We start from the raw sequence: 97,436 nt of genomic DNA, 5'->3' as shown, positions 1-97,436 counted from the left end.
GCGAGGGCGCGGGCGGCGGCGTCGGCGAGCGCGGCGGTGCCGACCGGCAGCGACTCGCTCACCAGCGCCGGCTCGTCGAGCTGCACCCACGCGGCGCCGGCTGCCTTCAGCTTGGCCAGCAGCTCGGCGTAGACCGGCAGCACGTCCTCGAGGCGGCTGAGCGGATCGAAGCCCTCGGGCGCGTCATCCGACGCCTTCGCCAGGGCGAGCAGGGTGACCGGTCCGACGACCACCGGGCGGGTGACGTATCCGGCGGCCGCGGCCTCCGCGACCTGCTGCACGAGGTGCTCGCTGGCGAGGGAGAAGACCGTCTCGGGGCCGATCTCGGGGACGAGGTAGTGGTAGTTCGAGTCGAACCACTTGGTCATCTCGAGCGGTGCGCGATCGCCCTCGCCTCGGGCGACGGTGAAGTAGGCGCCGAGTCCGATGCTGCCGTCGGCGTCACGGAGGTCGTCGAAGCGCGTCGGGATCGCACCCACGGTGACGGCGGCGTCGAGCACCTGGTCGTAGAACGAGAACGACTCGGGGATCGACGAGTCATCACGGCCGAGACCGAGTTCGGCGAGACGCGCACGCGTCGTGGCGCGCAGCTCGGCGGCCGTGCGCTCGAGAGCCGTCTGGTCGGAGCGGCCCGCCCAGAAGGACTCGACGGCCTTCTTCAGCTCGCGGCGCCGGCCGATGCGCGGGTAGCCGAGGATCGTCCCTGCGGGGAAAGCGGTCATGGTGTTCCTTTCGATGCTGCGGAGAGCTGGCGCTGCGGGATGATCCCGGCGAGGCGGAGGACGTCGAGCACGGTCTCGTGCTGGTTGAACGCGTACAGGTGCACACCGGGCGCGCCGCCGTCGACGACGGCGCGGATCAGGTCGGCGGCCCAGCGGATGCCGATCCGGCGGCGCCCTTCGGTGGTCGGCTCGACCTCGAGCTCGATGGCGAGCTCGCTCGGAAGCTCCTCGCCGGTCAGCTCGAGCACCCGCGCCAGACGCGCGGGCGACGTGATCGGCATGATGCCGGGGAGGATCGGGATCGTCACCCCCGCGCGGCGGGCGCGTTCGACGAACGCGAGATAGTGATCGGGGTGGAAGAACAGCTGCGTGATCGCGACCGTCGCCCCGGCCGCCTGCTTCGCGAGCAGCGCGTCGACGTGCTGGCTGCTGTACGCCGAGCGCGGGTGGCCGTTGGGGAAGGCGGCGACGGCGATGTTCACCCGACGGCGCGGCGCGACGCGCACGGCGCCGGGGTTGCCGCGCACCGGGGACTCCTCGTACGGGGCCCGCTCCGCCTGCACGCGGTCGATCAGCTGCACGAGCTGAGCCGAGCTCTCGAGGTCGCCGAGGAACACGTCGTCCTCGCTCTGACCCGCCGGCGGGTCGCCGCGCAGCGCGAGGAAGCTGAGCACGCCGGCATCCAGGAACTCGCGGATCAGACGGGCGGCACCCGCATAGGTGTTGCCCACACAGGTGAGGTGCGCGAGCGGCTCGGTGTCGGTGTGCGCGCGGATGTATCGCAGCACCTCGAGCGAGCGACCGCCGGTCGAGCCGCCCGCGCCGTAGGTGACCGAGATGAAGTCAGGTCCCGCCTCGGCGAGCCGGTCGATCGTGTCATGCAGCGCCCTGGTGCTCTCGGCGGTGCGCGGCGGATACAGCTCGAAGGAGAACGGGATGCTGCTCACGGCGGTTCTCCTTCGAGGCTCGGTCTGCGGGGTGTTCTCAGACGGTAGGACAGCCCCTCGCCGCGGCGCACACTCTGTGACGCCGTGTGTCACCTGCGGGTCTGGCTAGGCTCGATGCATGACCGCACCGCACGGCTCGTGGCCCTCCCCGTTCACCGCTCAGATGATCGCGCAGGCATCCCCCCGCATCGACGGAGCACGCTTCGTCGGCGACGAGGTGTGGTGGGGCGAATCCGTTCCCGCCGAGGGCGGCCGGGTGACGGTGCGCAGCTCGAGCGGCGACCAGATCCTCCCCGCGCCGTGGAACGCGCGTTCCCGCGTGCACGAGTACGGCGGCGGGTCGTGGACCGCCGATGCCGAGGGCACCCTGTACTTCGTGCACGGCGCAGACCAGCGGATCCACCGGATGTCGCCCGGCGGCGCTCCCGAGCCGCTGACCGCGGCCGGACCTTCATACGGCGGACTGCGGCTGCAGCGAGGACGGCTGCTCGCGGTGCAGGAGGATCTTCGCCCCGAGCGGCACGTGCGCGCGATCGTGGAGGTCCCCCTCGACGGCGCCGCGGCCGATGACGAGTCGGCTGTGCGCACCCTCGTCTCGACGAGTGGCTTCGTCGCGCATCCCGCCCTCTCACCCGATGGACAGCGTCTCGCCTGGGTGCAGTGGAGCACCGTCCGGATGCCCTGGGAGCAGGCGCTGCTGCACGTGGCGTCGGTCGACGGCGACGCGCTCGCGTCGACGCCGACCCGTGCCGCCCTGCAGCCGGAGTGGGTGAGCGACGACGAGCTGCTCTACCTCGATGATCCATCAGGCCGGTGGAACCTGCAGCGGCTGCGCGTCGGCGACACCGCGAAGCCGGTGGCACCCGCCGACGCCGACACGGGCGGCGGCCTCTGGGTGCTCGGCAACCGCTGGTACCAGCCTCTCGACGACGGCCGTGTCGTGGCGGTGCGCACGAACGGGGCCGACGAGATCGTGCTGATCTCCCCTGACGGCGACGCCATCGAGCTGCTCACACTGCCGATCACGGCCGGCGCGAGCATCGACGACGCGCGCGGCGCTCGCGTGCTCATCTCGGGCGCGGGGCGGGCGGTCGGCGCGGGGCTGTGGTGCGTCGACCTGGACGACGGCACCATCACCACCGTCACGGGCGGTGACGCGGCGGATGCCCGGTGGATCCCCCGCGCGCGCCCGGTGACCTTCCGCGGTCCGCACGGCCCGGTGCACGCCTTCGACTATCCGCCGACGAACCCCGACCTCTCAGCGCCCGGGGGCGATCTGCCGCCGTACATCGTCATGGTGCACGGCGGCCCCACCGCGCACGTCTCGGGCGCGGCATCCACGGCGTACGCGTACTGGACCAGCCGCGGCATCGGCGTGCTCGACGTGAACTACGGCGGCTCGACGGGCTACGGTCGCGCCTACCGCGAGCGCCTCGACGGGCAGTGGGGCATCGTCGACGTCGACGACGTCATCGCCGCAGCACGCGGCATGGCCGAATCGGGTCTGGCCGACCCCGCCCGCATCGCCATCCGCGGCGGCTCCGCCGGAGGGTGGACGGTGCTCTGCGCGCTGGTGCGCGGCGGCACCTTCACCGCGGGCATCTCGAGATACGGCGTGGCGGATCTGCGGATGCTGGCAGCCGAGACCCACGATTTCGAGGCGCACTACATCGACGGTCTGGTCGGGCCGCTGCCCGAGGCGGAGAGCGTCTACATCGAGCGGTCGCCGCTCTCGCACGCCGACCGGATCGACGTGCCGGTGCTGCTGCAGCAGGGTTCGGACGACCGGGTGGTGCCGCCCTCGCAGTCGGAGGCGATCCGCGATGCCCTCGCCGCCAGGGGCGTGCCGCACGAGTACCTGCTGTTCGAGGGCGAGGGCCACGGCTTCCGCGCGGCGGAGACGATCATCGCGTCGCTCGAGGCCGAACTGGGCTTCCTGGGTCGGACGTTCGGGTTCGACGCCGCGCGGTAGCCGCTACTCCCCCACGCGGTTGCGCAGGCGCATGGCGCGCTCGGCCTCGCGCGTGTCCTGGCGCTCGCGCAGGGTCTGCCGCTTGTCGTACTCCTTCTTGCCCTTCGCGAGTGCGATCTCGACCTTCGCGCGGCCGTCCGAGAAGTACAGCTTCAGCGGGATGAGGGTGTAGCCGCCAGCGGAGACGGCGTGCTCGAGCTTGCGGATCTCGTCCTTGTGCAGCAGCAGCTTGCGGATGCGCTTGGCGGAGTGGTTCGTCCAGTGCCCCTGGGAGTACTCCGGGATGTGCACCGCGTCGAGGAAAGCTTCGCCGCCCTTCACGTACGCGTAGCCGTCGCTGAGGTTCGCGCGCCCCTGGCGCAGGGACTTGACCTCGGTGCCGGTGAGCACCAGACCCGCCTCGTATGACTTCTCGAGGTTGTAATCGTGACGCGCGCGTCGGTTGGTCGCGACGACCTTCTCCCCGCGTTCCCTGGGCATGTTCTTCTCCTGACGACAGACAGCCCTCAACCCTATCGGTTACCGCACCCCTCGACGGGTCAGGTGCGCAGCCACCGCCGGATCGCGAAGCCGGCCGACAGGGCCGCCAGCACGACGCCGATGCCGATGAGCACGGGCACGACGAAGACGGCGTCCTGCATGTCGACCAGCGGGCGCATGAACGGCACCCGCTCGGCGAGGTATCCCTCGACGCCGAACTTCACTCCCGCCAGCACAGCCGCGCTGGCGAACACCGATCCGAGGAACGCGGCGAAGACGCCCTCGAGCACGAACGGCGTCTGGATCGATCGATTCGACGCGCCGACCAGGCGCATGATGCCGATCTCCTTCCGGCGTGCGTACGCCGAGAGCCGGATGGTCGTGGCGATGAGCAGCACGGCGGCGATCAGCATGAGGGCCGCGACACCGACCGCGATGTACGTCGCGACGGTGAGCGCGGAGAACAGCGGATCGAGCAGTCGACGCTGATCCTGCACCTCGTCGACGCCGGCGACTCCCGAGAACGCCTCGGTGAGCACGCGCGACTGCTGCGGATCCTTCATGGTCACGCGGAACGCCACGCCCATGTTCTCGACGCCGAACGCGTTCGCCTGCTCCTCGCCGAAGCGCTCGACCCAGTTCTGGTACGTCGTCTCCTTGTCGTCGAAAGCGACCTCGCTGATCAGCGGTTTCAGCGCGGGCCCCGCGAGATCGTCCTTGACCGTGGCGATCTGCTCCTCGGTCGCCTGATCCGACGTGCAGTTCTGCGACGTCGACAGCGGCGAGCACATGTAGATGGTTACCTCCGCCTTCTCACCCCAGTAGCCGCGCATCGTCTGGATCTGCGTCTGCATGAGGATGGCCGCGCCGACGAACGTCAGCGAGACGAAGGTCACCAGGACCACCGAGATGACCATGGAGATGTTGCGGCGGAGGCCGATCAGGGCCTCGCCGACGATGAGTCCGAAGTTCATGAGGTCGGGCCCACTTCCTCGTCGTCGTCACGCGAGAGGCCGAGCCGGTCGGCCATGCCGAGTTCGGCGACCTCCACCTCCGGGATCACGATCGGGGTGGTTCGCGGACCCGCAGCCGTCGCCCGCTCCTCGGGCGGGGTGGCCACGGCGGGCGGCCACGGGGCACCCTGCGCGCTCGGCTCCACGGCATCCTGAGCGGCTGCCGGACGGGCGGTCGCCGGCTGCTCGGCCGGGGGCGTCGGCACGACGCCGGTGATCGTCTCGCGCTGGATCTCCTGCACCGCGGTGAGCGCCGCGGCGGCCGCAGCCCCTGGCACGGCCTCCGGCGTGAGGCGCGGGATGCTGGAGGTGTCGCCGTAGCCGCCGCCCACCTCGTCGCGGACCATCTCGCCGCCCTTGAGCTCGATGACACGTCGCTGCATCTGGTCGACGAACGCCGCCTCGTGCGTCGCCATGACCACCGTCGTGCCGCCGGCGTTGATGCGGGTCAGCAGCTGCATGATGCCCACCGACGTCGCCGGATCGAGGTTTCCGGTGGGCTCGTCGGCGAGCAGAACCTTCGGCCGGTTGACGATGGCCCGCGCGATCGCGACGCGCTGCTGCTCGCCGCCGGAGAGCTCGTGCGGCATCCGCTTCGCCTTGCCGTCGAGACCCACCAGCGCGAGCGCCTCGGGCACCGCCTGCTGGATGAAACCGCGCGACGAGCCGATCACCTGAAGCGAGAACGCCACGTTCTGCGCGACCGTCTTCGACGGCAGCAGACGGAAGTCCTGGAACACCGATCCGATGTGGCGCCGGAAATACGGCACCTTGCGGTTGGCGAGTGAGCGGAGGTCGCGGCCGAGCACGGCCACGCGGCCGGCGGAGGGGACGTCCTCTCGGAGGATCAGCCGCAGGCACGTCGACTTGCCGGAGCCGGAGGCTCCGACGAGGAAGACGAACTCCCCCGCGTCGACGTTGAAGTCGACTTCTGACAGTGCGGGGCGCTTCGTGCCGCGATAGCGCTTTGTGACGTTCTCGAACCGGATCATGGCCATACGAGCCTAGGCGCGGGCCGGGCCAGCGCTGCCAGCGACACTCCCCCGGCCCGTTCCCGTCGATCGCGACTGATATACACGTAAGGGCGCGCATGCGTCACGAGAGCAGGTCGCGCGGCTCCGGCCGACGGCGCAGACGAAGACGAGGAGAAGGCCATGAGCGTTCCCGCAGGATGGTATGACGACGGATCGGGGCGCCAGCGCTGGTGGGACGGCGAGCAGTGGACCGAGCACTACGCCCCGGAGAGCCCGGCAGCCGCGCCGTCGGAGTCGACTGCGGGTGACGACGTGACGCCGGATGCCGGTGCATCCGGCGAGCCGCACAGCGAATACATCCCGCCGGTCGCGCCGGGCGCGACCGAGGCCACCCAGCCGACCGAGGCCTACCCCGCGGTCACGCCGGACGGCTATCCGCAGAGCGGGTTCGGCGACGCGCCGGCGTACGGCCAGGACGCGTACGGCCAGAATGCGTACGGCCAGGGCGGCTACGGTCAGCAGGGCTATCCCGGCGCCGGCGGCGGCGATGCGCAGAACGCCTACGCCGCACCCGCACCCTACGGCGGCGCGGCAGGGTACGGCGGCGCCTACCCGGCACCCGATGCCGGACCGCGCAAGACCCCCGTGCTCGGATACGTCGGCCTCGGGCTCGCGGTCATCGGCGGCATCATCGCCTGCGTCCCTGGTCTCATCACCTTCGGCATCGGATCGTTCCTGCTCTTCGGCGCGTTCGTCGTGTCGATCATCGCGCTGTTCATCAAGAACACCGCGAAGTGGCCGGGCATCGCCGGTCTGGTCCTGTCGATCGTGATGGGCGTCGTCGCCACGATCGTGCTCAGCGTCACCCTCTTCACGACCCTCGCCGATAACTCATGGGAGTCGTCCGACGACCCGTACGCCACCGACGAGCCGTACGCATCGGACGAGCCGTACGACGAGGAGACGACCGCGCCCGATGCCGGCGGCGAGCGCCCGTCGGCGCAGGAGCTGGCGACGGGACTGGAGACGATCGTCGACGAGTCCGGTGCGGGCGGCTTCCCCGATGATCTCCTGCTCTGCCTGGGTGACGCGTTCTACGCGTCGGAGATGAGCGATGAGGCCCTGCAGATGGTCGCCGCCGGCAGCACGGACTTCACCGATCCGGCGGACGGACTGGACTTCGCGTCGACGTTCGCCGAGGCTGCGGGCACGTGCAGCCAGTGACGCCGCAGTGACGAAGACGGGCCCGGGAGCAGCGCTCCCGGGCCCGTCCTCATGTCAGGCGAGGATCAGTCCTCTTCCTTGCGCTTGCGCCAGCGGATGCCCGCCGAGATGAAGTCGTCGAGGTCTCCGTCGAAGACGCTGGCCGGGTTGCCGGACTCGTGGCCGGTGCGCAGGTCCTTGACCAGCTGCTGGCCGTAGAGGAAGTACGAGCGCATCTGATCGCCCCAGCTGGCGGTGATGTTGCCCGCGAGCTCCTTCTTCTTCGCCGCCTCCTGCTCCCGCTGCAGCAGCAGCAGGCGGGTCTGCAGCAGACGCATGGCGGCGGCGCGGTTCTGGATCTGCGACTTCTCGTTCTGCATCGAGATGACGATGCCGGTGGGAAGGTGGGTCAGGCGCACGGCCGAGTCGGTCGTGTTCACCGACTGCCCGCCCGGACCGGAGGACCGGAACACGTCGACGCGCAGGTCGTTCTCGGGGATCTCGACCTCGGTGGCCTCCTCCATGAGGGGGATGACCTCGACCGCGGCGAACGAGGTCTGCCGCTTGTCGGCCGAACCGAACGGGCTGATCCGCGCCAGTCGGTGCGTGCCGGCCTCGACCGACAGCGTGCCGAACGCGTAGGGGGCGGTGATCTCGAACGTCGCCGACTTGATGCCGGCGCCCTCGGCGTACGAGGTGTCCATCACCTTCACCGGGTAGCCGTGCTGCTCGGCCCAGCGCAGGTACATGCGCATGAGCATCTCGGCGAAGTCGGTGGCGTCGTCGCCGCCGGCACCCGAGCGGATGGTGATGATCGCGTTGCGATCGTCGTACTCGCCGTCCAGAAGCGTCTGCACCTCGAGCTGGTTGATGGTCTGCGTGAGCGAGTCGAGCTCGGCGCGCGCCTCGGCGGCGGAGTCGTCATCCTGCATCTCGTTGGCGAGTTCGATGAGGACGTCGAGGTCGTCCAGTCGGCGCTCGACCTCGGTGATGCGCTTGAGGTCGGCCTGCTTGTGGCTGAGCGCGCTGGTCACCTTCTGCGCCTTCTCGGGATCGTCCCAGAGGTCGGGGGCGCCCGCTTCCTCGCTGAGTCGCGCGATGTCCTCGCGCAGGGAGGTGACGTCGACGACCTCGCGGATGTCGCCGAAGGTGTGTCGCAGGGCCTGTATGTCGGCGGAGAGATCGAGTTCGAACATGGCAGTCCACCTTATCGCGCCGCGGACGCGCTTCCCTGACCGCGGTATGTCCTGCCGTTCGGCGGCAGCGGGCCGGGCTAGCGTGAGCGGTGTGAGCGAGAGTGCGGCGGGTGTCCTGAGACGGTTCGGGCCTATGGTCTACGCGCCGACGGTGCTCTTCTCGCTGGGCGAGGGCGCGGTCATCCCCCTGATCCCCGTGATCGCGACGCGACTCGGCGCCGACGTGTCGCTGGCGGCGCTCGTGGCCGCTGCGCTCGTGATCGGCCAGCTGTGCGGCAACCTGCCCGCCGGCGCGCTGGTCGCGAAGGTCGGCGAGCGGGTCACGATGGTCGTCGCAGGTGTGCTGTCGATCGCCGCGGGCGTCGGGATGTTGCTCGCCGAGCACCTCGCGCTGTTCGCCGCATCGGTGTTCGTGCTGGGCTTCTGCGCCGCCGCCTTCGGTCTGGCCAGGCACGCCTTCATGACGACCCGGGTGCCACCGCGGTTCCGCGCCAGGGCGCTGTCGCTGCTGGGCGGCAGCTTCCGCTTCGGCGTCTTCATCGGGCCGTTCGTCGCCGCCGCGCTGATCCAGCTGACCGGGTCGGAGCAGTCGACGATCTGGGCGCTGATCGTCTGCTGCGCGGCGATCGTGCCGCTCGTGCTGTTCGGCCCCGACCCTGAGAAGAGCAGCCCGGTGCTGCTCAAGCCGACCGGCGCTGCGGTCGCAGAGGACTCCGGCGAGGTCGTCACCGGGTCGATCCCCACCCGCGATCGCTACGGCGTGCTCGAGACCATCTCGTACTACCGCGGTGTGCTGATGCGCCTCGGCCTCTCCGCCGCGGCGCTGTCGGCGGTGCGATCGGCACGCCAGGTGATCGTGCCGCTGTGGGGGGTGTCGCTCGGGCTCGATGCCAGCACGATCGCCATCGTCGTGGGCGTCTCCGGCGCCATCGACTTCGCGCTGTTCTACGCGAGCGGCCAGGTGATGGACCGGTTCGGCCGCATCTGGGCGGCGCTTCCCGCGATGCTGCTGATGGGTGCCGGGCTCATCGCCCTGTCGTTCACGCATGATCTGGATCAGGCGACGATGTGGTTCGCGCTGATGGCCGCGGTGCTCGGACTCGGCAACGGCCTCTCCAGTGGCATCCTGCTCACCTACGGAGCCGATCTCGCCCCCGAGACCGATCCCGCGACGTTCCTCGGGGCGTGGCGGACGTTGACGGATGCCGGGGGCGCGGCCGCTCCGGTCGTGATCGCGTCCGTCGTCGCATTGGCGTCGCTGCCCGTCGCGGCGGGGCTGATGGGCGGGGTGGCGCTGCTGGGAGCCGCGGGCTTCGCGGTCTGGACGCCGAAGTTCCTGCCGCGACGCGAGCACTGACATCCCGCTCACCGCAGCGCCGTGCGGCTCGTCGCCGTCGCCTCGAGCGGCACCCCGTCGGGCACGAACGGCGAGAGGAGCGGCGGATGCCAGACCGCGGCGACCGTGACCCGCGCCGAGACCCCGTCGGGCGTTCCCGCCCGTGCCCCCTTCAGCAACGAGTCCTTGACCACGGCTAGAGTCATGGACATGCGAGCGCGACTTGCTGCCGGGCTCTTGATGACGGCCGTGTTGGTATCCGTGGTCGGGTGCGCCCCCGAACCTGAGATCGAGGTGCACGTCATAGACGAAGGTGAAACAGCGCCGCCACCGGAGCGTCTGGGAACGGTTGCGCAAACGATGAGTGACACCTGCGTTACTGCCAGCGCGGAGAACCCCAGCGAGTTCGAGTCCGCGACGCTTTCTACCGATGGGCATCGTCTGATCGTTACGTTCAAGTTTGAGCGTCCATTTACCCTCAGCGCACCGGAGCCGTACTCGATATCGATCGGTCCGAAATCCAGACTCATCGTCGAGGCCGGTCCTGTCCGGGCATACGTGTTCTTGAGCGCTGACTACGAGAAGCAAGCCATCTCGTACGTGGTGCGCGACGATGTGATCGGCGGCGACATCATCACCAATGCCACCCTCGCTGACGACGGCGACAAGCTGATCATGACAGTCCCTCTCCCAGCAGACATGTCGCCCTACGCCGACGGGCCCGTGCAATGGAAAGTCGAAGCTCAAGGCGTTGATTGCCCGGGAGATCCCGACTATGACGAAAACTGGCTCTGGACCGATGCGCTGATGTCCATGGAGTAACAGCTTCATCTTGCGTCGCGTTCGCCAGGCGCAAACGAGATCCCTCGACCGACGTCTTCGCGAACCCAGGCGTCGATGGCGGCGCGGTGGTCCTCGTTCAGCCACAGGAGCCCATCGACGTATCGGACGGGCCCGCCGACACCCGCGACGGCGTGCAGGTCCCACATGACCGAGGACGACGCGTAGGACTCCGCCTCTTCCAGGCTGCGTCCGCGCTCCATGAGGCGATCCCGTCGAAGCGCGATGACCTCGGGGAGGTACAGCGGGCCGAGCCGCAGCCACGCCGCGATTTCAGGGGCGCGCTTCGCACGGCGGGTGTCGCGGGCGAGCTGCTCCGCGTGGCGGTCGTTCTGGTTACTGGTGTTCATGGTTCCCTCCTCAGGGTTGTGTTGGGGTGAAGCCCGGCGGCTGTCGAGGGCGTCCGGGCGGGACGCAGACAGCCGCCGGGAGTAGTGATCACGGTGCGCCGAGCCAGGTGCCGACTGCCGCGCCGACGACCGGAGCGGCGAGCAGCAGGGCAACAAGCCCGACCCACATCAGCCACTCGGGCGTCTGCTTGTTCATCGCTTGGCCTCCTCGGTTTCGAGCCGGGACGGTGGTTCCGGCTGGTCTTGCGCTCCCGAGAGAACTTCCAAGCCTCCGCCGCGCGGAAGTAGTGACGGCGGCACAGGCCATGCAGATGCGGCGAACGCTCACACCCCTCGACCCAGCACGTGGTCGCCTCACCGGCCACTGGACCCCACGCCCTCACCTCCGAGACATGCGCGAGGAGCCACGGCGGGATCGTGAACTGCGGGACGGCGGGCTTGATCTTCTTGTCAGTCATGAGAGCGCCTCCATCGCGCGCGAAAGATTGGGAAAGCTGGGAAGGGTCGGCATGGTCAGCGGTCGGTCGTCTCTCGGCCACTGTTGGTGTCTCTCCGGGGTGCCCCGTCCCCCCGGGGTCCATAAGGACCCTGGGGGACATCGGTGGGGGAACTGGCGGGGACCCCGGGGGATATTGGGGGAACCGCGTCATGACGCGGCGGATTAGCGCGGGGGAACCTGGGGGAACCTGGCGCGGGGGACTATTCGGGGGACATCTGCTCAGAAGTCATCGCCGGATGCTCCCTTCGGCATCGTCAGAGAGTCCGCCGCCGGGTAGTTCCGGATCGCTCCGTACTGACCCTTCTCGCGTCGGATCGTCCCTGCCTCGTCCATCGCCTTGAGCGCCCGGTTCACGTCTCCGTTCTGGAACCGCACTTGCTGCTCGCGTAGTCGCTTCTCGATATGCGTGGTGTTCACGCCCGGGTCGTGCCGGACGGCGGCGAGGATCGGAGCTTCCAGGTCGTTGCTCTTCTGCTCGCGCTTCGCCTGCTGCCGCGACCCGAGGCCCGTGAGGCTCAGCCGCTGTGTTGAGTGGTCGAACCCGAGCTGGTCCTCGTCCACGTCGACATCGCGGCCGAGTGCGGAGAGGAAGCGGGGGCCGTTGTCGCCGTCGTCCTCGTTCTTGCGGAGCCAGATAATCGAGTCGGGATGATCTTCCAACGCGGACGCACCGCGTGACCGGTTCCCGTTCCACCCGGCGTGAACGTTGAGGATCACGTCACGGACGCCCACCTCTTCGCGAGCGAACACATCCAGGTCGTTCAGGAATGCCTGCACCTGGGTGTTGTCCTGCTGCGACTCGCCATAGAAGGCCCTGCTGAACGGGTCGATGAACAGCGACTCGACGCCGTACCCGCGAAGCTGCTTTACGAGCTCGGCGCGATCCTGCTCGTGACTGAGCGGGTTGCGGCGACCGCGAATGTTCACCAGGATGAGGCGCTTCCGGTCGACGCCCACCTTGTCGGCCCAGAGGCCTAGCTGATGACCACTCACCTCGTAGTTGAGGATCGCTACCGTCCCGTCGACGGGTGTCACAGGAAACCTGCCCAGGAAGTCGCGACCAGACAGCAGCGCATCCGCCATGTTCAGGTTGAGCGTGGTCTTGCCTGTCTTGCGCTGAGCGACGATGGACGTGAAGCCATCCGCCAGCATCAGCCCGTCGATCCGGAATTGCTCCTGCTCGGGGCGGGCCAGCACTTCCTCCAGCGTGCCGAGGTCGAAGGGTGCCGACGGGTCGAGTTCAGCGAGTGCACGGCCGAACGCGATCTTCGCCTCATGCTCGATGAGCTTTGCTTCAACACGCTCCGCGATCCGCTGCTCGCGTTCGTCCGCCGGGGTCGGCTTCGCCTGCTCACTCCCCCAGATCGAGTCCATGACCGTCTCGGTGTCCTCGTAGTTGGGATCGACCATCGAGGCGGCGATCCGGACGTGGAGTTCGTAGAGGTCGCGGCGGTCGCGGTACTGGTGGGCGTAGTGTCCGGAGATCTTAGTCAGCCAGTCGTTGGTCTGCCCCTCCCGGCGTGCGGGTGGGTTCGAGAGAAGCTCGACGATGTTCGAGCCGCCGAGGCGCACGCCGCCTACCGGGAGGTCATGGGAACGGGTCGGGGAGCCTGCGCCCGGCAGCGTCGCGCCGTAGGCGGACCAGATCGCGCGCACGTCGTCGTCGGTCAGGTCGTGCTCAGGCCGCTCATCGGCCACCGTGTACGGCTTACCCGTTGCTGGGTGAATCGACCCCGGCACGACCACGGCGCTCCGGGACCAGCCCGGAGGTCCACGCCCGGAGCGAGCGGTGCAGATTTTGCGAGGCGCGCGAGGTTGGACGATCCCAGCCGGTAGACGCGGTGCGTGTTGCCGTTGCCCCGTCCGCTCTCGTGAACGCGGGTGGCCGGAAGCTCGCGCACCGGAGCGCCGCCGTGGTTCAGGTCGAGATCGACCACGAGGCGATCAGTCGTCGCACCTCCGACGTTCGCGTCCGGTCTGCCTTCGAACATCCGGCGGATCTTCTCGGGGTCTCGGCTGGCGTCGTGTACGCCGTGGCCGAGCTTGCCGCACTGGCCGGTACACTCCGCACGCTCCTTCGAGCCCTTCGGATGCCGACTCGCGATCGCGGGTGTCTTGTCACCAGCTCGGAGCGGAAAGACCGGCCAGCCCTCTCCCGCCCACCGGAGGGCGGAAGCTAGCGCATCTGGATCTGAGCCGCCGCCGACACGCTCTGCGATCTCAGGTGGGAGCCGAACCATCAGCGGATCACCACCTGGATGAGTACCGCTTCGAGGATGGGCCCGGACAGGCACGCGGCCCCGCATACGGTGAGCCAGAACGCCGTCTCGGCATCGGGCTTGCCCGGGAGGAACCGGCGCAGGTGGCGCGGGTGATGGATGGTGCTCATGCCGACTGCACCTGCTCGGGTGCATCAGCGATCGGCGCAAACATCAGCTGCAGGAGGCGAGCTACGTCGTCTGCCGGGAGCGGGCGAACGTCCCAGTGAGCCGGGACGTCAGAATGAAGTGTTGAACGAGACAAGAGTCAGAACCCCAAGGCCCTGGCGTCTAGCTACGGCACCCGACGGTGCTTCGCTGCCGGTCTGCGGTGCCGGGCCCCTTCGCCTTCACCTACGCCTGGAGGTGAAGTCTCTTTCTCGTTTTTTGGCGCTTAGCGCCGTCTTCCTATTCCATTCTATCAGCCGAGTACCCGGCGAAGAATGAGCGGAGTACTCGTCGGCGTGTCGCATTCGACTCGTAGATGCAGCGAGACCCCCGAGCCTCAGGCACCGGGGGGCTCGCATCAGGGTTCGCGGCGGGTGTCTCACGTCCACCTCAGTGACTCCGAGTCCATTTTATGGTCCTGGCCTGGCGTTTTGGAGGAACCACGTCGCTACTGGCTTGCAGCGGGAACGCCCGTCCCTGCAGGAAGCCTGGCTAATTAGAGTCCATCGTCAGCCGCGTAGCGCCAGCTCGCGTACGGAAGTGAAACCCCACCCGCTCCCCGAGTGAAGGAATCTTCGTCGAGAACCCAGTGGTTCAAGTTGTTGAGCCCATCCGGGTAGAGCTTCAACCCGGTGCCGCCTATGTAACCGCGCCAGTTCACGCACATCATCGGCTTGATGAGAGGTATGAGGTCCAGCCCGAACCGGTTGCCTGAGATCGCTGCTGTGACGCTTCCAGCGACAAGATCTGCAAGTTGCAAGTGCGGGTGGAGGTGCGAGGGTGCGGTCAAGATCTGGGTAACGATCGCATTGGGCTTCACGTACTCCGTACCGAGGCGCACCATTTCTGCGCGTCCAGTGAGCCAGTTGGCTTCGTCCCGATGGTGTCCCCCAGGCTTGTCGAAGACGATCATTCCGCGCTGATCAGCGTTCTCCAGCTGCGCCGAGATGCGTTCAAACATGAACGTGATCACAGCGTCCTCGGGCTCCTCGCCGCCAGCCCGTGCGACACCGCCGTCGAGGTCCCAGATGACGACGACCACGCGCACGCCGTGCTCGTGCGCAAGCTTCAGCACTCGCTCCCGCATGGGAGTCTGCTTCGCCTTGTTCTCGTCGGACTCAGCCCACCAGTTCCTGCCCTGAGGGTTAGACCACTTCAATTCGACGTCGTGCGGGACCTCGAACTCCTCGTAGAGGGTCCGAAACGCTTGTGCGAACGGCTGGATCTGGTCCTCGTCAAAGATCGCCGCACCCAAGGCGACCAACTTGCCCATACCGCGCCGACGTCCGCGCTGCTTTGTGTCATCGACGTAAGCGACCCGCATCGTTCCTAGTGCCCACCCTTGCTGAGGTTGTCGGTGATGCAGAGCATCTGACAGTTCGACGCCTCGGTCTTCCCACCCTTGTGCCACGGCTTGATGTGGTCGGCGTGCATCTCGTTGAACTCGAATTGCTCATTGCAGAACGGACAGATTCCCTTCTGCCGCTCGTACGCTTCGCGTTTCTGGTTCGGCGTGAACGCGCGGATGCTGAGGTGCTTCTCCTGGCCGTCGAGCACGTACGAGTAGATGCCCTTCTTGCGAGTCACGTCCTCGTCCTGCATCAGCCGCGCCACCTCGACTTCGAGCGCCGCCGCATCCGAGGTGGTCCCCTTATGCGCGTTGTAGAGCTCGCCCCACGGCACGCCCTTCATCGGCGCGCGGTAGACCGGGAACGTCGCCTCGGCCCAGGTGATGACGCCCTGGAAGTAGAGCCATAGGTCGAGTGCGTTCGCGTCGTGCTGGTGGGTGGCCATGTAGCCCTTGACGTCGCCGTCGTTGATCCACTTGAGCGTCGTCTCCAGGTACGCCTGGCGGTTCAGCTCGCCCGTCACGTACTTGCTCCCGAGCCCGTAGGCGGGGCACCCGCTCTTGCTGAAATATCCTTTCGCGGATGACACCCACGGACCGGCGAACACTGCGTTCCGGAGCTCCTGCTGGGTGAGCTCCTCCCCCGCGATGTTGATGGTCTCGAACCAGGCGAGCTTCTCGCTGGCAGGACCCGAGCAGAGATAGACGGTCAGCTCATAGTCGAGGATCTGGTCTTTCTCATCCGGCTGGAGGTTGTGGAAGTAACGTCCCTCGAACGCGAAGTCGCCATCGACGTACTGGCAGATGCTGATGGTGCGCTGCTGGCCGTCCATCACCTCGTAGATACGCTCGTCGTCGTCAGGCACGTCGTCACGGACGGCCCAGTACATGACGTTGAGCGGGTAGCCCTTGATGAGCGTGTCGATAACCGCGTCGCGCTGCTTGTCCTTATAGACGAACTCGCGCTGGTACGGCGGGCGAATGTCGAGCTTGCCCTTGTACCCGACCACCCCGGCCTCGGCGTTGTCTTCGTAGTCCTCGGTGAGTTCGCGGACGGTGATCTTGGTGGGTTCGATGGTCATCTTCATGCGGTGGCTTCCTTGCGGCGAATGAACAGGCGTCGGTAAATCCCCTTCACTGGATACCCGACGTCGAAGTGGGTGCCAGGTCCGAATGAGTCGGTGCGGATCACGCAACCGAGGGTCCCCGTGTTGGACTTCTTGCGCACGCCGTCCACGACGCGCTCCTTCTTGCCGTACCGCTTGGTCATGGGATAGTCGGTGCCGCTCAGTCCGACGATCTCGAACTGGTCGGGGTTGTACTGGTTGAGGAATGTCAGCGGCACCCCCATCACGCCGTCGAAGTCCATGGGGATCTCCACGACCTTCGAAACTTCGATTGCGTCGTAGTTGTCGTAGGCCGGGTAGTCCTCTGCGTTGTAGCGCTTGTAGAGCACGAGGTCTTCGTGACGCTTGCTGAAATCCATGTTGGTGAACCAGCACGCGTTCCCGAGGCTGCGCCACTTCTGCCCGTCATCGTCGATCCAGAACCGGGTCTCGCGAGGTTCGTAGTAGTCGGGAACCCGGAACTTCATGTCGCCGCTGTTGTTCCCGACCCACAGCTTGTTCGCCTTGATCAGGGCGAAGATCTCCTTGTAGCTAATCGCGTTCTGGTTGCCGACGATGAGGAACTGCTTGTCGTACTTCATCATCTGCGCCACGAACTGGCGGAACAGCGAGAACGGCGGGTTAGTCACCACGATGTCGGCCTGCATGAGCAGTTCGATGCTCTCCGGGCTCCGGAAGTCACCATCACCGCGAAGCGGCTTGATCCCGATCTCATCTGGACCGGGCACGAGGTCGCCGTCCTTGTCACCTTCGTATTCGAGGTAGACCGCTTCCTCGGCGTCATTCTGGCTAAACAGGTCCACGTCCTGACTCTTGTAGCACGTGGCGATGAGCTTCTTCAGCCCGAGCTTCTCGAAGTTGTAGCTGAAGAAGTGGAAGAAGTTGCTGACCCGGGGGTCGTCGCAGTTGAGGTAGACGACCTTGCCCTTGAAGTGCTTCTTGTAGTGCTTGAGTTCCCGCTCAATATCCGACAGTTCTGTGTAGAACTCATCTTCCTTCGCGACCTTGGCTGCGCTGAGGTTGCTGTTGAGAGACACGTTGCTGGATCACTCCCGGGGGTTGGCCGGGATGCCCCGGTGGCACTCTGATCTTATTCGGAGCCCCCGACGTCAGCGCCGCGCCGCGAACCCGTGTCGGCACGTGCATCCGACTGAGCAACCGATCCCTGTCTATCGGGCCGCTCCCCGCCCTAGGCTGTCATCGAGCGACTCGTGAGGAGACGGAAATGAGCGATCTGACGTTGAAGGTGGGTTGCGACTATTGCGGCGCACAGCCCGGGGAACGCTGCCGGACTTCATCTGGCGCGGAGGCGTCGTCCAACCACGGAGCACGCAACGCGGTCAGTGGAGAGTTCTTTCGACAGGGCATGGACTTCGGCTACGAGCAGGGGTTCGCAGACGGCCGGGCGCAGCGCTAAGCGATTCGTCCGCATTCTGGACAACGCCAGACTGGCTCACCGTCGACCTCGGCGGGCTCCATCCGATGCAGACAGGTCGGGCAGTTCGGCGTGTCGAACGCGAGCGCGTCACGCTCGACCCTCAGCTGCCGCTGGCGCTCGAAATCATCCACGCGGTCACCTCTGGGCGGACTCGCTGCTGGTCGAGGTCGGTTCAGTCTGCGGCAGTGACGGATTGAGCCAGATCAGAGCGATCGGTAGCACGATCGAAGCAACAACCCAGGCGACCACCGAGCCGACAACTTTCAGCCTGCGAGCCGTCTTCACCTTCTCTCCGTCTTCCACCAGTTCGAACGGCCGGACCAGCCGTTGAATGAGGCGTATCGGAACTGCGGAGAAGAGCATCACGAAAACCAGATTGACTCCGAGTGCGGCCAGAAGCTCTACGCCGTTGTTTGTTAGCCAAAGGGTGAGGATCAGCCCGACCAGCCACACGGGGACCCCGACTACCCATAGCGCCACATTCGAACGGAACCACCAGTACCACGGCCGCTGGCGTTTCAATTGGCCGGAAAGCCGAGTACCAACAAGGTCAATCCAGTGTGCTTCTGGGCCTTCAAATACCGCTTGCACGCGGCGCTCATCGAGTTCGATTGTGAGGCGGTAGCCGCCTAACAATGCGGAGTAGCGCTCAGCGAGCTCGATCTTGATGCGTCGGACATCGGAGGGGTCGTCGATGTCGGCCATCACCGATTCCGGGTCGCCGGATGAAACCAGAGCCCAGCGACGCTGCTCGACCTCCAAGACCACCGCCGAGGCACGATCGAATTTCTCTAGGAGGTCTCGCTCACCTTCGATCCAGCGCGCGTCTGCTGCTTCTTCGCCCATGAACGCCCAGCTCTCGTGGGCCTCGCGGCGACGTTCGTTCTTGCCTGTCTCAATCACCGCTTGCCGCTTGTCGCGAACGTAATCTGCAAGTTCGTCAGCAGTCTTCACAAGCCCACGCAGCGCGCGCAGGTCACCCGCCCAGATGTCCTGTCCAACAGATCCTTTTGCAACCTTCGAAACCAACCCGCACCTATTCCCCTCGCACCGTTCGCACCGCTTGCTGAGGAGCGTACCTGTTCCCACGGACACTCCCCCGGCTCCAGTGGGGTCTTCCTGAACACGGAGAAGGCCCGACGCCCTCTGAGGGGGTGCCGGGCCTTCTCGATTCAAGGGAGAGGCGCGGAGCCTATTCCTGGATGAGTCCTGGGCGTGGCGTCGGAGCCATGGAGCCGATCACCGCCTCCGCATTCGCATTGAACCTGTCGAAGATCGACACCACCACCTGCATGTCCGGTGCCGCCTTCGCATCCTGCGACGTGAGGTCGGCGTATGCCGCCGCGTGGTTGCGGAGCGCCTGCGACAGGAACTGCCGTTCCCGAGGAGCCGTGCACGTGTCGAGGAGATCGAGCGTCTTCTCGGTCGCATCGAGGATGCGCTCGGACAACGCCGCCCGCCGGTTCCGCGCATACTCGCTCTGCACCCTCCGCGCCTTCGCCATCGCCATCGCCGTACCCGACGACCCAGAGCCGATCATCGCGAACTCGACGCCGGGGGCATCGCGCACGATGCGCGTGATCACACGTGTCGACACCCCCGTCGCCTCCGAGACCTCGCGGCGGGTCTTGCCAGCCTCTACCAGGTCGATAACCTGCGCTTCGACCTCAGGGGCCGTGCGCTTACCCGCCGCCACGGTCAGGCTCCCTTGACTGCCACGGCGTCACGCCGCAGGCGCAGGCCGTCCAGCTTCTCGACCTTATAGTCGATCTCCACGTCACGAGTGACCGACTCATCCATGCCGAGTGCCGCGTAACCCTGCGGGTCCAGGCGAGCCACGCGGGACATCGCCGCGAGGGACGAGCCGCCCTCCAGCGCCTCGATCAGCAGGTCGCGCCATGCCGACACCAGGTTGGCGTCTGCCGTGAGGTCACGCGCCCGGGTCGCCGCCGGGACGCCCCGCTCGACCAGCTGCTGGAAGACCAGCTCGCGAACCTCCGCGATCACACCGGACGGATCTGCCGACCTGAGAGCCTCCGGCGACACCTCGATCCACTGGGCGATCGCCGCCAGACGGAGCGGGTTCGCCGCGAAGATCAGCGCCTCAAGCGACCGGCCAGCGGCCAGGAGCGTCTGCACCTTGCGCCACTCGGCCTCCTGGAGCGCCACATCGTCGGCGTTCTTCGGGGCGAGCCCGTCGAGCACCTCCGCGATCTGCGCGTCCGAGTCGGCATCCTTTGCGGCCGGGATCCGGTCGCTGAGCGCCGCCCGAGCCTGCATGAGTCGCTCGAACCGCTCGCGGTGGATCGCGGAGTTGGTGTAGTTCGGGTTCTGATAGTCGACGGCCTGAGCCACCGAGCGCCGGAAGGTCAGGAACGCCTGCACGAAAGGTGCGGTGTCGACGGTCATTTGAGTTACCTCGATTCTGGGCGGGCCGCGCCCTGGGTGGATTTTGCGATCCGTGGGTGGGTTAGGCCCTGGGTGATCCGTCAGCAGTCGCTGACGGAGGTTTCTGGGCGCGACAAAACCATGCGCGACTTCACGGCACAAGTCACCACGTCGAGAGCGGGCATCACGCGGCCTCATCGACGTCCCGGAGAGAGACCTCGAACGGGAACTTGGGGAGGGTGACCGGAGCGTTAGACGCAAACCCACCGAGTAGGGAGGAGCATGAGGATCTCCTTCTGCCCTGCCTGCTCGATGAGCACGCGCTTCGCCTCGTCTCTGGCGTCGGCAGCCTGCGAGTGCAGCACCGCGGCGAGCGGCGCACCGTGCTCGAGGGCGGCGACGATCTGGTCGGTGGCACGGGAGAGCCCCGGCAGCTGCAGCCGCGTGGCTGTCTCGCCGAGCGCGTCCGCGAGCGGTGACCCGGTGTGCACCGCCAGCACCGTCTGACGCAGCTCTCCGGTCAGCTCCCCCGTGCCGATCGCCGACACGCGGCGCAGCGCGTCGAGCAGCGACTCGCCCGCTGAGAGGCACAGGGCGAGGAACTCCAGCGTCGTGGGCAGCTCGTCGGCCAGGCGCGCGCGACGAGAGCGTGCCCGCGCGGTGAGCTGCATGTCGTATGCGATCGCCGCGCCGGCTGCGGCGATGACCGGCAGCAGCACGGCCGGCGGAGTCATGCGCCCCGAGACCGCCATGACCACCACGGCGACCGCGCCGACCAGGAGTCCGGTCACTCCCCAGGCGAGCTGACGCCCGCGGAAGGTCGCGGGTGTCTGGTCGGCGCCGGCCTGCCCGAGACGCAGCCGCAGCGTGTCGCCACCGCCGAGCATCCGGTCGAACATCTCCCGCAGCCTGTCCCAGAGTCGGCGGCCGTGCACCGGCATGACGCTGACGGCCGGCAGGATGCCCGCCGGCAGCGCATCATCGTCGACCACATCGCGCACGTACGGCGCGATCCGTCGCTCGAGAGAGGGAGCGCCCCAGCGCGGCAGCGCCGAGAGCACGCCGAGCAGGCCGAGCGCGAGCGACCCGCCCAGCAGCACCGCGATGGCGGCATCCGTCGCGGCGGTCATCCGAACCACCGCTCCGGCTCTGGCAGCCGCCCGATGCGCAGCATGATGCGGAACGCCACCACCGACACGACCGCGCCGACGAGGATGACGAGCACTCCCTCGGTGCTGCCGTACGCGTCGCGACCCTCGGGGCGCATCACGAGCAGCCCCAGGATCACCCAGGGGGCGACCGCGCCGAGCACGGCGGCGCCGCGGATCCACGACTGCCGCGCCTCGACCTCGCCGCGCAGCGCGGCATCCGCGCGCACCGACGACGACAGCGCGCGCAGCACGCCGGTCAGCTCGGTGCCGCCGACCTGGCGGGCCATCCGCAGCGTCTCGGCGATGCGGTCGGCGATCGGATCGGCCAGTGTCGCCTTCAGCCGGTCGAGGCTCGACTCGAAGCGTCCGGTCGACTGCAGGTCGCGGGCGAAGACCTGGAACGCCGGACGCACGGCCGGCGGCGCCGATTCGGCGAGGCTCGCCACCGCATCCGGCAGCGAGAGCCCCACACGGATGGCCGCGACCAGCAGATCGCAGACGTCCGGCCACATCTGCCGCCGCGCCTTGCGCAGCCGCAGCCTGCGTCCGCGCAGGAACATCACGGGAGCGGCAGCGCCGGCGAGCGCAGCGAGGGAGACCAGCACCGGGATGCCCGTGAGCAGCCATGCGAGGGCGGCCGACACCGCGGCGATCGCGACCATGACCGCGACGATCGTGCGCGTCGGCGTGCGCGAGTGCCCGGCCTCATCGAGCAGCCGTCGCAGACGCGTGCTGCGCGGATCGCGAGCGGGTCCCTCCTGGCGCGGCCAGAGCCACGGCGACACGCACAGGAGCAGCCCCGCACCGAGCAGCGCGCCGACGAGCAGAGTCATGTCACCTCCTCCGCCCGGTAGACCGAGGTGCTGACGATGCGGCCGTCGGCGACCTCGCCCGTCGGCGCGATCACCTCGACGACCCGACGCGACCCGTCTGCCTCCCGACGACAGTGCACGACGAACGAGATCGACGATGCCAGCGCCGGCACGATGAAGGAGCGGTCGATGTTGCGCCCGGCGAGCAGGGGCAGCAGCGCCAGCTTCTCGAGTGCCTCCGCGGCCGAGTTGGCGTGCACTGTGCCCGCGCCGGGCACGCCGGTGTTCAGGGCGAGAACGAGATCGAGCGCCTCGGCATCGCGGACCTCGCCGACGACGAGGCGATCAGGTCGCATGCGCAGGGCCTCCTTCACGAGCCGGCGCAGCGTGATCTCTCCGGTGCCCTCGAGACTCGCCTGGCGGCCCTGCAGCGCCACCACGTCCGGGCCGTCGACGGCGAGCTCGAACGTCTCTTCGACCGTGATGATGCGCTGGTCGGCCGCGCAGGCTGACAGCAGAGCACCGAGCAGCGTGGTCTTGCCCGCGTGCGTGGCGCCGGAGACGATGATGCTGCGTCCCGCGCGCAGCCCGGCCAGCAGCAGGTCGGCGACCTGCGAGGGCACGGAGCCCTGCGCGACCAGCGCCTCGATGGTGCGGTGCCGCGTCAGGAACTTGCGGATGTTCACCGCCCAGGATCCACGCACCACGTCGGCGATCGCGACGTGCAGACGCGATCCATCGGGCAGCGACGCATCGACGAACGGCTGGCTCACGTCGACGCGACGGCCCGTGGTCTGCAGCATCCGCTCGACGAGGTCGCGGATCAGGGCATCCGTCAGCTGCAGGTCGACGCGGTGCGTCGCCCCGCCCTTCGCGACGAACACCCGGTCGGGACCGTTGAGCCAGATCTCCTCGATCTCGGGGTCGTCGAGAAGAGGCTGCAGCGCGCCGAACCCCGAGACGGATGCCAGGACATCGCGCACGAGAGCCGCTTCGTCGTCGATCATCGCCTCGCCCCGCTGCAGGGCGAGGTCGTTGTGCCTGCGCACCTCCAGCTGCGCGATCCGACGCGCCTCGTCGGGCTCGGCCGAGGGATCGGTGTTCTCCAGGCGCAGACGCCGACGCACTCTCTCGGCGACGGCGGCGGACGGATAGCTCACGCCGGGCATCCTGACAGAGATCGACACGCCCGCGTCGAAGTTATCCACAGGAAGCCGTAGGGCGAATCTATGGAAAACCCGACCGACTCGATCGCTAGACTCAAAACCGCGCGGAAGTGGTGGAATCGGTAGACACGCAGGATTTAGGTTCCTGTGCCCCCGGGCGTGTGGGTTCAAGTCCCATCTTCCGCACCGCATCTCCGCACTCCGCCGATATCGAACGACGGGAACTCTTTTGCTCCACACCATGCTCCAGGCCCCGACGGCGCTGATCCCATGGCTCGACCCGGCGAACATCATCGAGGGAGCAGGTGCCTGGGCGCTCGCGGTGGTCTGCTTCATCGTGTTCGCCGAGACCGGGCTGCTGGTGGGCTTCCTGCTGCCGGGTGACACGCTGCTCGTCATCTCCGGGCTGCTCACCCACACCAGCGACATCTTCGGCGTGAACATCTGGGGCGTCTCGCTGCTGATCGCGCTCGCGGCGTTCGTGGGCGGCGAGGTCGGCTATCTCATCGGACACAAGGGCGGGCCCGCGGTGTTCGAGCGCAAGGAATCCGGCCTGTTCAGCGTGAAGAACGTCGAGCGCACCAACGCGTTCTTCGACCGCTTCGGCGGAATCACGATCATCCTCGCCCGCTTCGTGCCGATCGTGCGCACCTTCGCCCCGGTCGCCGCGGGAGTCGGCCACATGCCGTGGAAGCGGTACTCGCTGTTCAACCTGATCGGCGCGCTGCTGTGGGGCTTCGGCCTGACGATGGTCGGCTACCTGATCGCCTACATCCCGTGGATCCGCGACCTCGTCGTCGACTACATCGACCTCATCCTGCTGCTCGCCGTCGGCGGCACCGCCGTCGTCACCCTGTGGCACTACCTCGTCGAGCGGTACAAGGCCAAGAAGGCCGCCGCCCGCGGAGACGACGTCGACACGGATGCCGCCGAGGCAGAGGCCCTGCGGCTGGATCCCGAGGTCTTCGACCGTGCGCCCGACCTCGACGGCGACGGGAAGCACTGACCCTGCCGAAGGCTCAGCCGGCCTTCTTCCTGGTCGACGCCTTCTTCGCCGCCGGCTTCTTCGGGGCCGCCTTCTTCGGGGCCGCATTCTTCGGGGCCGCCTTCTTGCGCGTCGGCTTCTCCTCGTCGGCGTCCCCGTCGTCGGCTGTGTCCTCGGCATCCGCCGCCGCGCTGCCCTTCCTGGCCGCCTTGGTGCGCTCGACGCTGGCGCGCAGCGCCTCCATCAGGTCGATGACCTCGCCGCCCTTCTCGGCCTCGCGCTCGTCGCCGAAGGTCGAGGCCGCGTCGAAGCCCTCGCCCGCCTCGATCTTCGCGTCGATGAGGGTGCGCAGCTCCTTCTGGTACTCGTCGACGAACTCCTCCGGGTCGAAGTCGCTGGAGTAGCTCTCGACGAGAGCTGCCGACATCTCGAGCTCCTTCGTGCTGATCTTCACGTCTTCGTCGAGCGCGGGGAAAGCGGCCTCGCGCACCTCGTCCGCCCAGAGCAGCGTCTGCAGCACGAGCACGTCGCCACGCACGCGCAGCGCGGCGAGGCGCGTCTTCTGCCGCAGGGTGAAGCGCACGATGGCGGTGCGGTCGGTCTGCTCGAGGGTCTTGCGCAGCAGCACGTACGCCTTCGGCGACTTCGAGTCGGGTTCCAGGTAGTAGGCCTTGTCGAGGGTCAGCAGATCGACCTGGTCGCTGGGCACGAACTCGACGACGTCGATCTCGCGGCTCTTCTCGGTCGGGAGCGACGCCAGGTCGTCCTTGGTGAGCACGATCGTCTGCCCGTCGTCGACGTAGGCGCGGTCGATGTCGGCGTACTCGACGGGCTCGCCGTCGATCTCGCAGATGCGCTGGTACCGGATGCGCCCGCCGTCCTCGTGGTGCACCTGGTGCAGCGGCACGTCGTGGTCCTCGGTCGCGGAGTACACCTTCACCGGGACGTTCACGAGTCCGAACGTCAGAGCGCCCTTCCAGATGCTTCTCATGCCCTCAGTGAACACCAGGCCGCCGCCAGCCGCGAGGGGCTTGCGGATGCCCACTAACCTGGCCCCATGGCATCCGGCGAGCAGGTCGTTCAGATCGACGACCGTCGCCTGCGCATCACCAACCTCGACAAGGTCGTCTACCCCGAGACCGGCACCACCAAGGGCGAGGTGATCGCCTACTACTCGCAGATCGCGCCGCTCATGCTGCCGCACCTGCGCGGACGCCCGGTCACCCGCAAGCGGTGGGTCGACGGGGTCGGCACGGCAGACGCGCCCGGCGGGAGCTTCTTCACCAAGCAGCTCGAGCGCGGGGCCCCCGACTGGATCAGGCGGATGCCGATCGAGCACTCCGACGGCCCGAAGGACTACCCGCTCGCCGACGATGTCGCCTCGCTCGTCTGGTTCGCGCAGATCGCCGCTCTGGAGCTGCACGTGCCGCAGTGGCGCTTCACCCCTTCCGGCGGACGCGGGATGCCGGACCGGCTCGTGCTCGACCTCGACCCGGGTCCCGATGTGGGCCTCACGCAGTGCGCCGAGGTCGCGCGGATCGCCCGCGTCATCCTCGGCGGGATGGGGCTGGAGCCGATGCCGGTCACGAGCGGCAGCAAGGGCATCCACCTGTACGCCCGCCTGCCCACGGCCGACGACGGCACCGGCCTGCAGTCGAGCGATGACGTCTCGGCGGTGGCGAAGGAGCTCGCGCGGCTGATCGAGGCCGACCATCCCGACCTCGCGACCCACGTCATGGCGAAGTCGCAGCGCGGCGGCAGGGTCTTCATCGACTGGAGTCAGAACAGCGCGTCCAAGACCACCATCGCGCCGTACTCCCTGCGCGGACGCGCTCACCCCTGGGTCGCGGCGCCACGCACGTGGGATGAGCTCGACGACCCGGCTCTGCGGCACCTCGACCTGCACGAGGTTCTCGAGCGGATGCGCTCCGGCGTCGACCCCCTGGCGGCCCTCGCACCGCCCAGCACCGCGCTCACCTCGTACCTCGCGAAACGGGACGCCGAGAAGACTCCCGAGCCCATGCCGCGCACGGCATATGCGGGCTCGGGCGATGCGCCGCGGTTCGTGATCCAAGAGCACCACGCCAGTCGGCTGCACTACGACCTGCGGATCGAGCGCGACGGCGTGCTCGTCAGCTGGGCGGTGCCGAAGGGCGTGCCGGAGACCGCCGACCGCAACCACCTGGCGGTGATGACGGAACCCCACCCGCTCGAGTACCTCGACTTCGAGGGCGAGATCCCGGCCGGCGAGTACGGTGCAGGTTCCATGACCGTGTGGGACACCGGCACGGTCTCACTGGAGAAGTGGCGCGACGAGGAGGTGATCGGCACGTTCACCGGGCAGCCGGGCGGCAGGCTCGGCACAGCCCGTCTCGCTCTGATCCGCACCGGCGGCGAGGGCGAGAAGTCGCAGTGGCTGCTGCACCGCATGAAGGATGCGGACGCGCAGCCATCCCCCGGCCGGCGATCCCCTCGCCGCACCGGGAGACCGTCTCCACCCGAGCAGGAGAACAGCGCCGACGCCACCGCGGTGCCCCCGTTCATCCCGCCGATGCTGTCGGAGTCCGGCACGCCGGGCCTCGCGCGTTCGCTCAGCGAGCCGGCGTGGGCGGAGATCAAGTGGGACGGCATCCGAGCGATCGGCACGTGGCAGCGCGATGGCGACGGCATCGGCCGGTTCACTCTGCGCGCCCGCAGCGGCACCGACATCACCGCGCGCTATCCCGAGCTCACCGCCGACGGAGCCCCGCACCTGCCAGCCGCCGAGGCGGTGGTCGACGGCGAGATCGTCGCCTTCGACCACGACGGGCGCCCCAGCTTCGCCCTCCTGCAGAATCGGATGCACCTCACCAAGGGCCGCGAGATCGAACGCGAGGTCGTGCGCACCCCGATCAGCTACATGCTCTTCGATCTGCTGCGACTCGACGGGCACGACCTCACCGGCATGCCGCTGCGCCAGCGGCGCGAGCTGCTCGAGCAGCTCGCCGCCGATCTCGACGCTCCGGTGCAGGTGCCGCCCGTCTTCGACGATCTCGAGGCCGCTCTCGACGCGAGTCGGGAGTTCGGCCTCGAGGGTGTCGTCGCCAAAGACCCCGACTCCCGGTACCGACCAGGGCGACGCTCGAGCTCGTGGCTGAAACTCAAGCGGACGCATGCCCAGGAGGTCGTCGTCGTCGGCATTCGGCCCGGTCAGGGCGCCCGTCGAGACGGGATCGGCTCGCTGCTGCTCGCCGTGCCGTCACCGGAGGCCGACGGCGGTCTGCGCTACGTCGGTCGGGTGGGCACCGGATTCACCGACCGGATGCTGCGCGATCTCCGCGCGCAGCTCGAGCCGCTGCGCGTGCAGACCGCCCCGTTGCAGGTGCCCTCACCCGACGCATCCGACGCGCTGTGGGTGCGTCCGGAACTGGTCGGCGAGGTGGAGTTCGCGAACTGGTCACCGGGCGGCATCCTGCGTCACTCCCGCTGGCGCGGGCTGCGGCCGGACAAGTCGCCCGACGAGGTGCGCGTCGAGGACTGACGCTCAGGCGTGCGCGGCCTCGCACTCGTCATGATCGGCGGGCTCGAGCTGGAAGGTCGAGTGGGCGACGTCGAAGTGGTGCGCAAGACAGCCCTGCAGCTCCTGCAGCAGCCGCGACGAACCACCGGATGCCAGCACGGCCGGTTCCACCGTCACATGCGCGGTGAACACGGGGGCGCCGCGGGTCAGCTGCCACACGTGCACGTCATGCACGTCGACGACGCCCGGATACACCCGCAGATGCTCGCGGATCTCGCTGACCGCCATGCCCTGCGGTGCAGACTCCGCCAGCACCGAGAACACCTCCCGCAGCAGCGAGATCGCGCGCGGCAGGATGAGCGCCGCGATCAGCAGCGAGGCGATCGCGTCGGCCGGCATCCATCCCGTGGTCACGATCACAACGGCGGCGGCGATGACCATCGCCGACCCGATCAGGTCGCCCATCACCTCGAGGTAGGCGCCGCGCACGTTGATGCTCGTCTTCTGCGCGCGGCTGAGCACCCACATCGCGATGGCGTTGGCGATCAGGCCGATGACTGCGACGGCCAGCATGAGCGGGCCCGCCACCTCGACCTCGCCCGGGTCGATCAGCCGCTGGATGCCCTGCACGGCGACCACGACCATCAGCGCGATGAGGATGATGGCGTTGATCAGCGCACCGAACACCTCCGCGCGCTGGTAGCCGAACGTGCGCCGGTCATCGGCGGGTCGCGCGGCCACCGCGGTCGCGATCAGGGCGATCACGAGGGCCGACGAGTCGGTGAACATGTGCGCGGCGTCGGCGAGCAGCGCCAGCGAGCCCGACAGGATCGCGCCGACGACCTGCACCACCATCACGGTGGCGGTCAGCGTCAGCGAGATCGCCAGCAGGCGCCGGTGGCCGGCGTCGCGAATCCCCCCGGCGGCGGGTGCGTGGTCGTGCATGCCTCCAGGCTAGGCCGGGCGGCACGCTCTCGAGGCCCTTTCCGAGCACACGGGAACGGTAACGGTTCTCAACAGCTCGGGCGGGGCGGTGCTACAGCGCGGCGAGCAGCGGGATCAGAGCCTGGAAGGCGCGGGCCCGATGCGACTGCGACTGCTTCTCGGCGTCGGTGAACTTGCCTACTGAGCGCTCCGAGGCCGGGTCCTGACCGTCGGGGATGAAGATCGGGTCGTACCCGAATCCCCCCGAGCCGGATGCCCGGTGCGCGAGGCGCCCGGGCCAGACGCCCTCGACGGTGCGCTCTGCGCCGTCGGCGGTCACCAGCGCGATGGTCGAGTGGAACTGCGCGGTGCGGTGGGGGTCGGCGACGTCGCGGAGCTGGTCGAGCAGCAGCGCGAGGTTGGCCGTGGCATCCTTCTTCTGCCCCGCCCAGTACGCCGAGAAGACGCCGGGGGATCCGCCGAGCACGTCCACGCAGATTCCGGAGTCGTCGGCGAGCGCCGGCAGCCCTGTATGTGCGAACGCCGCGCGTGCCTTGATCAGCGCGTTCTGCGCGAAGGTGACGCCGTCCTCGACCGGCTCGGGCCCGTCGTACCCGATCACCTCGAGGTCGGGACGGGTGGCGGCGACGATCTGCTGGAACTCCGCGACCTTGTGCGGGTTGTGCGTGGCGAGGACGACCTTCATTCGGCACTTCCCTCGGCCAGCGCCGCGAGCTGGTGCTGCTGCAGCGACGCGCAGCCGGCGACTCCCAGGTCGAGCAGGGCGTCGAGCTCGCGCTTGTCGAACGGCGCGCCCTCGGCGGTGCCCTGCACCTCGACGAAGAGCCCGCGTCCGGTGACGACGACGTTCATGTCGGTCTCGGCGCGGACGTCCTCGACGTAGGCGAGATCGAGCATCGGCTCGCCGTCGATGATGCCCACCGAGACGGCCGCGACGGTATCGAGCAGCGGCTTCGCGTTGCGACCGATGAACTTCTTGTCCCGACCCCACTCGATGGCGTCGGCGAGCGCGACGTACGCCCCGGTGATCGCCGCGGTCCTGGTGCCGCCGTCGGCCTGCAGCACGTCGCAGTCGATGACGATGGTGTTCTCACCCAGCGCCTTCGTGTCGACCACCGCGCGCAGCGCGCGGCCGATGAGGCGGGAGATCTCGTGCGTGCGACCGCCGATGCGGCCCTTCACGCTCTCGCGGTCGTTGCGCGAGTTGGTGGCACGCGGCAGCATCGCGTACTCGGCGGTCACCCACCCCTTGCCCTTGCCGGTCAGCCAGCGCGGCACGCCGTTGGTGAACGACGCGGTGCACAGCACCTTCGTGCCGCCGAAGCTGATCAGCGCCGAGCCCTCGGCGTGCGTGGACCAGCCGCGCTCGATCGTGATCTCGCGGAGCTGGTCGGTGCTGCGCCCGTCGGCGCGGACGATGTCTGACATGGTGTCCTCTCGGAGCGGTTCAGGGCGGAGCGGTTCGAAGGCGGAGCGGTTCAGGGCGGATCGGGTCGAAGGCGGGGTGTCAGGGCTGGACGGTGCCGTCGCGGCCGACCTCATCGGCTTCAGCTGCGAGCAGGTACGGCAGATCGATCACGCCGGTCTGCACGAGCTGCACGTCGCGCACCTCGTGGCCCATCAGCCGGTTCGCGAGGGCGGTGAAGTCCTCCGCCGAATCGCCGGTCGCCTCGTAGACGTAGCTGGCGACGGCGCCCGGGGATGCGAGCTGATCGTGCTTCACGAGCTGGCGGTAGACGTCGGCGGCGGTCTCGTCGTCGCTCGAGACGAGCGAGACGCCCTCGCCCATCACGTAGCTGATCGCGCCGCGCAGAAACGGGTAGTGCGTGCATCCGAGCACGAGGGTGTCGACCCTGGCATCCCGCAACGGGGCGAGGTACTCCTCGGCCACGGCCAGCACCTCGGGCGAGCCGGTGATGCCGGCCTCGACGAACTCGACGAAGCGAGGGCACGCGGCGGTGAACACCTCCAGGCGCTCGTTCACCTCGAGCATGTCCTGGTACACCCGCGAACCGATCGTGCCGACCGTTCCGATCACGCCGACGCGGCCATTGCGCGTGGTCGAGACGGCGCGCCGCACGGCAGGGCCGATCACCTCGACGACCGGCACGTCGTACCGCTCGCGGGCGTCGCGCAGCACCGCCGCGGATGCCGTGTTGCACGCGATCACGAGCATCTTCACGCCCTGGTCCACGAGCGCGTCGAGCACCTCGATGCTGTACCGCCTGACGTCGGCGATCGGCTTCGGCCCGTAGGGCGAGTGCGCCGTGTCGCCGATGTACACCAGAGACTCCTGCGGAAGCTGCGCGCGGATGGCCCTCGCCACCGTGAGTCCGCCGACACCGGAGTCGAAGATCCCGATCGGTGCGTCGTCCATGGTGTTCAAGCCTAGTCGGCGGCATGCTGCTCTCGGGTGCGGACGCCCTGGTGCCGCTCTTCGGAGTACGGCCCGCGGCTGCTGTTCGACGGCGTCAGCGCCCCCGCAGGGCGCGCCGGGCGGCGCGGGCGGCGAGCGCGCTGGCGGCAGGCGACGAGACGACGACGCCGTCGGATTCCGCGAACAGCCCCACGTTCACCGCGACGACGCCTGGCGCGGCAGCGCGGAGCGCATCCAGCACGGCCCGCTGCGCGCACCCGACGTCCAGACGGTCGACGAGCACGACGCTCTGCCGCGCGATCACTCGACCGGCAGCATCGGCGAGCTGACTCCTCGTGGCCGACGATGCGTCGAAGCGCACGATCTCGCCGCCGACGGCGAGAACCCGTGCGACGTGATCCGCCGCGCTGTCCACCGCCAGGCTCGACGGGGTGCGCAGGTCGATGACCGTGGTCGGCTCGTCGGTGAAAGCCGGCAGCTCGCCCTGCACGCGCACCGCACGATCGGCGATGCTGTCCGCGTCGAAGACCGCCTCCGGGGGCTCGGGGCGCCGCCTGACGGCATCCGCCATCGACGCGACGCGCCGGGCCGCCTCCTCCACCCGCTCGCGGGCGAGCTCGCCGTTGCGGATCGCCGCGATGATCGCGTCGCGTGCCGAGCGGTAGTCCCGCTCGTCTTGATCGGGCAGCATCGCCGCTCCGGGGTTCGTGGGGTTGCCGATGCACAGCAGGTCGACGCCCGCGGCGAGAGCCTGCACCGCTCCCCCGCCGATCCCCGCCCGCTCCCGGATCGCGGCCATGTCGAGGGCGTCGCTCACGATCACCCCGTCGAAGCCGTCGGCGCGCAGCCGCCCGAGCACGGTCGGGCTGAGGGTGGCGGGAGCGTCGCCCCAGAGGGGAGAGCCGATGTGCGCGGTCATGATCGAGCGCACCCCCGCCTGCACCGCGGCGGCGAACGGCGGAAGATGCTGCTCGTCGATCTCGCGCTGCGTGAGGGTGAGGACGGGCAGATCGTGGTGGGAGTCGGTGCGCGTGTCGCCGTGCCCGGGATAGTGCTTGGCGCACGCCGCGAGCCCCGCTCGCTGGATGCCCCGCACCGCGGCGGCGGCGTGTCGGGAGACGAGGTCGGCGCTGTCGCCGAAGGAGCGCACCCCGATCACGGGGTTGCGCGGGTCGCTGTTCACATCCGCCACCGGGCCGAGCACGACGTCGGCGCCGACGGCGTCGACGCGTCGCGCGATCTCGTAGCCGGTCGCCTCCGTGGCCGTGACGTCGTCCACGACGCCCAGCTGCGCCGCCCCCGGGACGGTGGATCCGCCCTGCGTCTCGAGCCGCGTGACGCTGCCGCCCTCCTCGTCGATGCCGATCAGCGCACGCGGCGATCGATCGTGGATGCTCGCGCTCAGCGCGGCCGTGTCACCGACGAGATTCTGCGCGAAGTAGACCACGCCCGCGAGCCCCTCATCGAGCGCGATGCCGAGCCACGTCGGCACCTCGGAACCGAGGAATCCGGGCCACAGGACTCCGTTCACGAGTCGGGTCAGCTCGTCTGACATGCGCAGGCTCCGTCGCGGGTCGTGGGGGCGGGCGTCCGCTGACCAGTATCCCCGACCCGGCGGCTGGATACACTGGCCCGATGAGCTCCGCGTTCCTCACCGACCGCTATGAACTGACCATGCTGGCCGCGTCGCTGCGGGACGGCACCGCGTCGCGACCGAGCGTGTTCGAGCTGTTCTCGCGGCGCCTCTCCGGCGGCCGTCGCTTCGGGGTCGTCGCCGGCACCGGGCGCCTGCTGACGCTGCTGCGCGATTTCCGCTTCGGCGAGGACGAGCTGCGGTATCTGCGCGACAACGACGTGGTGGATGCCGAGGCCGTCACCTACCTCGAGAACTACCGATTCACGGGAACCATCCGCGGCTACCGCGAGGGCGAGCTGTACTTCCCCGGTTCCCCGATCCTCACCGTCGAGGGCACGTTCGCCGACGCCGTCGTGCTCGAGACACTCGCGTTGAGCGTGCTGAACCACGACTCCGCGGTCGCGACGGCGGCGTCGCGGATGAGCATCGCCGCCGGCGAGCGCCCGCTCGCGGAGATGGGCTCGCGTCGCGCAGCAGAGCAGTCCGCGGTCGCAGCCGCCCGCGCCGCGTACATCGCGGGATTCGCGTCGACGAGCAACCTCGAGGCCGGGCGGCAGTGGGGTATCCCTACGATGGGCACCGCGGCGCACTCGTGGACTCTGCTGCACGACTCCGAGGAGGATGCGTTCCGCTCTCAGATCGAGAGCCTCGGCACCGGCACCACGCTGCTCGTCGACACCTACGACATCCGCAAGGGCGTGGAGACGGCCATTCGTGTCGCCGGCACGGGGCTCGGCGGGGTGCGGCTCGACTCGGGCGATCTGCCGCTGGTCGCGGCGGCCGTCCGCCAGCAGCTCGATGAGCTCGGGGCGACCGGGACGAAGATCACGGTGACGAGCGACCTCGACGAGTACGCGATCGCCGCCCTGGCGGCCTCCCCCGTCGACTTCTACGGGGTCGGCACCTCCGTGGTCACCGGTTCCGGCTACCCGACCGCGAGCATGGTCTACAAGCTCGTCGCCCGACAGGACTCCTCCGGTGGCTGGGTCGCCGTGGCCAAGGCATCCACCGACAAGGGGTCGAAGGGCGGACGCAAGGCGGCGTTCCGCACCCTCGACGCGGGCGTCGCTGTCGCCGAGACCGTGTCGGTCGCCGACGGCTTCGAGCAGGTCGACACGGCTGCCGAGCACCCTGACGCCCGCGCACTGCAGGTCGTTCTCGTCGACGGCGGCGAGATCGATGCGGCGCACGAGGGCGCCACCGGGACCGCGTCGGCGCGAGAGCATCACCTGCGGGTGCGGGAGGAGCTGCCCGTGCGGGCGCTGGCCCTCAGCAAATCGGACCCGGCGATCCCGACTCTGTTCGTGGATGCGGACTGACGCGACGACGCGTCAGGACACCATGCTCTCGTAGATCTCTTTGCAGGTCGGGCAGATCGGGAACTTCTCCGGGTCGCGGCCCGGAGTCCACTTCTTGCCGCAGAGCGCGCGCACCGGCTTGCCGGTGATCGCCGACTCGAGGATCTTGTCCTTCTTGACGTAGTGCGAGAAGCGCTCGTGGTCCCCCGGCTCGAGATGCTCTTCCTGCAGCAGCTCTTCGAGTTCGCGATCGAGCGTTGCCACGCCACCCTGATCGGGGCTGTCCAGCGGAGTACTCATGCCGAGATTCTATCCGCGTCTGGGACGCCGAGGTCAGGTCCTCTCGACGAACTCCATCAGCCTCTCCCCGCTGCGCTCGAAGATCACGGCGCCCACCGCGGCACCGCCGAAGAGCACGACGACTCCGCTGATCACCCCGACCCAGAATGTCGTCGGCGCGTGCTGGTCGCCCTCCACGATCGTCAGGCCGAACAGCCAGATCGTGGGCGTGCTCGCGAGCAGGGCGCCCACGAAGGTCAGCGCGGCGCCGTACGAGCCGTGTGCAGACGAGCGCTGCGGCTGCTGGAACGGACTGTCCCCCGGCCGCGAGACGGCGTACGGCGCGACGACCGATGCGATGCTCGACATGCCCAGCGCGGTGAGCAGAAGCGCCGCCGTCACGCCGATCAGAGGCAGCAGGAGATGCCAGTCCGAGATGACCGCGAGGGTGACGGAGATGCCGATCGCGAGCACGGGGAGAGCGACGAGCAGCACGGGCACGAGTCGGCCGAGCCGATCGGGCAGTCCGCGCACGCCGCTGGCGATGTGCATCCACAGTGCCGTGGAATCGTAGGCGGCGTCGTTGTGCGGCAGCCACCCGAAAAACAGCGCCATGAGCGGAACCGGAACGAGGGCGGCGAGCCACAGCGGCACTCCGGCCACGAGCAGAGGGAACACCGTCAGCACGCCGGCGATCGGCACGACGAGCAGGTTCACGATGTATCGCCGGTCCCGCAGCCAGTACACGAGGCTGCGCGCGGCGATGGCGCCGAACGCGTTGGCCGGCAGCAATCCGAACCATCCCAGTCCCGACCGCTCGCGCGTCGCATAGGGGCGCTCGGATGCGGTGAGAAGCCGCCTGACCAGCAGATGCCACAGCAGCAGCATCCCGCCGATCGTCGCGACCGCGATCAGACCGCTCGCCCACGCCGCGCCCGTCTCGCCCGCGGCGAGATGGAAGAGGAACGCCTGCGGGGCTGCGAGCGGCGAGAAGCCGACGATGGCCGTCGCCGTCTGCACGGCCGGGGGCACCTGGCCGTCCCAGCGCAGCGACGCGAAGTACGCCGCGACGGGGAACGCGATGACGATCACCGGCAACGCGAACAGGATGGTCAGCTCGCGCGAGCGGCGCTCGGGCAGCAGGATCGCGCTGATGGCCATCCCTACGCGGGCGGCGAGCGCGATCGACAGCACGCCGATGGCGCCGAACAGCACAGCCGCCGCCCAGGCGACTCCGGCGTTGACGACGACGATCACGACGCACGCGGTCACGGCGATCAGGGCGAGGCTGGGTACGCTGATCAGCGAGGCCAGCGCAAGCATCCAGCCCAGTCGCCGCTCATCCAGGCCGAACGGCCAGAAACGTCGTGGATCGAGCTGATCCGGCGTGCCGGTGAGCATGGGGCCGACGAAGAAAGCCAGCATCAGCGCCGCCGCGCCGAGCGCGATGACGGTGCGAGCGGTCGCGAGTGGTGCGTCGCCGAGACCGAGGACGGCGATGCAGACGACGACGGTCGCGGCGATGGATCCCGCGAGCGCGACCGCGGCGCGAACCGCACGCTCCCCGCGCAGCGCACCGACGAGCAGCGCGACCCTCAGGCGGAGAACGTGTGCAACCACTCGAGTCCCTCCACTTCGCCGCCGGTGCCCGAGAGCTCGATGAATCGCTGGGTCAGCGTCTGACCCGCGCGGACCTCGTCGATCGTCCCCTCGGCGAGCACCTCTCCGCCCACGATCACGGCCACGCGCGAGCATACCCGCTCGACGAGATCCATTCCGTGGCTGGAGAGGATGACCGTTCCGCCGTGTGCGACGTACGACCGCAGGATGTCGAGGATCACACCCGACGAGACCGGATCGACGGCCTCGAAGGGCTCGTCGAGCACGAGGACGCGCGGCGAGTGGATCAGGGCTCCGGCCAGCATCACCTTCTTGGTCATTCCGGCCGAGTAGTCCGATACGACGCGGCTCAGCGCCTCGCTGAGATCGAACGCGCGGGCGAGGTCGGCGGTGCGCTTCTCGATGACGGCGCGGTCGAGCCCGCGCAGCTGTCCGTAGTAGTACAGCAGCTGGCGTCCGGTGAGCCGGTCGAAGGTGCGCAGCCGGTCGGGCAGCACGCCCATGACCCGCTTGGCCTCGAGGGGCTTCTCACGCTGATCGATTCCGCTGATGTGCACGGTGCCCGCGTCGGGTCGCAGCAGGCCGGCGATGATCGACAGCGTGGTGGTCTTGCCTGCGCCGTTCGGGCCGACGAGGCCGTAGAACGATCCGGCCGGAACGGTCAGGTCGACATCGTCGACCGCGACGGAGTCGCCGAAGCGCTTCACCAGACCTCGGATGCGGATGGCCTCGCCCGACGGCGCGTCTCCGTCCGGGTCGGTGACGACCAGATCAGCCACGGCCGGGTCGGTGACGGCCGGGTCAGCCACGGCTGGGTCAGCCACGGCCGAATCGGCGACGGCCGGGTCCGCGACGGCCGGGTCCGCGATGGCCGAATCGGCGACGGCCGGGTCCGCGACGGCGCTCGAGATCGCCTCGTCTGGTGTTGCAGATTCGGTCGCGGCGGAATCTGCTGCCGAAGCATCGCGTGCCGGGGTGGTCGGTGCCTGGTCTCCCGGCTCGACGACGACGGCAGAACCTGCCTCTCCGCGGCGCGGTGGGCGGGCCTCCGCCAGCTCTGCGCTGTTCGATGCGGCGACCCCGCTGTTCGATGCGGCGACCAGCCGACGCACGGGCTCGGCGTCGAGAGCGATGACCGCATCGGACGTGATCTCGGGCACCGACGGGGCGGAATCGGCGACCGCGCCGTCGGTCCCCGGTGTCGAAGCGGATGCCGTCTTCGCGCGTGCCTTCGTCACCGGGGGCTTCGCTGTCGATGCAGGCGCCGCGCCGGAGGACGACGTCGATGTGGACGCCTTCGTCGGGGATGCCGCGGTGGACGGCGTCGTGGCAGACGTCTTCGCCGCGCTCGTGGTCTTCGCAGCGGTCGCCTTGGCTGCGGTCGACTTCGCAGCGGCCGACTTCGCCTTCGCAGCCGTGGTCTTCGTCGCCGGGGTCTTCGCAGCCGTCGTCTTCGCCGCGGTGGTCTTCGCCGCCGTCGCCTTCGCCGCGGTGGTCTTCGCCGGAGCGGCAGCGCTCTCCTCGAGCGCCCCCTCCTGTTCCGCGCCCACGGGATCGGCGGGCGCCGACTTCTTCGCGGCGGCAGCGGCAGCGGTCTGGGCCTTCTTCGCTGTCTCGGCCCGCTTCGCCGCCGCGGTCTTGGTCGCCGTCGTCCGAGCGGCGGTCGTACGACTCGCCGTCTTCGCGGCCGCTCCCGTGGTGGACGCCTTCTTCACAGCCGCCGCACGGCCGGCATCCGCCTCTGCCGCCTTCTTCGCCGCGGCGGACTTCGAGGCCGCCGACGTCGCTGCCGCCTTCTTGACGGCGGCCGTCTTGGCGGCGGCGGCACCCGGGCTGCTGGCGGCCTTGCGGGGCGCGCGCGCGGGCTTCTTCGGCTCGGCCGACGGCTCGGCCGCAGCGTCGCTCGACCTCGTCGTGTCGTCGATGCGGGCATCTTCGGGATCAAGCGGAGCAGTCACGCGTCTACGGTACCAACCGCCCCTGACAGGCCCCCGGCGGCCGAAACCGGGAGACATCGCGAACGCAACCCCCTTGTGGGACTCTGGGAGAAACGTGTGCAATCGATCACGAAAGGACAACGGGACAGCCTTCCCCCGGCGTCTCTCAGCGGCTATCGGTAGCATTGCGGAGGCACGAAGAGGTGTCCCGTCGGTGAACCGACAGTGAACACCGTTCTTTCTTAGGAGATTCCGTGACTCTTCAGACCGTCATCCTCGCAGCCGGAATGGGCTCGCGCCTCGGCCGCGCCCTGCCGAAGCCGCTCACCGAGCTGAGCGACGGCCGCACGATCATGGGCCAGCAGCACGACAACATCCGCGCGGCCTTCGGCAAGAGCGCCCGCATCACGACCGTCGTCGGCTACCGCGCCGAGACGATCATCGAGGCCTTCCCCACCGCGAACTACGTGCACAACGAGCGCTACGACGTGACCAACACGTCCAAGAGCCTGCTGCGCGCGCTGAACGCCACCGGCAAGAGCGGCGTGCTCTGGATGAACGGCGACGTCGTGTTCGATCCGCGCATCCTCGGCCGTGCCATCGAGTTCATCGAGCGCGACCAGTCGTTCGTCACCGTCAACACCTCGAAGGTGAGCGACGAAGAGGTGAAGTACACCGTCACCGCTGAGGGCTACATCAACGAGCTCTCGAAGACGGTCAAGGGCGGCCTCGGCGAGGCGGTCGGCATCAACTACATCTCGTCGCGCGACAAGAAGGCGTTCATGCGTCAGCTGCAGCGCGTCGAGGACCAGGACTACTTCGAGCGCGGTCTCGAGCTCGCCATCGCCGAGGACGGCCTGCTTCTCGAGCCGATGGACGTCTCGGATCTGTACGCGGTCGAGGTCGACTTCGCTGAGGACCTGGAGCGCGCGAACCTCTTCGTGTGACCCACATGCATGCGTGAAGCCCCGCCCCTGTCAAGGGGAGCGGGGCTTCAGGCATTCTTACGGGCGTGGCGCATAGGATCGCCGCATGCGTGAGAAGGTCCACAAGATCCACTCGCTCCCCGAGGACTCCCCCTGGGACAAGCCCGTGCCACCCGTCGGGTCGCACGAGCACCCGCTCAGCGTGCGCAGCCTGGATCGGGTGATGGCCGTGCAGCGTCCGCTGGTCGTGGCGCACATCCGCAGCATCCGCCGGCGCCATCCCGACGCGACCCCCGAGCAGATCGTGCGCGCGCTCGAGGCTCGCTACCTCGCCGCTGTCACGGCCGGCGGGGCGGCGGTCGGCGCGACCGCGGTCGTGCCGGGCATCGGCACGGGCGTCACGCTGGCGCTGTCCGGCGTCGAGACCATCGGCTTCATGGAGTCGACAGCGCTGTTCGCGCAATCGATCGCCGAGGTGCATGGCATCGCGGTCGACAATCCCGAACGTGCGCGCGCGCTGGTCATGATGCTGATGCTCGGCAAGGAGGGCGTCGATCTGGTCTCCCAGCTCGCGCGGCAGGCGACCGGCACCGGCGGAACCCGTTCGTCGTACTGGGGTGAGATGGTGACGAAGTCGCTGCCGCGCGCGGCGATGGGACCGATCGTCGACCGATTGAAGTCCGCGTTCATCCGCCAGTTCGCCAAGCGCGGCGGGGCGTCCATCATCGGCAAGGCGCTGCCGTTCGGCGTCGGTGCGGTGGTGGGCGGCGCCGGGAATCACCTTCTCGGGCGGCGGGTGCTGACGACCTCGCGACGCGCTTTCGGCGCCGCTCCCGCGACGCTCCCGGCGGAACTCGAGCCGTCGCCGGCGGGCGAGAAGATCGAGATCCGGATGCTGAACGGCGCACGGTTCATCGGATCGAAGCTCCGTCGCACTCCGCGAGGGGTCGAGCCGCCCTCCGACATCTCCGCCACAGACGGCGAGTGAGACGAGACTCTCCACAGATCGGGAATCGTCGTCTGCCGCGACGTCGGGGCGTCTGAGCTCATTCCTACCGTGGCGGGATGCTGCACCCCATCGATCCCGCTGAGCCCACACCACCCATCGCGTACGGCGTGCCGTGGGTGATCACCCGTCGCGACCGTGCGCACCCGGTCGTGCTCAACGCCGGCCGCGAGCCGGTCGACTTCGTACGCGTCTTCCGCGACGACGTCGACCACCAGCAGGTCGTCGACCTGTGGGGTCAGGTGCTGCCTGGCGAGACCGTCGAGCTGTGCCTGTGCTCCTCCGACCCCGACGAAGCGGTGGTGTCGATCGCCTGGTTCCGGCAGCTGGACGGGCTGGAGTACCTGTGGCGATTCGTCGTGTGACGCCGTCGGTCACCGCTCGTCGCGGCGGCGCAGCTCCCTGCGGAAGTCCGACTCGGAGTACGGCTTGACGTTCTCGGGCAGGTCGGCGGCGGTGAGCCCGTCGACGAAGGTCGCCGGCTCGACCTCGAGCGCAGTCGCCAGCTGGATCAGCACGAACAGCGTCGGGTTTCCGATTCCGCTCTCGATCCGAGCGAGGTGAGAGACATCCATGTCTGCGCGCTCGGCCAGCTTCGCTCTGCTGATCGTATGCTTCGCACGCAGCTCCCGTACCCGCATCCCCACCTTCTCGGATGCCTGCGATCGGGCGGCTTTCATCCCTCCAGCATCCTGGCGCGGCGCATGGCGACCGCATGCATGTGCACATGGGCTTTTATGCCTGCTCGGGGCACTCGTGCACGAGAGCGTTCAGTCCGAAGAGAGGACCATCGCCTGAGCCGGCCCGACCTGACGCGGCAGGCTCACTCCCCCGGCAGCGCCAGTACGGTCCGCACGAGGAGGTCGGCCACGGCATCCGCGTCGATGCCCAGAGCCACCTGCGAGCGCGACCACTCGTCATCGAGACCGTGCAGCCGGTCCTCACCCGCGAAGGCGCGGCGATCCACGATCGTCTGCCCGCGGCTGTAACCGCTCAGCTCGACGCGCACCGGCAGCGCCTCGAACCGCACCAGCTCGGGCGCCACCAGCGCGCACACCGCGCCCGCGTCGCCGATCAGCCCGGTGTACATCAACGACTCGTCCTCGCTCAGCGCCACCCGATGCCCGAGCAGCTGCCCGACGACGCGACCGACGCGATGCGAGCTCGACGCGAGCTCGTCGGCGAGCGCCTGCGGCACCGCCACCCGATTGAACACGTCCAGACCGTACATGACGGTCGGCACCCCGGCATCCAGCACGATCGCGGCAGCCTCGGGGTCGTGCCAGACGTTGAACTCCGCCAGTGCCGTCGCGTTGCCGACGCTCGCCGACCCGCCCATGAACACGATCCGCTCGATCCGCTCCGCCACCTCCGGGTGGGTGCGAAGCAGCAGCGCGAGATTCGTCTGCGGTGCCAGCGCGACGAGTGTGACGGGCGTGGGATGCTGCATGATCAGCCGACGCATCAGCGCGACGGCCGACTCGCCGACGGCATCCCGCCCACTCGCGGGCAGGGCAACGCCACCCAGTCCGTCCGCCCCGTGCACGTGCGAGGCCGCCCGCGCCGGCGCGAGCAGCGGTCGCGGGGCGCCGCCTGCCACCGGCACATCAGAGGCGTCGGCGAGATGCAGCACCCGCAGCGTGTTCTCGACCACCTGCTCGAGCCCGGCGTTGCCGGCGACACAGGTGACGCCGAGCACCTCGATGTCGGGATGGGCTGCGGCGAAGAGCAGGGCGAGGGCGTCGTCGATGCCGGTGTCGACATCCATGATCACGGGGATGGGCATGCTGACGAGCATACGCAGGGAAGGACAAAGGAACTCCGCTCCCGTTGTGTCGAGCATCCAACAGCCGAACCGGCCCCGGCGCTAGTGTGGAATCCGTGACGGACACGCCAGACCTCTCGACCACGGCCGCCAAGATCGCGGACCTCCGCTCGCGCTTCACCGACGCGGTCCTCGAGCCCGAGAAGATCGCCCAGCAGAAGCAGCACGCCAAGGGCAAGATGACCGCCCGCGAGCGCATCGAGCTCCTGGTCGACACCGGCAGCTTCGTCGAGTTCGACGAGTACGTGCGCCACCGCACGACGTCGTTCGGGATGGACCGCAACCGCCCGTACGGCGACTCGGTCGTCACCGGCGTCGCGACGATCCACGGCCGCACCGTCGCGGTGTACTCGCAGGACTTCACCACCTTCGGCGGTTCGCTCGGCGAGGTCGCCGGCGACAAGATCATCAAGATCATGGAGTTCGCCCTGAAGGGCGGGATGCCGATCATCGGCATCCTCGACTCGGGCGGAGCCCGCATCCAGGAGGGCGTGCTCGCGCTCAGCAAGTACGGCGAGATCTTCCGGCACAACACGCGCTCGTCCGGCGTCATCCCGCAGATCTCGATCATCATGGGTCCGGCCGCCGGCGGCGCCGTGTACGGCCCGGCTCTCACCGACTTCGTCATCATGGTCGACAAGACCAGCCAGATGTTCGTCACCGGCCCCGACGTCATCAAGACCGTCACCGGCGAGGACGTGGGCATGGAGGAGCTCGGCGGCGCGCTCACGCACAACACCCGCTCGGGCGTCGCGCACTACCTCGCCGAGGACGAGGACGACGCCCTCGACTACGCGCGCACGCTGCTCAGCTACCTGCCCGACAACAACATGGCCGAGATCCCCGCCTACGACTCGCTCTTCGAGTGGGAGACGACGGATGCCGATCAGGTGCTGAACAGGATCATCCCCGACTCCCCCAACCAGCCCTACGACATCCACACCGTCATCCAGCACGTGGTCGACGCCGGCGAGTTCCTCGAGGTGCAGCCGCTGTTCGCGCCGAACATCGTCATCGGCTTCGGCCGCGTGGAGGGTCGCTCGGTGGGCATCATCGCCAATCAGCCCTCGCAGATGGCCGGCACCCTGAACATCGAGGCCGGCGAGAAGGCCAGCCGCTTCGTGCGCTTCTGCGACGCGTTCTCGATCCCGATCGTCACCCTCGTCGACGTGCCGGGCTACCTGCCCGGCACCGACCAGGAGTGGACCGGTGTGATCCGCCGCGGTGCGAAGCTCATCTACGCGTACGCGGAGGCGACCGTGCCGATGGTCACCGTGATCCTGCGCAAGGCGTACGGCGGCGCGTACATCGTGATGGGATCCAAGCAGCTCGGTGCCGACGTGAATCTCGCGTGGCCGACGGCAGAGATCGCGGTGATGGGCGGCCAGGGCGCCGTGAACATCCTCTACCGCGGCGAGATCCGCAAGGCCGAGGAGGCTGGCGAGGACGTCGCGGCCGTGCGCACGCGCCTCGCCAACGAGTACACCTACAGCGTGACCAGCCCGTTCCTGGCCGCCGAGCGCGGCGAGATCGACGGCATCATCGAACCGTCCAGCACACGCGTCGCGATCGCGAAGTCGCTGCGCGCCCTGCGCGGCAAGCGGGCCGACCTGCCGCCCAAGAAGCACGGGAACATCCCGCTGTGACCGACGACGACCAGACCCCCCGGATGGAGATCGTCCGCGGCAACCCGACCGAGGAGGAGCTCGCCGCCCTCATCGCCGTCGTCGCCGAGGCGTACTCCCACGAGTCCGCCGAGGCGGTCGCCGATGTGCCGAGCGTGTCGGCGTGGCAGCGCACGCAGCGCGGCATCCGCAGCCCGCTGCGGCGTGACATCCCGTGGGGGCGGTTCTCGGGCTGACCCCGCTCTCGGGCCGGCCGTGGTCTCCCGGGCTGCGGCTGTGACGGATGCCGGGCGGTTTGTCCCCCGAAATACCTACAGACAGACCATCTGCGGGCCGAGAAACTGATAGGGACGCTTCGCGTTAGGCGGCTGCTCTGTCCCCAGGGTAGGCAGACGCAGTACCGCCCACCCCGCGGACAGTTTTCGGGTAGCTGTTCCGCATCTGGCGAGGGGCCGGCAGACCTGCCGCCCCTCGCCTCTCTCATTCCGCGACTCGGCGGATCTCGTGCCAGAGGTCGACGGCGTCCTCGCTCTCGCCGTCGGCGCTGCGCCCGACCACGGTCACCGCGTTCGTGTCGTCCCGGCCGGCTCGGATGATGACTCGATCGGAGTGCGCGCTGGCCAGTACGGCCGCGAGCTCATCCCTGATCTGCCCGGCCCGCTCCTCGTCGATGCCCTCCAGCCCGCCTTCGTCGAACACGGAGACGACCGATCCGCGCCGCCGCGCATCCTTGATCATCGACCTGACGGCGTCGTTGATGAGGCTCGCGCCGCGCAGCTCGTCGCGCAGCGTTCCCTCGGCCAGACGCGCTTCCAGGCGCTCCTGCTCGGTGATCTCGCCCCTCGTCGCGACCGTGCGCGAGAGCACAGGTCCGGCGATGACCAGCGCCCGCTGCGTGCGCACCCTGCGCTCCCGCTGGCGCACGAGCTGCGAGGCGTGCCAGGCGGAGACGCCGCGCTGAACGTCCGTGAGGCGCTCGGTGTCGCGGATCGCCCTGTTCCAGAACAGCACGAGCACCTGGGCCACCACCACCCAGGTGATGGATCCGACCAGGCCGAGGGTCAGAGCCCGGTCGAGTCCCATGTACGCCCAGGTGGACAGCGCGAGGATCCCGAGGATCAGCCATCCGAAGAAGAAGCGCCGCCGCACCACGCAGACCACGCCGAGCAGGCCGGTCGCGCCGATGTACCAGGTCGCGAACGGGGCACCGCGCATCGATGCCTCCAGCGACAGGCTCACCAGGGATGGCACACCGGCGGCGGCGACGGTTGCGAGGAGAGTCGCCCCGAGCGGCATGCGCACACTGTGCGACGCGCCGGCGAGCACCGCGACGAGCATCGCAGCGAGGAACAGCAGGATCCCGGCGATCATCAGCAGCGGGTTCGACGGCTGGTCGACCCACCCGATGCCGCGCGCCGCGAAGTAGACGGCGAAGCCGAGCGCGAGAGCGGTCGTCATGCTCCGGACTGTCCGCGTCATGATTCGCGCCACCCCAGCTCGACGGTGGTGCCGGTCGAATCCGTCACGATGTTGGAGGTTCCGGCCACCGCTGCCATCCGGGCGACGATGGATGCGCGGATCCCGAGGCGATCCTCACCGATGGCGGCAAGGTCGAACCCGGGTCCGGTGTCGGAGACGGCGATGGTCAGCTGCCCTTCTTCGGGTGATTCCACGATCACGTGCAGGCCGCGGCCCTTCGCGTGCAGGACCGCATTGTTGATCGCCTGCCGCGCGGCGAGCACCATGGCACGGGCAACCCGCCCCGGAACCGCCACGGGAACACCGCGCTCTTCGACGACGGCATCGGCGCCCTGCTCCGACAGAGCACGTCTCAGCTCGGCGACGATCCTCGATCGCGCCGCAGGCTCGTCGCTGCCCTCCTGCGCGATGGCGGCCTCGGTGTTGGCCAGGCGGGTGAGAGCCTCTCGCGCCATCGCGACCGCCAGCGAGCGCTCACGTGCGCTCTCGGCGCGCTCCGCGCTGATCAGAGCCGCCAGCACGCTGTCGTGCATCAGGGCCGACATCGCCATGCGCTCCTCCTCGGCGGCCGACGCCGCCGCCGCCTCCGCGTACGTCTCGACAGCCCGCGCTCGGGCGTCGTCGACACCGGCGGCGACCTGTCGGAACATCCACCCCAGCGAGACGATCACCGATCCCAGGATGAGCGTGAACGACACGTCGAAGGCGGTCGTGATCCAGTAGCTCTGCTCGAAGCCGCCCTGCACGAGGCGAACGTATCCGTATACGAAGGGCAGTCCGATCGCCCAGACGAACTGCAGGCGGGGCGAGAAGGCCAGCAGGGCCGCCACCACGCCGATGTTCACGAGGAAGAAGATCCACGGCTGGTTCTCGGCTTCGTTGAGCCCTCGATCGACCACGACCGGCCAGATCGCCAGAGCCACGGCGTACAGCACCGCGAACGAGCCGCACGCCTGGCTGATCCACCGGCCGGAGAAGCACGCGACGATCATCCACAGCAGCGGCCCGAACACCATGACCATGACGGCCACGTGCGGTCCGTCCAGCAGGTCGATCCGGCTCAGGGCACCCAGAAGAGCCTGCGCTCCCAGCGCCGTCGAGCCGATACCGCCCACCGTGGCGAGTATCCGCTCCATCCGCTGCCCGGTGAAGCGCTCGAGACCGACACCCACCTCGCCTGGCGAAGGGAGACTGGTCCACGCCTCGCTGATCGCGTCGATGTCAGCCCGGACCTCACTCGCCACTCGGCGCACCGTCCGATTCGACGATGCCGTCTTCCATGGCACGACGCAGCAGGTCGACCTTCGTGGGCGCGGGGCGCCCCACTTCGACGTACTTCACGCGGATGCGCGTGATGTTCTCCTTCGCGGTCGAGTACGCGACCCCGAGACGCTCGGCGACGGCCTTCAGCGGCAGCCCGGCGGCGTACAGCCGCAGCACCTCGCGCTCCCTGGTCGACAGCTGCGCGTCGGCGAACTCGCGGTCGCCGTCGACGGCGCTGGCCCATTCGACGTTGTTCAGCGCCTCGCCGCGCGCGACCGTGCGGATGGCATCGAGCACGTCGCCCAGCGCCGACGACTTGCTGACCACCCCGGCGGCTCCCGCGGCGAGCGCTTCGCGCACCGAGGCCGGCCGGTCGGCGACGCTGTGGATCACGACGCTCGCGCCGTCGGCGACCAGCCTCGCGACGTTCTCGGTCACGGTCGTGCCGTCACCGAGAGTGAGGTCGAGCACCACCACGTCGACGGGCGGCTCGGCGGACGTCGCCCGCCAGGTCAGGTACTCCTTGACGGTTCCGCCGGAGAAGACGACGCGCTCGCCGCCCTCGCGCAGGCATGCGGCCTCCAGGCCGAGGCGCACGGACTCGTGATCGTCGATGAGGGCGACGGTACTCATGTCGTCAGCCTACCGATTGCACGGCGGCGCGCCGTGCTCGAGCACGTCAGCGCTCGAGCAGCGCGACGGCCTCGAAGTGGTGCGAGTGCGGGAAGAGGTCGAAGGCGCGCAGCGACGCGACATCCCAGCCCAGCTCGCGGAACGTGCCGAGATCGCGCGCGAGCGCGACCGGATCGCAGGCGACGTAGACGACGGCCTCGGGGGCGAGGGCGCTGATCGCCTCGACGACCCCGCGCCCCGCCCCGGCGCGCGGCGGATCGAGCACGACGGCGCCGGCACGCGTGTCGTCGGGGATGCCGGTGAGGAAGCGGTCGACCCGCGCGGTGACCGCATGCACGTCGACGTCGGCCAGGTTGGCGGCCGCGTGCTCGGTCGCGCGGCGGTCCGACTCGACGGTGACGATGTCCTGCGCGCCCTGCTCGGCGAGTGTCGCCGCGAACAGTCCGACGCCTCCGTAGAGGTCGAAGTGCGTGGCATCCGGATCCACCCGACCGGCGAGCGCCTGGACGACGGCGTCGTGCAGCGTCTCAGCGGCGCGCGGGTGCACCTGCCAGAATCCGGACGCATCGAGCTGGAAGCGGCGCCCGCGCACCTGCTCGAACACCACCTCGGCGCGGCCGCGACGAGCGCCCTCGGGCCGCGGCAGCACCCGCACGCGCCCGTCGCCCGCTTCCACCAGATCGACCCGGCCCGGCTTCTGCGAGCGCAGGCCGAAGGCCGCGGTCTCGACGGCGGGGCGCGCGAGGGGCAGTGTGGCGACGTCGATCACGCGATGGCTGCGGGCCGCGTACGGACCGACGCGTCCGTCGGCGTCGACGTGCAGCGAGACGCGGGTGCGCCATCCGGTGCCGTCGGCCTGATCGACCGGCTCCACGACGGGAGCGGCCAGCCCCGCGCCGGCGAACTTGTCGAGGGCCTCCTGCAGCACCTGCCGCTTCAGCGCGCGCTGATGCGCGAGGTCGATGTGTCCGAGATCGGCCCCGCCCACTCGGTCCGCGGGGGCGCGGGAGATGTCGGCCTCGGCCCAGACATGGTCGCGGCGGTGCGGCGATGCGTCGAGCACCTCGAGCGTCTCGGCGCGCCAGAACCGCTTGCCGTCCTCCCCCTCGGTCACCTCGGCGCGCACCCGCTCCCCGGGGATGGCGTCGGGCACGAACACGACCCGCCCCTCGTGCCGGGCGATGAAGGTGCCGCCGTGCGCGATACCGGTGATGTCGAGGTCGAGCGTGCGGGCCGAAGAGGTCATCCCTCCAGGATCCCACACACCGCTGAGATCTCACGGGCTAGCGTGGAGGGATGCGCGTGTGCCTGGCATCCACCTCCCCCGCCCGCCTGATGCTGCTGCGGCAGGCGGGCATCGAACCGCTCATCGTGGCGCCCACGGTCGACGAGGACGCCGTCGCCGCCGCCGCGAGCGCGGAACGCGGAGCCCCGCTCGCACCGGACGAGCTGGTGCTTCTGCTCGCCAGGGCGAAGGCCGCCGATGTCGCGGGGCGCATCCACGCCGAGCATCCGCGCTTCGACGGCATCGTGATCGGCGGCGACTCGATGTTCGCCATCGGAGGGCAGGTGCACGGCAAGCCGTACACGCCGGAGGCGGCATACGAGCGCTGGCAGCAGATGCGCGGCGCCACCGGCATCCTGCACTCCGGTCACTCGGTCTTCCGCGTCGGACCCGACCGCGAGCCGGTGGAGGCGACGGCCGTCGCCGAGGCTGCGGTCACCTTCGCCGACGATGTGACGGATGCCGAACTGGCGGCGTACATCGACAGCGGCGAGCCGCTGCACGTGGCGGGCGCGTTCACGGTCGACAGTCTCGGCGGGCCGTTCATCACGCGAGTCGAGGGCGATCCGTCGACGGTGGTGGGCATGTCGCTGTCGACACTTCGCCGCCTGGCGCGGGAGCTCGACGTCGTCTGGACCGATTTGTGGTCGCAGTCCTAACGGATTGCCGTATTTCTTGTGGAGAGTCGTCAAAAGGATCGGCGTCGACCTCGCTAGGCTGAAGCCCATGCCTGATATCGCCAAGGTGCTCATCGCGAACCGCGGCGAGATCGCCGTACGCATCATCCGCGCCGCCCGGGACTCCGGAATCTCCTCCGTCGCCGTGTACGCCGACCAGGATCGCGACGCCCTGCACGCGCGTCTCGCCGACGAGGCCTACAGCCTCGACGGGGTCACGAGCGCAGCGACCTACCTGCAGATCGACAAGATCCTCTCCGTGGCGCGTCGCGCCGGCGCCGACGCCGTGCACCCGGGATACGGGTTCCTGGCCGAGAACGCCGACTTCGCGCGCGCCGTCATCGGCGCGGGGATGACGTGGATCGGCCCATCGCCCGAAGCCATCGAGGCGCTCGGCGACAAGGTGACCGCCCGTCACGTCGCAGAGAAGGTCGGCGCACCGCTGGCCCCCGGCACCCCCGGACCGGTCGACGGCGCAGACGACGTCATCGCCTTCGCGAAGGAGCACGGCCTGCCGATCGCCATCAAGGCGGCATACGGCGGCGGCGGGCGCGGTCTCAAGGTCGCGCGCGAGCTCGACGAGGTCGCCGAGCTCTTCGAGTCGGCGACGCGCGAGGCGGTCGCCGCGTTCGGCCGTGGCGAGTGCTTCGTCGAGAAGTACCTCGACAAGCCGCGCCACGTCGAGACGCAGTGCCTTGCGGATGCCGAGGGCAACGTCGTCGTCATCTCGACCCGCGACTGCTCGCTGCAGCGACGTCACCAGAAGCTCGTCGAGGAGGCGCCGGCGCCCTTCCTCACCGACGAGCAGAACGAGCTGCTGTACTCCGCGTCGAAGGCCATCCTCAAGGAGGTCGGCTACCTCGGCGCGGGCACCTGCGAGTTCCTCATCGGCGCTGACGGCACGGTCTCGTTCCTCGAGGTGAACACCCGCCTGCAGGTCGAGCACCCGGTGTCCGAGGAGGTCACCGGAATCGATCTCGTGCGCGAGCAGTTCCGCATCGCCGCCGGCGGCACCATCGACTACGACGACCCGGCACCGCAGGGCCACTCGATCGAGTTCCGCATCAACGGCGAGGACCCGGGTCGCGGCTTCCTCCCCCAGCCCGGCCCGATCAACGTCTTCAAGACGTTCGGCGGTCCCGGCATCCGTCTCGACTCGGGCGTCACGGCAGGCGACGCCGTCTCGGGCGCCTTCGACTCGCTGCTGGCGAAGATCATCGTCACCGGCCGCGACCGCGCCGAGGCCCTCGAGCGCTCCCGTCGGGCGCTCGACGAATTCGAGGTGGCCGGCATGCCGACCGTGCTCCCGTTCCACCGCAAGGTCGTCCGGGACCCGACGTTCGTCGCCGCCGACGGCGAGTTCGGCGTGTACACGCGCTGGATCGAGACCGAGTTCGTCAACGACATCCCCGCGTGGGACGGCGAGCTCGACGAGCCCGCCCCCGCGCCCGGCCGTCACACCGTCGTCGTCGAGGTCGCCGGCAAGCGCCTCGAGGTGAGCCTTCCCGACCGCGTCGTCGCCCCCGTCGCGGGAACCGCCGGCCGTCCGGCGGCGGTTCCGCCGTCGCGACGCAGCCACACCGCCACCGCGAACGCCGGAGCGTCGGGCGATGCCGTCAAGTCGCCCATGCAGGCGACCGTCGTCAAGCTCGCCGTCGAAGAGGGCCAGCACGTCGTCAAGGGCGACCTCGTGGTCGTGCTCGAGGCGATGAAGATGGAGCAGCCGCTGCAGGCGCACAAGGACGGCGTCGTCGGCGCCATCGACGCCACCCCCGGTACGACCGTCTCGGCCGGGCATCAGCTGCTGACGATCAGCTGACCCGCACCCGATGCACAGAAGGCGCGTCCCGATCCCGGGGCGCGCCTTCTGCGTCTGCGGTGGTCGGGTCAGACGACGCCGACCGCATGCATGGCACGGGTCGCATCGGTGATGCTGGTGGTCAGCGACGGATAGGCGGCGAACACGCGCGCGACCTGGTCGACGGTGAGGCGACGCTCGATCGCCATCGCGATCGGGTAGATCAGCTCGGATGCCCGTGGCGCGACGATCACACCGCCGACCACCGTCCCCGAGCCGCGCAGCGCGATGATCTTAACGAAGCCGTCCTTGATGCCCAGCATCTTCGCGCGCGGGTTGGCGGCGAGCGGCAGCTTGTGCGCGATGCCGTCGGCCTGCCCGTTCGCGACGTCCTGCTCGGAGTAGCCGACCGTCGCGATCTCGGGTGCGGTGAAGATGTTGGCGGTGATCTTGCGCACCTCGAGCGGGATCACGATGTCACCCAGCGCGTGGAAGACGGCCGTGCGCCCCTGCATGGATGCGACGGATGCCAGCGGGAAGAAGTTCGTGCAGTCGCCCACGGCGTAGACGTTGGGAACCGAGGTGCGCGCCACCCGGTTGACCCGCACGTGACCGGATTCGGTGAGCCCGATGCCCGCCTCCTCGAGGCCGATGCCGGCCGTGTTCGGGATCGATCCGACCGCCATCAGACAGTGGCTGCCCTCGACGGTGCGACCGTCGGACAGGGTGACCCGCACCCCGTCATCGGTGCGCTGCACGCTCTCTGCGCGGGACTTCGAGAGCACCTTCATGCCGCCGCGGGTGAACACCTTCTCGAGCACCTTCGCGGCGTCCTCGTCCTCACCGGGCAGCACCTGGTCGCGGCTCGAGATGAGCGTGACCTTCGCGCCGAGGTTCATGTACGCCGACGCGAACTCCGCACCGGTCACACCCGAGCCCACGACGATCAGGTGCTCGGGCAGCGCCTTCATGTCGTACAGCTGGGTCCAGGTGAGGATGCGCTCGCCGTCGGGCTTCGCCGAGGGCAGCTCGCGGGGCGAGGCGCCGACCGACACGACGATGGTGTCCGCCTCGACACGGTCGAAGTCCGTGCCGTGCAGTCCCGTGGAGACCACGATGGCGTTGGGACCTTCCAGGCGGCCGTGTCCGGAGATGATGCGCACGCCGGCCTCGAGCAGGGTGGAGCGCATGTCCTCCGACTGCTGGCCGGCGAGGGCGAGCAGTCGCTTGTTGACGGCGGCGAGGTTGATGGCGATCTCGGGCTTGAGCGGCCTGTCGTCCGCGCCGCGCGCGTAGAACTGCACGCCGAGGTCGGTGGCCCCGGCGATGGCGACGGCGGCATCGGCGGTGGCGATGAGGCTCTTGGACGGCACCACATCGGTGAGCACGGCCGACCCGCCCACGCCCACGCGCTCGACGAGCGTCACATCCGCTCCCAGCTGCGCTGCGGCGAGCGCCGCCTCGTACCCACCGGGACCGCCGCCGAGGACGGCGACGCTCTGCCTGTTCGCGAAGGAAGTCTGAGACATGAACTCCATTCTTCCGCAATCCTGGCAGCGGCCCCGCCACCTTCCTAGAGTGGAGGCATGCGTGAGAACTCCCTGAACCCCCTGGACGACCCGACGGCCGATCCGTTCGCCGTCGCCGCCGATGCGGCCGCCGACATCGCTCGCCTGACCGGGGTCGACCACCACGACATCGCCCTGACCCTCGGCTCCGGCTGGGGCAAGGCCGCCGAGCTGATCGGCGAGACCGTCGCCACCGTTCCCGCCACCGAGGTGACCGGCTTCTCGAAGCCCGCGCTCGACGGGCATGTCGGCACGCTGCGCAGCATCCGCACCCCCGGCGGCCGAAACGTGCTGGTGATCGGTGCGCGCACGCACTACTACGAGGCCCACGGCGTGCGCCGGGTCGTGCACTCGGTGCGCACCGCAGCCGCGACGGGCGCGAAGACCATGGTGCTCACCAACGGCGCCGGGGGGATCCGCGAGACGTGGAAGCCCGGCCAGCCGGTGCTGATCAGCGACCACATCAACCTCACCGCCGACTCGCCGCTCGAGGGCGCGACCTTCGTCGACCTCACCGACCTGTACTCGACGCGGCTGCGCGACATCGCCCGCACCGTCGACCCCACTCTCGACGAGGGCGTGTACACCCAGTTCCGCGGCCCGCACTACGAGACCCCGGCGGAGGTGCAGATGGCCAAGGCTATCGGCGGTGACATCGTCGGCATGTCGACCGCTCTCGAGGCGATCGCCGCCCGGCAGGCGGGCATGGAGATCCTCGGCTTCTCGCTGATCACGAACCTCGCCGCCGGCATCCAGAAGACCCCGCTCAGCCACGAGGAGGTCATCGAGGCCGGCCGTGAGGCCGAGCCGGTGATCTCGGCGCTGCTGGCCCGAGTGATCGAGGCGCTGTGAGCGAGCGGCTCGACCAGGCGCGCGCCTGGCTGCGACAGGACCCGGATGCCGAGACCCGCGACGAGCTCGCCGGCATCATCACCCGCGCCGCGGGCGGTGACGCGGCGGCTCTCGCCGATCTCGAGGACCGCTTCGGCAGACGGCTCGCCTTCGGCACCGCGGGTCTGCGCGGTGAGCTGGGCGCGGGCAGCAACCGCATGAACCGCGTGCTCGTGACCCAGGCGGCCGCAGGCTTCGCGGGGTACCTGCTGCAGCGCAGCACGACGCGTCCCACCGTGGTCATCGGCTACGACGGCCGACGCAACTCCCGCCGCTTCGCGCTCGACTCGGCCGAGATCCTCGCCGGTGCCGGGCTGCGCACGATCCTGCTGCCGAGACTGCTGCCGACGCCGGTGCTCGCGTTCGCGGTGCGCCACCTGCAGGCGGATGCCGGAATCATGGTCACCGCCAGCCACAACCCGCCGAACGACAACGGCTACAAGGTCTACCTCGGCGGCGAGGACGGCGGATCGCAGATCGTCGCTCCGGCGGACGCGCAGATCGCCGCGCACATCCAGCGCGTCGCCGATGCGGGCGACGTGAGCCTGCTGCCCCGCTCGGCCGCGTACGAGATCGCCGGTGACGACGTCGTCGACGCCTACATCGCGGCGACCGCAGCCGTGGCTCCCGCACCGTTCGGCGTGCAGGAGATGCGCTGGGTGTACACGGCCCTGCACGGCGTGGGCTGGGAGACCTTCTCGCGCGTCGTGAAGGCCGCGGGCTACCCGGCCCCGCGCATCGTCGACGCGCAGCGCGACCCCGATCCGACGTTCCGCACCGTCTCGTTCCCCAATCCCGAGGAGCCGGGTGCGATGGACCTCGCGTTCGCTCGAGCGCGTGAGGCGGATGCCGAGTTCATCATCGCGAACGACCCCGACGCCGATCGTCTGGCCGTCGCCATCCCGGATCCGGCAGCCGAGGGCGGCTGGCGCCGCCTGACCGGCAACGAGGTCGGGCTGCTGCTCGGCTGGCGGGCGGCACGCGCCGCGCAGGGCACGGCAGGGGCATCCCTCGCCTGCTCGCTGGTCTCCTCCCCCGGGCTCGGTGCGGTCGCCGAGCGCTACGGACTCGACTTCCACGAGACGCTCACCGGCTTCAAATGGATCTCGCGTGCTCCCGGCATGGTGTTCGGCTTCGAAGAGGCTCTCGGCTACCTGGTGAACCCCGACACCGTGCGCGACAAGGACGGCATCTCCGCCGCGGTCGCCCTGCTCGGCCTCGCCGCCGAGGCGCGGGTGCGCGAGACCACGCTCGCCGGCCTGCTCGACGAGCTCGGTGCCGAGATCGGCCACTTCGCGAGCGGCCAGGTATCGGTGCGCGTCGACGATCTGAGCCTGATCGGCTCGACGATGGCGTCTCTGCGCGCCCAGCCGCCCGCGGCGTTCGGCGCGCGGGCGGTCGCGTCGGCAGAGGATCTGGCCACCGGTGACGCGGGGGTGCCCGCGGGAGACGTGCTGCGCTACCGCCTCGACGACGGGTCGCGTGTCATCGTGCGCCCCAGCGGCACCGAGCCGAAGCTGAAGGTGTACATCGACGCGCGCGGCGAGAGCACGGCCGACGCCGCCCGCGCCGTCGCCGAGCTCGAAGCCGCCGTGCGGGAGCTCCTCGCCGCGCGGCGGTGAGTCGCGCCGATGCCGCGGATGAGAGCGCCACGCAGCAGGGGTAGGCGGATCGTCGTCCGCGCACTGTGGTCGCTGGGGGCACTGATCGTGCTGATCGTCGTCGGGACCCTGGTGTGGACGCAGGTGGGCGTGATGTCCGCAGAACCCGATCCGCTGGCGCAGGCGAGGGCGAACCCCGCGCTCGAGATCGAGGACGCCCCTGAGGGCACCGTGCTCTCCCCCGCGGACGGCGACTCGGACGTCGGCCTGGTGTTCATCCCCGGCGCCAAGGTGCAGCCCGAGGGCTATGTCGCGACGCTGCAGGAGCTCGCCGCCGAGGACGGCATCACCGTCGTCATCACCCGACCGTGGTTGAATCTCGCGTTCTTCGATCCGCGTGGGCTGGACGCCTTCACCTCCGCCGCATCCGACGTGGACTCATGGATGGTGGGCGGTCACTCCCTGGGCGGGGTGCGCGCCTGCCAGCTGGCACCGGACGCGGATGCCCTGGTGCTGTTCGCCTCGTACTGCGCGAACGACCTGTCGGACTCGGGGGTGCCGGTGCTGAGCCTGTCCGGAAGCGAGGATGGCCTGTCGACACCCGAGAAGATCGCGGATGCGAGGGATCTGCTTCCGGCGGATGCCGAGCTCGTCGAGATCGACGGCGCCTCGCACGCGTCGTTCGGCTCCTACGGCCCGCAGGCGGGCGACGGCACTCCCACCATCACGGACGCCGCCGTGCGGGTGCAGATCACGGAGCTCGTGGGGGATCTCGCGGCGGCGGTGCGCTGACCGGGTCGGGTACGGCCCGGTCACGGGCGTGGCGCAGCAGCAGGGCACAGGAGTCCGCGGTGATGAACGGGTCGAGTCGCTCGACCTCGAGCGGACCATCGACCTGGGCGAGCGTGTCGCGCGCCAGCCGGGCATGCGTGCCGCACACCGTCGACTGATCCTGCGCGAGCATCCCGCGGTAGTTGCACGGCAGCATCTCGAAGCGCAGCGCCGATTCGTCGAGGACGGGGCTGAGCCCGGCGTCATCGAGATGCTCGTACAGCACATCGAGCTGCGCCTCGGCATCCACGTCGTCCTCCCGCGCCGCGTCGCCTGACGTCGGCGGGGTCACCGCGCGCAACAGGGCACCGCGTCGACGCGCGCCGTCGACGCGACGCTGCGCCGCGGGGTTCGACCCCGCCTCCCGCACCGGGTGGTAGGCGAGCGGCGGACGGCCCCTGCTGCCCACCTGCAGCCTCTCCTCGCGCACGAGGCCCTCCTGAACGAGCACGCGCAGGTGATCTCGGGCGGTGTTGAGCGGCATCCCGCAACGTTCGGCGAGTTCGGCGATGCGCAGACCTGGCTCGCTCTGCACGGCGCGCAGCAGACGAAGGCGGCTCGGCTGAGTGAGACCGCGGTAATCGTCGACTCGGCGTGGCATTCCTTCAGGCTACGGCGCCGGCGTCTGCCGCGCTCGGAATAGAACCGGTGAAAACCCCTCCTCGCCGCCAGAGCCCGAGCGCAGAGTGGAGGGGACGCAGACCCCACGAAAGGAACGTCATGAAGCTCTCGCCCGAGTCCGAAGCAGTCGTCGCCGCCACGGCCGGCGTCGTCGCCGCGCACGCCGAGCGGATCACGAAGGTGTTCTACCCCGCCATGTTCGCGGCTCACCCCGAACTGCTGCGGGTGTTCAACCGAGCCAACCAAGCGATCGGCGAGCAGCCGAAGGCGCTCGCCGCCTCGGTGGTCGCGTTCGCGGTGCAGCTCATCGACCCCTCCGCTCCCGACTTCACTCCCGTGATGCGCCGGATCGCCCACAAGCACGTCTCCCTCGGCATCTCGGCCGGCGACTACACGATCGTCGGCCGCCATCTGCTCGACGCGGTGGGCACGGTGCTCGGCGACGCCGTCACCGCCGAGGTGCGGGCCGCCTGGGACGAGGTGTACTGGCTGTTCGCCACCGCGCTGATCGCCGAGGAGGCGCGGCTGTACGCCCTGTCGGGCACAGACCCGCAGAACCCGTGGCGCGACTACCGGGTGGTGGAGCGGTTCGAGGAGTCGGAGGACATCTTCTCGCTGCTGCTGGCACCGGTCGACGGCCTGATCCCCTCCCACCGCACCGGACAGTACGTCGCCATCGCCGTCGACCTGCCGGACGGCAGCAGACAGCCACGCCAGTACACGATCTCATCCGGTCCGCGCGGCGACTCGATCCGGGTGACGATCAAGCGAGTGCACGGGGCGGGCGGCGCACCCGACGGACAGGTCTCGACATGGCTGTGGCAGCACGCGCAGCCCGGCACCGTGCTCGACGTCTCGCAGCCGGCGGGTGACGTCGTGCTCGACGACGAGGATCACCCGCTCGTGCTCGTCTCGGCGGGGATCGGGATCACGCCGGTCGCCGCCATCATGGAAGACCTCTCCCGCCGCCAGCCCGCCCGCACCGTGCGGCTGTTCCACGCCGACCGCGCTCATGACACGCACGCGCTGTACGCGTCGCTGCGCCGCCAGGTGCTGGCCATGCCCGATGCCAGGGCGCAGAACTGGTACGAGCGGGACGCCCTCGGCGCGCCCACCCTGCACCCGGCGCGCGAGGGCTTCATGGACCTCAGCGAGGTCGATCTGCCCGAGCACGCCTCGGTGTTCATGTGCGGTCCGCTGCCGTTCATGCAGTCCATGCGCCGCACACTCATCGGCCGCGGCGTGCCCGCCGATCGCATCCACTACGAGGTGTTCGGCCCCGATCTGTGGGCTCAGAACCCGGAAGCCGCCTGAGCGGCGTGTCGGCCGTCCGCCGAGGGGTTCAGCGCTCGAACCCCTCGGCGATCATCTCGACGAGCTCTTCGCGCTCTTCCACCGGCAGGAATGCGGCGGACGCGGCGTTGAACTGAAAGGCCTCGAGATCGTCGAGGTCGTAGCCGAACGCGTCGACCAGCAGCGAGAGCTCGCGCGTGAGCGACGTGCCGCTCATCGTGCGGTTGTCGACGTTCACGGTGACCGAGAAGCCGAGCTGGTAGAGCAGGTCGAAGGGGTGGTCCGCGACCTCATCGCCCCACTGGGCGATCGCGCCGGTCTGCAGGTTGGACGACGGCGAGAGCTCCAGCGGGATCTCCCGGTCGCGCACCCAGCGGGCCAGATCGCCGAACTGCACCTGCACCTCGTCGCCCTCGCGCTCGATGATCTGCAGGTCCTCGGCGATGCGCACGCCGTGGCCGAGGCGCAGCGCGCGTCCGTCGATCAGGGCGGAGCGGATGGATGCCGGCCCCGCGGCCTCTCCCGCGTGCACGGTGACCGGCAGGAACTCGCCGGCAAGGTAGTCGAAGGCCGCGCGGTGCTCCGACGCCGGGAAGCCGTCCTCCGGCCCGGCGATGTCGAAGCCGACGACGCCGCTCTCGCGATGACGCACGGCGAGCTCGGCGATCTCCCGCACGCGGGAGCCCTGGCGCATGGCCGAGATGATCTGACCGACCCGGATGCTGCGCCCGGCGGCATCCGCCTCATCCTCGCCCTCCTCGATGCCGCGCTGCACGGCGCGCACGGCGTCGTCCAGGCTGAGGCCGCCGGCGACGTGCTGCTCGGGTGCCCAGCGCACCTCGCCGTAGATCACGCCGTCGGCGGCGAGGTCGGCGACGAACTCGCGGGCGACCCGCGTGAGGGCTCGCTCGGACTGCATGACGGAGGTCACGAGGTCGAACGACTTCAGGTACTCCACGAGAGAGCCGGCATCGCTCTGCTGCGCGATCCAGCGACTCATCCCCTTGGGATCCTGCGCCGGGGTCTGGATGCCGCCGGCATCGGCCAGCTCGAGGATCGTCGCGGGACGCACGCCGCCGTCGAGGTGGTCGTGCAGCGAGATCTTGGGCAGGGCGCGCAGCTCGTCGATCTTCATGGTGATCCTCCGGTACTCAGGCGGTGATGCGCTCGCGCACGATGGGCTGTGCGGCGGGTGCCGCTGCAGCGTCGCCGATCTCGTAGGCGCCGTCCAGCGCCTCGAGAGCGCGGGCGAAGCGCCCCTCGTCATCGGCCGACAGGGTGAACAGCGGCTCTCCGGCGGTGACCGTCTGGCCGGGCTTGACGGCGAGGTCGATCCCGGCGGCGAAGATCACCGGATCCTCGGCGCGGGCGCGCCCGGCGCCGAGGCGCCATGCGGCGATGCCGAACGGCAGCGCGTCCATGCGGGTCACCACGCCGTCGCGGTCGGCGGTGACGACGTGCGTCTCCCGGGCGGTCGGCAGCGCGGCATCCGGGTCGCCGTCCTGGGCGCGGATCATCGCCCTCCAGCTGTCCATGGCGCGGCCGTCGTCGAGGGCCGCCTCGACATCCGCATCCGGCTGTCCTGCCAGCGAGAGCATCTCGCGGGCGAGGGCGAGGGTCAGCTCGCGCACGTCGGCAGGGCCGCCGCCGGCGAGGATCTCGACCGACTCGCGCACCTCGTTGGCGTTGCCGATCGCGAGACCGAGCGGAACATTCATGTCGGTCAGCAGGGCGGTCGTCGCGACACCCGAGTCGGTGCCGAGCTCGACCATCGTGCGCGCCAGCTCGCGGGCCCGATCGATGTCCTGCATGAAGGCGCCGTTGCCGAACTTCACGTCGAGCACGAGCGCGTCGGTGCCCTCGGCGATCTTCTTCGACATGATGCTCGACGCGATCAGGGGGATCGCCTCGACCGTGCCGGTCACATCGCGAAGCGCGTAGAGCTTCTTGTCGGCGGGCGCGAGACCCGAGCCGGCGGCGCAGATCACCGCGCCGACGTCGGACTGCATCTGCGCGAACATCTCGTCGTTGCTGAGCGCCGCCCGCCAGCCCGGGATCGATTCGAGCTTGTCGAGCGTGCCGCCGGTGTGGCCGAGGCCGCGGCCGCTGAGCTGCGGGACCGCCACGCCGAACACGGCGACCAGCGGTGCCAGCGGCAGGGTGATCTTGTCGCCCACGCCGCCGGTGGAGTGCTTGTCGACGGTGCGCTTGCCGAGGCTGGCGAAGCTCATCCGCTCCCCCGACGCGATCATCGCGTCCGTGAGCACGCGGATCTCCTCGCGCTGCATGCCGCGCTGGAAGATCGCCATCGCGAACGACGCCATCTGGGCGTCCGACACGTAGCCGCGGGTGTACGCGTCGACCATCCACCGCAGCGCCGCCTCGGGCACCACTCCGCCGTCGCGCTTGGCACGGATCACGTCGATCGCGTCGAACGCCTCGACGCCGGTCTGAGAGCTCATCGGGCGTCCTCCAGATCGCGCGGCCCGAACGCGTCGGGCAGCACCTCGTCGATGGTGCGGATGCCCGAGACGGTCTCGAGCAGCATCTCGGGGCTGGAGTGCTCGAACAGCAGCTGACGGCAGCGACCGCACGGCATGATCGTCTGTCCGTCGTTGTTCACGCAGACGAACGCGATGAGCCGACCGCCACCGGACATGTGCAGGTCGCCGACCAGAGCGCATTCGGCGCACAGGCCGACGCCGTACGAGGCGTTCTCGACGTTGCATCCGGCGACGATGCGTCCGTCGTCCACGAGCGCGGCCGCGCCCACCCGGTATCGCGAATACGGCGCGTACGCCTTCTGCATCGCCTCGGAGGCGACCTGTCTCAGCTCGTCCCAATCGATGTCGGTCACGTGTTCTCTCCTAGGACTTGATGTACGGCTCGCCGTCGGCTGCCGGCGGGCGGGAGCGCCCGACCAGGCCTGCCACGGCGAAGATCGTCACGATGTACGGCAGCATGAGCATGAACTGGCTGGGCACCGGCGAGCCGATGACGCTGAGCACGCTCTGCAGGTTGCTCGCGAAGCCGAACAGCAGTGCCGCCAGCGTCGCGCGGATCGGGTCCCACTTGCCGAAGATCACCGCGGCGAGGGCGATGAAGCCGGCTCCGGCGGTCATCTCGGGGTTGAAGCGCGGCACCGAGACCAGTGTGAAGAACGCGCCTCCCATGCCCGCGACGGCACCGGCGATGAGCACGTTCATGTAGCGCGTGCGCGCGACGTTGATGCCCACCGTGTCGGCCGCCTGCGGGTGCTCGCCGACCGCGCGCAGTCGCAGACCCCAGCGGGTGCGGTACATGCCGTACCAGACGACGAACACGATGACGTACATCAGGTACACCACGATCGTCTGTCGGAACAGGATCGGCCCGAGCACGGGGATGTCGCTGAGCAGCGGGATCGGCAGGTCGCGGAACGGCTCGACGGTGTTCAGCGCCGCCTGGTTGGGGGCGAGCACCTGTCGGAACAGGAACGTGGTCACGCCGATCACGAGGACGTTGAGCACCACACCGACGATCACCTGGTCCACGTAGTACGTGATGGCGAACACCCCGAGGATCACCGCGACCAGCACGCCCGCCAGCATCGCGGCGATGAGGCCCGCCCAGGGCGTGCCCACGGCCGAGGCGACGATGGCCGCGGTGAACGCGCCTGCCAGCAGCTGCGCCTCGATCGCGATGTTCACGACGCCGGCGCGCTCGCCGATCACGCCGCCCAGCGCGCCGAAGATCAGCGGGGTGGCCAGCGCGAGACCGCCGCTGAGCAGTCCGATCATGGGCAGCGTCCCCGAGCTGCCCGCGGCCGCCCAGGCGAGGAATCCGAAGATCAGCACGACGACGTACACCGCGATGAGCCACATCGGCACGCGACGATGCGCGCGGGTGAGCATCACCGCCGCGACGCTGATCGCGGCGCCGATGACGACGCAGACCCACGCGGTCGCCGTGCCCGGCACGACGACAGACGGCAGCGCGATGATCTCGCTGCCGGCGGTGAAGCGGAACGTCGCGTCGCCGGCGCGTGGGATCAGCAGCGGCAGCAGCGCCACCAGCACCGTCAGCACGCTGAGGATGATGGGCGTCTTCCACGACACCACGCTCACCTGACGCAGTTCGGCCTGCACGCTCTGCGGGCTCTGTCCTGTCTGTGCGGTCTGAGTGCTCATCCCGCCACCTCCTCGGCCTCGGCGCGCTTCGTTCGTCGCTCGGCCGCGCGCCGCTCACGCCGGCTCGGGCGGCCCGGCTGCGGCAGACCGAACATGGCGCGCACGAGCGGCGGCGCCGCGATGAACAGCACGATCAGGGACTGCACGACGAGCACGATCTCGATCGGGACGCCCTGCGACGCCTGCATGGTGAAGCCACCGGTCTTGAAAGCGCCGAACAGCAGTCCGGCGAACAGGATGCCGAGCGGACGGGAGCGCCCCAGCAGGGCGACGGTGATCGCGTCGAACCCGATACCGGCGTCGATGCCGCCGCTGAAGCCCTTCGGCTCGGTGCCGAGCACCTGGCTGACCCCGGCGAGACCGACCAGCGCGCCCGCGATGAGCATGACGCTGAGGTAGGTCCGGCCGACGGAGATGCCGGCCGTGCGCGCGGCATCCGGGTTCTCCCCCACCGCGCGGAACCGGAAGCCCAGCCCGGAGCGCTCCAGCAGCCACCAGGTGATGGCGACCGCCACCAGCGCGAGCAGGAATCCGATGTGCAGCTTGTAGCTGGGTCCGAGCAGCAGCGGCATGACGGCCGACTCGGCCATCGGCGCGGTCTTCGGGTTGCTCGAGCCCGGCGCCTGCAGCACGCCCTGGGTGGCGAGCATCCACGCCAGCAGGTACACGGCGATGTTGTTCAGCATGATCGTCGTGATCACCTCGTGCGCGCCCGTGCGCGCCTTGAGGATGCCGGCGATCCCCGCCCACAGCGCGCCGGCGATGATGCCGGCGACGAGAGCGACGATCAGGTGCAGCGGGAAGGGCAGGTCCCACGCGGTGGCGACGTACCCGGCGGCGGCGGCGGCCATGAGCATCTGACCCTGACCGCCGATGTTGAACAGCCCGGCGCGGAATGCCAGGCCGACGCCCAGGCCCGCGGCGATCAGCGGCGTGGCGAACTTCAGCGTCTCGGTGAGCGGGCGAATGCCGATCGCGAACGAGTCGGCGTTGAAGTTGTAGATCGATCCGCGGAACAGCGCGGCGTACGCGCCGCCGACGGCCTGGCCGATCGCGCTCAGCGTGTCGCCGGGGGCGGCGAAGAAGTAGCCTGCCGCGGCTTGCACGTCGGGGTCGGTCAGCGCGATCATCAGCGAGCCGACGATGACGGCCGCCACGACGGCGAACACGGTCGTCAGAGCGCTTCCGGTCGCGATCTGCATGAGGGCCGCCCGCCAGCGCTGCGGCCGCTGCGGCTTCTGCGGCTGAAGCGCCTTGTCGGAGTCGGGGATCTGCGTCTGCGCGACGGTCATGCCTGCGCTCCTTCGCTCGGGGCTGCGCCGACGGAGACCTCGCGAGCCGCGTCCTCGGCGCTGGCGCCGGCCATCATCAGGCCCAGCTGATCGCGGGGGGTGTCTCCGGGGACGATGCCGACCACACGACCCCGGTACATCACGAGGATGCGATCGGCGAGGGCCGCGACCTCGTCGAGCTCTGTGGAGATGACGACCACCGGAACACCGGTGTCGCGCGTCTCGATGATGCGCTTGTGGATGAACTCGATCGATCCCACGTCGACGCCTCGGGTGGGCTGGGCGGCGACGAACAGGGACAGGTCGCGGCTGAGCTCGCGCGCCAGCACGACCTTCTGCTGGTTGCCGCCCGACAGCCGACCGGCCGCCTGCGACGGACCCTGCGTGCGGATGTCGAACTCCGCGATCTTCTGCTTGGCGAACTCCATCAGACGGCGCAGCTGCAGCGCGCCGCTCGTGACGAACGGCGCGCCGTGGGAGCGGTCGAGCATGAGGTTCTCCGCGATGGAGAACTCCTTGACGAGTCCGTCGACGCCACGGTCCTCGGGGACGAAACCGACGCCGGCATCGAGGATGTGCCGCACGCTGCGCCCGCGCAGCTCTTCGCCGTTCAGGCGGATGCTGCCCTGCACGCGCGCCTGCAGACCGAGCAGCGCCTCGGTGAGCTCGGTCTGTCCGTTGCCCTGCACACCGGCGATCGCGAGCACCTCTCCGCCGCGGACGGTGAAGGACACGTCGTCGACGAGCACGGTGCCCAGGACATCGGTGACGGTGAGGTTCTCGACGACCAGTGCATGGTCGGTCAGCTGAGGCGGGTTCTTGTGCACGGTGAGCTCCACCGCACGGCCGACCATCAGCGAGGCGAGCTCCGCGTTCGACGCGGTCGGCGAGGCCTCGCCGACCACCTTGCCCAGCCGGATCACGGTGATGCGGTCGGCCACCTCGCGCACCTCGCGCAGCTTGTGCGTGATGAACACGATCGATGTGCCGCGCTCCTTGAGCTGGCGCATCGTGGCCATGAGCTCGTCGGTCTCCTGCGGCGTGAGCACGGCGGTCGGCTCGTCGAAGACGAGCACGCGGGCCTCGCGCGAGAGCGCCTTGATGATCTCCACGCGCTGCTGCACGCCCACGGGCAGGTCGGCGACGAGAGCGTCGGGGTCGACGTCGAAGCCGAAGCGGTCGGATATCTCACGCACCTTCGAGCGGGCCGCCGCGAGATCCAGCCGGCCGCCGAACGTCGTCTCCTCGTGACCGAGCATCACGTTCTCCGCCACGGTGAAGACCGGGATGAGCATGAAGTGCTGGTGCACCATGCCGATGCCCGCGGCCATCGCGTCGCCGGGCCCGGAGAAGCGCTGCACGCGCCCGTCGAGGAGGATCTGACCCTCGTCGGCCTGGTACAGGCCGTACAGCACGTTCATCAGCGTGGACTTGCCGGCGCCGTTCTCGCCGAGGAGGCAGTGGATCTCACCCGCCTGCACCTCGAGGTCGATGTGGTCGTTGGCCGTCAGTGCGCCGAACCTCTTCGTTATGCCGCGCAGCTCGAGCTTCATGTGTCGATCCTATTCGTGATGTGTCCTCGCGCCGGGGATCGCCCGGGCAGACGACATCGGGGAGGCCGGCACGACCGGCCTCCCCGATGCGGTTCCTCTTAGTTGTCGAGGTAGGAGGTGACGGTGATCGAACCGTCGATGATCTCCTGCTTGATCTCGGCGACCTTCTTCACCAGCTCGGCGTCGACCTTGCTCTCGAACTCGTGCAGCGGCGCGATGCCGACGCCCTCGTTCTCCAGGGTGCCGATGTAGGCCTCACCGTCGAACTCGCCTTCGGCGCTGGCCATCACGGCCTCGTAGGTCGACAGGTCCATCGCCTTGAGCACCGAGGTGAGCACGAAGTCGGCGGTGGTCGGGTCGGTCTCGAACAGGTCCGCGTCCGCGCCGATCAGCGCGATGTCCTTGCCCGAGTCCTTGATGGCCTGCAGGCCGGACTGGTAGATCGGACCGCCGACCGGGAAGAGCACGTCGACGCCCTGGTCGATGATGTTCTTCGCGACCGTCTTGGCGCTCTGGTTGGCCTCGAAGCCACCGGTGAACGATCCGGTCGTGCCGTCCCAGCCGACCACGGCGACCGAGGTGCCGTTCTTCTCGTTGTAGTGGTCGACGCCCTGCTTGAAGCCGTCCATGAAGATCGTCACGGTCGGGAACTCCATGCCGCCGAACGTGCCCACCTTGCCGGTCTTGGAGTAGCCGGCCGACATGTATCCGGCGAGGAACGCGGCCTCAGCCGTGTTGTACAGCAGCGGCTTGACGTTGTCCGGCTTGCTGTCGCCGCCGGCGTCGTCGACGAGGATGAAGTCCGTCTCGGCGTTCGCCTCGGCGGCGTCGACCGTGGCCTGCGACAGCGCGAAGCCCACGGCGACGATGGCGTTGCAGCCTTCGGAGACCATGTTGTCGATGTTCGGGCCGTACTCGGTCTCGGCGTTCGACTCCGCCTCGCGGAACGTGGCGCCGAGCTCATCGGCGGCCTTCTTGGTGCCCTCGTAGGACAGCTGGTTGAAGGACTTGTCGTCGAAACCGCCGGCATCCGAGACGATGCACGCGGAGAAGTCGGACTTGTCGCCGTTGCCGCCGTCCGCGCCAGGGTTGTCTGCGGGAGCCTGGCCGCACGCGGCGAGGCTCAGGACGACGCCGGCGGCGACGGTGGCGCCGAGCAGCTTCTTGGTGATGGAGATGGACACTCATGCCTCCCGGGTGATCTCCGCGGACATCGCGGATCGCTCGAGGTTACCCAGTGTTACGCGCTTCCCGCACGCGCGCCCCGGATGTGCTGGCGAAAGGTTACAAATCCGCAATGATGACCGTCCGGCGGTCGTCGACGCGCCCGGCGGCGAAGCTCAGAGCACGTCGCCGCGGCCGGTGAGCTTGAGGGACTCGACGACGCCCTTGACCCGCTGCGCGTGCTCGACCGTGGTCACCAGCAGCGCGTCCTCGGTGTCGACGACGACGATGTCCTGCACCCCGACCAGGCTGATCACGCGCGAGGTCTGGGACACGAGGATGCCGCTGGCGGCATCCGAGAGCACGCGAGCCCGCGGACCCAGCACGGCGAGGTCGTTCTTGCGACCGTTGGTGATGAGCTTCGTCAGCGAGGCGAAGTCGCCCACGTCGTCCCAGTCGAAGTGACCGGGAACGACGGCGAGCCTGCCGCGTTCGGCGGCCGGCTCGGCCACCGCGTAGTCGATGGCGATCTTCTTCAGTCGGGGCCAGATGCGATCGACCGCCGGCCCTCGCAGGTCGCGGTCGTCCCATGCCTCGGCGAGCTCCATCAGCCCGGCATGCAGCTCGGGCTCGTTGATCCGCAGCTCGTCGAGCAGCACGCTCGCCTTCGCGATGAACATGCCCGCGTTCCAGAGGTGCTCGCGGTCGGCGACATAGGCTTTCGCCGTCTCGAGGTCGGGCTTCTCGACGAAGCGCTCGACGAGGGCCGCCTCGCGCGCGCCGTCGACGACGAGCTCCTCGCCCTTCTTGATGTACCCGAAGCCGATGGCGGGCTCGGTGGGGGTGATCCCGATCGTGCAGATGTATCCCTCCCGCGCGACCTCGACGGCATCGCGCACGGCGAACTCGAACACGCGTGTGCCGCGGATCACGTGATCGGCGCTGAACGACCCGATGATGACGTCGGGGTCGCGGCGGTGCAAGATCGCCGCGGCGAGTCCGATCGCCGCGGCGGACTCGCGCGGCTCGGACTCGAGGAACACGTTGGCGTCGGGGATGCCAGGCAGCTGCGCCTCGACGGCGGCGCGATGCGCTCGCCCCGTCACCACCGCGATGCGGTCCGCTCCGGCGAGGGGCTCCAGACGGTCCCACGTGTCGCGCAGCAGCGAGTGCCCCGATCCGGTCAGGTCGTGGAGGAACTTCGGGGCATCCGCCCGCGACAGCGGCCAGAGCCGACTGCCGATGCCGCCCGCCGGGATCACCGCGTAGAAGTCGTCGATTCGCGCCATGGCTCCAACCTAGCCGTGCGTGCGGACGCGCCGATCGGATAAGGGTCGCCTTCGTCGCCCCGCCCGTCCGGACGGGAATAGGATGGACACGGTCGGGCGTGCCCGGATGCATGCACGACGTCTCATCGATCAGGGAGGACGACGTGTCCACGAGCACACGCTTGACACCGTCGGTTTCGGAGACCACGTCGAGGTCTCCACGCGGCACACTGTATCGGGGCCGCGAAGGCATGTGGTCGTGGGTGCTGCACCGCATCACCGGCGTCGCGATCTTCTTCTTCCTTCTGGTGCACGTCCTCGACACGTCGCTCATCCGCGTCTCCCCCGAGGCGTACGACGCGGTGATCGGCACGTACAAGAACCCGATCATGGCCTTCGGCGAGGTGGTGCTGGTCGCAGGCATCGCGTTCCACGCCTTCAACGGCCTGCGCATCATCGTCGTCGACTTCTGGTCGAAGGGCGCGAAGTATCAGCGCCAGCTGTTCTGGATCGTCCTCGGGCTGTGGGCCGTGGTGATGGCCGGCTTCGTGCCGCGCCACCTCGCCCTCGCGTTCGCCGGATTCGGAGGGGGCAACTGATGTCCGCGCAGACCATCGCACCCGCCCGCCGCCAGCGCGGCGTCAACCTCGAGAAGTGGGGCTGGCTGTTCATGCGCGGCTCGGGCGTGCTGCTGATCGTGCTGATCTTCGGCCACCTGTTCGTGAACCTGATGGTCGGCGACGGCATCCACGCGATCGACTTCGGCTTCGTCGCCGGCAAGTACGCCACTCCGTTCTGGCAGTGGTGGGACGTGCTGATGCTGTGGCTCGCGCTGATCCACGGCTCCAACGGCATGCGCACGATCGTCAACGACTACGTCACGCACGAGAAGGCCCGCAAGGCTCTCGTCTGGGCGCTGGGCCTGGCGGCGGCGCTCCTCATCATCCTCGGCACCCTCGTGGTGTTCACGTTCGATCCCTGCGCGGGCGTCTTCGAAGACGGCGCCATGTGGGAGACCTGCCAGGCACTGGGCAAGTAAGCGAAGAAGGCAGATCATTGACTACGCAGACCTCTGATTCCGTCGTGCGCGACGGCGTGCACTACCACCAGTTCGACATCGTGATCGTGGGCGCCGGCGGCGCCGGCATGCGCGCGGCCATCGAGGCCGGCCCCGGCGCGAAGACCGCCGTGATCACGAAGCTGTACCCCACGCGCTCGCACACCGGTGCGGCGCAGGGCGGCATGGCCGCAGCCCTCGCGAACGTCGAGGACGACAACTGGGAGTGGCACACCTACGACACGGTCAAGGGCGGCGACTACCTCGTCGACCAGGATGCCGCGGAGATCCTCGCCAGGGAGGCCATCGACGCGGTCATCGACCTCGAGAACATGGGCCTGCCCTTCAACCGCACGCCCGACGGCAAGATCGACCAGCGCCGCTTCGGCGGCCACACGGCCGAGCACGGCAAGACGCCCGTGCGCCGGGCCTGCTACGCGGCTGACCGCACCGGTCACATGATCCTGCAGACCCTGTTCCAGAACTGCGTCAAGCTCGGCATCAACTTCTTCAACGAGTTCTACGTGCTCGACCTGATCACGGTGAAGGACGCCGCGGGCGCGACGCAGGTCGCGGGCGTGGTCGCGTACGACCTGGCCACCGGCGACCTGCACGTCTTCCAGTCGAAGGCCGTCATCTTCGCCACCGGCGGCTTCGGCAAGATCTTCAAGACCACCTCCAACGCGCACACCCTGACCGGCGACGGCGTCGGCATCGTCTGGCGCAAGGGTCTGCCCCTGGAGGACCTGGAGTTCTTCCAGTTCCATCCGACGGGTCTGGCCGGGCTCGGCATCCTCCTCACCGAGGGCGCCCGCGGTGAGGGAGCCATCCTGCGCAACGCCTCTGGCGAGCGCTTCATGGAGCGCTACGCCCCCACGATCAAGGACCTCGCACCGCGCGACATCGTGGCCCGCAGCATGGTGCAGGAGGTGCTCGAGGGTCGCGGCGCCGGCCCGCACAAGGACTACGTCCTGCTGGACTGCACGCACCTGGGTGCGGAGGTGCTCGAGACCAAGCTGCCCGACATCACCGAGTTCGCCCGCACCTACCTGGGCGTCGACCCGGTGGTCGAGCCGGTGCCGGTGATGCCGACCGCGCACTACGCGATGGGCGGCATCCCGACCAACAACGACGCGGAGGTGCTCGCCGACAACTCGACCGTGGTCCCCGGACTGTACGCCGCCGGTGAGTGCGCCTGCGTCTCCGTGCACGGCTCCAACCGCCTGGGCACCAACTCGCTGCTCGACATCAACGTGTTCGGCAAGCGCGCCGGACGCAACGCCGTCGAGTACGTCAAGACCGCCGACTTCGTGCCGCTGCCCGAGAACCCGGCCGGGTTCGTCAAGGACATGGTCGAGGACCTGCGCAACAACCGGGGCACCGAGCGCATCGCCGTGCTGCGCAAGACGCTGCAGGACGAGATGGACAAGGGCGCCCAGGTGTTCCGCACCGAGGAGTCGCTGACGCACGTGCTGGGCGTCATCGCCGAGCTGCGCGAGCGCTACAAGAACATCCACGTCGACGACAAGGGCAAGCGCTTCAACACCGACCTGCTCGAGGCCGTCGAGCTGGGCTTCCTGCTCGACATCGCCGAGGTCGTCGTCTACGCCGCGCGCAACCGCAAGGAGAGCCGTGGCGGCCACATGCGCGACGACTTCCCGAAGCGCGACGACGAGAACTACATGAAGCACACGATGGCCTACCTGGTCGGCGACGCGCACTCGTCGGTCGCCTCCGACCACATCAAGCTGGACTGGAAGCCCGTGGTCATCACGAACTACCAGCCCATGGAGAGGAAGTACTGATCATGACCGATGTCGTAGAGGCACCCGCCGACGCCGCGAACGACTCTGGAGTGCAGTCCTTCCTGGTCACCTTCAACATCCGCCGCTTCGATCCGGAGGTCGACGAGGAGCCGCGCTGGGTCGATTACGACGTCGAGCTGTACGCGACCGACCGCGTGCTCGACGCGCTGCACAAGATCAAGTGGGAGGTCGACGGCTCGCTGTCGTTCCGCCGCTCGTGCGCCCACGGCATCTGCGGCTCGGATGCGATGCGCATCAACGGCCGCAACCGCCTCGCATGCAAGACGCTGATCAAGGACCTCGACATCTCGAAGCCGATCTACGTCGAGGCCATCAAGGGTCTGCCGCTGGAGAAGGATCTCATCGTCGACATGGAGCCGTTCTTCGCCTCCTACCGCGAGGTGCAGCCCTTCCTCATCGCCAACTCCTCCCCCGAGAAGGGCAAGGAGCGCGTGCAGTCCATCGCCGACCGGGCGATCTTCGACGACACCACCAAGTGCATCCTGTGCGCCGCGTGCACCTCGTCGTGCCCGATCTTCTGGACCGACGGGCAGTACTTCGGTCCGGCGGCGATCGTGAACGCGCACCGCTTCATCTTCGACTCGCGCGACGACGCGGGCGACGTGCGCCTGGACATCCTCAACGACAAGGAGGGCGTGTGGCGCTGCCGCACGACCTTCAACTGCACCGAGGCCTGCCCCCGCGGGATCGAGGTCACCAAGGCTATCGCCGAGGTCAAGCAGGCCGTCCTGCGCGGCGGCCCGCGCTGAGCGCTGCCAGAGCGATGCGCGCCCGACTGACTCGTTCAGCCGGGCGCGCTGCTGTGTGGGGGCGACGGGTCGCCGCTCTGTTCCCGGTGCGTGTGTGGCGGCACTTCCTGCGCCGCAACGGCTTCCTGCTCTCGGCGGGCATGGCGTACCAGACGCTGTTCGCGCTGTTCGCGCTGCTCTACGTCGCCTTCGCCGGTGCCGGTGTCTGGGTCGGCGGCAGCGACGTCGCGGTCGACGCCATGATCCGGATCGTGAACAGCTACATCCCCGGCTTCATCGGGGTGGATGCCATCGTCGCCCCCGACGCGGTGCGCGAGGTGGCCACCTCGGCCACCGGTGCGTTCACCCTCACCGGCGCCATCGCGGCTGTCGTCGTCATCTGGACCGGGATCGGCGCGGTCACCTTCACCCGACGCGCGGTGCGCGGCATCTTCGGTCTGCCGTTCGACACCAGGAGCTACGTGCTGCTGAAACTGCGCGACGCCGTGGCGGCGCTCGCGTTCGGGATGAGCCTGCTGCTGGGCGCGGCGATCAGCTTCGGCGGCGTCTGGGCTCTGCGCACGCTGGTCGAGATGCTCGGGCTGGAGGTGCCGAGCGCGCTGGTGCGCTCCCTGGTCTCGATCTCCTCCGTGCTCGTCGTCATCGTGATCGACGTCGCGGCCATCGCCGCCCTGGTGCGCTTCCTCACCGGCGCGGTCGTGCGGTGGCGGCGGATCCTGCCCGGTGCCGTGCTCGGCGGCATCGCGGTCGCCGTGCTGCAGCTCGGCGCCGGCCTGCTGGCCGCGCACACGCCGGGGAACCCGCTGCTGGCGACCTTCGCGGTGACCGTCGGGCTTCTGCTGTGGTGCCGGGTGATCGCGGCGGTGATCCTGCTCGCGGCGTCCTGGATCGCGTTGAGCGCCGGCGACCGCAACGAGCCGGTGCGCGACAGCGGCGGGCTGCGTCCGCTGCGTGCGACGGCCGCGCGGGGCCCGCGACGGGATGTCCGATCCCGTCGTTAGGCTGGATGCCATGCCCCATCTGCGTATCGCCTCCGTCAACGTCAACGGCGTCCGCGCCGCCGTCCGCAACGGGATGCACGGGTGGCTCGAGCAGGCCGATGTCGACATCCTCACGCTGCAGGAGGTGCGCGCCGACGACGAGCATCTCGCGGCCGCGTTCCCCGACTGGCAGATCGTGCACGACAAGGCCACGGCGAAGGGCAGGGCCGGCGTCGCCGTGCTCAGCCGCACCCCGGCACTCGCGTCGCGCACCGCGCTCGGCGCCGACGACTTCGATTCCGCGGGCCGCTGGATCGAGGCCGACTTCCAGATCGGCGGTGCGCCGCTCACGGTGGTCAGCGCCTACGTGCACTCCGGCGAGGCCGACACCCCGAAACAGGACGAGAAGTGGAAGTTCCTCGACGCGATGAGCGTGCGCATGGCGCAGCTGGGCGCTGACGACGCGCACGCGCTCGTCACCGGAGATCTCAACGTCGGCCACCGCCCGTTCGACATCCTGAACTGGAAGGGCAACGTGAAGAAGTCCGGCTTCCTCGCACGCGAGCGGGCCTACTTCGATCGCATCCTCGGCGCCGCCGGCGAGCGAGTGGTCGGTCAGGAGGGCGTCGGCCGGGGAATGGTGGGGCAGCTCAGCGACACCCGCCCGTTCGCGGCGGAGGGCGGCGGGCTGGGGCTCGGCTGGATAGACGTGGGCCGCGCGCATCACGGCGAGGTTCCCGGTCCGTACACCTGGTGGTCGATGCGCGGCAAGGCGTTCGACAACGACAGCGGCTGGCGGATCGACTACCACCTGGCGACCCCGCCGCTGGCTGCTCGCGCCACCGGGTACACCGTCGCGCGCGCCGAGACCTACGCGGAGCGCTGGAGCGATCACGCGCCGGTGATCGTGGACTACACCTGCTGACCCTGCCACGGGCTCGGGGGCGCCGGGCGACAGGGGACCGACCCGAGACGCATAGGATTGCTTCGTGACCAGACCACGCCTCTACTCCGGAATGCAGCCCTCCGCCGACTCCCTCCAGGCCGGCAACTACATCGGGGCGCTTCTGCAGTGGCGTGAGATGCAGTCCTCGTACGACGCGTTCTTCTCCGTGGTCGACCTGCATGCGATCACCGTGCCGCAGAACCCGGAAGAGCTGCGCGAGAAGACCCGTCGCACGGCTGCCCAGTACATCGCCGCCGGCATCGAGCCCTCGAAGTCGACGCTGTACGTGCAGTCGCACGTGCGCGCGCACGCGGAGCTCGCCTGGATTCTCAGCACCATCACCGGCTTCGGCGAGGCCGGGCGGATGACCCAGTTCAAGGACAAGTCGCAGCGCTACGGCCAGGACTCCACCTCGGTGGGCCTGTTCACCTACCCCGTGCTGATGGCCGCCGACATCCTGCTCTACCAGAGTGAGCTGGTGCCGGTGGGCGACGACCAGAAGCAGCACGTCGAGCTGACGCGTGACCTCGCTGAGCGCTTCAACAGCCGATTCGGCACGACCTTCACGGTGCCCACCCCGGTGATCCAGAAGGACACCGCGCGCATCTACGACCTGCAGAACCCGACCTCGAAGATGTCGAAGTCGGCCGAGAGCGACGCCGGTGTCCTGTGGCTGCTCGACGATCCGGCGAAGTCCGCCAAGAAGATCATGCGCGCCGTGACCGACAACGAGGGCTCGGTGCGCTTCGACCGCGAGAACAAGCCAGGGGTGTCGAACCTGCTGACGATCTACGCCGCGCTCACCGGCCGCCAGGTGGGCTCGATCGAGGACGAGTACGCCGGTCGTGGGTACGGCGACTTCAAGAAGGGGCTGGCCGAGGTCGTCGTGGACGAGTTCGGTCCTGTGCGCGAGCGCGCGAACGCCCTGCTCGACGACCCGGCCGAGCTGGACAGACTCCTGGCCGCGAACGCGGCCAGGGCCGACGAGGTCGCCGACGCCACCCTCGCGGACGTCTACGAGCGCGTCGGGCTGCTGCGTCGCGTCTGAGGAGCGAGATGACCGATCCCTTCGTGCCGCCCGGGCTGCCTGCGCCGAGCTCTCCTGCTGCCCAGCCGCCGCCGCCCGGAGCGTACCGCGTGCCGGTGGGCGGATATCAGGCGCCCATCGGCGCCTATTCAGCACCTCCCGCCCCCGCGCCCTCTCGCGCGACGGGCGCCGTGTCGCTCGCGGCCGCTCTGGTCGCCGCGCTCGTCACGCCCGTCGTGGCCGGAGTGCTCGCTCTGCAGATCGGGCTCGCCGTGTCGGTGGACGATCTCATCGACCGCAACGGTGAGTTCCGGATCGCCGCCCTCTCCCCCGCGCGCATCGAGACGCTGTGGGCGGAGATCATGTTCTGGCTGGGCACCGCGCTCGGGCTGTTCGGCGTGATCGGCGGGATCGTCGCCGTCGCTCGTCGCCGCGGCCGAGGGATGGGCATCGCCGCGATCGTCGTGGCCGCGCTGGGCCCGGGGATCTTCTTCCTCGCCGTGGCACTCATGTACGGCATCGGCAACGGCATCGCGTTCGACCCCCTGGTCTGATCGGCGCCCGCTGGTCTGATCGGCGCCCGCGGGGCTGGCCGAGGACCCGGCGTTCAGCGCGAGTGGTGGCGCTGCTGCGCCGCCAGCAGCCCTTCATCGACGAGCTGCTCCACGGCATCCGCGGCGTCCGAGATGAAGATCGGCAGTGTCTTCTGCTCGACCGACCCGAACGGTGCGAGCACCCAGTCGGCCGGATCCTGCCGCCCTGGCGGCCGCCCGATGCCGGCCCGCACCCGCAGGAAGTCGGGGGTGGTGAGCGTTCGCGCGATGTCGCGGACGCCGTTGTGCCCGCCGTGCCCTCCTCCGATCTTCATGCGGATGCTGTCGAACGGGATGTCGAGCTCGTCGTGCACGACGACGACGTTCTCGGGCGCCACCGAGTAGAACCTCGCCAGCGCCGCCACCGGAGTGCCGGACGTGTTCATGAACGAGTTGGGCTTGGCCAGCACGATGCGATCACCGCCAGAACGCACCCGGGTCTCGGCCACACGCGCACCAGCCTTGTGCTCTCGGAACCGCTCGCCGCGACGCTCGGCGAGCTCGTCGACGACCATCTGCCCGATGTTGTGCCGTGTCGCCGCGTAGCGCGGACCGGGGTTGCCGAGACCGACGATCAGCCAGGTGGTGGTCATTCGCATCCTCTCGTGCGGATATGACGGAGGGGACGCGATCAGCTCGCGCCCCCTCCGACTGGATCGTCAGCGGATCACTCCGCGGCGGCCTCCTCGGCCGGAGCCTCGGCGGCGGTGTCGTCCTCGGCCGGAGCGGCCGGGACGGAGATCGCGACCACGAGGGTCTCGGGGTCGGCCACGAGCGTGACACCCTTGGGGAGCTTCACGTCGGCGGCGGTGATGTGCGCGCCCTCCTCGAGGCCCTCGACCGAGACCTCGACGTTCTCGGGGATGTGCGTGGCCTCGGCCTCGACGGCGAGGGTCGCGGCGTCGAGCGCCACGATGGTGCCCGCGAACGACTCGCCCGTGACGACGACGGGGAGGTCGATGGCGACCTTCTCGCCCTTCTTCACCACGAGCAGGTCGATGTGCTCGATGATCTGCTGCACCGGGTCACGCTGCACGTCCTTGACGAGGGCGAGCTGCGAGGTGCCGTCGACCTCGAGGTCGAGAAGCGCGTTGGCGCGGCGGATGATGAGCGACACCTGGTGGCCGGGCAGCGCGACGTGCACGGGGTCGGTGCCGTGGCCGTAGATCACGGCGGGGATCTTCCCGGCAGCGCGCAGACGGCGGGCGAAGCCCTTGCCGAAGCTCGTGCGGGTCTCGGCGACGACCTTGTTCTCGTCAGACATGTTGTTCTCCTTCGGGCGCGGGACGGTGCCTCGCGGTGGTCATGGTCTCGGAAGCCTCGGTGCGGACACGAGGAGACGAGACGCTGAGCGGCTGAGGGATTCAGCCGGCCACCGGGCTCACGTCACCGCGTCGATAACGGATGCGCGCATGCGCGCTCCCTCGCCGAGGAACTCCTCCATCGTACCCGAAAGCTCGATAGGCTGTGGGCATGCTCGATGCCGCCTTCCTCTCGCACGTCATCCTCTGGGTCATCGGCGCGATCGCCGTCTGCGGCGTCGTGTCGTCGTTCGCCGCGATGTTCTCGATGGGACGCACGGGCTACCGCGAGGACTGACCCGGGCGCCGCTCAGAACAGCGACGCGAGCAGGTACACCACCAGCACGATCGCGAAGGCGAGAACCGACTGGATGGTCTGCTGCACCGTCCACGTCTTCAGCGTGGTCTTGACGTCCATCCCCATCAGGCGTCCCACCAGCCAGAACCCGGAGTCGTTCACGTGGCTGGCGAACACCGAGCCGGCCGCCGTGGCGAGGGTGATGGCGACCACCTCGAGGGGGTTGAAGTCGCCACCGAGCACGGCGGGAGCGATGAGGCCCGCCGCGGTGACCAGGGCGACGGTTGCCGAGCCCTGCGCGACGCGCAGCACGACGGCGATGATGTACGCCGCGACGATCACGGGCAGACCCACGCCGCTCAGCGTGTCGGAGAGCGCCTCGCCGATGCCGGACGAGCGCAGCACCCCGCCGAACATCCCGCCGGCTCCGGTGATCAGCACCACGGAGCAGATGGGCCCGAGCGACGAGTCGACGATCTTCTCCAGGGCGGTGCCGTGTTCGCCGCGTCGCCAGCCGAGCGCCACGAGCGCGACGAGCACGGTGATGGTCAGCGCGACGGGCGACTGACCGATGAAGATCAGCGACTGCGCCCAGAGCTCGGTGGACTCGATCACGCCCGCGCTGCCCAGCGTGGTGAGCCCCGTGTTGAGGAAGATGAGAAGCATCGGCAGCAGCAGCAGCATGATGATCGTCGACACCTTCGGCGGGTTCGACGGCTGATCCCTGTCCTCACTGCCGAACAGCGACGGCACCGGCAGGATCCAGCGACTGCCGACGAACTTCCCCCACAGGTAGCCCGAGAGGTACCAGACCGGAAGCGCCACGACGAGGCCGACCAGCAGCACCAGTCCGATGTTCGCCTCGTAGGCCGCCGATGCGGTGACCGGACCCGGGTGCGGAGGCAGGAAGACGTGCATCACCGAGAAGGCGGCGGCGGCGGGGAAGCCGTAGAGCAGAACGTTGTTTCCCGACACGCGTCGCGCCACGGCGAAGATGATCGGCAGCATCATGATCAGACCGGCATCGAAGAACATCGGGAACCCGAGGATCAGCGACGCCACACCGAGGGCGAACGGCGCACGCTTCTCGCCGAAGACCTGCACGAACCTGTCGGCGAGCGCATGCGCGCCCCCGGAGTGCTCGATCAGCCTGCCGAGCATGGCTCCGAGTCCGACGAGCAGCGCCACACTCGCGAGGGTGCTGCCGAAGCCGCCGAGCGCGACCGGCACCACCTGATCGATCGGGATGCCCGCCACGATGGCGGTGAGCAGCGAGACGATCACGAGAGTGAGGAACGCGTGCAGCTTGAAGCCGATGATCAGCACGAGGATCAGGGCGATCGCACCGCCGGCGATGAGCAGCAGCGGTCCTGCGGTGAGGGTCTGGGTCCAGTCGTCCATGTGAGATCTTCCCTGGTGCTCGTCGGCCACGGTGTGCGACCGATCCGTGGGCACACGCTAACAGACGGCGTTCAGCTTCGGGCGCTCCTCGGCGCGGTCAGATTCCGCCCGGCACGAGGGCGAGGTCGTCGGCGGGCCTCGTGCGGTCGTAGGCGCGGAGATAGCGCTCGCGCTGCACGTCGAGCAGGGCGGTGCGAGAGAGGTCCGGCAGGATGACCCGAGGCTCCGACGCCCGCAGCGCGGGGTGGTCCGGATCCGCACCCGCGTGCTCGAGGGCCAGCCGCGTCGCACCGACGAGGCTGGTGTGCTGCAGATCGGACACCTCCAGGGGCATCCCGAACACGTCCGCGGCGAGCTGCGACCAGTACGGCGACGAGAGCACCCCGCCCGAGAGCACCACGCGCCGCGGTGCACCGTTCAGGGCGACCAGCTCGGTGAGGCAGTGGTGCAGCGAGTAGAGGATGCCGTGCAGCACGGACTGGTACAGGTCGGCGGCGGAGTGCTGCGGCTCGACGTCGATGAATCCGCCGCGTCGGCGGTCATCCCAGCCCGGACTGCGCTCGCCGAACAGGAACGGGAGGAACACCGGCAGGTCCGTCCGGGCGGGATCCAGCAGCGACTCGAGCCTCGCGTAGTCGAGGTCGGGGAAGAGGCGCCGCCTGGCCCAGTCCACGCAGTTGCCGCATCCGCTGGTGGCGGCGCCGCTGAGCCATCCCGCCGGTGAGCGGTAGGTCCAGACCCCGGTGTCGGGACGGATCACGGGCCGGTCGGTCGTCATGCGCAGCGCGCCGCTCGTGCCCATCGAGAAGGTCATGTCGCCGATCGAGGAGGCCCGGTCCCCGATCTGGTTGAGCCCTCCGTCCGGGCCCGGCACCAGCACGGGCGTGCCGACGGGCTGACCGAGCAGCGCGGCCCCCTCGGGCTGCAGCGGCGCCCACGCACTGTGCGGCCGCAGCTCCGGCAGCCCGACGGCGGCGATGCCGAGATGCTGCAGCACGTCGGCATCCCACTCCCCCGTGTCGATCGACAGCATCCCGGTGCCTGACGCCGTCGACAGACTCGTCCAGATGCGGCCGGTCAGGCGGGCGAAGATCAGCCCACCCTGGTCGAGCATGAGCAGCCCGCGCGGGTCGAGTCCGTCGCGAACCAGCTTCGCGAGTTTGAAGGCGGGATAGCTGGCGTTCACCAGGCATCCGGTGCGCCGGCGGAACCACGAGGTGAACTCCGGGTCGGCGCGATGACGCGCGGCTTCGCCGTGGGCCCCCGTGTACGGCCACTCGTAGACCGGGGTGACGGCGCTGAGGTCCTGGTGGCGCAGGGTCATGCCGTGCCACGTGCTCGACAGGGCGATGACGTCGACGCGCCGCCCGGCGGCGGCTTCGCGGCCGAGCGCCAACAGCTCGGCGGTGACGCCATCCGCGTCGCGCGCCGGGCCCTCATCGCTGAAGCGACGGGAGCGCACATCCACGGCGCCGGTGCGCGTGTCGAGGATCAGGCACTTCGCGGAGGTGGTGCTGGCCTCGAGCGCGAGGATCACGGGCTCCGCCGCCGTCATCAGCGGTCGGCCCCGAAGGCGAGGAGCACCTTGCACGAACGCGACGCATCGGCCGCGATCTCGAATGCGTCGACGGCGTCATCGGTGCGCTGCACGGCACGGACATGGCTGATCACGCCGGTGACGTCGATCGCTCCGGATGCCAGTGCGTCGATCACCTCGCCGAACTCGTCGCCGAAGCGGAAGGAGCCGTGCAGGCTGAGCTCGCGCGTGATCGCGGACGCCATCGGCGCGGGGACCTGACCTGCCGCCTGGAGCCCGAGGAGCACGACGTCGCCGCCGCGAGCGGCCGCGCTGACCGCGGCCTCGAGCCCGGGGACGGTGCCGCTGGATTCGATGACGACGTCGGCGTGCAGCTGCGAGATCGCGTCGGCATCCCTGGCGTCGAGGGCGTGAGCCCCGCGCCGGACGGCGATCTCCCGCGGCGCCGGGTGCAGGTCGGTGACCGTCACGTGCGCGGCACCCAGGCCCTGTGCTGCGGCTGCGGCGAGCTGGCCGATGGGGCCGGCGCCGATCACCGCGACGCTGCGGCCGGCGACGGTGCCGACGCGGTGCACGGCGTGCCACGCGACCGCCGCGGGCTCAGCCAGCGCGGCCGTGCGCAGATCGAGGGTGTCGGGCAGGTCGAAGAGCATGCGCGCGGGCAGCGCCACACGGGCCGCGAACGCGCCCTGCGTGTGCGGCAGGTGCAGCGCGGAGCCGAGATAGCTCGATGCGGGGGCCAGGTTGGGACGGTGCGACGGCCACGGTGTGCGCCCATCCCCGTGCGGGGTCAGGGGATGCACGGTGACGCGGGTTCCCTCGGCGGGTCCCGTTCCGTCGGCCGCGGCGACGGACACGACCCCCGACACCTCGTGCCCGAGGACCATCGGCTCGCGCAGCACGGATGCACCCGCGGCACCGTGCCGCCAATAGTGCAGATCCGATCCGCACACCCCGCCGTAGGCGATGTCGACGATCGCCTCGTCCCGCCTCGGCGTCGGCGTGCCGATGTCTTCGACGCGCAGGTCGCCAGCGCTGTACGCGATCACACCCGGATTCGTCATGTCCTGCTCCTCTCGGCCTGCGGCCCGATCTTCAGATACCCGTCGTTCAGATGAACGCGGTGGACAGGGTGACCCGTCCCACGGTGATGCTCAGCGCGTCGTCCGGACCCACCGGCACCTGAGAATGGGGCGCTCCGGTCATCACGACATCGCCGGGTCCCAGGGGCGTCCAGCCGGCGACGTACGCGAGACAGTCGCGGATCGCCACCGGCAGCTCGGTCGCTGTCGTGGACACGACGGTCGTCCCGGCGGTGGCCATCTCGAGCGCGATGTCGTCGAGGTCTGCGCCGGTGTCGATCCAGGGGCCGAGCGGGGTGTACCCCTCCCCCGATTTGGACTCGAAGTTGCGCGGGTCCGATTCGGCCCGGTCCGGGCTCGACAGGTCGTTCACGGCGGTGATGCCGAGCACGTACTCGTGCGCGTTCGCGGCCGTCAGCCCCTCGGTCGACCGCCCGATGACCACGGCGATCTCGCCCTCGGCGACCGCGTCGCCGGCATCCCGGCGCAGCCGCACCGCGACGCCGGAGGCGACCACGGTGCGCGGGCTCTTCAACCAGGCCTGCACGGGCGAGGGATGACCCGCCCCGTTCTGGGCGATGCCGACGAGCACCACCGGATCGCACGGGGTCGCCGTCTCGCCGCTCACGAGCGCGTCGCCGTACGCGGGCTCGCGACCCTCGGCGAACGCCGCGAACGGGTCCTCGATGCCTCGCGTGCGGCCGCCGTCGTCGCGCACCCACCGGATGCCGTCGACCGTGCGGACCCGGCCGATGAGCATCAGACCACCGCCGTCATGCCACCGTCGACGAACAGCGTCTGTCCGTTGACGAAATCGCTCGCCGGCGCGGAGAGGAAGACGAGTGCGCCGACGAGATCCTGCACATCGCCCCATCGACCCGCGGGCGTGCGCGAGCGCACCCATGCCGAGAACTCCTCGTCGTCGACGAGCGGGCGCGTGAGCGCGGTCTCGAAATAGCCCGGCGCGATCGCGTTGGCCTGGATGCCGTGGGGCGCGAGGTCGGCGCACAGGCCCTTGGTCAGCATGACGATCGCACCCTTCGTGGCCGAGTACGCCGCGATCGAAGGGCGGGCGAGCTGGGACTGCACGCTGCCGATCGAGATGATCTTGCCCGAGCCGCGCGCGACCATGCCCCGCGCCACCCCGCGGGAGAGGCGGAAGGCTCCGGACAGATTGGTCGCGACCAGGGCATCCCAGTCCTCATCGCTGAACTCGGCGATCGGCGCCCGGCGCTGCACGCCGGCGTTGTTGACGAGGATGTCGGGAGTGCCGACCATCCGCTCCACCTCGGCGATGCCGTCGTCGACCGCGGCGGAGTCGGTGAGGTCGAAGGCGACGCTGAGCGCCGCGACGCCGGTGCTCTCGGTGATCTCCGCGGCGGCGGTGGCGGCTTTCGCGCCATCTCGGCCGTGCACGATCACCCGCGCGCCGGCGGCGGCCAGGCCCTCGGCCAGCGCGCGGCCGATCCCCTGGCCCGACCCGCTGACCAGGGCTGTTCGCCCGGTGAGGTCGAACGCCGCGATGCCGCGCGGGATCATCGTCCGACCGCCGTGATCGACACCGTGGTGGCGTAGACGTCGTCTCCCGCCTCCGCGCGCGACACCTTGATGGCGTCGTCGATGCGGGTGAGGTCGCGCCGCAGCGTCTCGGGCGCCAGGAAGGTCGAGGCCGTGGTGATGAGGGCGAGCACGGCCATGTAGCTGGCGAGCAGGATCCAGTTCGCGTCGCTGACGGCGATCAGGTACGCACCGAGGACACCGGCCAGCCCGCCGGCCAGCACCGCCGAGATCTCGCGGGCCATGGCCACACCGAGGTAGCGGTGGCGATTGCCGAAGAGCTCCGGGAGCATCGCGCACTGCGGTCCGAGCATCGTGCAGACCGCGACGCCGATGCCGACGGCGATGACGCCGATGGCCAGCGCGTGGTCGCCCAGCGACAGCATCCACCAGGCCGGGAACGTGTAGATCAGCATGAAGACGGCGCCGAAGCGGTACACCGTCCGGCGTCCGAGACGATCGGACAGGTGTCCGGCGAACGGCACCGAGAAGACGCCGATGAGGGAGCCGATCGTGACGCCCCAGGTGAGCAGGCTCTTGTCGGCGGAGTCGCCGGCGACGGCGACGAAGAAGGCCAGGCCCAGCGTCTGGAACATGTAGGAGCCGCCGTTCTCGGCCATGCGCAGACCGATTCCGACGATCACGCCGGGCAGACCGTGCGTGAAGATGTCGCGGATCGGCCGGTCGGCGATCTGCTCGTGCTTCTCGAGCTCGACGAAGGTGGGGGTCTCGCGCAGCCGCATCCGGATGAAGAGGGCGAGCAGGATCAGGGCGAAGGATGCCAGGAACGGCACGCGCCAGCCCCAGCTGAGCAGGGCCTGGGTCGGCAGCAGGCTGATGAGGCTGAAGACGAGCGCCGCGAGAAGAGTGCCTGCCTGGATGCCGATGAACGGCAGCGCAGCGAAGAAGCCGCGACGGCGCACCGGCGCGTACTCGGCCATCAGCACCGTCGCGCCGGCCTGCTCGGCTCCTGCCCCGAAGCCCTGCAGCAGACGCATGATCACCAGCAGCACGGGAGCCCACACGCCGATCGCCTCGTAGGTGGGAAGCAGACCGATCGCGGTGGACGCGCCGCCCATCAGCACGATGGTCGCCACGAGCACCCACTTGCGGCCGAGCCTGTCGCCCAGCACGCCGAAGAACAGACCGCCGAAGGGGCGGGCCAGGAAGCCGACCCCGAATGTCGCGAATGCGGCGACGGTGGCCATTGCCGGGTCGTCCTGCGGGAAGAACAGCACATTGAAGATCAGCGCGGTCGACAGGCCGTACAGCGCGAAGTCGAAGTACTCCAGCGCACTGCCGACGCTGGACGCCAGTGTCGCGCGGCGGAGGTTCGCGGCGTATTCGGGATCGTCCGTGGGCGCGGGTCTGGTGGTGCGGGGGTCGGTCATGGCCATCTCCTTCGATCGGCTGCGCATCAACGTCACGACGACGATACCAGCCCAGTGAACGATGTTCAATCCTTTGGACTAGGTGTGGACGCACGACAATGCGCACGCGCGACGGTGCGGACCGACGGGCGAGTCCGGTCAGCGGGTCAGCGACGGGCGGCAGCGCTGAACGGGTTCGTCAGCTGACGGGCGGCCGCGCGCAGGGCCTCGCCCACCCGCTCGATCCGCTCGAAGTCCGCCTCGGGTGCGCGGATCGCCACTCCGAGGGCCAGGGCCGGGTCGGACGGCGCCCACGGCTCCAGGGGCACGGCGACGCCGACGACCCCGCGGAAGGATTCCTCCGCGTCCAGCGCCCACCCCCGCCGCCGCGCCGCGGCGAGCACCTCGAGGAGCTCGGTCATGTTGCGCGCTCCCCGCTCGGTGAGCTGCGGGAAGACGGCATCGTGGCCGAGCAGCGCGACGACCTCGTCGTCCGACATCGACATGAGCAGCGCGCGCCCCGTGGCGGAGAGCGCGGCCGGCAGACGCGAGCCCAGCGGGGTGCCCAGCCGCAGGGAGCGCGATCCCTCGTGTCTGGCGAGGTAGAGCGACTCCGCTCCGTCGAGCAGCGCGACCTGCACGAGCTCGCCGGAGAGCACCTCGGACGCCTCGCACACGGAATAGAACTCGCGCACCTGGTTGAACTGGGCGGCGAATGCCCCGCCCAGTTCGGCGGTGCGCAGGCCCAGCCGATATCCGGCGGACGTGCGCTGGATCATCCCCCCGGCCTCGAGGGCGAGGCAGAGGTTCGCGGTCGAGGACTTCGCCAGACCGAGCTCGCCCGCGAGCTCGGTGAGGGTGCGCGGCTCGGCCGCTGCAAGCAGCCCGAGCAGGCGGATGCTCCGCGTCACCGCGGGCGCCGGGTCCCTGCTCTCGCGGGAATCCTCTTCTCGTGCCACGCTGCCCCTCCCGGTGCTGCCGGCGCGTCGCCGGCGGTCAGTAGAACTCGACAGTATCGACCGCCGCACGCAACGGCAGACCATCCAGCAGGCGCGCCGCGTTCTCGGCGAAGCGGCGGGCGATGCGCTCCTCCTCCTTCGAACTCAGGGCCGCGGTGTGCGGGCTGACCAGCACGCGCGGGTGATTCCACAGCGCGGAGCCGCTCGGGAGAGGCTCGACCTCGAAGACGTCCATCGCCGCGTACGCCACACGGCCGTCGTCGAGCGCCTCGAGCAGCGCGCCCTCATCGACCGCGGTGCCGCGTCCGACGCTCGCGAAGATCACGCCGGGTCGCAGCGCGGCGAACACCTCGGGTCCGATCAGATGATGCGTCTGCGCGGTGCCGGGAAGCGCCACCACGATGGCATCCACCTGCCCCGCTGCCGTCACGAGATCGTCCAGCGGCACCAGCCTGTCGACGCCGTCCACGGGCTCGCCCGAGCGGGTCGTTCCCCAGACCGTCGCGCCGAGGGCTTTGAAGCGCCGCGCGCACTCCGCCCCGATGCCGCCGAGGCCGACGACCAGCACGGTCATCTCGTCGACCTGGCGCATCTCCCACCGCTCGCTCCAGCGCTTCCCCGCCTGGTCGGCCTGCAGACGCGGCAGATCCTTCGCCCCGGCGAGCACACCGAGCACGGCGAACTCGGCGAGCGGGCCCGCGTGCACCCCCGCGCTGGTGGTGAACACGATCCGATCGAGAGCGGCGCTGTCGAGGCCCGCCGCCTGGATCTGGCTCCCGCCGCCCGCCGCCGTGGTCATGACCCATCTCAGGCCCGGGTTCGCGGCGACGGTCCTCGCCAGCGCGGCCGGGTCGACATCGGGGATGCCGAACAGAGCGTCGGCCGAGTCGACCATCGCCTCGAAGGCGGCCTGCTGCTGCGCCGTCCGGACATGCTCGGGGTCGCCCGACCAGTCGGCGGGGCCGCGCATCGGATGGGTGAGGGAGTGGTCGCGGATCATCTCGACTCGCGGCTCCAGGTGCTCGATGAGCTGGCACAGCGACTCGCTCAACGGCACGGCTGCCACCGCACGAAGCTTGGTCTGGGTGTCGGTCATGTTCTCTCCCTTGAACGAACGCATCCACAGCCTAGCCGGAATACAGCCATATGAACAGCGTCCATCGAGTTGGACTCTGTTATCGTGGGGTGATGAACGCATCCTCCGCGACCGTCGGCATCATCGGCCTGGGTTCGATGGGGCGTCCGATGGCCGAACGCCTGCTCGCCGAGCGCGGCGAGCTCGTCATCCACGCCCGCCGCCCGCAGCCCGAGCTCGTCGCCGCCGGTGCGACCTGGGCCGAGTCGCCGCGGGAGCTCGCGATGTGCGTCGACGTGATGGTGAGCGTGCTGCCGGATCTGCCCGAGCTGGAGCAGCTGCTGGACGGACCCGACGGACTGCTCGCCGGCGACCGAGACCTGCTGATCCTCATCGCGTCGACGTCGTCGGCACCGGCCGTGCGCGCGCTCGGCGACAGGCTGCACGCGCAGACCTCCGGCCGGGTGCGTCTGGTCGACTGCCCGGTGTCGGGCGGTGAGGACGGCGCCAGGGCCGGCACCCTCTCGATCATGCTGGGCGGCGCCGAGGCCGACACCGCCCTCGCGGCCGAGGTGCTCGCCCCGTGCGGAACCGCCGTGCACCTGGGCCCCCTCGGGGCCGGCCAGGTGGCCAAGGCGTGCAATCAGCTCGTCGTGTCGGCCACGATCCTGGCCCTCGGCGAGGCGACCGTGCTCGCGGACCGCTCGAGCATCGATCTCGACCGCATGTGGTCGCTGCTCGCCGGCGGATACGCGGGGTCGCGACTGCTCGAGGCCAGGCACTCCAAGCTCGTGACCGGCGACGACTCGGCCAGCGGCATGGCGAAGTACATGGTCAAGGACCTGCGCTTCGCGGCAGACATCGCCGCCGGCACCGGCACCGACGCGGTTCTGCTGCCCGCCCTGCGCGCCGCCTTCGACGAGATCGTCGACCGCGGCCTGGGAGATCGCGACATCTCCGTCACCCGCCGCCTGGTCGCCGAGCGGCGTCCCAGGCCGGATGACACGAACGAATTCTGACCCTTCATCCACCGATACCCTGAGATCACAACCTTCATCACCGAGGAGATCCCTGTGCCCACTGCTGCAGCCAATATCGGAGTCGTCGGACTCGCCGTCATGGGTTCGAATCTGGCCCGTAATCTCGCCAGCCGGGAGGGCAACACGGTGGCGGTGCTGAACCGCTCGCGGGCGAAGACGGATGATCTGGTGGCGTTGCACCCGGAGGCGGGTTTCGTGCCGACGTTCTCGTACGAGGAGTTCGCGGCGTCGCTGCAGAAGCCGCGCACGGCGATCATCATGGTCAAGGCGGGGCTCGGCACGGATGCGGTGATCGATGAGCTCGTGCGGGTGTTCGAGCCGGGCGACATCATCGTCGATGGCGGCAACGCGTACTTCCCCGACACCATCCGCCGGGAGAAGGCGGTGCGTGAGACGGGGATCAACTTCGTCGGCGCGGGCATCTCCGGTGGTGAGGAGGGTGCGCTGCTGGGGCCGAGCATCATGCCCGGCGGGTCGGATGAGTCCTGGGTGACGCTCGGTCCGATCCTGGAGTCGATCGCGGCGGTCGCCGAGGGCGAGCCGTGCGTCACGCACGTCGGGCACGGCGGCGCGGGTCACTTCGTGAAGATGGTGCACAACGGCATCGAGTACGCCGACATGCAGCTGATCGCCGAGGCCTACGACCTGATCCGTCGCGGCACGGGCAGATCCCCCGCCGAGATCGCCGACATCTTCGCCGAGTGGAACACCGGCGAGCTCGAGTCGTACCTGATCGAGATCACCGCCGAGGTGCTGCGTCAGATCGACCAGGAGACCGGCCAGCCGCTGGTCGACGTCATCGTCGACCAGGCCGGTGCCAAGGGCACCGGGGCGTGGACCGTGCAGACGGCGCTCGCCCTCGGCGTTCCCGTCTCCGGCATCGCCGAGGCCACCTTCGCCCGCTCCCTCTCCTCCCACCCCGAGCAGCGCGCCGTCGCCGCCCACCTGCCCGGCCCCGAGGGCGAGTTCACCGTCGACGACGTGGACGCCTTCATCGAAGACGTGCGCCTGGCCCTGTACGCATCGAAGATCGTCGCGTACTCCCAGGGCTTCGACGAGATCCGCGCCGGAGCCACCGAATACGGCTGGAGCATCGACCTCGGCGCCGTGGCGAAGATCTGGCGCGCCGGATGCATCATCCGCGCCCAGTTCCTCAACCGCATCGCCGACGCGTACGCCGCCGAACCCGACCTGCCCGCCCTGCTCACCGCCCCGTACTTCGCCGAGGCGCTCTCCCGCGGACAGGCGTCATGGCGCCGCGTCGTCATCGCCGCCGCCCAGGCCGGCATCCCCGCCCCCGCGTTCTCCTCCTCCCTGTCGTACTACGACGGCATCCGCGCCGAGCGCCTGCCCGCCGCCCTCATCCAGGGCCAGCGCGACTTCTTCGGCGCACACACCTACCGCCGCATCGACAAGGAAGGCACCTTCCACACCCTCTGGTCAGGCGACCGCACCGAGATCCCCGCCGTCGACACCCACTGACCGCAACCCGGGCTCGGGACGGCGCTCGCACGCCATCCCGAGCCCGATGCATGTCCCACTCCCGCAACACCCACAGGTGACGCATAGGAGACGCAAGGGAATCTCGGCGAAGACGAGCGCAGAATGGTGCCATGAGCACCGAGCATCCTGATCTGCGCCGTCCCGACGGAACCCCGCTGCGCATCCTCGCGGTCGACGACGAGCCGATGCTCACCGACCTGCTCGCCATGGCCCTGCGCATGGAGGGCTGGGAGGTGCGCACCGCGGCCTCGGGCCTGGAGGCCCTGCAGGTCGCCCGCGACTTCGAACCGGATGCCCTGGTGCTCGACGTCATGATGCCCGACCTCGACGGCATGAGCGTGCTGCGCCGGCTGAGAGAATCCGGCAATCTCGTGCCCGTCGTGTTCCTCACGGCGAAGGATGCCGTCGCCGACCGCATCGCCGGGCTCACCGCGGGTGGCGACGACTACGTCACCAAGCCGTTCAGCCTCGAAGAGGTCATCGCACGGCTGCGGGCCGTCATCCGCCGCTCCGGCCAGGGGCAGACCGGCGACGAGCAGTCGATCCTCCGAGTCGCCGACCTCTCGCTCAACGAGGACAGCCACGAGGTGATCCGCGGAGACGACGAGATCGAGCTCACCGCCACGGAGTTCGAGCTGCTGCGCTTCCTGATGCGCAACGAGCGGCGCGTGCTGTCGAAGGCGCAGATCCTCGACCGGGTGTGGAGCTACGACTTCGGCGGCAAGTCGTCGGTGGTCGAGCTGTACATCTCGTATCTGCGCAAGAAGATCGACGCCGGCCGCACTCCGCTGCTGCACACCGTGCGCGGTGTCGGCTACATGATCAAGTCGCCGCAGTAGCCCATGCTCCCGCACCCGCTGAGCCTTCAGGCGCGGCTGATGGCCGCGGTGATCGGGTTCGTCTCGCTCATCCTCGTGATCGTCGCGATCATCACCAGCGCGACGCTCGGCAAGACCCTCGAGGACGATCTGCAGAGGAAGCTCGTCGCCACCTCGAAAGTCACGACGGCTCTGGTCACCAGCCGCGCCACGGCGGCGGAGCTGCGCGGTGAGCCCCTCACCGCCGAGAACGCGGTCAGCGGCGGCATCGTGCAGACCGGCAGTCTGCTGCTCGCCGTCCTGCCTCCCGACACACCCGCCTCGGGCGTGATCGTCACCCCCGAATCCCGTCGCGACCTCCCCGCCCGCGATCTGCTGACGCTCACCGCGGCACTGCAGGAGTCCGACTCCGCGACGGTCACCGTGCACGACGTCGGCTCGTTCCGGGTGATGGTCGACCGCACCGAGAACGGCGTGGTGGTCATCACGGGGCTCCCCCGTGCCGAGGTGCAGCACACCATGACGTCGCTGTTCACGGTGATAGCCCTGGCGACCCTCGGAGGGCTGATCCTGCTCGCCCTCACCACCGCGCTCACGATCAGCATGGGGCTGCGACCGCTGCGCGCGGTGGCAGCGACCGCGTCACGCGTCGCCGGGCAGCCACTCGATCGCGGCGAGGTGAGCATCACCGAGCGGGTGCCGGACTACGAGGCCGACCCGCGCACCGAGGTCGGCCGGGTGGGAGTGGCGCTGAACACCCTGCTCGACCACGTCGACTCATCGCTCTCGGCGCGTCAGCGCAACGAGGAGCGCATGCGGCGGTTCGTGGCGGATGCCAGCCACGAGCTGCGCACGCCGCTCGCGTCGATCCGCGGGTACTCCGAGCTGTCGCTGCGGGCGCTGCGTCAGTCGCAGGACGCGCCCACCGTCGAGAACACCACCTCCGCGCTGGAGCGCATCCAGGCGCAGTCGCTGCGGATGACGCGACTCGTCGAGGACCTGCTGCTGCTGGCCAGGCTCGACGAGGGCGCCGAGCTGGTGCACGGCGAGGTCGACCTCTCGCAGCTCGCCGTCGAAGCCCTCGCCGACGCGCAGCCCACCGCGCCTGACCACCACTGGAAGCTCGAGACCCCCGGCGAGCCCGTCGTCGTCGCGGGTGACGTCGGACGCCTGCATCAGGTGGTCGGCAACCTGCTCGCCAACGCCCGCACGCACACGCCGGAGGGCACGACCATCACGCTGTCGGTGTCGGCCACCCCTTCGGGCGCCGAGCTGCGCGTGCACGACGACGGGCCAGGGATCGATCCCGACGTGCGCGAGGAGCTGTTCGCCCGGTTCGCTCGCGGCGACGTGTCGCGCGCGCGGCAGACCGGCGGCACGGGCCTCGGCCTCGCGATCGCCAAGGCGATCGTCGAAGGCCACGGCGGCACGATCTCGGTCGAGAGCACGCCGGGTGACACGTCGTTCACGATGCGCCTGCCGCGCGGCGAGCAGGCCACCCCGGCTCGGTCAGCGCAGGCGCGGTCCGAGCGCGACGAGCATCCGGATCAGTAGCCGGCGAACGCGTCGGTCGTCACCGCGCGGGCCTTCTGCAGCGCCGGTGCGAGATCGGCGATGAGGCGGGGCGGTCCGGAGATGTAGGCGTGCCGCGCGGCGAGATCGGGCACCACGCGCTGCAGAGCCTCCGCGTCGAGCCGGGCACCCTGCGCCCAGGCCCAGTGCGCCGGCAGCTCGGCCGGCTCGTCGCGCGTGAACACGATCGTGCGGACGCCGGTCGCCGCGAGCTCATCGCGGAACGCGAGCTCGGCCGCCTCGGAGGCCACATAGATGAGCACGACATCGCGCTCGGCGCCGGTGGCCTGCAGCTGGCGCAGCTGCGACACGAACGGGGTCACACCGATGCCTGCCGCGACCATCAGCACCGGGGTGCGCCCGCGCGGCAGCACGAAGTCTCCCCACGTGCCGGTGACGGCGAGCACGGCTCCCGGTTCGGCAGCCTTCAGCGCCCGTTTGTAGCTCGACGGATGCTTCTGATCGCCGTCCTTGTAGGCGATGCGCAGAGTGGGCAGGTCGGCAGGCGCGGAGACGATGCTGAACTCGCGGCGGGTGCCCCTGGCATCCGGATTGCGATGCGGCACCTCGAGCTCGAGATACTGCCCCGCGACGAAGCGCAGCCGCCCCTTGGTGCGGAACGTGAGCTCCTGTGCGGTGGGCGTGACGAAGGTGCGCTCCGTGAGCACCAGCCGCACCGAGCTGCGCAGCGCGAAGGCGAAGGCGAACAGGTTGCCGATCAGCAGAGCGCGCTCCTGACCGAGCGTGAACAGCGAGCCGACCGCGATCGGCCATCCGGCGAGCACTCCCACGAGAGCGGCGACGCTGTACTGCTGCCAGCGTCGCGGCGGCAGGGTGAGCGGCTCGGAGAGCATGAACGCACCGAGGAAGAGGTACGGCGTCTGCGTGAGTGCGGCCGGCAGCGCCTCGCCCGCGCTGAACGGGATGCCGAACTCCTGCGACTGCACGGCCTGCCGCACCACCGACACCACGACGACCACGAGAAGGAAGACGAGCATCAGCCGCACCTTCTCGGTGCGCCACAGCACGATCAGCCCGCTCAGCGCGACGAACAGCGCAAGCCAGGGCGTGCCGACCCACCACGCCGAGAATGTGCCGAGACCGAAGACCGTCACCACCGCGGCGCCGAATGCGGCGGGATTGAGGATGTGCCGTCCGCGCCACGCGATCAGGTATTTCGACAGGCTCGCCAGCACCCCGGCGAGTGCCGTCCCGCCCAAGCCGGCCGGGGTCAGCGAGGGCTGCAGCACGAACAGCAGGATGAGTGCCGTGACCAGCGACGACTCGATGCGCCACGGCAGGCGCAAGACGCGCTGCGCGGCGGCGTCGACCGCGGAGATCGAGAGGGCGAGCACGGCGAAGGATGCCAGGATCTCGCCCGCCGACGGTCCGACCAGCCCCGCCAGCGACAGCCCGAGCGCGATCGCCGCAAGCCCCGCGAGGGCGAACAGCACGAGCCGGTACATCGAGATGCCGCCGAGGACGGCCAGCACGCGCTGCCGCATCGCCAAGAACGCAGTGATCACTCTTCTACTCTTCCGTATCCTCAGCGGGCGGGCTCGGTGAACAGCTCACCGGGGAACCCGCGTGAGCGCTCGACGCGCCCGTCGCTCGACATCCGCACCCAGTGAGCGCCCCAGCGATCGGCGATCTCGGGACCCCCGTCGAAGAACAGGCCGGTCGCCGCGCCGTCGGCGTGCATGGCGTCCCCGGCGAGAGCCCAGGTGGCGACCCAGGTGCGCACGGGAAGCCCGGTGCGTCCGTCGAGCACGTGGTGCAGTCCGCTCCCCCACGTCCGCCGTGTCACCGCGGATGCGCACAGCGCGGCATCCGTCACCTCGACCACCCCGATCGCGGAGGTCGTGTCGTACGGGTGCTCGAGCGCGACTCTCGCGGTGCCGCCGCGTACGCGAAGATCACCGCTGCCGTCGACGGTCACCCGGCCGGGAACCTCCGCCAGCGCGTCGCTGACGAGATCGACCAGCCGCCCCTTGCCGACGGCGCCGACATCGATGACGGCGGGCTCCTCGAGGGTCAGCGAACCGTGCTCGCCGTGCAGCATGTGCTCCCACCGCGCGTGCCCCGCGTACATCCCACCCGGCTGCCGCGTGCCCGGGCGCAGGGTCAGTGCGGCGTCGTAGCCGAGCGCCTCGAGTGCCGACCCGATCAGCGGGTTCACACCGCCGTCGGTCGCCCGACCGAGATCGCGGTAGGTGTCGATCATCGCGGCGGCATCGGCGGCGGCTGCGGGGGTCAGCTCCGCCGTGCCGCCGTGCGCGCGCAGCGACGAGACGACGGAGTCGTCACGGAAGCGCGACCAGGTCGCGTCGAACGCCTCGATGATGCCGCCCACGCGCGCTCGAGCCGTGCCGTTCAGCGGGTCGACGGTCTCGATCTCCCACGACGTGCCGATGGCGTCGAACCGCCACGAGTGCATGCCGGATCACTCGGCCGCTGTGGCGGCTTCGTCCTTGATCTTCACCACGGCCTGATCGAATCCGTCGCTGGTGAGCGACGATCCGGCGACGCGGTCGACCTCCAGCTCGTCGAGCTTCTTCCCGACCACGACATCGGAGATGCCGGCGATGAACTGACCCTGGTAGTTCTTCGACTCCGGGGCCAGCGGGTCGCCGACCACGCGGACGTCGGTGACGGTGTCGTCTGCGATCGTCAGGGTCACCTCGATCGTCTCCACCGTCTCGGGCGTGCGATACGACCCCTCAGCCGTGTACGTTCCGTCGGCGTAGGGGGCAGTGGCGTCGGTGCTCAGCGGTGACGGGTCGGCCTTGCCTGTGTCGGCGTCCGCCGCACCCGAGCACCCGGCGAGGACGAGGGCGCCGGCGACGCCGAGCAGAGCGGTTCCGGTGCGGGCTGCGGGATGCACGTTCATGCGTCCAGCTTCGGGCATCCGGCTATGAGAAATCCGGATGCCGTCGTCGCGACGTCGGGGCGATCAGGCGTCTCCGCCGAACATGCTCGTCACGGAGCCGTCTTCGAAGACCTGCTTGATCGCGGTGGCGAGCAGCGGCGCGATCGGCAGCACCGTGAGCCCGTCCCAGCGTCGCGACTGGGTGAGCGGGATCGTGTCGGTCACGACGACCTGGTCGATCGCGTCGTCCTGCAGGCGGTCGGATGCCGGGTCGCTGAAGACCGCGTGCGTGGCCGCGACGATCACCTTGCGGGCGCCGTTCGCCTTCAGCGCCTGCGCGGCCTTGACGATCGTGCCGCCGGTGTCGATCATGTCGTCGACGAGCAGGCAGGTGCGTCCGTCGACGGTGCCGACGATCTCGTGCACCGAGACCTGGTTGGCGACCTTGGGGTCGCGACGCTTGTGGATGATCGCGAGGGGTGCTCCCAGGCTGTCCGACCAGCTGTCGGCCACACGGACACGACCCATGTCGGGCGACACGATCGTGAGCGTCTCGCGGTCCTCGGCGGTGAGGGTGCCCTGGAAGTGCTCGAGCAGCACGGGCTTGGCGAAGAGGTGATCGACCGGTCCGTCGAAGAACCCCTGGATCTGCGCGGCGTGCAGGTCGACGCTCATCACGCGGTCAGCGCCGGCGGTCTTCAGCATGTCGGCCACGAGGCGGGCGGAGATGGGCTCGCGACCGCGGCCCTTCTTGTCCTGACGGGAGTAGGGGTAGTACGGGGCGACGACGGTGATGCGCTTGGCCGAGGCGCGCTTAGCGGCGTCGAGCATGATCAGCGTCTCCATGAGCCACTCGTTCACCGGCTCGCCGAACGACTGCACGATGAACAGGTCGCAGCCGCGGATCGACACCTCGAAGCGGGCGTAGATCTCCCCGGAGGCGAACGTGCGGTGCTCGACCGGGGCCGCCTCCTGGCCGAGGGCCGTGGCGACGGCTGCGGTCAGCTCGGGATGCGAGCGTCCGCCCGCGACGACGAGGCGCTTCTTCGTCTTCGCGATCAGACCGGGTGCGACCCCGTTCTCACGATCGAGTGCGACCTTCTTCTTCTTGTTGCCCATGCGCCCTATTCCGCCGATCGTTCGCGGGCCGCCGCATCGGCTGCACCCGTGCCTGCTCTGTTCTTCTCGACCCACCCGTCGATGTTGCGCTGGGGGGCGACGCTCATGGCCAGGGCACCCGCGGGCACGTCCTTGCGGACGACGGCGCCGGCACCTGTCTTCGCACCTGCCCCCAGCCTAACGGGCGCCACGAGCACGGTGTGCGAGCCGGTGTGCACCTCATCGCCGACCACGGTGCGGTGCTTGTTCACGTCGTCGTAGTTCGCGGTGATCGTGCCGGCGCCGAGGTTGACGCCGCGACCGATCGTGGCATCGCCCACGTACGACAGGTGGGGCACCTTGCTGCTCTCGCCGATCTCGGCGTTCTTCGTCTCGACGTACGCGCCGATCTTGCCGCCGGCGCCGAGCACGGTGCCGGGGCGCAGGAACGAGAACGGGCCGACGGTGGCCTTCGCCCCGATCACCGCGAGCGTCGCGTCGGTGCGCTTGACCACCGCGTCCGCGCCGACCTCGCAGTCCACCAGCGTGGTGTCGGGCCCTACGGTGGCGCCTTCGGCGATGACCGTGGCGCGCAGGATCTGGGTGTTCGGGAGGATCGTCACGTCGGGTGCGAGCGTGGCGTCGTCGTCGATCCACGTGGTATCGGGGTCGACGACGGTGACGCCCTCGCGCTGCCAGCGACGCACGATGCGCTGGTTGAGCAGGCGACCGACGAGCGCGAGCTGCGCCCGGTCGTTGACCCCGAACGTCACGGTGACGTCGGAGACGACGGATGCCGCCACGCGGTCACCGTCGCGGCGCAGCAGGCCCGGCACGTCGGTGAGGTACATCTCGCCCTGCGCGTTGTCGACGCCGATCTCGGGCAGGTAGCGGCGCAGGGTCTCGGAGCGGAACGCGTACATGCCGGCGTTGATCTCGCGGACCGACGCCTCGTCGTCGCTGGCATCCTTCTGCTCCACGATGCGGTCGACACCGCCGTCGGCGTCGCGGATCACCCGGCCGTACCCGGTCGGGTCGTCGACGACAGCGGTCATCAGGGTCGCCGGTGCACCCGACGCGCGGTGCTCGTCGAGGAACGACGAGAGCGTCTCGGCGTCGGCGAGCGGGCAGTCGCCCGAGAGCACGAGCACATCGCCGTCGAAGTCGGCGGGCAGCGCGTCGATCGCGACCTGCACGGCGCGGCCGGTGCCGGGCACGTCGTCCTGGTCGACGAAGACCGCGTCGGGGTAATCGGCGGCGAGCGCCGTGACGACCTGCTCGCGCTCGTGGCGCACGACGACCTCGATGTGCGACGCGCCCAGAGACCGGGCCGTGGTGAGCACATGACCGACCAGCGGGCGTCCTGCGATCTCGTGCAGCACCTTGGGTCGGCGGGACTTCATGCGGGTGCCCTGCCCTGCGGCGAGCACGATGATGGCGAGATTGTTCTGCGTCATGCTCCGCCGCCAGGATTCGAACCTGAACTTCACAGCTCCAAAGGCTGTCGTGCTGCCGTTACACCACGGCGGACCACGGCCCTCCGCCTCGCTGGGCGGCGACCGCGGGTCAATTCTGCCACGGCGGACCCGCTCTCCCGTCCGGACGGACGTGACGGGCACAGGATAATGGGGGGATGAGCGAGGCGGATGAGGTCGACCGGATCGTCGGCGCCTGGAACACCCAGCGCCCCGACCTGGACTTCTCACCCCTCGAGGTGCTCTCGCGCATGGACCGCCTCTCACGGCATCTCGACCGCGCCCGGCGCGACGTGTTCCGCCGCAGTGACATCGAGCCGTGGGAGTGGGACGTGCTCTCGGCGCTGCGACGTGCCGGCGCGCCGTTCCAGCTGTCCCCCAAGCAGCTGCTGCAGCAGACCCTGGTCTCCAGCGGCACGATGACCAACCGCATCGATCGTCTGGTGGGACGCCGGTTCGTCCGACGCGAGTCCGACCCTCAGGACGGGCGCAGCGTGCTCGTCACCCTCACCGACGACGGGCGGGTGCGGGTGGATGCCGCGATCACCCGCCTCGTCGACGCCGAGGCCGTGCTACTGCAGGCCCTCCCCCGCACCGACCGCGAGCGGCTGGCCGGCCTGCTGCGCAAGCTGAGCCTGAGCTTCGACTCGTGAGCGCTCCTGTTCCAGGGCGCGGACGCTGATGGCGATGCGCTCCCCGCTGCCGGTGCGCGACGGCGTCGGTGCGACCCGGCTGCATCTGCCGCTGACCGGGCCGTGGCCGACGGTCGGCGCGTACATGGCCGAGCGCTTCTTCCACCTCGAGCCCGAGCGCCTGCTGTCTCGGTTCGACCGCGGTGAGATCGTCGCGAGGGACGGCACGCCCCTCGCGCGCGAGACCCCGCTGGGCGCGCACGAGTTCGTCTGGTACTACCGCGAGCCTCCCATCGAGCGCGAGATCCCGTTCGTCGTGGAGGTGCTGCACCAGGACCGCGACCTGGTCGTGGCCGACAAGCCGCACTTCCTCCCCACGACGCCGGGCGGCAAGTACCTGCAGAACTCGGCCCTGGTGCGGCTGCGCAACCTCCTCGGCATCCCCGAGCTCACCCCGATCCACCGCCTCGATCGGGCGACCGCCGGTGTGCTGATGTTCTCCACCCGCCCCGAGACCCGCGGGGCCTATCAGCTGCTGTTCGAACGGCGACAGGTCGAGAAGGTGTACGAGGCGGTCTCCGCGGTGCCCGAGGGGTGGGACGCGGCATCCCCCGCCCTGGCGGGACGACCGTTCCCGATCGTGTACCGCAACCACATCGAGAAGCTGCGCGCGCACGTGTGCGTGCGGGTCGACGAGGCGCGCGAGCCGAACTCCGAGACGCTCATCGAGCTGCTCGGCTGCGACGACCGGGTCGTGCACACGCTGCTGCGCCCGCATTCCGGACGCATGCATCAGCTGCGGGTGCATCTCGCCTCGCTCGGCGCGGGCATCCTGAACGACGGCTTCTACCCGACGCTGCTTCCCGAGGCGCCGGACGACTTCACGCGGCCGCTGCAGCTGCTCGCGCGCGAGCTGCGCTTCGTCGATCCGCTGACCGGGGCCCCGCGCGAGTTCCTCACGCGCCGGGTCCTGCAGGACGCCCCGCGCGGCTGACGCCGTGCTCGGCCGCTCTCGGCCGCTCGCGGCCGCGTCGTGTCAGCGCCGCATGATCCGCCGGGCGAGGTACGTGCCGAGCGACTGCGCGAAGTGCACGAACACGACGATCAGCAGCACCGCCGCCCACATCACGACCGGCTCGAACTGGCGACGCCCGTACGTGAGGGCGAAGTTGCCCAGGCCACCCGCGCCGATGTACCCCGCCATCGCCGTCATGTCGATGAGCGCGACGATGACGAACGTGTAGCCCAGCACGAGCGGGCCCAGCGCCTCCGGGATGACGACGGTGAACAGCGTGCGCCATGGCCCGGCGCCCATCGCGCGCGCGGCCTCGATGACCCCCGGCGAGACCCCGACCAGGTGCTGCTCGACGATGCGCCCGATGGCGAACATCGAGGCGACCACGAGCGCCACGATCGCGGCGTTGGTGCCGATGCCGCTGCCCACGACGAAGCGCGAGAACGGGATCAGCACGGTGATGAGGATCACGAACGGGATCGGCCGGAAGAAGTTGATGAACAGGTTCAGCACGAACGACACGGCGCGGTTCTGCAGCATCCCGCCCGGCCGGGCGAGGTAGAGGCCCACTCCGATCAGGCCGCCGAGGACCCCGCCGAACAGCAGCGTCAGCGACACCATGTACAGCGTCTCGACCGCTGCCTGCCAGAACTCCGGGGCGAGTTCGACGAGACGATCCATCAGCGCTCCTCCTCCCGATCGATGTCGGTCACATCGACCGTGCGACCGATGCCGACGAGCACGTCGTCGATCCGCTTGTGCTCACCACGGATGGCGAGAGTCAGGTGGCCGAACGCCCGCCCGCGGATGTCGTTGATGCCGCCGAACACGAGCTCGAACTCCAGCCCCGCCTCCGCCAGGTCGACGAACAGCTGGGCCTGCGACGGCCCGCCGTCGCGGAACGAGAACGTCACGAGCCGACCG

96 protein-coding genes, 2 tRNA genes and 1 pseudogene (1 of these 99 cut by a window edge) are annotated in these 97,436 nt (G+C 69.6%); 35 read left to right on the top strand and 64 right to left on the bottom strand.

What is annotated here, in order from left to right; all coding sequences use genetic code 11:
- Together H9633_RS13065 and H9633_RS11025 are read right to left on the bottom strand one after the other, a co-directional pair.
- Positions 1–722 (bottom strand): annotated as a pseudogene (locus tag H9633_RS13065) (5-methyltetrahydropteroyltriglutamate--homocysteine S-methyltransferase); the annotation flags it as partial.
- Positions 719–1,669 carry a methylenetetrahydrofolate reductase gene (locus H9633_RS11025; protein WP_191713210.1) on the bottom strand — a complete coding sequence of 317 codons (951 nt, stop codon included), beginning with the start codon at positions 1,667–1,669 and terminating at the stop codon, positions 719–721. The pseudogene H9633_RS13065 and the gene H9633_RS11025, both read right to left, overlap by 4 nt.
- A 118-nt stretch (positions 1,670–1,787) precedes the next feature.
- On the opposite strand from H9633_RS11025, the gene H9633_RS11020 reads away from it, so the two are divergent.
- Positions 1,788–3,641, top strand: a complete 1,854-nt coding sequence (locus tag H9633_RS11020; RefSeq protein ID WP_191713209.1) for a S9 family peptidase — start codon at positions 1,788–1,790, stop codon at positions 3,639–3,641.
- Between the two features lie 3 nt (positions 3,642–3,644).
- Here H9633_RS11020 and smpB read toward each other — a convergent pair whose 3' ends face one another.
- The 3 genes from smpB to ftsE are packed head-to-tail and all read right to left on the bottom strand — an operon-like array spanning position 3,645 to position 6,126.
- The gene (gene smpB / locus H9633_RS11015; protein WP_071643606.1) at positions 3,645–4,121 is read right to left on the bottom strand and encodes an SsrA-binding protein SmpB; all 477 of its coding nucleotides are present in this window, start codon (positions 4,119–4,121) and stop codon (positions 3,645–3,647) included.
- Positions 4,122–4,180: 59 nt separating this feature from the next.
- Positions 4,181–5,095 (bottom strand): permease-like cell division protein FtsX, encoded by a 915-nt coding sequence (gene ftsX, locus H9633_RS11010; RefSeq protein ID WP_191713208.1) that lies wholly within the window; start codon positions 5,093–5,095, stop codon positions 4,181–4,183.
- On the bottom strand, positions 5,092–6,126 hold the full coding sequence (gene ftsE, locus H9633_RS11005; protein WP_191713207.1) for a cell division ATP-binding protein FtsE: 1,035 nt from the start codon (positions 6,124–6,126) through the stop codon (positions 5,092–5,094). The genes ftsX and ftsE overlap by 4 nt, the downstream gene beginning before the upstream one ends.
- Before the next feature lie 162 nt (positions 6,127–6,288).
- Between ftsE and H9633_RS11000 the strand changes: the two genes are divergently transcribed.
- The gene (locus tag H9633_RS11000) at positions 6,289–7,332 is read left to right on the top strand and encodes a DUF2510 domain-containing protein (protein ID WP_191713206.1); all 1,044 of its coding nucleotides are present in this window, start codon (positions 6,289–6,291) and stop codon (positions 7,330–7,332) included.
- Positions 7,333–7,397: 65 nt separating this feature from the next.
- Here H9633_RS11000 and prfB read toward each other — a convergent pair whose 3' ends face one another.
- The gene (gene prfB / locus H9633_RS10995; protein WP_071643603.1) at positions 7,398–8,507 is read right to left on the bottom strand and encodes a peptide chain release factor 2; all 1,110 of its coding nucleotides are present in this window, start codon (positions 8,505–8,507) and stop codon (positions 7,398–7,400) included.
- A gap of 133 nt (positions 8,508–8,640) precedes the next feature.
- Between prfB and H9633_RS10990 the strand changes: the two genes are divergently transcribed.
- Complete coding sequence (locus H9633_RS10990) at positions 8,641–9,864, top strand: MFS transporter (RefSeq protein WP_191713205.1); 1,224 nt, start codon at positions 8,641–8,643, stop codon at positions 9,862–9,864.
- Positions 9,865–9,872: 8 nt separating this feature from the next.
- On the opposite strand, the gene H9633_RS10985 is transcribed toward H9633_RS10990, so the two are convergent.
- Positions 9,873–10,055: a hypothetical protein gene (locus H9633_RS10985; RefSeq protein ID WP_191713446.1), complete on the bottom strand. Its 183-nt coding sequence runs from the start codon at positions 10,053–10,055 to the stop codon at positions 9,873–9,875.
- Here H9633_RS10985 and H9633_RS10980 point away from each other — a divergent pair.
- Entirely contained in the window at positions 10,054–10,665 is a 612-nt protein-coding gene (locus H9633_RS10980) for a hypothetical protein (RefSeq protein WP_191713204.1), read from the top strand. The two genes, H9633_RS10985 and H9633_RS10980, sit on opposite strands and share 2 nt — an antisense overlap.
- 5 nt (positions 10,666–10,670) lie before the next feature.
- Here H9633_RS10980 and H9633_RS10975 read toward each other — a convergent pair whose 3' ends face one another.
- The 7 genes from H9633_RS10975 to H9633_RS10945 form a co-directional block, all read right to left on the bottom strand.
- Entirely contained in the window at positions 10,671–11,033 is a 363-nt protein-coding gene (locus H9633_RS10975; protein WP_191713203.1) for a hypothetical protein, read from the bottom strand.
- 718 nt (positions 11,034–11,751) lie between these two features.
- Positions 11,752–13,278 carry an AAA family ATPase gene (locus H9633_RS10970; RefSeq protein ID WP_191713202.1) on the bottom strand — a complete coding sequence of 509 codons (1,527 nt, stop codon included), beginning with the start codon at positions 13,276–13,278 and terminating at the stop codon, positions 11,752–11,754.
- On the bottom strand, positions 13,200–13,772 hold the full coding sequence (locus H9633_RS13305; RefSeq protein ID WP_225211462.1) for a bifunctional DNA primase/polymerase: 573 nt from the start codon (positions 13,770–13,772) through the stop codon (positions 13,200–13,202). Before H9633_RS13305 ends, H9633_RS10970 begins: the two co-directional genes overlap by 79 nt.
- A complete protein-coding gene (locus H9633_RS10960; RefSeq protein WP_191713200.1) occupies positions 13,772–13,921 on the bottom strand; it encodes a hypothetical protein in 150 nt (49 codons plus the stop codon). The genes H9633_RS13305 and H9633_RS10960 overlap by 1 nt, the downstream gene beginning before the upstream one ends.
- 533 nt (positions 13,922–14,454) lie before the next feature.
- Complete coding sequence (locus H9633_RS10955) at positions 14,455–15,282, bottom strand: DUF3800 domain-containing protein (protein ID WP_191713199.1); 828 nt, start codon at positions 15,280–15,282, stop codon at positions 14,455–14,457.
- 5 nt (positions 15,283–15,287) lie between these two features.
- Entirely contained in the window at positions 15,288–16,394 is a 1,107-nt protein-coding gene (locus H9633_RS10950; protein ID WP_225211415.1) for an HNH endonuclease family protein, read from the bottom strand.
- Positions 16,391–17,470: an adenine-specific methyltransferase EcoRI family protein gene (locus H9633_RS10945; RefSeq protein ID WP_191713198.1), complete on the bottom strand. Its 1,080-nt coding sequence runs from the start codon at positions 17,468–17,470 to the stop codon at positions 16,391–16,393. The genes H9633_RS10950 and H9633_RS10945 overlap by 4 nt, the downstream gene beginning before the upstream one ends.
- 8 nt (positions 17,471–17,478) lie before the next feature.
- Here H9633_RS10945 and H9633_RS13325 point away from each other — a divergent pair, with 8 nt between their 5' ends.
- Positions 17,479–17,850, top strand: a complete 372-nt coding sequence (locus tag H9633_RS13325) for a zinc finger domain-containing protein (protein ID WP_449843654.1) — start codon at positions 17,479–17,481, stop codon at positions 17,848–17,850.
- Here H9633_RS13325 and H9633_RS13300 read toward each other — a convergent pair.
- The 7 genes from H9633_RS13300 to H9633_RS10905 form a co-directional block, all read right to left on the bottom strand.
- The gene (locus H9633_RS13300; RefSeq protein ID WP_191713196.1) at positions 17,847–18,002 is read right to left on the bottom strand and encodes a TFIIB-type zinc ribbon-containing protein; all 156 of its coding nucleotides are present in this window, start codon (positions 18,000–18,002) and stop codon (positions 17,847–17,849) included. The genes H9633_RS13325 and H9633_RS13300 overlap by 4 nt on opposite strands.
- 4 nt (positions 18,003–18,006) lie before the next feature.
- Positions 18,007–18,900: a hypothetical protein gene (locus tag H9633_RS10930; protein WP_191713195.1), complete on the bottom strand. Its 894-nt coding sequence runs from the start codon at positions 18,898–18,900 to the stop codon at positions 18,007–18,009.
- A 163-nt stretch (positions 18,901–19,063) separates the two neighbouring features.
- Positions 19,064–19,468 (bottom strand): helix-turn-helix domain-containing protein, encoded by a 405-nt coding sequence (locus H9633_RS10925; RefSeq protein WP_225211414.1) that lies wholly within the window; start codon positions 19,466–19,468, stop codon positions 19,064–19,066.
- Between the two features lie 101 nt (positions 19,469–19,569).
- The gene (locus tag H9633_RS10920; RefSeq protein WP_191713194.1) at positions 19,570–20,280 is read right to left on the bottom strand and encodes a hypothetical protein; all 711 of its coding nucleotides are present in this window, start codon (positions 20,278–20,280) and stop codon (positions 19,570–19,572) included.
- Between the two features lie 230 nt (positions 20,281–20,510).
- Positions 20,511–21,389, bottom strand: a complete 879-nt coding sequence (locus tag H9633_RS10915) for a type II secretion system F family protein (protein WP_191713193.1) — start codon at positions 21,387–21,389, stop codon at positions 20,511–20,513.
- Positions 21,386–22,243: a type II secretion system F family protein gene (locus H9633_RS10910; RefSeq protein ID WP_191713192.1), complete on the bottom strand. Its 858-nt coding sequence runs from the start codon at positions 22,241–22,243 to the stop codon at positions 21,386–21,388. The genes H9633_RS10915 and H9633_RS10910 overlap by 4 nt, the downstream gene beginning before the upstream one ends.
- Entirely contained in the window at positions 22,240–23,382 is a 1,143-nt protein-coding gene (locus H9633_RS10905) for a CpaF family protein (protein WP_318247266.1), read from the bottom strand. The genes H9633_RS10910 and H9633_RS10905 overlap by 4 nt, the downstream gene beginning before the upstream one ends.
- Before the next feature lie 110 nt (positions 23,383–23,492).
- Between H9633_RS10905 and H9633_RS10900 the strand changes: the two genes are divergently transcribed.
- Positions 23,493–23,574, top strand: a tRNA-Leu gene (locus H9633_RS10900).
- A 55-nt stretch (positions 23,575–23,629) separates the two neighbouring features.
- Entirely contained in the window at positions 23,630–24,394 is a 765-nt protein-coding gene (locus tag H9633_RS10895; protein ID WP_071640730.1) for a DedA family protein, read from the top strand.
- A 13-nt stretch (positions 24,395–24,407) separates the two neighbouring features.
- On the opposite strand, the gene ku is transcribed toward H9633_RS10895, so the two are convergent.
- Positions 24,408–25,364 (bottom strand): non-homologous end joining protein Ku, encoded by a 957-nt coding sequence (gene ku / locus H9633_RS10890; RefSeq protein WP_191713191.1) that lies wholly within the window; start codon positions 25,362–25,364, stop codon positions 24,408–24,410.
- Positions 25,365–25,430: 66 nt separating this feature from the next.
- On the opposite strand from ku, the gene H9633_RS10885 reads away from it, so the two are divergent.
- Positions 25,431–27,893, top strand: coding sequence for an ATP-dependent DNA ligase (locus H9633_RS10885; RefSeq protein ID WP_191713190.1), 2,463 nt, complete (start codon positions 25,431–25,433; stop codon positions 27,891–27,893).
- Between the two features lie 3 nt (positions 27,894–27,896).
- Here H9633_RS10885 and H9633_RS10880 read toward each other — a convergent pair whose 3' ends face one another.
- The 5 genes from H9633_RS10880 to H9633_RS10860 form a co-directional block, all read right to left on the bottom strand.
- Positions 27,897–28,817, bottom strand: coding sequence for a cation diffusion facilitator family transporter (locus tag H9633_RS10880; protein WP_191713189.1), 921 nt, complete (start codon positions 28,815–28,817; stop codon positions 27,897–27,899).
- Between the two features lie 91 nt (positions 28,818–28,908).
- Positions 28,909–29,502, bottom strand: coding sequence for an RdgB/HAM1 family non-canonical purine NTP pyrophosphatase (gene rdgB, locus H9633_RS10875; RefSeq protein ID WP_191713188.1), 594 nt, complete (start codon positions 29,500–29,502; stop codon positions 28,909–28,911).
- Positions 29,499–30,245, bottom strand: a complete 747-nt coding sequence (rph, locus tag H9633_RS10870) for a ribonuclease PH (protein WP_191713187.1) — start codon at positions 30,243–30,245, stop codon at positions 29,499–29,501. Before rph ends, rdgB begins: the two co-directional genes overlap by 4 nt.
- 79 nt (positions 30,246–30,324) lie before the next feature.
- Positions 30,325–31,194: a glutamate racemase gene (gene murI, locus H9633_RS10865; RefSeq protein ID WP_191713186.1), complete on the bottom strand. Its 870-nt coding sequence runs from the start codon at positions 31,192–31,194 to the stop codon at positions 30,325–30,327.
- A 94-nt stretch (positions 31,195–31,288) separates the two neighbouring features.
- Positions 31,289–32,749 carry a glycoside hydrolase family 3 protein gene (locus H9633_RS10860; RefSeq protein ID WP_191713185.1) on the bottom strand — a complete coding sequence of 487 codons (1,461 nt, stop codon included), beginning with the start codon at positions 32,747–32,749 and terminating at the stop codon, positions 31,289–31,291.
- 80 nt (positions 32,750–32,829) lie between these two features.
- Between H9633_RS10860 and H9633_RS10855 the strand changes: the two genes are divergently transcribed.
- The gene (locus tag H9633_RS10855) at positions 32,830–34,149 is read left to right on the top strand and encodes a nicotinate phosphoribosyltransferase (RefSeq protein WP_191713184.1); all 1,320 of its coding nucleotides are present in this window, start codon (positions 32,830–32,832) and stop codon (positions 34,147–34,149) included.
- A 12-nt stretch (positions 34,150–34,161) separates the two neighbouring features.
- On the opposite strand, the gene H9633_RS10850 is transcribed toward H9633_RS10855, so the two are convergent.
- Genes H9633_RS10850 through H9633_RS13055 form a run of 3 tightly spaced genes read right to left on the bottom strand, consistent with a single transcriptional unit; the run spans position 34,162 to position 37,985 of the window.
- Complete coding sequence (locus H9633_RS10850) at positions 34,162–34,428, bottom strand: DUF3039 domain-containing protein (RefSeq protein ID WP_071640714.1); 267 nt, start codon at positions 34,426–34,428, stop codon at positions 34,162–34,164.
- A gap of 33 nt (positions 34,429–34,461) precedes the next feature.
- Entirely contained in the window at positions 34,462–36,027 is a 1,566-nt protein-coding gene (locus H9633_RS10845) for a hypothetical protein (RefSeq protein WP_191713183.1), read from the bottom strand.
- Positions 36,003–37,985 carry an ATP-binding cassette domain-containing protein gene (locus H9633_RS13055; protein WP_318247265.1) on the bottom strand — a complete coding sequence of 661 codons (1,983 nt, stop codon included), beginning with the start codon at positions 37,983–37,985 and terminating at the stop codon, positions 36,003–36,005. Before H9633_RS13055 ends, H9633_RS10845 begins: the two co-directional genes overlap by 25 nt.
- A gap of 233 nt (positions 37,986–38,218) precedes the next feature.
- Between H9633_RS13055 and H9633_RS10835 the strand changes: the two genes are divergently transcribed.
- The 3 genes from H9633_RS10835 (at position 38,219) to H9633_RS10825 (ending at position 40,261) form a co-directional block, all read left to right on the top strand.
- Entirely contained in the window at positions 38,219–38,911 is a 693-nt protein-coding gene (locus H9633_RS10835) for a phosphocholine cytidylyltransferase family protein (protein ID WP_071640708.1), read from the top strand.
- Between the two features lie 85 nt (positions 38,912–38,996).
- Positions 38,997–39,878, top strand: a complete 882-nt coding sequence (locus H9633_RS10830; RefSeq protein WP_071640706.1) for a hypothetical protein — start codon at positions 38,997–38,999, stop codon at positions 39,876–39,878.
- Positions 39,879–39,955: 77 nt separating this feature from the next.
- Entirely contained in the window at positions 39,956–40,261 is a 306-nt protein-coding gene (locus tag H9633_RS10825) for a hypothetical protein (protein WP_071640704.1), read from the top strand.
- A 9-nt stretch (positions 40,262–40,270) separates the two neighbouring features.
- Here the strand turns inward: H9633_RS10825 and H9633_RS10820 are convergent, their stop codons facing one another.
- Positions 40,271–40,576 (bottom strand): helix-turn-helix domain-containing protein, encoded by a 306-nt coding sequence (locus H9633_RS10820; RefSeq protein ID WP_191713182.1) that lies wholly within the window; start codon positions 40,574–40,576, stop codon positions 40,271–40,273.
- 143 nt (positions 40,577–40,719) lie between these two features.
- Complete coding sequence (locus H9633_RS10815; protein WP_225211412.1) at positions 40,720–41,682, bottom strand: nucleoside hydrolase; 963 nt, start codon at positions 41,680–41,682, stop codon at positions 40,720–40,722.
- An 86-nt stretch (positions 41,683–41,768) separates the two neighbouring features.
- On the opposite strand from H9633_RS10815, the gene H9633_RS10810 reads away from it, so the two are divergent.
- Entirely contained in the window at positions 41,769–43,367 is a 1,599-nt protein-coding gene (locus H9633_RS10810; RefSeq protein WP_071640700.1) for an acyl-CoA carboxylase subunit beta, read from the top strand.
- The gene (locus tag H9633_RS10805) at positions 43,364–43,582 is read left to right on the top strand and encodes an acyl-CoA carboxylase subunit epsilon (protein ID WP_371260969.1); all 219 of its coding nucleotides are present in this window, start codon (positions 43,364–43,366) and stop codon (positions 43,580–43,582) included. The genes H9633_RS10810 and H9633_RS10805 overlap by 4 nt, the downstream gene beginning before the upstream one ends.
- Before the next feature lie 244 nt (positions 43,583–43,826).
- Here H9633_RS10805 and H9633_RS10800 read toward each other — a convergent pair whose 3' ends face one another.
- From H9633_RS10800 to H9633_RS10785, 4 genes are read right to left on the bottom strand one after another with little or no spacing between them, the layout of a single operon-like run.
- Positions 43,827–44,804: a hypothetical protein gene (locus H9633_RS10800; RefSeq protein ID WP_225211410.1), complete on the bottom strand. Its 978-nt coding sequence runs from the start codon at positions 44,802–44,804 to the stop codon at positions 43,827–43,829.
- 17 nt (positions 44,805–44,821) lie between these two features.
- Complete coding sequence (locus H9633_RS10795) at positions 44,822–46,069, bottom strand: sensor histidine kinase (RefSeq protein ID WP_191713180.1); 1,248 nt, start codon at positions 46,067–46,069, stop codon at positions 44,822–44,824.
- On the bottom strand, positions 46,059–46,721 hold the full coding sequence (locus H9633_RS10790; RefSeq protein WP_191713179.1) for a response regulator transcription factor: 663 nt from the start codon (positions 46,719–46,721) through the stop codon (positions 46,059–46,061). Before H9633_RS10790 ends, H9633_RS10795 begins: the two co-directional genes overlap by 11 nt.
- 46 nt (positions 46,722–46,767) lie before the next feature.
- Entirely contained in the window at positions 46,768–47,967 is a 1,200-nt protein-coding gene (locus H9633_RS10785) for a class I SAM-dependent RNA methyltransferase (RefSeq protein ID WP_191713178.1), read from the bottom strand.
- A 50-nt stretch (positions 47,968–48,017) separates the two neighbouring features.
- On the opposite strand from H9633_RS10785, the gene H9633_RS10780 reads away from it, so the two are divergent.
- Together H9633_RS10780 and H9633_RS10775 are read left to right on the top strand one after the other, a co-directional pair.
- On the top strand, positions 48,018–48,665 hold the full coding sequence (locus tag H9633_RS10780; protein ID WP_191713177.1) for a Maf family protein: 648 nt from the start codon (positions 48,018–48,020) through the stop codon (positions 48,663–48,665).
- A 67-nt stretch (positions 48,666–48,732) separates the two neighbouring features.
- Positions 48,733–50,502 (top strand): acetyl/propionyl/methylcrotonyl-CoA carboxylase subunit alpha, encoded by a 1,770-nt coding sequence (locus H9633_RS10775; protein ID WP_191713176.1) that lies wholly within the window; start codon positions 48,733–48,735, stop codon positions 50,500–50,502.
- Between the two features lie 68 nt (positions 50,503–50,570).
- Here the strand turns inward: H9633_RS10775 and H9633_RS10770 are convergent, their stop codons facing one another.
- The gene (locus H9633_RS10770; RefSeq protein WP_191713175.1) at positions 50,571–52,019 is read right to left on the bottom strand and encodes an NAD(P)H-quinone dehydrogenase; all 1,449 of its coding nucleotides are present in this window, start codon (positions 52,017–52,019) and stop codon (positions 50,571–50,573) included.
- Positions 52,020–52,067: 48 nt separating this feature from the next.
- Here H9633_RS10770 and H9633_RS10765 point away from each other — a divergent pair, with 48 nt between their 5' ends.
- Genes H9633_RS10765 through H9633_RS10755 form a run of 3 tightly spaced genes read left to right on the top strand, consistent with a single transcriptional unit; the run spans position 52,068 to position 55,333 of the window.
- Entirely contained in the window at positions 52,068–52,901 is an 834-nt protein-coding gene (locus tag H9633_RS10765; protein ID WP_191713174.1) for a purine-nucleoside phosphorylase, read from the top strand.
- Positions 52,898–54,562, top strand: a complete 1,665-nt coding sequence (locus tag H9633_RS10760; protein ID WP_191713173.1) for a phospho-sugar mutase — start codon at positions 52,898–52,900, stop codon at positions 54,560–54,562. Before H9633_RS10765 ends, H9633_RS10760 begins: the two co-directional genes overlap by 4 nt.
- 9 nt (positions 54,563–54,571) lie before the next feature.
- Positions 54,572–55,333 (top strand): alpha/beta hydrolase, encoded by a 762-nt coding sequence (locus H9633_RS10755; RefSeq protein WP_191713172.1) that lies wholly within the window; start codon positions 54,572–54,574, stop codon positions 55,331–55,333.
- Here H9633_RS10755 and H9633_RS10750 read toward each other — a convergent pair.
- Complete coding sequence (locus H9633_RS10750; protein ID WP_191713171.1) at positions 55,293–55,973, bottom strand: helix-turn-helix domain-containing protein; 681 nt, start codon at positions 55,971–55,973, stop codon at positions 55,293–55,295. The genes H9633_RS10755 and H9633_RS10750 overlap by 41 nt on opposite strands.
- A gap of 119 nt (positions 55,974–56,092) precedes the next feature.
- Between H9633_RS10750 and H9633_RS10745 the strand changes: the two genes are divergently transcribed.
- Entirely contained in the window at positions 56,093–57,307 is a 1,215-nt protein-coding gene (locus H9633_RS10745; RefSeq protein WP_071640679.1) for a globin domain-containing protein, read from the top strand.
- Between the two features lie 28 nt (positions 57,308–57,335).
- Here H9633_RS10745 and H9633_RS10740 read toward each other — a convergent pair whose 3' ends face one another.
- The 8 genes from H9633_RS10740 to H9633_RS10705 all read right to left on the bottom strand — a co-directional run bounded on the left by H9633_RS10740 (position 57,336) and on the right by H9633_RS10705 (position 66,753).
- Complete coding sequence (locus tag H9633_RS10740; protein WP_071640677.1) at positions 57,336–58,421, bottom strand: adenosine deaminase; 1,086 nt, start codon at positions 58,419–58,421, stop codon at positions 57,336–57,338.
- Positions 58,422–58,437: 16 nt separating this feature from the next.
- Complete coding sequence (locus H9633_RS10735; protein ID WP_191713170.1) at positions 58,438–59,748, bottom strand: thymidine phosphorylase; 1,311 nt, start codon at positions 59,746–59,748, stop codon at positions 58,438–58,440.
- Complete coding sequence (locus H9633_RS10730) at positions 59,745–60,143, bottom strand: cytidine deaminase (protein ID WP_071640673.1); 399 nt, start codon at positions 60,141–60,143, stop codon at positions 59,745–59,747. The genes H9633_RS10735 and H9633_RS10730 overlap by 4 nt, the downstream gene beginning before the upstream one ends.
- Before the next feature lie 10 nt (positions 60,144–60,153).
- A complete protein-coding gene (locus tag H9633_RS10725; protein WP_071640671.1) occupies positions 60,154–61,455 on the bottom strand; it encodes an ABC transporter permease in 1,302 nt (433 codons plus the stop codon).
- Positions 61,452–62,747, bottom strand: a complete 1,296-nt coding sequence (locus H9633_RS10720) for an ABC transporter permease (RefSeq protein ID WP_191713169.1) — start codon at positions 62,745–62,747, stop codon at positions 61,452–61,454. The genes H9633_RS10725 and H9633_RS10720 overlap by 4 nt, the downstream gene beginning before the upstream one ends.
- The gene (locus tag H9633_RS10715) at positions 62,744–64,300 is read right to left on the bottom strand and encodes an ABC transporter ATP-binding protein (RefSeq protein ID WP_191713168.1); all 1,557 of its coding nucleotides are present in this window, start codon (positions 64,298–64,300) and stop codon (positions 62,744–62,746) included. The genes H9633_RS10720 and H9633_RS10715 overlap by 4 nt, the downstream gene beginning before the upstream one ends.
- A 98-nt stretch (positions 64,301–64,398) precedes the next feature.
- Entirely contained in the window at positions 64,399–65,484 is a 1,086-nt protein-coding gene (locus H9633_RS10710; RefSeq protein ID WP_071640666.1) for a BMP family lipoprotein, read from the bottom strand.
- A gap of 156 nt (positions 65,485–65,640) precedes the next feature.
- The gene (locus H9633_RS10705; RefSeq protein ID WP_191713167.1) at positions 65,641–66,753 is read right to left on the bottom strand and encodes a mannose-1-phosphate guanylyltransferase; all 1,113 of its coding nucleotides are present in this window, start codon (positions 66,751–66,753) and stop codon (positions 65,641–65,643) included.
- Positions 66,754–66,863: 110 nt separating this feature from the next.
- Here H9633_RS10705 and sdhC point away from each other — a divergent pair, with 110 nt between their 5' ends.
- From sdhC to H9633_RS10665, 8 genes are all read left to right on the top strand, one after another.
- On the top strand, positions 66,864–67,331 hold the full coding sequence (sdhC, locus tag H9633_RS10700; protein WP_083428569.1) for a succinate dehydrogenase, cytochrome b556 subunit: 468 nt from the start codon (positions 66,864–66,866) through the stop codon (positions 67,329–67,331).
- Positions 67,331–67,771 (top strand): succinate dehydrogenase hydrophobic membrane anchor subunit, encoded by a 441-nt coding sequence (locus H9633_RS10695; protein WP_071640662.1) that lies wholly within the window; start codon positions 67,331–67,333, stop codon positions 67,769–67,771. The genes sdhC and H9633_RS10695 overlap by 1 nt, the downstream gene beginning before the upstream one ends.
- 17 nt (positions 67,772–67,788) lie before the next feature.
- Positions 67,789–69,594: a succinate dehydrogenase flavoprotein subunit gene (gene sdhA, locus H9633_RS10690; protein WP_191713166.1), complete on the top strand. Its 1,806-nt coding sequence runs from the start codon at positions 67,789–67,791 to the stop codon at positions 69,592–69,594.
- 2 nt (positions 69,595–69,596) lie between these two features.
- Complete coding sequence (locus H9633_RS10685; RefSeq protein ID WP_191713165.1) at positions 69,597–70,364, top strand: succinate dehydrogenase iron-sulfur subunit; 768 nt, start codon at positions 69,597–69,599, stop codon at positions 70,362–70,364.
- Between the two features lie 86 nt (positions 70,365–70,450).
- Entirely contained in the window at positions 70,451–71,365 is a 915-nt protein-coding gene (locus H9633_RS10680; RefSeq protein WP_318247264.1) for a YihY/virulence factor BrkB family protein, read from the top strand.
- Between the two features lie 10 nt (positions 71,366–71,375).
- Entirely contained in the window at positions 71,376–72,269 is an 894-nt protein-coding gene (locus tag H9633_RS10675) for an exodeoxyribonuclease III (RefSeq protein ID WP_191713163.1), read from the top strand.
- 64 nt (positions 72,270–72,333) lie between these two features.
- Positions 72,334–73,338, top strand: a complete 1,005-nt coding sequence (gene trpS, locus H9633_RS10670; RefSeq protein WP_191713162.1) for a tryptophan--tRNA ligase — start codon at positions 72,334–72,336, stop codon at positions 73,336–73,338.
- A gap of 8 nt (positions 73,339–73,346) precedes the next feature.
- Positions 73,347–73,871 carry a hypothetical protein gene (locus H9633_RS10665; RefSeq protein WP_191713161.1) on the top strand — a complete coding sequence of 175 codons (525 nt, stop codon included), beginning with the start codon at positions 73,347–73,349 and terminating at the stop codon, positions 73,869–73,871.
- A 53-nt stretch (positions 73,872–73,924) separates the two neighbouring features.
- Here H9633_RS10665 and pth read toward each other — a convergent pair whose 3' ends face one another.
- Positions 73,925–74,503 carry an aminoacyl-tRNA hydrolase gene (pth, locus tag H9633_RS10660; RefSeq protein ID WP_191713160.1) on the bottom strand — a complete coding sequence of 193 codons (579 nt, stop codon included), beginning with the start codon at positions 74,501–74,503 and terminating at the stop codon, positions 73,925–73,927.
- 74 nt (positions 74,504–74,577) lie between these two features.
- Positions 74,578–75,174, bottom strand: a complete 597-nt coding sequence (locus H9633_RS10655; RefSeq protein ID WP_071640646.1) for a 50S ribosomal protein L25/general stress protein Ctc — start codon at positions 75,172–75,174, stop codon at positions 74,578–74,580.
- Positions 75,175–75,383: 209 nt separating this feature from the next.
- Here H9633_RS10655 and H9633_RS13175 point away from each other — a divergent pair, with 209 nt between their 5' ends.
- Positions 75,384–75,509: a hypothetical protein gene (locus tag H9633_RS13175; RefSeq protein ID WP_256220989.1), complete on the top strand. Its 126-nt coding sequence runs from the start codon at positions 75,384–75,386 to the stop codon at positions 75,507–75,509.
- A gap of 12 nt (positions 75,510–75,521) precedes the next feature.
- Here H9633_RS13175 and H9633_RS10650 read toward each other — a convergent pair whose 3' ends face one another.
- The 8 genes from H9633_RS10650 to H9633_RS10615 all read right to left on the bottom strand — a co-directional run bounded on the left by H9633_RS10650 (position 75,522) and on the right by H9633_RS10615 (position 84,511).
- Positions 75,522–76,910 (bottom strand): GntP family permease, encoded by a 1,389-nt coding sequence (locus H9633_RS10650; RefSeq protein WP_191713159.1) that lies wholly within the window; start codon positions 76,908–76,910, stop codon positions 75,522–75,524.
- A 97-nt stretch (positions 76,911–77,007) separates the two neighbouring features.
- Positions 77,008–78,447, bottom strand: a complete 1,440-nt coding sequence (locus H9633_RS10645; protein ID WP_191713158.1) for a gluconokinase — start codon at positions 78,445–78,447, stop codon at positions 77,008–77,010.
- Between the two features lie 17 nt (positions 78,448–78,464).
- On the bottom strand, positions 78,465–79,511 hold the full coding sequence (locus tag H9633_RS10640) for a zinc-binding dehydrogenase (RefSeq protein ID WP_191713157.1): 1,047 nt from the start codon (positions 79,509–79,511) through the stop codon (positions 78,465–78,467).
- A gap of 46 nt (positions 79,512–79,557) precedes the next feature.
- Positions 79,558–80,289, bottom strand: coding sequence for a fumarylacetoacetate hydrolase family protein (locus tag H9633_RS10635; protein WP_191713156.1), 732 nt, complete (start codon positions 80,287–80,289; stop codon positions 79,558–79,560).
- On the bottom strand, positions 80,289–81,068 hold the full coding sequence (locus H9633_RS10630) for an SDR family oxidoreductase (protein ID WP_071640638.1): 780 nt from the start codon (positions 81,066–81,068) through the stop codon (positions 80,289–80,291). Before H9633_RS10630 ends, H9633_RS10635 begins: the two co-directional genes overlap by 1 nt.
- Positions 81,065–82,483 carry an MFS transporter gene (locus H9633_RS10625; RefSeq protein WP_071640746.1) on the bottom strand — a complete coding sequence of 473 codons (1,419 nt, stop codon included), beginning with the start codon at positions 82,481–82,483 and terminating at the stop codon, positions 81,065–81,067. The genes H9633_RS10630 and H9633_RS10625 overlap by 4 nt, the downstream gene beginning before the upstream one ends.
- Before the next feature lie 140 nt (positions 82,484–82,623).
- A complete protein-coding gene (locus H9633_RS10620; protein WP_318247263.1) occupies positions 82,624–83,415 on the bottom strand; it encodes an IclR family transcriptional regulator in 792 nt (263 codons plus the stop codon).
- Between the two features lie 37 nt (positions 83,416–83,452).
- Positions 83,453–84,511, bottom strand: coding sequence for a D-2-hydroxyacid dehydrogenase (locus H9633_RS10615; protein WP_191713154.1), 1,059 nt, complete (start codon positions 84,509–84,511; stop codon positions 83,453–83,455).
- A 92-nt stretch (positions 84,512–84,603) separates the two neighbouring features.
- Here H9633_RS10615 and H9633_RS10610 point away from each other — a divergent pair, with 92 nt between their 5' ends.
- The 4 genes from H9633_RS10610 to H9633_RS10595 all read left to right on the top strand — a co-directional run bounded on the left by H9633_RS10610 (position 84,604) and on the right by H9633_RS10595 (position 89,405).
- Positions 84,604–85,509 (top strand): NAD(P)-dependent oxidoreductase, encoded by a 906-nt coding sequence (locus H9633_RS10610; RefSeq protein ID WP_071640634.1) that lies wholly within the window; start codon positions 84,604–84,606, stop codon positions 85,507–85,509.
- Positions 85,510–85,563: 54 nt separating this feature from the next.
- A complete protein-coding gene (gene gndA, locus H9633_RS10605) occupies positions 85,564–87,012 on the top strand; it encodes an NADP-dependent phosphogluconate dehydrogenase (RefSeq protein WP_191713153.1) in 1,449 nt (482 codons plus the stop codon).
- Between the two features lie 131 nt (positions 87,013–87,143).
- Positions 87,144–87,872, top strand: a complete 729-nt coding sequence (locus tag H9633_RS10600) for a response regulator transcription factor (RefSeq protein WP_191713152.1) — start codon at positions 87,144–87,146, stop codon at positions 87,870–87,872.
- 39 nt (positions 87,873–87,911) lie between these two features.
- Positions 87,912–89,405, top strand: coding sequence for a sensor histidine kinase (locus tag H9633_RS10595; protein WP_225211407.1), 1,494 nt, complete (start codon positions 87,912–87,914; stop codon positions 89,403–89,405).
- Here the strand turns inward: H9633_RS10595 and H9633_RS10590 are convergent.
- From H9633_RS10590 to H9633_RS10565, 6 genes are all read right to left on the bottom strand, one after another.
- Positions 89,399–90,949, bottom strand: coding sequence for an FAD-dependent oxidoreductase (locus H9633_RS10590; protein WP_404802970.1), 1,551 nt, complete (start codon positions 90,947–90,949; stop codon positions 89,399–89,401). The two genes, H9633_RS10595 and H9633_RS10590, sit on opposite strands and share 7 nt — an antisense overlap.
- 20 nt (positions 90,950–90,969) lie before the next feature.
- The gene (locus tag H9633_RS10585; protein ID WP_191713150.1) at positions 90,970–91,860 is read right to left on the bottom strand and encodes an FAD:protein FMN transferase; all 891 of its coding nucleotides are present in this window, start codon (positions 91,858–91,860) and stop codon (positions 90,970–90,972) included.
- 6 nt (positions 91,861–91,866) lie between these two features.
- Positions 91,867–92,331 carry an FMN-binding protein gene (locus H9633_RS10580; protein WP_225211406.1) on the bottom strand — a complete coding sequence of 155 codons (465 nt, stop codon included), beginning with the start codon at positions 92,329–92,331 and terminating at the stop codon, positions 91,867–91,869.
- A gap of 45 nt (positions 92,332–92,376) precedes the next feature.
- The gene (locus H9633_RS10575; RefSeq protein WP_191713149.1) at positions 92,377–93,411 is read right to left on the bottom strand and encodes a ribose-phosphate diphosphokinase; all 1,035 of its coding nucleotides are present in this window, start codon (positions 93,409–93,411) and stop codon (positions 92,377–92,379) included.
- Positions 93,412–93,416: 5 nt separating this feature from the next.
- Entirely contained in the window at positions 93,417–94,847 is a 1,431-nt protein-coding gene (glmU, locus tag H9633_RS10570; RefSeq protein ID WP_071644498.1) for a bifunctional UDP-N-acetylglucosamine diphosphorylase/glucosamine-1-phosphate N-acetyltransferase GlmU, read from the bottom strand.
- Between the two features lies 1 nt (position 94,848).
- Positions 94,849–94,920 (bottom strand) — tRNA-Gln (locus tag H9633_RS10565).
- 103 nt (positions 94,921–95,023) lie between these two features.
- On the opposite strand from H9633_RS10565, the gene H9633_RS10560 reads away from it, so the two are divergent.
- Positions 95,024–95,518, top strand: coding sequence for a MarR family winged helix-turn-helix transcriptional regulator (locus H9633_RS10560; RefSeq protein WP_071644499.1), 495 nt, complete (start codon positions 95,024–95,026; stop codon positions 95,516–95,518).
- 34 nt (positions 95,519–95,552) lie between these two features.
- Complete coding sequence (locus H9633_RS10555) at positions 95,553–96,491, top strand: pseudouridine synthase (RefSeq protein WP_225211405.1); 939 nt, start codon at positions 95,553–95,555, stop codon at positions 96,489–96,491.
- A gap of 42 nt (positions 96,492–96,533) precedes the next feature.
- Here H9633_RS10555 and H9633_RS10550 read toward each other — a convergent pair whose 3' ends face one another.
- Together H9633_RS10550 and H9633_RS10545 are read right to left on the bottom strand one after the other, a co-directional pair.
- Positions 96,534–97,193, bottom strand: coding sequence for a methionine ABC transporter permease (locus H9633_RS10550; RefSeq protein WP_071644501.1), 660 nt, complete (start codon positions 97,191–97,193; stop codon positions 96,534–96,536).
- Positions 97,193–97,436 carry the final stretch of a methionine ABC transporter ATP-binding protein gene (locus H9633_RS10545; protein ID WP_191713147.1) on the bottom strand. It continues 800 nt past the right edge of the window, so 244 of the gene's 1,044 nt are visible here — the last part of the coding sequence; its start codon lies off the right edge, out of view; its stop codon occupies positions 97,193–97,195. The genes H9633_RS10550 and H9633_RS10545 overlap by 1 nt, the downstream gene beginning before the upstream one ends.

This window comes from Microbacterium commune, from assembly GCF_014836945.1.
Classification (GTDB): domain Bacteria; phylum Actinomycetota; class Actinomycetes; order Actinomycetales; family Microbacteriaceae; genus Microbacterium; species Microbacterium commune.
This window is presented reverse-complemented; position numbering and strand designations above follow the sequence as displayed.

Excerpts from the sequence above, each read along its gene's own strand:
- H9633_RS10640 (WP_191713157.1), bottom strand. The coding sequence starts at position 79,511 with ATGACGAATCCGGGTGTGATCGCGTACAGCGCTGGCGACCTGCGCGTC.
- ftsE (WP_191713207.1), bottom strand. The coding sequence starts at position 6,126 with ATGATCCGGTTCGAGAACGTCACAAAGCGCTATCGCGGCACGAAGCGC.
- H9633_RS10855 (WP_191713184.1), top strand. The coding sequence starts at position 32,830 with ATGAGCTCCGCGTTCCTCACCGACCGCTATGAACTGACCATGCTGGCC.
- H9633_RS10600 (WP_191713152.1), top strand. The coding sequence starts at position 87,144 with ATGAGCACCGAGCATCCTGATCTGCGCCGTCCCGACGGAACCCCGCTG.
- H9633_RS10780 (WP_191713177.1), top strand. The coding sequence starts at position 48,018 with ATGCGCGTGTGCCTGGCATCCACCTCCCCCGCCCGCCTGATGCTGCTG.
- H9633_RS10635 (WP_191713156.1), bottom strand. The coding sequence starts at position 80,289 with ATGCTCATCGGCCGGGTCCGCACGGTCGACGGCATCCGGTGGGTGCGC.
- H9633_RS10860 (WP_191713185.1), bottom strand. The coding sequence starts at position 32,749 with ATGTCAGACGAGCTGACCCGACTCGTGAACGGAGTCCTGTGGCCCGGA.
- H9633_RS10685 (WP_191713165.1), top strand. The coding sequence starts at position 69,597 with ATGACCGATGTCGTAGAGGCACCCGCCGACGCCGCGAACGACTCTGGA.
- H9633_RS10975 (WP_191713203.1), bottom strand. The coding sequence starts at position 11,033 with ATGAACACCAGTAACCAGAACGACCGCCACGCGGAGCAGCTCGCCCGC.
- H9633_RS10585 (WP_191713150.1), bottom strand. The coding sequence starts at position 91,860 with ATGCACTCGTGGCGGTTCGACGCCATCGGCACGTCGTGGGAGATCGAG.
- H9633_RS10715 (WP_191713168.1), bottom strand. The coding sequence starts at position 64,300 with ATGAAGCTCGAGCTGCGCGGCATAACGAAGAGGTTCGGCGCACTGACG.
- H9633_RS10675 (WP_191713163.1), top strand. The coding sequence starts at position 71,376 with ATGCCCCATCTGCGTATCGCCTCCGTCAACGTCAACGGCGTCCGCGCC.
- H9633_RS10950 (WP_225211415.1), bottom strand. The coding sequence starts at position 16,394 with ATGAAGATGACCATCGAACCCACCAAGATCACCGTCCGCGAACTCACC.
- H9633_RS10800 (WP_225211410.1), bottom strand. The coding sequence starts at position 44,804 with ATGACGACCGCTCTCGCGCTCGGCTTCGCCGTCTACTTCGCGGCGCGC.
- H9633_RS10615 (WP_191713154.1), bottom strand. The coding sequence starts at position 84,511 with ATGACCGACACCCAGACCAAGCTTCGTGCGGTGGCAGCCGTGCCGTTG.
- H9633_RS10625 (WP_071640746.1), bottom strand. The coding sequence starts at position 82,483 with ATGGCCATGACCGACCCCCGCACCACCAGACCCGCGCCCACGGACGAT.
- ku (WP_191713191.1), bottom strand. The coding sequence starts at position 25,364 with ATGAGAAGCATCTGGAAGGGCGCTCTGACGTTCGGACTCGTGAACGTC.
- H9633_RS10920 (WP_191713194.1), bottom strand. The coding sequence starts at position 20,280 with ATGACCGTCGACACCGCACCTTTCGTGCAGGCGTTCCTGACCTTCCGG.
- H9633_RS10755 (WP_191713172.1), top strand. The coding sequence starts at position 54,572 with ATGCCGCGGATGAGAGCGCCACGCAGCAGGGGTAGGCGGATCGTCGTC.
- H9633_RS10880 (WP_191713189.1), bottom strand. The coding sequence starts at position 28,817 with ATGCACGACCACGCACCCGCCGCCGGGGGGATTCGCGACGCCGGCCAC.
- H9633_RS10720 (WP_191713169.1), bottom strand. The coding sequence starts at position 62,747 with ATGACCGTCGCGCAGACGCAGATCCCCGACTCCGACAAGGCGCTTCAG.
- H9633_RS10895 (WP_071640730.1), top strand. The coding sequence starts at position 23,630 with ATGCTCCAGGCCCCGACGGCGCTGATCCCATGGCTCGACCCGGCGAAC.
- rph (WP_191713187.1), bottom strand. The coding sequence starts at position 30,245 with ATGTCAGACATCGTCCGCGCCGACGGGCGCAGCACCGACCAGCTCCGC.
- H9633_RS10580 (WP_225211406.1), bottom strand. The coding sequence starts at position 92,331 with ATGCCCGAAGCTGGACGCATGAACGTGCATCCCGCAGCCCGCACCGGA.
- H9633_RS10745 (WP_071640679.1), top strand. The coding sequence starts at position 56,093 with ATGAAGCTCTCGCCCGAGTCCGAAGCAGTCGTCGCCGCCACGGCCGGC.
- H9633_RS10825 (WP_071640704.1), top strand. The coding sequence starts at position 39,956 with ATGCTGCACCCCATCGATCCCGCTGAGCCCACACCACCCATCGCGTAC.
- H9633_RS10820 (WP_191713182.1), bottom strand. The coding sequence starts at position 40,576 with ATGAAAGCCGCCCGATCGCAGGCATCCGAGAAGGTGGGGATGCGGGTA.
- pth (WP_191713160.1), bottom strand. The coding sequence starts at position 74,503 with ATGACCACCACCTGGCTGATCGTCGGTCTCGGCAACCCCGGTCCGCGC.
- H9633_RS10885 (WP_191713190.1), top strand. The coding sequence starts at position 25,431 with ATGGCATCCGGCGAGCAGGTCGTTCAGATCGACGACCGTCGCCTGCGC.
- H9633_RS10830 (WP_071640706.1), top strand. The coding sequence starts at position 38,997 with ATGCGTGAGAAGGTCCACAAGATCCACTCGCTCCCCGAGGACTCCCCC.
- H9633_RS10985 (WP_191713446.1), bottom strand. The coding sequence starts at position 10,055 with ATGTCCATGACTCTAGCCGTGGTCAAGGACTCGTTGCTGAAGGGGGCA.
- H9633_RS10595 (WP_225211407.1), top strand. The coding sequence starts at position 87,912 with ATGGCCGCGGTGATCGGGTTCGTCTCGCTCATCCTCGTGATCGTCGCG.
- H9633_RS10910 (WP_191713192.1), bottom strand. The coding sequence starts at position 22,243 with ATGACTCTGCTCGTCGGCGCGCTGCTCGGTGCGGGGCTGCTCCTGTGC.
- H9633_RS13305 (WP_225211462.1), bottom strand. The coding sequence starts at position 13,772 with ATGGTTCGGCTCCCACCTGAGATCGCAGAGCGTGTCGGCGGCGGCTCA.
- H9633_RS10735 (WP_191713170.1), bottom strand. The coding sequence starts at position 59,748 with ATGAGCTCTCAGACCGGCGTCGAGGCGTTCGACGCGATCGACGTGATC.
- H9633_RS10555 (WP_225211405.1), top strand. The coding sequence starts at position 95,553 with ATGCGCTCCCCGCTGCCGGTGCGCGACGGCGTCGGTGCGACCCGGCTG.
- H9633_RS10725 (WP_071640671.1), bottom strand. The coding sequence starts at position 61,455 with ATGAGCACTCAGACCGCACAGACAGGACAGAGCCCGCAGAGCGTGCAG.
- H9633_RS10770 (WP_191713175.1), bottom strand. The coding sequence starts at position 52,019 with ATGGAGTTCATGTCTCAGACTTCCTTCGCGAACAGGCAGAGCGTCGCC.
- H9633_RS10990 (WP_191713205.1), top strand. The coding sequence starts at position 8,641 with ATGGTCTACGCGCCGACGGTGCTCTTCTCGCTGGGCGAGGGCGCGGTC.
- H9633_RS10695 (WP_071640662.1), top strand. The coding sequence starts at position 67,331 with ATGTCCGCGCAGACCATCGCACCCGCCCGCCGCCAGCGCGGCGTCAAC.
- glmU (WP_071644498.1), bottom strand. The coding sequence starts at position 94,847 with ATGACGCAGAACAATCTCGCCATCATCGTGCTCGCCGCAGGGCAGGGC.
- H9633_RS10765 (WP_191713174.1), top strand. The coding sequence starts at position 52,068 with ATGCGTGAGAACTCCCTGAACCCCCTGGACGACCCGACGGCCGATCCG.
- H9633_RS10915 (WP_191713193.1), bottom strand. The coding sequence starts at position 21,389 with ATGACCGCCGCGACGGATGCCGCCATCGCGGTGCTGCTGGGCGGGTCG.
- H9633_RS10610 (WP_071640634.1), top strand. The coding sequence starts at position 84,604 with ATGAACGCATCCTCCGCGACCGTCGGCATCATCGGCCTGGGTTCGATG.
- sdhC (WP_083428569.1), top strand. The coding sequence starts at position 66,864 with ATGCACGACGTCTCATCGATCAGGGAGGACGACGTGTCCACGAGCACA.
- H9633_RS13175 (WP_256220989.1), top strand. The coding sequence starts at position 75,384 with ATGCTCGATGCCGCCTTCCTCTCGCACGTCATCCTCTGGGTCATCGGC.
- H9633_RS10630 (WP_071640638.1), bottom strand. The coding sequence starts at position 81,068 with ATGATCCCGCGCGGCATCGCGGCGTTCGACCTCACCGGGCGAACAGCC.
- H9633_RS10980 (WP_191713204.1), top strand. The coding sequence starts at position 10,054 with ATGCGAGCGCGACTTGCTGCCGGGCTCTTGATGACGGCCGTGTTGGTA.
- smpB (WP_071643606.1), bottom strand. The coding sequence starts at position 4,121 with ATGCCCAGGGAACGCGGGGAGAAGGTCGTCGCGACCAACCGACGCGCG.
- H9633_RS10955 (WP_191713199.1), bottom strand. The coding sequence starts at position 15,282 with ATGCGGGTCGCTTACGTCGATGACACAAAGCAGCGCGGACGTCGGCGC.
- H9633_RS10850 (WP_071640714.1), bottom strand. The coding sequence starts at position 34,428 with ATGAGTACTCCGCTGGACAGCCCCGATCAGGGTGGCGTGGCAACGCTC.
- H9633_RS10550 (WP_071644501.1), bottom strand. The coding sequence starts at position 97,193 with ATGGATCGTCTCGTCGAACTCGCCCCGGAGTTCTGGCAGGCAGCGGTC.
- H9633_RS10655 (WP_071640646.1), bottom strand. The coding sequence starts at position 75,174 with ATGTCTGACGAGAACAAGGTCGTCGCCGAGACCCGCACGAGCTTCGGC.
- prfB (WP_071643603.1), bottom strand. The coding sequence starts at position 8,507 with ATGTTCGAACTCGATCTCTCCGCCGACATACAGGCCCTGCGACACACC.
- H9633_RS10785 (WP_191713178.1), bottom strand. The coding sequence starts at position 47,967 with ATGACCTCTTCGGCCCGCACGCTCGACCTCGACATCACCGGTATCGCG.
- murI (WP_191713186.1), bottom strand. The coding sequence starts at position 31,194 with ATGGACGACGCACCGATCGGGATCTTCGACTCCGGTGTCGGCGGACTC.
- H9633_RS10650 (WP_191713159.1), bottom strand. The coding sequence starts at position 76,910 with ATGGACGACTGGACCCAGACCCTCACCGCAGGACCGCTGCTGCTCATC.
- H9633_RS11020 (WP_191713209.1), top strand. The coding sequence starts at position 1,788 with ATGACCGCACCGCACGGCTCGTGGCCCTCCCCGTTCACCGCTCAGATG.
- H9633_RS10790 (WP_191713179.1), bottom strand. The coding sequence starts at position 46,721 with ATGAGTACCGTCGCCCTCATCGACGATCACGAGTCCGTGCGCCTCGGC.
- H9633_RS10575 (WP_191713149.1), bottom strand. The coding sequence starts at position 93,411 with ATGGGCAACAAGAAGAAGAAGGTCGCACTCGATCGTGAGAACGGGGTC.
- H9633_RS10775 (WP_191713176.1), top strand. The coding sequence starts at position 48,733 with ATGCCTGATATCGCCAAGGTGCTCATCGCGAACCGCGGCGAGATCGCC.
- H9633_RS10960 (WP_191713200.1), bottom strand. The coding sequence starts at position 13,921 with ATGAGCACCATCCATCACCCGCGCCACCTGCGCCGGTTCCTCCCGGGC.
- H9633_RS10815 (WP_225211412.1), bottom strand. The coding sequence starts at position 41,682 with ATGCCCATCCCCGTGATCATGGATGTCGACACCGGCATCGACGACGCC.
- ftsX (WP_191713208.1), bottom strand. The coding sequence starts at position 5,095 with ATGAACTTCGGACTCATCGTCGGCGAGGCCCTGATCGGCCTCCGCCGC.
- H9633_RS10560 (WP_071644499.1), top strand. The coding sequence starts at position 95,024 with ATGAGCGAGGCGGATGAGGTCGACCGGATCGTCGGCGCCTGGAACACC.
- H9633_RS10750 (WP_191713171.1), bottom strand. The coding sequence starts at position 55,973 with ATGCCACGCCGAGTCGACGATTACCGCGGTCTCACTCAGCCGAGCCGC.
- H9633_RS10665 (WP_191713161.1), top strand. The coding sequence starts at position 73,347 with ATGACCGATCCCTTCGTGCCGCCCGGGCTGCCTGCGCCGAGCTCTCCT.
- rdgB (WP_191713188.1), bottom strand. The coding sequence starts at position 29,502 with ATGAAGGTCGTCCTCGCCACGCACAACCCGCACAAGGTCGCGGAGTTC.
- H9633_RS10705 (WP_191713167.1), bottom strand. The coding sequence starts at position 66,753 with ATGGCGCGAATCGACGACTTCTACGCGGTGATCCCGGCGGGCGGCATC.
- H9633_RS11000 (WP_191713206.1), top strand. The coding sequence starts at position 6,289 with ATGAGCGTTCCCGCAGGATGGTATGACGACGGATCGGGGCGCCAGCGC.
- H9633_RS10740 (WP_071640677.1), bottom strand. The coding sequence starts at position 58,421 with ATGAAGATCGACGAGCTGCGCGCCCTGCCCAAGATCTCGCTGCACGAC.